Origin of the sequence: Nocardia amikacinitolerans NBRC 108937 (assembly GCF_001612615.1) — a bacterium.
GTDB lineage: Bacteria > Actinomycetota > Actinomycetes > Mycobacteriales > Mycobacteriaceae > Nocardia > Nocardia amikacinitolerans.
Map to the genome: position 1 here is coordinate 1 of NZ_BDAU01000003.1, position 112,275 is coordinate 112,275.

Here is a 112,275-nt window from a genome sequence, read left to right on the forward strand (position 1 = left end):
ATTCGACGATCAACGCCGCGCCGCCGTTCATGGTGACCGCCAGCGGTTGCGCGCCACCCATTCCGCCGAGACCGGCGCTGAGCGTCAGCGTGCCGGCGAGCGTGCCGCCGAACCGCTTGTCGGCGATGGCGGCGAAGGTCTCGTAGGTGCCCTGCAAGATGCCCTGGGTACCGATGTAGATCCAGGAACCCGCCGTCATCTGGCCGTACATGGTCAGTCCGAGCGCCTCGAGCCTGCGGAACTCCGGCCAGTTCGCCCAGTCCCCCACCAGGTTCGAGTTCGCGATCAGCACCCGGGGCGCCCACTCGTGTGTGCGCAGCACGCCGACCGGCTTGCCCGACTGGACCAGCAATGTCTCGTCGGGCGCGAGGGTGGTCAGGGTGCGGGTGATGGCGTCGAAACTGGCCCAGTCCCTGGCCGCTTTTCCGGTGCCGCCGTAGACGACCAGGTCCTGCGGGCGTTCGGCGACCTCGGGGTCGAGGTTGTTGTGCAGCATGCGCAGCGCGGCCTCGGTCTGCCACGTGCGGGCCGTCCGGCGGGTGCCGCGCGCGGCCCGCACGGTCGGGTGCTCCGTTGTCATGACTGCCTCCGTTCGCCGGACGCCGGGTCCTCGGCCACCTGCGGGGCGACCGCCCGCAGCAGCGCACCGTCGCGGATCAGGTCCGCGGCGGCCGCGATCTCGGGGGCCATGTGCCGGTCCGGACCCGGCCCATCGACCCTGGTGCGCAACAGCGCGACCGCGGCGGCGGTGGCGGGCGCAGGGCGCAGCGGGGCGCGCAGATCGAGGGCGCGGGCCGCGGTGAGGTACTCGACGGCGAGGACGGTGGTCAGCCCGCTCACCGCGGCGCGCAGTTTGCGCCCGGCCGACCAGCCCATCGACACGTGGTCCTCCTGCATGGCGCTGCTCGGGATGGAATCCACCGAGGCGGGGACCGCGATCCGCTTCAGTTCGGCGACCACGGCCGCCTGGGTGTACTGGGCGATCATGTGCCCGGAGTCGACGCCGGGGTCCGCGGCGAGGAACGCCGGAAGTCCGTGGGAGCGAGCGACATCCAGCATGCGATCGGTGCGGCGTTCGGCCATGCTCGCGACGTCGGCGATCGGGATGGCCAGGAAGTCGAGCACGTAGGCCAGCGGCGCGCCGTGGAAATTGCCGTTGGATTCCAGGCGGCCGTCGGCGAGCACGACCGGATTGTCGATGGTGGCGGCGAGCTCTCGGTCGGCCACCGTCTCCGCGTGCGCGACGGTGTCGCGGGCGGCGCCGTGCACCTGCGGCGCGCAGCGCAGCGAGTAGGCGTCCTGGACCCGATGGCATTCGCGGTGACTGGCCACGATCTCGGAACCGGCGAGCGCGGCTCGCATGCGCGCCGCCGCGTACGCCTGACCCGGATGAGGACGCAACGCTTGCAGGTCGCCCGCGAAGACGCGATCGGTGCCGAGCAGCGCCTCCACGCTCATGGCGGCGGTGATGTCGGCGACGTCCAGCAGCCGGTGCAGGTCGGCGAGGGCGAGCACCAGCATGCCGAGCATGCCGTCGGTGCCGTTGGTGAGGGCGAGCCCTTCCTTCTCCGCCAGGATGACGGGCGTTATTCCGTTGTCGTGCAACGCCTTTTCCGCGTCCACCACGTTTCCCGCGGCGTCGGTCACGGTGCCTTCGCCCATGAGCGCGAGCGCGACAGCGGCCAGCGGCGCCAGATCGCCGGAGCAGCCGAGCGAGCCGAACTCGTGCACCACGGGCGTGATGCCCGCGTTCAACAGGGCGGCCAGCGTGCGCGCGGTCTCCGGGTGGGCCCCGGTGTAGCCGGAGGCGAGAGTGCGCAGCCGCAACACCATCTGCGCGCGCACCACCTCCCGTTCGACCGCGTCGCCCGCACCCGCCGCGTGTGAGCGGATGAGCGACCGCTGCAACGCGGCGCGGCGCGACGGCGGGATGTGGCGAATCGCCAGCGCGCCGAATCCGGTGGAGACGCCGTAGGTCGCGGTCGATGCTTCCGCCAAGGCGTCGACGTGCTGACGGGCGGCGATCAGCCGCCGCTCGGCGGCCGCGCTCAGGCTCACCCTGGCGCCGCCGCGCGCGACCGCGACGACCTGCGCCCTGGTCAGCGGCCCGTCGATCGCCACGGTCGGCTGCTGCGCGATATCCGGCATGGCTTCCATTCCACAACCGCGACGGCCGGTGGAGAATGAGGCCACGCCGGATTCGGTCTGATATCCCAGACAAGCCGAGGAGGCACCGTGGGCGCGAGCAGCGACATCCCCGCACTGCGGCGCGGGCTCGCGGTGCTTCGGCTACTCGCGGGCCGACCCGGTCCGGTGTCGGCGGCCGCCATCGCCCGCGAGCTCGGGCTGCCCCGCTCGTCCACCTATCACCTGCTCGCCGAGCTGACCCAGGCCCGTTTCGTCACGCACCTGCCCGCCGAGCGCCGCTACGGTCTCGGCATCGCCGCGTTCGAGCTCGGCGCCGCCTATCTCCGGCACGATCCACTAGAGCGCCTCGCCGGGCCGCTGCTACGCGAACTCGTCGAGCAGGTCGGCCACAACGCGCACCTGGGCGTGTTGCACGGCAACGAACTGCTGTACCTCGTCAAGGAGCGCCCGGCGCGACCGGAAACCCTGGTCACCGACGTCGGCGTCCGGCTGCCCGCGCACCTGACCGCCTCGGGTCGCGCCATCCTCGCGCACCTGCCCGCCGCGCACGTGCGCGCCCTCTTCCCCACCGCCGCGTCCTTCGTGACCCGCACCGACCGCGGTCCCGCCGGTCTCGCCGCGTTGCGCCGCGTCCTCGCCGAGGAACGCCGACGCGGCTGGGCCTGCGAAGACGGCCACGTCACCCCCGGCTTCGCCTCCGTCGCCTATCCCGTCTTCGACCACGACCACCACCCCATCGCCGCCATCAGCGTCACCCTCCGGCACCACTGCGCCCAGCAACCCTGCGACGCCGACTGGACCGCGCTGGCCGCCCGCGTCCGCGCCACCGCCGACACCCTCACCGTCCGAATCGGCGGCCGCACCGAATAGTCCGCATCACCGTCGGCCGCGGAGGACCGTCGGCACGATCGTCGCGAAGAGCGCCAGCGTCTCGCGCACGAATTCACCTCGGGGGCAACCTAGTTCGCGCAGCGCGGGACCGTGGTCGTGGGCGACGACGAGGGTCGCTCCGACCAGCACGGTCCACCAGAAGGCGCGAACGACGACGCGGGTCGGCAGACGCGCGTCCGCGAACGCCGCGCGGAGCCGCTGGGTGTGGAAGGGCACGTGCCGACGTTCGTCGTCGAGGATCAGCGTGGCGACGCGGGTGGTGAGCGGATCGTCGACGCCGTCGCGCAGCGCCCGGTAGTACTGCAACGCGACGACTTCGGCGACCATCAGCACCATCAGTTCGAGGCGCAGACCCAGCGCGCGGCGCAGCCGCACGAACACGGCGTCGGTCCAGTGGTGCTGGATGGTCGGTCGGCCTGCCGCACGAAGCAGGTGAGCGAGAAGTCGGGCGTGGTTGCGTTCCTCGTCGACGAACAACCGGACCGCCGCGGTATAGACCGGATCACCGGCGCGTTCCGCCTTGGCGACGAGGTCCGCGCCGTCGCCGCTCTCGCCGACCTGGAAGCGCTGCACACTGCGCACGATCGCGGGGTGCAGGCGGGCGCCGCGACTCCAATCCGGATCGCCCGCCGCCGCTCTGGCGCGCGCCTTGGCCTCGAATTCCCCCACCCACCGGACGAATTCGATCGTTGCGAGCTGTTCGATCACCATGCAGGCCACCCTAGGAACGAGTTGCGCCGGTTCCCGGGTGAGCCGGTGGAGATTTCGTGTGGATGCCGACCGTCACGGCTTGCGGCCGACACCGCCCCACGCCGAGGCGCCGCGCACGCCCTCGGCGGCGTCGTCGGTGTGCCAGTGGTTGATCGGCACCACGCCGGGTTCGACGAGCTCCAGTCCGTCGAAGATGCCGGTGATCTCGGCGGAGCTGCGCGGGATGTACGGCACCCCACCGGTTTTGGCGTAGTTCTCGCACATTCGCACGTACGCCTTGTCGTCGGTGGCTCCGTCGTAGAGCGCGAGGTAGCTGCCCGAGGGCACACCGTCCATCATGGTGTTCACCACGCGCCGCACCTGGTCGTAGCTGCGCGCGTGCCCGAGCACGCCGATGTACATGATCGCGATCGGCTTGCTGAAGTTCAGCACGTGGCGCGCGTCGGCCAGGATCATCTCTGGGTCGTTGAAATCGGCCTCCAGATAGGTTGTCACGCCCTCGTCGGTGGTGTTGACCAGCAGCGCCCTGGCGTGTGCGAGGACGAGCGGATCGTTGTCCACGTAGACGATTCGGGAGTCGGGGGCGGCGGACTGCGCGACCTCGTGCGTGTTCTGCATGGTCGGCAGTCCGGTGCCGATGTCGAGGAACTGCCGGACGCCCGCTTCCGCCGCCAGATACCGCACCACCCTGATCAGGAACTGCCTCGACTGCATGGCCAGTGTCTTGATCTCGGGATACCCGGCGACAGCGGCTTCGCCGGCTAGCCGATCCGCCTCGTAGTAGTCGCGGCCACCCAGCCAGTAGTTCCAGATTCGCGCCGAATGCGGGACGTCGGTACGGATGGGGCGCTTGTCTGCCATGGTGGCTCCTGAGCAAAAACGGCTGCGTCGCGGTGACTGTACAGCCGATCGTGTTGCGGTATCCGATGGTTCGCTGATGTGGCGCTGGGAACGGTGATCACGGGCAGCTCGGCAAGGATCGCTGGAAAATATCCGGCGGGCGCGTCCGGGCGTGTCACGACTCGAGGACGGCGCGCGCGGCATTGTGTCCGGGGATGCCGCTGACGCCGCCGCCGCGCACCGCGCCGGCGCCGCACAGGAAGACGTTGCGCACCCCGGTCGCGACGCCCCAGCGCGCGGCGGGATCGGTCACGTCGTCGTCCAAGCGATAGGGAAAAGCCAAATCGCGGTGGAAGATATGACCGCCGGGCAGTCCCACCTCGCGCTCCAGGTCGAGCGGGGACTTCACCTCCAGGCAGGGCGCGCCGTCGGCGTCCTGCGCCAAGCAATCCGCGATGGGCTCGGCGAGCACCCGATCCAGTTGCGCGAGCATGGCTTTCGCGACTGCGTCACGGGCCGCGTCAGGTTCGTTCTGGAAAAGCCGTGCGGGAGTGTGTAATCCGAAGAGGGTCAGGGTGTGCATGCCGCGAGCCGCGGCGTCGGCGGACAGGATCGACGGGTCGGTCAGGGTGTGGCAGTAGATCTCCGACGGCGGCGACGACGGGATCCGCCCGGCCTCCGCTTCGCGATAGGACTGCTCCAGTCGCGCATACGATTCGGCGATGTGGAAGGTACCGGCGAAGGCCTCGGCGGGATCGACCGCGGTGTCCCGTAGTCGCGGCAGCCGCCGCAGCACCATGTTCAACTTCATTTGGGAGCCTTCGGGTTTCGGCTCCTCGGGCGTGCCGAGCAGGCGTGACAGCTCGTGCGGCGCGGCGTTCACCAGAACGTGCCGCGCGCCGACCGCACCACCTTCGTAGCGCACCTCCGCGGCGAGGCCGTCGCTGTCGACGCCGGTCACCGCGCAGTCCGTGACCAGTTCGGCCCCCGCGGCGCGCGCCGCGTCCGCCAGCGCGTCGGTGAGTGCGCCCATACCGCCCACCGGCACATCCCAGTCGCCGGTGCCGCCGCCGATCACGTGGTAGAGAAAGCAGCGGTTCTGCCGCAGCGAGGGGTCGTGCGCGTGGGTGAAGGTGCCGATCAGCGCGTCGGTGAACACCACACCGCGCACGGTGTCGTCGGCGAAGGTCGCCTCGATCGTCTCGCCGAGCGGCCGTTCGAAGATCGCGTCCCACAGCGCGTCGTCCGCGACGACGCCCCGCAGCTCGGTACGGGTCGGCAGCGGTTCGGTCAGGGTGGGAAAAACCCGCCGCGCCATCCGTCCGGTGCTCGCGTAGAACCGCTGCCACGCGGTGAAATCACGGTCCGAGCCGGTGAGGCGTTCGAAGCTCGCCCTGGTGCGCGCCTCGGATCCGGTGTCGACGAGCAGCCCGCCGTCGCCCACCGGCGTGTAGGAGGAGATCCGCCTGCGCCGAGTCCGGAACCGGAGGTCCAGGTCGCGCACGATGCTCGCGGGCAGCAGGCTGACCAGGTACGAATACCGGGAAACCCGAGCGTCGACGCCGGGGAACAGGCGTTCCGACACCGCCGCGCCGCCCGTGTGCGACTGCCGCTCGAGCAGCAGCACCGAGCGGCCCGCCCGCGCCAGATACGCGGCGGCGACCAAGCCGTTGTGGCCGCCGCCGACGACGACGACATCGTAGGAACTGCGCGTCGGTGTCATCCGTCCTCGATACCACGGCCGCGCCGCGTGCGGGCGCGACGACGCGCCGTCGGGCCGCCTCGCCGACGCCCCGATCCCGGCCGGTGTGCCGCTCTCCGCCGGTGCCGATCCGGTCGAGCACAGCGTCGCCCAGCGGGAGACTAACAGGCCATACCGACAACTTCGACGATGCCGAAACCGACTGTGGAACAGAGGTTTTCGCTATTCACAAGATCGAAAATCGACGCCGGAACTTGTCGGTGGGTTCGCGTAGGTTTTCGGTCATGAAGAGAAGCGGGAGGGAACGCGATGGACTCGGGTGACCGCGAATGGGAGCGGGCGGCGGTGGTGCAGACGCTGCCCGTCGTCGCGCCGCGCAAACTGGCCAAGGTGCCCTTCGTCGAGATGGCGGACGGGCGGTTGCAGGGCGTGGTGTCGAGCGGATCGGATATCGCGCGGGTGTACGTCTCGTCGGTGTCGGCGAAGACGCACGGACTCAGCTGTAGCACCAACAACAATCGGCCGTGCGGCGGGCTGCGCGGAGCCTATCCGTGCAAGCACATCGACGCGCTGCTCGACGAGGCGGTCGTGCAGTACGGCGCCGAACAGGTCGCCCGCTATCTGGGGGTGGAGATCACCGACGGTACGAGCCTGCGTGCCGCGCTGAACTGCACGCACCTACCCGCGCCCGCCGCCGTCGTATTCAGCCGCTTCCTGCGCCATCTCGCGTATCTGGAGCTGCCGGGCGGCACCGCGCCGATCCCGGAGTTGCAGTGGTTTCCCGCGACGGGGGTGAGCCGCTGATGCTCGGCGTACATGTGGCCGAACTGCTCGAGCCGCCGCCCGGAGTGGCGGAAGCGCTCGATGTGGTGACCGGATTCGACACCGCGCTGGTCCACGGATTCGCGCGGCTCACCGACGAACACACCGCGGCGCTGGCGAACCTCGCCGCCGCGCTCGGCGGATCCCCGCTCGGACCGGCGATCGCCGAGGCGGTCGGGAAACTCGGCGCGGGCTCCATCGGCCCCGAGGAGCTGTCGGCGCTGGCAGGCGGGCGCGCCGCATTGCTCGGCGCCGTCCACGACGCCCTGCTGGACCGGGTGGACACCGCGCTGGGGCGGGAACGTGCCGCGTGGGAGCAGCCGGAGCCGCCGCACACACCGCACAACCTGGCGGCGGGCAGCCGCTCCTGGTTGCAGGAGGTCGCCATCACCGGATGGCGCGGCGTCGACCACGACCTCGTCTCGGCCGCCGACCAGACGGTCGAAGCGCTGCTCGCCGAACCGGCCCTGCGCAGGCTCGCGGTCCTGCTCGACGGTCTGACGGCCGAGCTGCGCGCGGGCTCGCCGGTGGCGACACTGGACCGGCTGCCCGCCCGGCGCTGGGCGGACCTTTGGGCGCGTGCGCTGCTGTTGTCTTGGCGCACAGGCGGTTTCGCCGAGACTACGGCGGTCTCGGGGCGGCTGCTTCCGCTGGGCGTCGACGTGCACGAGCACGGCACGGCGGTGCAGGTTCAGCTGTACGCGCTGCTGGAGACGGCGGGCGGCCGGACGCGACGGGTGCGGGTCAGCATCGCCGCCGCCAAGGTCGACACGATCGTCGGCCCCGCGATCTGGCAGCTGTTCACCGAGCACCCGCAGCTGCTCAAAGCGATCGCCGAGCGGCTGAGCCTCGATATCGACGGCATGCCGATGACCGCGGCAGGCGACCTGATCTGGCACGACGAGTCGGCTCGCCTCGGCGCGAGCGCCGATCCGTTCGCAACGGCCCGCGTCGGCCTGGCCGGCGCGCTGGCCCCGGCCACTCCCCCGCTGGATCGCGATCCCGTGCACCTGGCCGAACCGGTGCTGGTGGAGGGCTACAAGGTCAAGGACGGCGCCATCGAGCTGGACGGGCACCGCCTCACCCTCGAACTGGACCGGCTGCCGACCTGCGGCCCGCTGACACCCGCCGCGGTCAACGGCTCCTCGACCTGCCTCGGCCTGCTGCGCTGGGACGCCGGACGGTGGTCGCTGCGCCCGCTCGCGGTGCGCAAGAAGACCAAAGGCGTCGAGGTCGACGTGCACGGCGGCGACTGGGCCTGCGGCGTGACGGACCCGAAAGCGGCCAAATCGCAAGCGAAGTCGGGCGACGCGGTCGCGGTGCTCAGGGAACGAGCGGGACGGCTGCTGAGAAAATGACCGACAGCAACGAGACTCGACGGCAGATCCTCTACTGGCGGCTGCTCGCGGGCATTTTCGACAGCGAGGCGCAGCCCGCGCTGGAGACGTCGAGCGTCGCGATCGTCGACGACCTCGGCCTCCCCGCGGCGCTGCTCGACCCCGGTGTCTCGGTCGACAACGTGGTGCAACGCTTTCCCGAGCTGGCGAACGAGTTCGACGGACTCGGCGCACACGTGCGGGCGGCCGAATCGACGGAGACCGCCAAGGAATCGGCCGAGCAGAACGCGGACGAGACCCCGGCGGGAACCGATGCCGATCCGGCCATCGGCTCCGGCGAGGTGCGTTCGGCCGCCTTGGTTTCCAAGCTGTTGCTGAACGTCTTCGCGACCGGCGGCGGCACTGTCAGCGCGACCCAGCTGGCGGGCTGGCAGCGCGATGCGGGCTGGTTGCGGCGCATGCTCGGCGAGGACTGCGGCGCGGAGGTGCGCACCGTGCTCGGCGATCTCGAGGCCGACCTGGTCTCGCGGATGCGGCTGCGCGAGGTGCTCGCCGACCCCGCGCTCTCGGCCCAGCTGACGCCGAGCATGTCGCTGATCGAACAGCTGCTGCGCGACAAGACGAATCTGTCGGGTGTCGCGCTGGCCAACGCCAAGTCGCTCATCCGTCGTTACGTCGATCAGGTCGCGGAGGTGCTGCGCACCCAGGTGCAGCAGACCACCGCGGGCACCGTCGACCGCTCGGTGCCGCCGAAGCGCATCCTGCGCAATCTGGATGTGGACCGGACGATCTGGAAGAACCTCACCAACTGGAATCCGGACGACGAGCGCCTCTACGTGGATCGGCTGTTCTATCGGCAGACCGCCAAGCGCACCGTGCCCGCCAGGATGATCGTGGTGGTCGACCAGTCCGGTTCGATGGTCGACTCGATGGTGAACTGCACCATCCTCGCCTCGATCTTCGCCGGACTGCCCAAGGTCGACGTGCACCTCATCGCCTACGACACCCGTGCCATCGACCTGACGCCGTGGGTGCACGACCCGTTCGAGGTGCTGCTGCGCACCAACCTCGGCGGCGGCAACGACGGCCCCGTCGCCATGGCGATGGCCCAGCCGAAGATCGTCGACCCGACCAACACCGTGCTGGTGTGGATTTCGGACTTCTACGAGTTCGACCGCTCCCAGCCGCTGTACGAGAGCATGCAGGCCGTGCACCGCAACGGGGTGAAGCTCATCCCCGTCGGCTCGGTGAACAGCTCCGGGCAGCAGAGCGTGAATCCCTGGTTCCGGGAACGCTTCAAGGCCATGGGCACCCCGGTGATCTCGGGCCGCATCCAGAAACTCGTGTTCGAACTCAAGAACTTTCTCGACTAGGAGACCTCGCAACCATGACCGACACCGCGCTGCGCGCCCCCGCCGAAATCAAGTACGCCGAGGAGCTGGACTGGCTCGAGTCGATCGACGACGGCCCCAAGCCGTTCGCCTGGCGGCTGAGCCCGAAGATGGTGCGGCTGTTCATCCTCGGCTCCGAGCGCGCCGACGGCCTGGACCGCCAGATCGACCAGAAGTGGTTCGGCGACCGTAGTTTCGTCGAGCGCAGCATCGTCACGCTGGCCTCCGACCGAGGACTGCTGCTGATCGGTGATCCCGGTACCGGCAAGAGCTGGCTGGCCGAGCTGCTCTCCGCGGCCATCAGCCGCAACTCCACGCTCGTCGTGCAGGGCACAGCGGGCACCACCGAGGACCACATCAAGTACTCGTGGAACATCTCCATGGTCATCGCCAAGGGGCAGTCGAGGGAGTCGATGATCCCGTCGCCGATCATGACCGCGATGGAGCAGGGCGTGATCGGCCGCTTCGAGGAGCTGACCCGCTCGACCAGCGACGTGCAGGACGCGCTCATCTCGATCCTGTCCGAGAAGTACGTCTCCATCCCGGAGCTCGACGACGACAACGTCGTGTTCGCCAAGCCGGGCTTCTCCATCATCGCCACCGCCAACAGTCGCGACCGCGGCGTGAACGACCTCTCCTCGGCGCTCAAGCGGCGCTTCAACTTCGTGCGCATCCCGGTCGTGACCAACAAGCGCAGCGAGGCCGAGATCGTGCGCTTCCGCACCGCCGAGCTGCTGCGCAGGCACCAGATCGAGCTGGAGCTGCCGCCCACGCTGCTCGACATCCTGCTCGACAGCTTCGCCGATCTTCGCTCCGCGGCCGCCGCCGCGACCAGCGACGACGAGAAGCTGGAGTCGGCGCTGTCGACCGCCGAACAGATCGGCGTGCTGGAGGACGCGATCCTGCACAGCCAGTTCTTCGGCGACCGCACGCTGCGCGCGGAGACCCTCGCGGGGTCGCTGGTCGGCTCGCTGGCCCGGCGGGCGCCGGAGGACCTGGCGATCCTCAACAAGTTCTGGCACGGCGTGGTGGAACCGCGCAGCAAGGACGCGGGCGGGGACTGGTCGCAGTTCCTCGAGGGCGGCCGTGCCGCGATCGCGAGGCTCTCGTGACCGGTCCGTTCGGCGCGCTGCGCGAGCAATTGGCCACGGCCGCGGAACGATTCGCGGCCGAACCGGGCGCGGTCGCGGAGATCCTCGCGGGCATCGTCGACGACGTCGATCGCGCGCTCGCGGTCGAGCTCGAGATCTTCCCGGTCTGCCACCATTCGCCCGCCTCGGCTCTGGCGATGGTGCGGCGGCTGCACGAGAAGCGGCCCAGGGTCGTCTACCTGGAGCTGTGCGAGGATCTGCGGCCGATCCTGGACGAGCTGCGCAATTGCAGGCTGCCGGTGGCGGTGCAGGCGTGGGCCGGCGAACTCGACGGGTTCCCGGCCGCGTGGGCGCCGCTGTCGGTGGTCGCGCCGATCACCGAGGCGTCGGCGGAATACCAGGCCATCGCCTACGCGCTCGACACCCCCGGCGTCGAACTCGTGCTCGTCGACCGCTCCAGCGACCACGTATTCCAGTGGGCGCCGGACCGCGACGCACCGAAGGGCGACGCGTCCGCCGAGGAAGCGCCCGCGCCCGCCGAGGGCGGTGCGCTGCACGGGGACGCGGTCGGCATCGAGATCGGCGATCTGCGACCGCGTTTCGCCGAACTCGAGGAACACCTGCTGCACCACGGCAAGGTGCGGCACTGGTCGGAGTGGTGGGACCAGTACGTCGAGCAACCGCTGGCAGGCGCCGACTACGACACCTACCGCCAGGTCATGGTGCTCATCGGCAGCCTGTTCCGTCGCCTGCGCCGCACCGGCGGCGAGGAGGACGAGAACCGCGAGCGCTACATGTGGACGCGGATGCGCGAACACTTGGACGCGACCGGCGCCGACCCGGCCGACTGCCTGTACGTGTGCGGGGCGTTCCACGCGGCCAGCCACGTCGAGCAGTTCGGGCTGCCCGCCGACATGGCGCCCTACGAGATCACGCCGCGATCGAAAACCACCTGGCAGTACGGGCTGATCCCGTCCAGCCACTCGGCCATCGAGGAGCAGTTCGGGCTGGCATCGGGGTCGGTATCGATCGCGGCGGCGACCTGGTCGAAGGGACTGCGGCGCGGCGGCGTGAAGCCGTTCCAGCTCGCTGGCCAGAAATCCGCGAGCAAGAAGACGAGCAAGCGCACTCCGCCCGTGGTGACGGCCACCGCCGTGACCGACCAGCTGTCGGGGTTCCTGTCCACGCCGCCGCGACTGGACTCGCTCGACGAGGCCGAGCTGCTCGACTGGTCGGTCGACATCGTCCGGCTGGCCCGGCGCAACGGCTATCTGGCCAGCACCGCCGACGCCATCGCGGTGTTCGAGACCTCGATCCTGTTGGCGGGCATGCGCAATCGCGCCCGCCCGACGCCGTACGACTTCCAGGACGCGGCGATCACCTGCATCGAGAAGGACCACGTACCGGGTCGCCGTGATGTGCGCAGGCTGTGCGAGATCCTGCTCGGCGGTGACCGCATCGGTCAGGTGGGCTACGCGGCGCTGCCGCCGCTCGCCCGCGACGTGCTCGACCGGCTCGCGCCGCTAGGGATCGATACCGGCAAGCGCACGGTGCAGCGTTCGCTGCTGGATCTGCGCGCCGACCCGCACCTGCGGCCGTGCTCGGATCTGCTGTGGATCCTGCGCAGGCTGCTGCCCTCGGACGCGGTGCGGCCGATCATGGGATCGCGGGCGCTCGGCGAGACCTCCATTCAGGAGAGCTGGGATCTGGCGCTCGGCAAGCACCAACGCGCGCTTGTCGAACTCGGCTACGAGGGCGTGACCATCGAGCAGGTCCTCGAGCAGCGGCTGCGCATGGCGGTGTCCGCCGCGGACGCCACGGCCGCGGTGGCGCTTGCGGCGGTGGAAGACGCCCTGGTGTACCTGAACTCGCCGCGCTTGGCCGACGAGCTCGGTCACCGCGCCGTCGAACTGCTCGCCGCCGAACGGTCGGTGGACGACGCGCCCGAGGTGCTGCGCCGAATCAGGCTGCTGCTCAACTACTTCCGGTCGACCGCGGACGGGCTTCCCGAGTGGTGCGGCCGGTTCGTCACCGCGGGCTACGCGCACTATTGCACACTGCTGCCGACCGCGTTCACCGACGAGAACACCGGCGTGCGGCCGGTCGCGGCCATGCTCGGCTTCCTGTTCGGCATGGAGAACCTGGCGCTTTCGCTCGGCTGCGACCACACCCAGCTCGAACTCGCGGTGTTGCAGTCGCACCCTGAGGCGCCCGCGAAGGTCGCGCTGCTGTGGGCGACGCGCATGCAACTCGGTCTGCTGACACTGCCGGAACTGCGCACCCGCTGCGACGAGATGCTGGCCAACCCACTCGTGGTTCCCGCCTTCCCGCACTACCTGAGCGGGTTCGTGCAAGCCATGGATCCGGTGCCGTCGTTGAAACCCTTTGTGGTGGAGCTGCTCTCGAAGGCGTTCGGCCGCCTGCCGGACAGTGTGCTGCTGCCCTGGCTGCCGAAACTGATCACCACCCTGCGCGGGCAGGCCGGTGAATTGATTCCGGCGCTCACCAGGGAGGCCGGTCGTACCTTCCCGTCCGGCCTCGCGGCGGTGGACCGCTGGACACCGCCGTGGACGGGCACACCGCAGCCGACCGTCGCACCCGCCGTCGCGGCGGCGGGCGGACCGGTCGCCGATCTGCTGTTCGCCCATCCGGCGAGCTGCGACGCGCTGGCCACGCTGCTCGGCCACGACGGTGAGTGGCAGCGCCCGGCGGAAGCTCCGCACACCGAGGTCGCGGCGCTTGTGAGTCGCCACCCGGTTGCGGCGGAGGCGCTCGCCTCGCTCGTGCCCGTCGTGGGCTGACAGCGCGAAGGGCTCCGGCCGCCAAAATCCACCACGCCGAATCCATCGGCGCGGTGGAGCTTTCGCGCTCGGCTCCCAATCCATCGGGATGCGGCGACACTTCCGGACACGACTACGACCGTGCGCCGAGTTGCCACCGGCGTTCTGCCACGGCCGCGCGTCGATGTACGCCGCACCCAGCGGTGTTCCACGCACCTACGCCGCTCGACGCCGCGTCCGGCCGCAAGCCCTTGCTACTGACCGAACTCCCGCTCGAACCACTCGAGCAACTCGCCCTCCGACTTCGGGCCCTGGTCGGGGTCGTCCTTGCTCAGCGCGCACGCGTCGACGATGAGCCGGAAATCGTCGTGCACCGCCATCAAGCAATCGCGTGCGCCGAGCACGGGGCTCTCGTCGGTGTAGCAGAAGAACCGGCCGACGGGTCCGGAAGCCTTGCGCCACACGTCGTCCGCGCCGCCGCTGCTGCCACCGCACGCGTGACCGCGCGTCTGACCAAGTGCCGCTTGATATCCCACGTTCGTCGAGCGGTCGTCGGGGAAACCGAGGAAGGAGATCGAGGGCGCACCGCGGGGAGTGCCGCAGCGGATGAACGCATCCACCATGCCACCGGGGACATCGACGTGCTTACAGGTCGCGGGCCCGAAATCGCCGGTCAGATGGTCGAGGACGCGCCGGTCGGCCGGGGTGAAGAAGTCCGGGTCGACCGTCTTGTCCTGCGGCAGGAAGTGGAAGAGGTGACGGGCGGCGACGTAATCGCGCTCGGCCTGGTCCTCGGGGCCGTCCCACACATAGATGCCCAGCGCGAGCCGATCCTCGTCGGCCACGGCGAGCACCGGCTTGGGCTTCGCGGGATCGTCGACTCGACTGGTCAGGCACGCGTCCCGCCCTGCGGGCTTGCCGTCCACCATGAGCGGACCGTCGACGCCCGGCGGATCGTTCGGGCAGTTGGTGGCGTCGTAGGCCTCGACCACGTAGTTCTTGTAGTACTCCCGCAACCAGTCGAGGCTGCTGAACCGGAACAATCGGGCGGTGGGGGCGCCGGTGCGATCGTTGGCGTCGCAGTAGACGACCGCCTCGGTGCCGACGTCCGGCTCCCGGTGCGCGCAGTTGGCGCGCTTGTAACCGACCAACCCGGCGCTCGCCACCAGATCGACGTCCGCCTGACGCAAGGCGGCGTCGTCGGCGACCGCGGCGCCCTCCTCGGGCCGCCCCGAGACCACCCACGCGGCGAGAACCGTTGCCGCCGCGAGGATTACGGCGGCGATGAGCGCTGGAACCGCCCGCCTTTCCGCCACCTGACGAAACGTCCGCTTCGACGGCTCGGGCTCCCGCCCGTCGCCGTCGCCCGCACCCGACGGTCGTTTCGGTGGTCCCGCCGACGAGTCGCCGGTTTCGTCCGTCACCCCGGCGCCGCTCCCCCCGCGGTCGCCGAGATCGGTCGCGAACGGACGCGGAGTCGCCGCCGTATCCGCGAGGTCGTCCGTCGACGCATCGGCGGTCGGCGGCGAGAACGGTCCCGGCACCTTCTCGAGCGCGCCCGTACTCGTCGCCGTATCCGGCACAACGGCTTCCGCGCCTGCGCCCATGGCGACCGCCCCGGACGCGGCTCCCTTCGGACCACGCAACGCGGCCTGCGCCGCGGCCGCGAACTCCCCCGCGCTGCCGTAGCGCGCGGCGGGCTCCTTCGCCAGCGCCCGAGCGATCACCGCGTCCATGGCGCGCGGAATCTCATCGCGAAGCCTGCTGGGCCGCGGCGGCGACTCCACCAGGTGCGCACGCATGACCTCGCCGTCGGTGTCGGCCGGGAACGGCCTGGCGCCGGTGAGGCATTCGTAGAGCACACAGCCGAGGGCGTAGATGTCCGCGGCCGGGGTGACGACGCGCGAGGTGAACCGCTCCGGCGCCATGTAGTGGAACGACCCGATCGCCGAACCGGCCCCCGTCAGCCCCTCGGCGGTACTCGAGTGCGCGATACCGAAGTCGACGAGGTAGGCGAAACCGCCGGGCGTGGTGAGGATGTTGTCCGGCTTGATGTCGCGGTGCACCAGGTCGTCGGCGTGCGCGGCGTCGAGGGCGGCCGCCACCTGCCTGATCAGCTCCACCGCGTCGGCCGGGGGCAGCGGCGCGCTGGTCCGCAGCAGGGCGCGCAGATTCTCGCCCTCGACGAGACGCATATCGATGAAGAGGTGCCCGTCGATCTCCCCGTAGTCGTGGATCGGGATGACGTGCGGCTCCTTGAGCCGGGCCGCGGCGTGCGACTCGCGGCGGAACCGCTCACGGTAGACGGGGTCCTCGGCCAGCCGCTCGGGCAGCACCTTGATGGCGACGACGCGGTCCTTGCCGGTGTCGTAGGCCTGGTACACCTCGCCCATGCCGCCGCGGCCGATCAGCCGGACCAGCCGATACGGCCCGAACTCCGAGCCGACCTCGAGTGGCCTGCGCTGGGTCGTCATATCGATCCTCCGTGACGCGAACCGCCTCCCGGACGGCCGCGCGGCTCCTCGGCCGCGCGGTACCGCGGATCAGCCGCCGAACACCGCGCACCCGTGCCCGACGTGCATACCGGTGCCGACGGGCACCGCGGTGGCGGCGGTAGTGACCTGGTCGGGAACCTGCGCCACGCTGATCGTGTGCCAGCCTGGTGTCGCGGGCACCCACTTCAGTAGCGCGACCCCGCCCGTCGGCGTCACCGTGGCGAGCGGAATCCCGTTGTCGTAGAAGGACACCGACGCGACCGGGTCGGTCACGAAGGCTTGGATCGTGTAGCCGCAGCCGGTTCCGAAATTGGTCGCGAGGCCGTAACCGAGGTCGGGTAGGACTCCGATCCCGGTGGCGGTGGCGTGCGCGCCGGGCGCCGCGGCCAGTGCGATCGCGGCGGCGCCCGCGCAGGCGCTCGCCACCACGGTGGCGCGGATCCGCCGCCGTACAGTATTGCGGTCAACGCTCATGCCTGCGCCTCGCTGGCGCTCGGCTTCGGCATGCGCGAGGCGCACTGGCACATGATTCGCTCACTGCGTTCGCTCATTCCTGTACCCCTTCCGGGACGCCGACCCCCTCCGATGGTATCGCTACCGACCCGACGGCTCGAGCCATCCGCCGATCATGGTCGCGGTTTCGGTGATCACCAGTTCACGATCGGCGGTCGCCGCGGGCCCGAGGGTGATGCGCAGTGCGGCGGCGAGGCCGGTGGTCACCATGACCAGCGCCTTCGCGTCCAGCTCGTCCTCGGGACAGGGGCCGAGCCGGTGCAGCAGATAGGCCCGGGTGAGGACGAGCAGCCTGCGTTCGAGCCCGAGCAACCCGAATCCGGGCACGGCGGCGGTCGCCGAGAGCGCGCGCACCAGCCCCTGCCGCGCCGACACCACGTCGACGATCGCTCGCAGGCTGGCCGCGACCGACTCGCGCGTGGACAGCGTCATTCCGGCCAGCACCGTCTCGGCGAAGCGCTCCTCGAGTTCGGCGAGCAGCCGATCGCGCAGCACGCCGACGATCTCGTCCTTGTCGGCGAAGTACCGGTACAGCGACCCGATGCTCATGCCCGCGTGGGCGGCGATGCGATTGGTGGAGGTGTCCGCGATGCCGCGCTCGGCGAAAAGCTGAGCGGCGGCGGTCAGGATTCGTTCCCGCGACTCCCTCGCGCGCGACTGCTTGGGCGCTTTTCGCCGGTTGAGCGCGGTATTCCCGGTCATCGACGGACCTGCCGCGAAAGCGAGTAGAAGGTGAGCATCCACTCACTTTAATGTTTCGCTATGGCTACCGACACCACGGACGAAACCGCCCCGACCGAATTCCGCTACTGGCAGCGCGTCGAGGATCCGTCGATCCAGCGGATCCGCCGAATCATGAAGCGCACCTTGCGATTCGATCCGCAACCGGCGGACGACCTGGTTCGTTCCTTCGCGGCGGCCTACTTCGAGGCCGACCCGGTGGCCGAGGCGTTCGTCGACGAGGTCTATCTCGGCGAACCGGGCCCGAAAGCGGGGCGAGCCATGCTCGACCGAGCCCTCACGCACGGCGTCGACGCGGTGCGGGACGCGCCGGAGTCGCTGCTGCGGCTGTTCGAGGAGTTCGAGACGCCGCCGCCATGGCTGGACCGCGAGCTGGTCGAACGGGGCGCGCGGGTGTTTCGCCGGTGGGGCACCTCGGTGTTCAGCTTCGCCACGACAAGCACGCTGGAGATGTACTCGGAGAGCTCGATCGCCAAACCGCTGTCCTACACGGGCGGCTACGCGGGACAGCGCGCGCACAAACGCCAGCTGGAGACCGTGCGCTTCTGGATCGATGTGTCCGAGCCCGGCGGTCTCGAGCATGGGGCGCGCGGACGGCAGACCGCCATGCGGGTGCGGATCATGCACGTGTTCATCCGGCGCAAGCTGCTGAGCAGGCCGGAGTGGCAGCGCGCGGCGTGGGGTGTGCCGATCAGCGTCGGCGACGCCACGCTCACCCTGATGGCGGGCAGCGTGGTTCCCGGACTCGCGCTGTGGAGCGCGGGTTTCCAGACCACGCGCGCGGAAATCGAAGCCACCATGCACTTCTGGCGCTACGTCGGACACTTGCTCGGCGTGCAGCCGGACTGGTACCCGACCGACCTGCGGACCGGAGCGCAGCTGATGTTCGCCGCCTTCGTCAAGCGGGCGCACACGGCGGGCGCCGATGGAGCCGAACTCGTCGAGTCCTATCTTCCCGCCTTCCGCCCGAAGCCGGAAACGCCGTGGCGCAAGCGAATCCGTGACGAGCTCAACTACCGCGCGCAGATCGGCTTCACCGGTTTCTGGCTGCCGCCCGCCACCTACGCCGCGCACGCCATGCCACGGCGCTTTCCGTGGATCCTCTACCCGATCCTGCGCACACCGGTGATCTTCGGGCTGGAGACGCTGCGCCGCACCGTTCCCGGCATGGACGACCTCGCCGACCGGTTTCAGCGCGACCGCAGAGAAGTGTGGTACCGCAACGAAGCGGGCGACCGCGCCGCCGAGTTCATCCCCGTCGAGGAATTCCGACGGTGAGCGCCCGGCGGCGCGGGGACCTCACTCCACCAGCACCGACAGCGATTCGGCGACGCACGCGGGTTTCGCGCCGCCCTCGATCTCGATGGTGACCCGCGCGCTCACCTGCGTGCCCGCGGCGATCGCCTTCGTGCCGAGCAGTTCGACGCCCGCGCGCACCCGGCTGCCGACCGGGACGGCGGCGGGAAACCGAACCTTCTCGGCGCCGTAGTTGATGCCCATCTTCAGCCCGTCCACCCGGTAGATCTGGCCGACGAGCATCGGCAGCAGCGACAGCGTCAGATAACCGTGCGCGATGGTCGCGCCGAACGGACCCGCCGCGGCCCGCTCGGGGTCGGTGTGGATCCACTGGTGATCACCGGTGGCGTCGGCGAACAAGTTCACCTGTTCCTGGGTGATGGTGTGCCACTCGCTGTAGCCGAGATGGGTACCCACCGCTTCGGCGAGTTCGGCGATGCCGTGAAAGACCTTCATCATCGATCCCTTCGCTCAGTCGGTCGGGCCGCCGGCCACGTAGATGACCTGCCCGGAGACGAATCCGGCGCCCTCGCCGACCAGGAAGGAGACCGTGTTGGCGATGTCCTCCGGCTTGCCGGTGCGCCCGACCGGGATCTGCTTGGCGGCCGCCTCGGTGAACTGCTCGAAGGTCACGCCGATCCGCTCGGCGGTGGCGGCGGTCATGTCGGTCTCGATGAAACCGGGGGCGATGGCGTTGACCGTGACGCCGAACTTGCCGAGCTCGATGGCCAGCGTCTTGGTGAAGCCCTGCAGGCCCGCCTTCGCCGCCGAGTAGTTGGCCTGGCCGCGGTTGCCGAGCGCGGAGGTGCTCGACAGGTTGACGATGCGGCCCCACTTGGCCTCGGTCATGTACTTCTGGGTGGCGCGGCTCATCAGGAACGACCCGCGCAGGTGCACGTTCATCACCGAATCCCAGTCGGCGACGCTCATCTTGAACAGCAGGTTGTCGCGGGTGATGCCCGCGTTGTTCACCAGCACCGTCGGCGCGCCGAGCTCGTCGGCGACCCGCTGCACCGCGGCGCCCGCGGACTGCTCGTCGGAGACGTCGACGCCCACCGCGAGCGCCTTGCCGCCCGCCGCCTCGATCTCCTCGACGACGGGCTTGCACGCGGCCTCGTCCAGGTCTAGGACAGCGACCGCGAAGCCGTCGGCGGCTAGCCTGCGGGCCGTGGCGGCGCCGATGCCGCGAGCGGAACCGGTGACGATGGCCGTGCGGGAAGTCGGGGCGCTCATAGTTCTCCTGACTGTCGAATGGTCCGTTTGGAGGGACACCCATAAAATACATCTCAGCCACAACGTCTCCAATGGGTGCGGCCGACCGTTCGATCGGCTGTACGATTCACCCGGTGACCACTCCCCCGCGACCCGCCGCCACTCGCTCCCCCGGACGCCCGGCTTCGGCCACCCGCGAACAGGTCATCGAACTCACCCGCCGCGCCTTCCTGGCCGGTGAGCGCGTCGACGTGCAGGCGATCGCCGCCGAGCTCGGGCTCAGCCGCGCCTCCATCTACCGCTGGTTCGGCTCGCGGGACGGCTTGCTCGGCGCGATGCTGGTGCAGGAGTACGAGCAGATGATCGCCCGCGCCGACGCGAGACGACGGTCGCGCGGCGCGGCACGCATTCTCGACGTGCTCGACCGCGTCGCGCGCTGGGAGGCGGTGAACGAGCCCTTCCGGCGCTACTTCGAGAACGAACCGATCTCGGGCCTGCGCATCCTGACCGCCAGCGACGGACCGGTCCAGCCGCGCGCGGTCGCGGCCGTCGCCGAACTCATCGCCCGCGTCGAGGAAGAGGACGGCTATCGTCCGCCGCTGGAGCGAGAGCTGTTGGCCTACACACTCGTTCGGATCGGCGAGGCCTTCCTCTACACCGACACCGCGGCGGGCATCCGCAACGACGTGGACCGGCTGCGCGAGGTGCAGTCGGTGCTGCTGGGGATCACCGCGCAGGACGGCTCCGCCTGACCGCGGCACCGAGGGCGCCGGGGTCGCGCCGAATCTCGCGCCGACAAAGCGCGGGCCGCCGCGGTCGCGGTGTGGCAATCTAACTCGCATGGCAGCACTTCGCCAGTGGCCCACCGCATTCGGCGCCGTCGACTACGATCGGCTGCCCGTCGCGCTCGAGGAGCTCGCGCGTGCGCACGCGCGCCGCGCGCTGTCCTGCACCGGATCCCACGAACCGCTCGCGCTGATCGACCAGGCCGTCTCGATCGGCGCGTGCGCCGAGTCGCTGCTCAAGTCCGTTCTCGCCGGAATCGATATCCACCTCGTCCGCGGGCAGATGGCGGGTCTCGAGACGACGTTGACGCTGGCCGGGCGGCCGGAGGATCCGGAACGGCCGCTGCCGGACCTGTGGACGCTCGGCGGGCTCGAGGCCGCCCAGGTGCTGAACCGGGTGACGCCCGCGGACATCCACTTGCCCGAGGCGCTGCTCGGGCGGATCGTCACGGTGCGCGACTCCGCCATCCATATGGGTTTCGTGAATCGCGAGGAGAGCGAACGGGCTCTCGCCGATCTGGTCGTTCTCATCGACCGGGTGCTTGCCATCCGTCGCGCCCTCGGCCAGGACGCCGACTGGGCCGCGTTCTGGTCGCCGATCCATCTCGAACGCGCCGACGCCCTCCTGCGCAGGCACGCCGAACCGGCCGTCGAGCTGATCGAACTGAGCGAGCAGAGCCTTCCGCTGCTGCTCGACGCGGCGGTGACCGACGCCGACCCGCTCGAGGTCATGGCGCCGGTGGCCGGACCGCCGGGTTGGACCGCGGTGCGCAAGGAGGCGTTCCTGGCGTTTCACCGCGACCGCGCGCTGCATCCCACCTGCCCGAACGAGCGGACCTTCGTCATCACGGTCGAGGGACGGGTCGTCGGCGCGGCCCGGCTCGAACCGCGCGGCGACGAGGTGGAGGCAGGCGTGTGGATCGGCCGTTCGCACCGCGGGCGCGGCATCGGCCGTCGCGTCGCCGCCGAATTGCGCGCGCTCGCCACCCGATCCGGAGCCCGTCGCATCACCGCCGTGACCACGCCGGACAACATCGCGGCACGGCAGCTCATCGACACCGGGCTCGGCGCGCGGCCGCATGTGCGAGGCGACGAAGTCATCGGCACGGCGGAGCTGGGCTGACCCGGCGGGGTCGTCAGTCACCGCGCAGGTGGTCGAGCAGCACCGCGACGTGGCTGTGCTCGGGGTCCTTCGCCGCGGTCACCAGGGTGACGGGATGCTCTGAGGCGAGCTCGCGCAGTTCGCGAAGGCCCCGCCGCTGCGCGTCGCCCGACAACTCGGCCTCGTAGCGCCTGGCGAACTCGGTGAAATCGGCGGCGGAGTCGTGATGGAACCAGGAGCGCAGGTCGTTCGAGGGCGTGATCTCCTTGTCCCACAGGTCGATTCGAGCGCGATCCTTGCTGATGCCGCGCGGCCACAGCCGGTCGACCAGCACCCGGCGGCCATCGTCGTCGCTGGGGTCGTCGTAGATCCGCTTGGTCCGGAATTCACCCATGATCGTGTCCTTCCGATGCGTCTCGGTTCACCGCACGAGGAGCACGACCAACCGGCGCGGGCCGTGCACGCCGGGCGTCGCCGCGTCGGCGGTGGCCGACGGGCCGCCGACCAGGATGGTCGAACGGCGCGGATCGAGCCGGTCCATCACCTCGGGCAGCGAGGGCAGGAGCTGGTCGGCCCGCACCACGCAGACGTGACAGTCGGGCGCCAGCGTGGCGGGGCGGCGACTCTGACCCTCGCCGCCGTCGAGCACGAGGATGCCGGAATCGGCGGCCGCGGCCGCGCAGGTGGTGACCACCGCGTCGACCTGCTCCATCTCGCCGGTCGTCGCCAGCGGACTGTCGGCGACGATGCGGTGGCCTTCCTCCTCGGCCCATCCGGCCAGCCATTCGGCGGGCAGTCCGTCGGGCGCGATGACCGAGCGCGCACCGTGCTCGCGCAGCGCGGCGCGCACCTGATCCGGGATGTCCGCCGCGGTGATCCGATGCAACCGGGCGCCGTGGCGTTCCAACCGCTCGGCGAACAGGTCGATCAGCGCGGCGAGATCGCCGGGCTCGGCGCCGGATCCCTGGCGGGCGCCGGCGCGGGGTACCGGAACGACCCGTTCGTCATCGGGTAGCTCGACCAGCGCGTCCCTGATCCGGCGCAGCAGGTCCTCGCGGGAATTCACGTGCGCCACCACCCGCTCGTGTTCACCCAATATCCCACTCCCCCAGCGGTTTCCACCGCCTCCCCGCACACTTCCGGACAGGCGTCGCGATCGTACCGCAGGTTCCTCGGCACCGCTCAGACTCCGGCTTCGACGGTTTGCTTGCCCCGGTGCTCGATCGCGGTCTTGCCGACGCCGGGATCACCGATCAGCACCGGGTGGTTCTTGCGCCGCCGAAACAGGATCTCCACCGTCTGCTCGATCTCCTCGGCGCGACCGACCACCGGGTCCAGGTTGCCCGCGCGCGCTTCGGCGGTCACGTCGCGGCCGTACTCGTCCAGCGTCGGGGTCTCGCTCTTCGCGGGCCGTCCCGCGGTGGCGGTCTTCGGGCCGGACAGCAGCACGCGGGCCGCCGGGCTGTCGCTGACGGAGGCGATGCCGAGCAGGATGTGTTCGGGTCCGATGTAGCTGCTGCCCGCGTCGGCCGCGCGGCGCTGGGCGGCGCGCAGGGCGAGCTTCGCGCCGGGGCTCGAGGTCACCTGCTCGTCGGCGTCCTCGGCGGGTTCACCGGTGTCGGCGGCGTCCCGCATCTGGTTGGCAACCTTGTCGGGATCGTGGCCGAGCTCGGCGATGATGCTGCGTCCCGGTTCCGACTCGGTGGCCGCGTACAGCAGATGCCGCACGGGGGGTTGCGACATCATCCCCGAACCGAAGAAACGCTGGAAGATGTCGTCGAAGGAACTGATCGAACTCGGCCAACCCTCGGTCATGTCCACCTCACTGCGTCGCGGCGCACGCTGCGCGCCAACTCCGATCACGGACGGTGCCGCACGAGACGGCACCGGAACTGTTCACGGTTCACGCTCGTTCACATCGCGTCTCCGACGCCGGTGCGACCACGGGAGGACGACCTCCCGCTCCATCGCAACGTACCGCCGTTTCACACGGGGTGGCAACCGCTCGGTTCGTGATCAACTCGAGACTGGCTAACCAGCCGCTACCGACACTTCCCCGTCCTATCGTGCAAGGCATGTCCTCCGGCACCGGCCCGGTTCCGCCGCGGCCGGGCGACGGTCGTGATCGAGTGGTACCCATGTGCCGCACCCTCGCCGAACTCGACGCCTCCGTCGCCGATTGCTTCGCCTGCCCGCGCCTCGTGGCATGGCGGGAACTGGTCGCGCGCGAGAAGCGCGCCGCGTTCCGCGACGAAACCTATTGGGGCCGTCCGGTTCCCGGCTTCGGGCCGCCCGACGCCAGGCTGCTGATCATCGGCCTCGCGCCCGCCGCGCACGGCGGCAACCGGACAGGGCGCATGTTCACCGGCGACCGCAGCGGTGACGTGCTCTACGCCGCGATGCACGCCGTGGGCCTCGCGAATCAGCCGACCTCGGTGCGCCGCGGCGACGGTCTCGAGCTGCTCGGCGCCCGCGTCACCGCGCCCGTGCACTGCGCGCCGCCGGACAACAAACCGGCGCCCGACGAACGCGATCGGTGTCGCGGCTGGCTCGACATCGAATTAGGACTGCTCGCCCCGACCGTGCGCTCGGTCGTGGTGCTCGGCGCCTTCGGCTGGCAGGCCGCGCTGCCCGCGCTCGCCGAAGCGGGCTGGGTGGTGCCGCGACCGCGACCGAAGTTCGGGCACGGCGTGCACCTCACACTGGCGCCCGCCGTGGACGGGCGCGCGGAACTGGAGTTGTTCGGCTGCTACCACGTCAGCCAGCAGAACACCTTCACCGGACGGTTGACCCCCGCGATGCTCGAGCAGGTGCTGGCCGAGGCCGCGACGGCGGCGGGACTACATCCGCGCAGGCCCCGCTGACAACTCCCATGCCCGCTGCGCCGCGCCGAACCACCGGACACGCTCGGCGCAGCGGTGGAGTCGGTCGACTTCAGAAGTGCCACCGAGCCGTCCGGCCGAAAGTCATGCCGGGCTCGTGCGGCGATGCAGGGCGAGTTGGAGTTCCAATAGGAGGCGGTTGGCGGGGTCGGCCAAGCCGATGCCGGTGATGGCTTCGGCGCGGCGCAGCCGGTAGCGCAGCGTGTTCGGGTGTACCCGCAGGGTCGCGGCCGCGCGCCGCACGTCGCCGTGTTCGCGCAGGTAGCCCTCGACGCTCTCGCCGAGTTGGACACCGTGGTCGCGGTCGTAGTCGAACAGCGCCTGCAAACGGGGGTCGTGCAGTTCGGTCCGGGTCGCGAGCAGATCGAGGATCTCCCCGAGCAGGACGGCGGTGCGGGATTCGGCGAGGGTGGTCACCCGGTCGCGTGGAAAGGTGGTCGCGGTGCTGTCCAGCACCCGGTCGACCTCGGCGCGCGCGGCGGCTACCTGGGTGAGGTCGGCGACGGGAATGGCGATGGCCGCGCGCAGGATCGCGCCGCGTCTGGTCTCCAGCTGGTCGACCAGTTGCCGGGTCCACGCGGTGACCGACGGGGCGGACCGATACCCGGGCAGCAGCACGTAGACGCGGTCGCCGAGCACGGTCGCGATCGAGTCGGACCGAAACGAGCTCGCGTGCAACCGGATCACACTGCCGATCTCCGAATGCTCCGCGCCCGCGGGCGCGTTCAACGCGAACCCGACGACGGCCGCCGGACCGCGGACGGGAATGCGCAGCGCGCCCGCCACCGACGGAATATCGACGCCCTCACCGTGCGCACCGAAAAGCCGGTGCAGCAACAGGGTTTCGGTCGACGGCGCGTCCAAGGCTCGCGAGATGATGCGCGCGGCGACGGCGGCCGCGCCGCGCAGCACTTCGGCCGCATCCGGTTTGAACGGCTTGTCGCCCTGCTGCAACCAGATCGAGCCGAGCGTGCGCGACCGGCCGTCGGCGGCCGTGGCGTGGATGCCGACGACCAAGCGCCGCTTGATGTTCAGCTCCGTGCGGGCGGGCAGGTCGATCACCTCGTCGCCGCGGCGCAGCCGGTCGAACACGCCCCACTCCTGGAGCACCCGCAGGTAGTCGCGCGGTCCCTCGCGGCCGAGGATGGACAGGATGCGCAGCTCGTCGGCCGATTCGTCGGAGGCAGAATAGGCGAGCACGTGCGAGTGCGCGTCCTCGATGGAGACCATGCCGCCAGCGTTCTGCGCGACGATCTGGGCCAACCCGAACAGGTCGGTGTCGGTGGTCAACGGTTCCTCGGCCGGTCCGCCGCGGCCCGCGCGGCCGAGGACGCGGCGCACCAGCGCGAGCACCGTGTCCCAGCGGGCCCTGCGGTCGACGACGACCACGGCGACCCGCGCGCGGCGAGCGGCCGCGCGCACCGCGGCCGACACCACGGTCGACTTGAGCAGCACCGCGCGCGGACGCCGCTCTGGCGGGCGGCCGGCCAACTCGTCCAGCCACGCCAGCACCGCGGACTCCGGCACGCCGACCAGCAACGACACGTCCGCCGGAACCGACGGCGACTCGCCGAGGTCGTCACCGTCCAGCAGCGCCACTGACCGGATGGCGACCGCGTCACCGTCGGGCGCCTCGACCGGATCGGTGACGGTGCTGTCGAGCGCGTCGAGCAGTTCGCGCAGCGGAACGCCCGCCGGACGGTTCGGTTCCTCGGTGACCACGCTCACACCTTCCCGCCCGATCGGCTTCGGCCGACCGGACAACAACTGCACCCCATCTTTGTCCCATCGGCCGATCCGGCGCGGGGCTTTCGCGGAGTTGACTGCGCTGACCAGCACCGACCAGGCAGGAGGAACCATGGACGCCATCGCGACCACACCCACGCCCGTCAACGAACCCGTCGGCAGCTTCGCCCCCGGCACACCCGAACGGGAGCGGCTGCGCGCCCAGCTGACCGAGCTCGCCACGACGCCGACCGAGGTACACCACGTCATCGGCGGCAAGCATCGCCGCACGGCCGGACCGGGCGTCGAGGTGGTGCAGCCGCACCGGCACGCCGCGGTGCTCGGCACCCTCACCTTCGCGGAGGCTCGCGACGTGCAGGACGCCATCGAGGCCGCCGCCGCGGCCGCACCGGGGTGGCGCGCGCTGTCGTTCGAGGACCGGGCCGCGGTGTTCCTGCGCGCCGCCGATCTGCTCGCCGGGCCGTGGCGCGAAACCCTTTCCGCGGCAACGATGCTCGGTCAATCCAAAACCGCGTACCAAGCCGAGATCGACGCGCCGTGCGAACTGGTCGACTTCTGGCGGTTCAACGTGCATTTCGCGCGCCAGATCCTGGCCGAGCAGCCGATCTCCACGCCGGGCGTGTGGAATCGGCTGGAGTACCGGCCGTTGGAGGGCTTCGTCTACGCGATCACCCCGTTCAACTTCACCGCCATCGCGGGCAACCTGCCGACCGCGCCCGCGCTGATGGGCAACACGGTGCTGTGGAAGCCCGCGCCGACCCAGGCGGTGGCCGCGTACTGGACGATGAAGCTGCTGGAGGCCGCGGGACTGCCGCCCGGCGTGATCAATCTGGTGCACGGGGCGGGCCCGGAGGTCTCGGACGTGGCGCTGGCCGACCCGCGCCTGGCCGGTGTGCATTTCACCGGATCCACCGCGACCTTCCGCCACCTGTGGCGCACCGTGGCGACGAATCTCGATCGCTACCAAGGCTATCCGCGGCTGGTCGGCGAAACCGGCGGCAAGGACTTCGTGCTCGCGCACAGCTCCGCCGACCCGGACGTGCTCACCACGGCGCTGCTCCGCGGGGCGTTCGACTACCAGGGCCAGAAGTGCTCGGCCGCCTCGCGCGCGTTCATCCCGAAATCGGTGTGGGCGAAGATGGGCGCCGACCTCGTCGACAAGGCGAACGCGCTGACCTACGGCGACGTCACCGATTTCGGCAACTTCGGCGGCGCGCTCATCGATCGCCGCGCCTTCACCAAGAACGCCGACGCCATCGCCAGGGCGAAGGCGACGCCGGGCCTGACCATCGCGGCGGGCGGCCGCACCGACGACAGCGTCGGTTATTTCGTCGACCCGACCGTGCTGCTCGGCGACGACCCCACCGACGAGGCGTTCCGCACCGAGTACTTCGGTCCGATCCTTGCGGTGCACGTCTACGACGACGCGTCGCCCGGATCCTTCGACGCCGCGATGGAACTCGTCGACCGCGGCGCGGCTTACGGACTCACCGGCTCGATCGTCGCCGACGACCGTGCCGCCGTGGCGGCGGCCACCGACCGGCTGCGCTTCGCCGCGGGCAACTTCTACGTCAACGACAAACCGACCGGCGCCGTGGTCGGGCAGCAGCCGTTCGGCGGGTCCCGCCTGTCTGGCACCAACGACAAGGCGGGTTCCCCGCAGAACCTGCTGCGCTGGGTCTCGCCGCGCACCATCAAGGAGACCTTCGTGCCGCCCACCGATCACCGTTATCCGCACCAGGCCGCGGCCGCCCACACCTCCGATGCCGAGACGGAGGTGCGGTGATGCCCGCCGGACTGCTGCGGCCCGCCCTGCTCGCGGCGGCCCGCTCCCCGAGGCTCGAGCGCGGCGTCACGCGGATGCGCGCCACCCGCTCGCTGGTCGACCGCTTCGTCGCGGGCTCTACCGAGCCGCAGGCCATCGCCGCCACCACGGCGTTGCGGAGTTCGGGACGCTTCGTCACCATCGACTACCTCGGCGAGGACACCACCGACCTCGCCCGGGCACGAGACACCGTGGCGCACTATCGCGCACTGCTCACGGCGCTCGGCCAACTGCCCGATGCCGCCGAGCCGGGAATCGTCGGCCCGCTGGAGGTTTCGCTGAAACTCTCGGCGCTCGGCCAATCCCTGCCGCGCGACGGACACCGGATCGCACTCGACAACGCCCGCGAGATCTGTGCCGCCGCGCGCGAGGCGGGGGTCGCGGTCACCGTCGACGCCGAGGACCACACCACCACCGACTCGACGCTGTCGATCGTGCGGGATCTACGGGGGGACTTCCCCGGCACCGGCACCGTGCTCCAGGCCTACCTGCGGCGCACCGAGGCCGACTGCCGCGAGTTCGCCGGCCCCGGGTCCCGCATCCGGTTGTGCAAGGGCGCGTACCGGGAGCCGGAGTCGGTGGCCTACCAGTCGGCCGCCGAGGTGGACGCCGCCTACCTGCGGTGCCTGCGCATCCTGATGGACGGCGCCGGCTATCCGATGGTCGCCACCCACGACCCGGCGATGATCGAGGCGGCCAAGCGCTACGCCGACCAGGTCGACCGCAAGGCGGACGAGTTCGAGTTCCAGATGCTCTACGGCATCCGCGACGCCGAACAGCGCCGCCTCGCCGCGGACCGCCATCGGGTGCGGGTCTATCTGCCCTACGGCGACCAGTGGTACGGCTACTTCATGCGCAGGCTCGCCGAACGGCCCGCCAACCTGGTGTTCTTCCTGCGCGCCCTGGCGCAGGCCAACCGGCGCTGACCACGTTCCGACCGCCCGGCGTTGTCCAGTCGGACAACCCGGGCGGAACATTATTTATCCAACTCACCGATCACACCGGATTCGTGGTCCGATTAGCTGACTGCCACCAGTGTGATCTGCGTTACCGCGCGTCCCGCGACCCGGGCGCACCGCAATGCAGCGGAGAAAGGAAGCCGCATGTCCCTCGCGGAGTTGCGCCACCAGATGTTGCGCCGCAAACCCCTCGTCGAAGTCGAGGACGAGACGCCCACCGACGAACGGTTGGCCAAACACCTCGGCGTATGGCAACTCACCGCGATCGGCGTCGGCGGCATCATCGGCGCGGGCATCTTCACCCTCGCGGGCAGCGTCGCCAACAAGACCACCGGTCCTGCCGTGTTGCTGTCCTTCCTGGTGGCGGGCCTGGCCAGCGCTGCGGCCGCGCTGTGCTACGCGGAGTTCGCCGGCATGGTGCCCAAGGCGGGATCGGCCTACACCTACGGCTACGTCTCGCTCGGCGAGTTCGTCGGCTGGTTCATCGGATGGGATCTGCTGCTGGAGTACATCGCCGTCGCGGCGGTCGTCGCGATCGGCGTCTCCGGGTACTTCGGGTTCCTGCTCGACCAGGTGGGCATCACGCTGCCCGACTGGATGCTCGGCGCCTCCGGCACCGGCGACGGTCACGTCGTCGACGTGTTCGCGATGGTCTTCTGCCTCGGCACGGCGTGGGTGCTCTCGCGCGGTATCCGCAGCGTCGGCCGGTTCGAGACGGTCGCCGTCGGTATCAAGGTCGCCCTGGTCCTGCTGATCATCGTGCTCGGCGTATTCCAGATCGACAGCTCGAACTACACCCCGTACTTCCCGTACGGCACCGGCGCGGTGATGACGGGCGCGGCCACGGTGTTCTTCGCCGTGTTCGGCTACGACGCGATGAGCACGGCGGCCGAGGAGTCGGTCGACGGCAAGAAGCACCTGCCCAAGGCGATCCTGTACTCGCTGGCCATCGCGATGGTGCTGTACGTGCTGGCGACCCTGGTGCTCACCGGCATGCAGAAGTACACCGAAATCGACCCGGAGAGCGGCTTTTCCAGTGCCTTCGAGGCCGTCGGCATGCCAGGCATCGCCAACATCATCGCGGTCGGCGCCATCGTCGGCATCATCACCGTGGTGCTCACCTTCATGCTCGGCGTGACCAGGGTCTGGTATTCGATGAGCCGCGACGGCCTGCTGCCCGAGTGGTTCGCCAAGACCCATCCGGAGCGCAAGGTGCCGACCCGCGTGACGTGGATCGTCGGCATCGGGTCGGCGATCCTCGCGGGACTGCTGCCGATCAACCTGGTCGCCGAGCTGACCAATATCGGCATCCTGAGTGCGTTCGTGGTGGTCTGCGTGGCGGTGCTGGTGTTCCGCTACACCCGGCCCGAGGTGCCGCGCACGTTCCGGCTGCCGTTCATGCCGGTCGTGCCGATCGTCGGCGTCGTGTTCTCGGTGTGGCTGATCCTGTCGCTGCCGTGGGAGACCTGGGCGCGCTTCGGAACCTGGCTGGTGGTGGGTCTGGTGATCTACCTCGGGTACTCGCGCACGCACTCCAAACTCCAGCAGACCGCGCCAGGCACGCCCGACGCCGTCGGCTCGGCGCGCGAGTGACCAGCGCGGCGGGGCTTCGAGGATTATTCGGATGAATACTTTCGAATCGAATCGGATTCGCTACCGTGAGCCGGTGACCAGGAAAGATTCACCAATTCCGCCACCTCAGGCCCCGCCGCGCCGCAGCCGCACGCCGGTCCCCCTCGACGACATCGACCGCGTCCTGCTCGACGAGCTGGCGCGCGACGGCCGCATGACCAACAACGCGCTGGCCGCCGCGGCCGGTATCGCGCCGTCGACCTGCCTCGGGCGGGTGCGGGCCTTGGTGGAGCGCGGCGTGATCCGCGGCTTCCACGCCGACATCGACCCGTCCGCGCTCGGCCGGGGCTTGCAGGCGATGATCGCCGTACGGCTGCACGGGAATTCGCGCAAGCACCTCGCCGAGTTCGGCAGGCGGCTCGCGGCGCTCGCGGAGGTGCTCAACGTGTACTTCATCGCGGGCGCCGACGACTACCTGATCCATGTCGCCACCGAGAACACCGACGAGCTGCGCGGTTTCGTGCTGGAGCACCTGAGCGCGAATCCCGCGGTGTCCTCGACGGAGACGATCCTGATCTTCGAGCACCTACGCCCGCAGACGCCGGTGCACTGAGACTTAGACCGATACCCGGTCCGCCTCCGGCGCGCCCGCGATCCCGCGCGAGTCGGGCGCGCTGAGCCGCACCACGTCGGCGGCCCTGTCGTCGGGCTGCTCGTTGGCGCGCAGTTCGGCCTCGACGCGCACCCGGTAGGTCTCGATCTCGCGCTCGATCCGCTCCTCGTCCCAGCCGAGGTACGGGGCGACCAGGCGCGCGACCTCGGCCGCGACCAGCACACCGCGATCACCGGTCTCCACCGAAAGCCGGGTGCGGCGGGTGAGGACGTCGTCGAGGTGCAGCGCGCCCTCGTGCGTAACGGCATAGACGATCTCGGCCCGCAGGTAGCGGGAATTGCCCAGCGGCGCACCGAGTTCCGGCTGCGCGAGGATGAGTTCGCGCAGTTCGCCGACGGCGCTGCCGTAGCGGCCGAGCAGGTGCTCGACGGTGGCCAGGTCGACGCCGAACTCGTCGGCGAGGCGAGCGCGGGACAGCGACAGCTCGCGGTACCCGTGCGCGCCGACCAGCGGCACCCGCTCGGTGCACGACCGGGCGATGCGCCCGGGCAGATCCGCGACGGCCGCATCGATGGCGTCCTTGGCCATCACCCGGTAGGTGGTGTACTTGCCGCCCGCGACGATCACCAGGCCCGGCACCGGCGTCGCCACGGTGTGCTCGCGCGAGAGCGCGCTGGTCTGCTCGGAGGCGCCCGCCAGCAGCGGCCGCAGCCCGGCGTAGACGCCGACGATGTCGTCGTGTCCGATGGGCTTCTCCAGCAGCCGATTCACTTGGGCGAGAATGTAATCGATGTCGGCGCGGGTGGCGGCGGGGTGGGCCAGATCGTGGTCCCAGTCGGTGTCGGTGGTGCCGATGACCCAGTGGTCGTCGCTCCACGGGCACGGGATCACGAACAGCAGGCTCTTCTCGGTCTCGGTGATCAGGCCGGTCTCGGAGTCGATGCGGTCGCGCGGGACGACGATGTGCACGCCCTTGGAGGTGCGGATACGGAAGTCGCTCGCCCCGCCGAGCATGTCCTGGATCTCGTCGGTCCACGGCCCGGCCGCGTTGACGGTGCGCTTGGCCCGGACCGGGATGTGCCGACCGCTCTCCAGGTCGTGCACCAGCGCGCCGACGATCCGGCCGTCCTCGCGCAGGAAGTCGACGACCCTGGCGCTGGAGGCGACCAGCGCGCCGTGGCTCGCGGCCGTGCGCGCCAGCATCATCGTGTGGCGCGCGTCGTCGAGCTGACCCTCGTAGAAGCTCACGCCGCCGCGCACGGTTCCGCGCTTGGCGCCGGGGAAACGCGCCAGCGTGGACCGCCTGCCCAGGTGCCGATGGTGCTGCGGCACACCGCGTCCCGCGCCGAGCACGTCGTACACGCCGACGCCGGCGCCGACCCAGGCCCGGTCCAGACCGGGACGCTCCAGCGGGTAGACGAACTCGACGGGCTTGGCCAGGTGCGGCGCGAGGGTTTCCAGGATCAGCGAACGCTCCCGCAGCGCCTCGAAGACCAGGGCGAAGTTGAGCTGCTTGAGGTAGCGCAGGCCGCCGTGGACCAGCTTCGACGACCGGCTCGAGGTGCCGGAGGCGTAGTCGCGGGCCTCGACGAGCCCAACGCTGAGTCCGCGGGTGACCGCGTCGAGCGCGGCGCCCGCGCCGACCACACCCGCGCCGATGACGAGCACGTCCAGTTCGGTGCTCGCCATGGCGTCCAGGGCGCGGGTGCGTTCCGCCGGGCCGAGCGCGACGGGGGCGGTGAGAGAACGGTCGACCATGTCGGTCTCCTTCTGTTCGAATCGTGTTGCGCGCGTGCGCATGTGGTCTGGGTGGGCGGGCGGCTCAGTGCGCGGGCGCCCAGTCGAGGGTGCGGCCGATGGCCTTGCGCCAGCCCTCGTATCCGGCGGCCCGCTGCGGCTCGGTCCATTCCGGTCGCCAGCGCGCGGATTCGCGCCAGTTCTTGCGCAGTTCCTCGGTGCCGCCCCAGAATCCGACCGCCAAGCCCGCGGCATAGGCGGCGCCGAGCGCGGTCGTCTCCGACACCACCGGGCGGCTCACCGGCACGCCGAGCACGTCGGCTTGGATCTGCATGCAGAGGTTGTTGGCGGTGACTCCCCCGTCCACCTTCAGCACCTCCAGCGCGACGCCGGAGTCCTTGAACATCGCGTCGGCGACATCGCGGGTCTGGTAACAGATCGCCTCGAGGGTGGCGCGGGCGATGTGGGCGTTGGTGGCGTATCTGGTCAGCCCGACGATCGCGCCGCGCGCGTCGGAGCGCCAGTGCGGCGCGAACAGGCCGGAGAACGCCGGGACGAAATACACCCCGCCGTTGTCGGCGACCTCGCCCGCCAATGTCTCGCTCTGCGAGGCGCCCTGGATGATGCCGAGCTGGTCGCGCAGCCACTGCACCGCCGAGCCGGTGACCGCGATCGAGCCCTCCAGCGCGTAGACCGGGTCCTGTCCGGCGAATTGGTAACAGACGGTGGTGAGCAGCCCGTTCTTCGACCGAACTGGCGTGCCCCCGGTGTTGAGCAGCAGGAAGTTGCCGGTGCCGTAGGTGTTCTTTGCCTCGCCCGCGGACAGGCACACCTGCCCGATCATGGCCGCCTGCTGGTCGCCGACCGCCGCGGCCACCGGGACCTCGCCCGCCAGCGGCCCCTGCGCGGTGGTCCGGCCGTAACCCGCGGGATCCGACGACGGCCGGATGGACGGCAGCATGGCGCGCGGAATGTCGAACAGCGCAAGCAGTTCGTCGTCCCAGTCCAGGGTTTCCAGGTCCATCAGCATGGTGCGGCTGGCGTTGGTCACGTCGGTGACGTGTACGCCGCCGCGCACACCGCCGGTGAGGTTCCACAGCAGCCAGGTGTCGATGGTGCCGAAAAGGGCCTCGCCGCGCTCGGCCGCCGCGCGCAGACCGTCGACGTTCTCCAGCAGCCAGCGGATCTTGCCGCCCGCGAAATAGGTGGCGGGCGGCAACCCGGTGCGGTGCCGGATCAGTTCGCCCGCACGGGATTCCAGCTCGGCGGCGATCCGGTCGGTGCGCGTGTCCTGCCAGACGATCGCGTTGTGGTACGGCCGTCCGGTGCGGCGGTCCCAGACCACGGTGGTCTCGCGCTGATTGGTCACGCCGATCGCGGCCAGGTCCGCGGCGCGCAGGCCGTGCGAGTTCAGCGCCGTCTGGATGACGGCCGACGTGCGTTCCCAGATCTCGACCGGATTGTGCTCGACCCAGCCGGGCCGCGGCAGGATCTGCTCGTGTTCGAGCTGGTGCCGGGCGACGACCGCGCCCGCGTGGTCGAAGACCATGAAGCGGGTGCTCGTGGTGCCCTGATCGACCGCACCGATGAGGTCAAGCATGCGTCTCTCCGTTGTTGGGTTGTCCGGCGCGCGCGGCGGCCGGTACGCCATGCCGAAGGTAGGCAGCCACCGATGTGGCGACAACGGTGCCCGTTCGACAATGTCGAACGTTTCGCGTTTCCGCAGTACAGTCGAGTCCGTGCCGGGACCAATTCAGTCGATCGAACGGGCCGCCGCGATCCTGCGGGTGGTCGCCGAGGCGCCCTTCGGCGTCGGCGTCGGCGAACTCGCCGGCGCGCTCGGCCTGCCGAAGGCCACGGCGCACGGTCTGCTGCGCACCTTGCAGCGCGTCGGCTACATCGAGCAGGACGACGCCACCGGCAAGTACCTGATCGGCGCCGCGGCCCTCGGGCTCGCCGACGCCGGGCTCGACACCAACGTGCTTCGCTCCTACGCGATGAACTGGGCCGACACCCTCGCCGCGCGGTCCGGCGAGTCGGTGCGGATCGGGGCGCTGCGCGGGGAAGGTGTGTCGATCGTGCACCACGTGTTCCGGCCCGACGGCACCGAACAGACGCTGCGGGTCGGCATCGAGTTGCCCTTGCACGCGACCGCGCTCGGCAAAGTGCTGCTCGCCTACACACCGGGTTTGACCGAACGGGTGGCGAGCGCGCCGCTGTCCGCCTACACCCGGCGCACGGTGACCGCCCCGCGCGCCGTGCACGCCGAGATCGCGCGGGTGCGCGCGCAGGGCCACGCCGAGGACGTCGCCGAGTTCGCGTTCGAGCGGGCGTCGGTGGCGGCGCCGCTGCGCGACGCGGGCGGACGGGTGGTCGGCGCGCTCGGCGTGGTCGGCGCCGTCGACCGGGTGACCGATCCCGGCGTCCGTCCCAAGCTCATCGAACTGGTGCGCGCCACCGCGGCAGCCATTTCCCGAGATCTGGCCGCCGACCGGCCGCGGGTGCGGCTATGAGCGCCGATCGCGGCCGCGGCCGCTACGTGATGGCCATCGACCAGGGCACCACCTCCAGCCGCTCCATCCTGTACGACGCGGCGGGACAACTGGTTTCGATCGCCCAGCGCGAGCACCGGCAGCTGTACCCCGCCGCGGGACGGGTCGAGCACGACGCCGCGGAGATCCGCCGACACGTGGCGGCGCTGGTCGACCGGGTGATCGCCAAGGCGGGCGTCGCCGCCGACCAGGTGGTGGCGATCGGCATCGCCAACCAGCGCGAGACGACGGTGCTGTGGGACAGGGAGACCGGCTTGCCCGTAGGCAACGCGATCGTCTGGCAGGACACCCGCACCGAAGAACTCGTCGGCAGGCTCGCCCGGCGACCCGAGGCCGAGGAGGTGGTCCAGCGCTGCGGACTGCCGCTGCTGAGTTACTTCGCGGCGCCGCGCATCCGGTGGCTGCTCGACCGCGACGAGCGGCTGCGCGAGCGCGCCGAAAACGGTGCGGTGCTGTTCGGCACGATGGACAGCTGGCTGATCTGGAACCTCACCGGCGGCCCGCGCGGCGGCGTGCACGTCACCGACGTCACCAACGCCGGGCGCACCATGTTGATGAATCTCGCCACCCTGGACTGGGACGACCGGCTGCTCGACTTCTTCGGCATTCCGCGCGCGATGCTGCCCGAGATCCGTTCCAACGCCGAGGTCTACGGCCACACCGCGGCGGGCATCCCGATCGCGGCCGCGCTCGGCGACCAGCAGGCGGCGCTGTTCGGCCAGACCTGTTTCGCCGCGGGCGAGGCCAAATGCACCTACGGCACCGGCAGTTTCCTGCTCACCAACACCGGGACCACACCGGTGCGCTCCACCCACGGGCTGCTCACCACAGTGGCGTTCCAGATCGACGGCGAGCCCGCTCGCTACGCGCTGGAAGGGTCGATGGCCGCCACCGGGACGCTGGTGCAGTGGCTGCGCGACCGGCTCGGTCTGATCGACGCCGCGCCCGAGATCGAAACGCTCGCAAGCACTGTCGAGGACAACGGCGGCTGCTACGTGGTGCCCGCGTTCTCCGGCTTGTTCGCGCCGCGCTGGCGCGCCGAGGCGCGCGGCGTGATCGCGGGGCTCACCTCCTACATCACCAAAGGGCATCTGGCCCGCGCGGTGCTCGAGGCGACCGCGTGGCAGACCAGGGAGGTGGTCGACGCGATGAACGCCGACACCGGCTACGCGCTGACCGAACTGCGCGTCGACGGCGGCATGACCTCGAACAACCTGCTGATGCAACAGATCTCGGACGCGCTGGGGGTGCCGGTGGAGCGGCCGCTGTTCTCCGAGACGGTGTCCCTCGGCGCGGCATACGCCGCGGGCCTCGCCGTTGGATTGTGGCCCGATATGACGGGTCTGCGCCGCAACCGCCGCACCGCGAGCCGGTGGCTGCCGACCATGCCCGAGCAGCGGCGGGACCGGGAGTACCGCCGCTGGTCGCGGGCCGCCGAACTCACCTACAACTGGAACGAACCGGGCGAAGCGTGAACCGCCCGCGTGGCGCGACGGCGCGTCGGTATGCCGTCCGCCACACCGACGCTACGGTGCTGGAAGCAAGGCTCGAATTCGTCCGGTACATCGCGTCGCCGCATCGGCGCCCACCGAGGAGGGGCAGTTGCTCACCGTCGTCCAGATACTCGCCGTGCTCTCGGCGCTGCTGCACGGCTACATCTTCGTGCTCGAGTCGCTGCGATTCGCCGAGCCGAAGGTGTACGCGGGGACGTTCCACGTCGAGCGCGAGGATCTCACGGCCGTCCAGCCATGGGCCTTCAACCAGGGCTGGTACAACCTGTTCCTCGCGATCGGCACGTTGATCGGCGCGCTGCTGCTGCCCACGCTCCCCCAGGCGGGCTGGGCGCTGCTGCTGATCGGTTGCGGTTCGATGATCGCCGCCGCCGGCGTCCTGGTGGCGAACGACCGGCGTTTCGTCAAAGCCGCCCTGATCCAGGGGACGCTGCCCGCACTCGCGCTGATCACGGGCCTCACCACCCAGCTCTGAACGCGGGGAGGGCGCACCGAAGCGGCCCTCCCCCAACCGGTTACGGGTTCAGATGCACCGGAAGGCGGCGGTGGCCGTTGGAGATGAAGCTGGGCACCGAGCCCAGCTCTCCCGGCTCGACGGCCAGTTCCATCTTCGGGAACCGCGCGAAGATCGCGGGCAGCGAGACGGCGGCCTCCATGCGGGCCAGCGGAGCGCCGAGGCAGTGGTGCGCGCCGTAGCCGAAGGCGAGGTGCTCCTTGTTCGCGCGGTGCACGTCGAACTCGTCGGCGGTGTCGCCGTGCAGCTTCGCATCCCGGTTGGTCGCCACGTAGGACGCCAGGATCGGCTCGCCCTTGGCGATGCGCGCACCATCGAGTTCGATGTCGTCGACAGCGAAACGCAGCGGGAGGTGCGCGACCGGAGCCTCGAACCGCAGCGCCTCCTCGATCAGATCGCTCCAGGCGGCCCGCTCCTCGACCACCTCGGCGCGCTGCTCGGGCCGGGTCAGCAGCGCGTAGATCGCCTGGTCGAGCAGGTTCACCGTGGTCTCGTGGCCCGCGCTGATGACGAGCAGCAGCGTGTCGATCAGCTCCTGCTCGGTGAGCTGGGCGCCGTCCTCCTCGTCGCGGTGCGAGATGAGCAGGCTGGTCATGTCGTCGCCAGGGTGCTCGCGCCGGTAGGCGACGAGTTCACCGAGGATCCGGTACATCTCCATGTAGTTGGCCTGCGACTGCTCGGGAGTGAGCGAGGTGTCGAAGATGCCGTCCACGCAGGTGCGCAGTCCGGCGTTCAGCGAATCCGGCACACCCATCAGCTCCGAGATCACCTGGATCGGCAGCGGATACGCGAAACCGTCGCGCAGGTCGACGGGTTCACCCGCCGGAGCCGCGGCGAGTTCGTCGAGCAGTGCCGCGGTGATGGCCTCGATCCGCGCGCGCATGGCCTCGGTGCGGCGATGGGTGAACGCGGGCGCAACCAGTTTGCGTAGCCGCCGGTGGTCGACGCCGTAGGCGGTGAACATGTTGTTCACCGCGACCCAGAGGAACAGCGGCCAGTCCTGCGGGATCTCGCCGTTGATGAACGCGGGCCAGTGCTGGCTCGCGTCCTTGGACACCCGAGGGTCGACGAGCAGCTTCTTCAACAGTTCGGCATCGGTCACCGACCACGCCCGCACACCGCCAGGCAACTCGACGAGCACGACCGGCCCGCGCTCGCGGATACGCGCGGACTCACCCTGGATATCGGCGCCGGTCGGATCGAGGACAAGGGGCTGACTGTCCATCGGGGCACTCTCCTTAATACAGATTCAGCGGCGGGGATTTCGGGAAGGTGACCGGAAGGGACACCAGAGCGCGATGGAAAGGCCCCGGCCGCCAAGCCAATTGATCGACCGGCACCGCTAGTCGTATTTCGGGTAGCGCGTCGAGCAGCTGGTCGATCGCGTCCTGCGCGATCAGGTAGGCCGCCGACTTCGCCGGGCACGCGTGCGGACCCGTGCTCCACGCCAGATGCGAACGGTTGTCGGTGTAGTCGCCCGCGTCGATCGCCGGATCGTTGTTGCACGCCGACATGCCGATGACCACCGGCTGGTGCGCGGGCAGCCAGGTGTTGTCGATCAGGATGGGCTGCTTCGGATACGAGACGCAGTAGTTGGCCATCGGCGGGTCGGTGAACAACACCTCGTCCAGCGCGTCGCGGGTGGAGAGGCTGCCGCCCAACAGGTTTCCGGCGAACCGGTCGTCGGTGAGCATGAGCAGCAGCGTGTTGACGATCAGGTTCTGCTCCGGCTCGATGCCCGCGCCGTACAGGGTGACCAGCTGGTGGATCATCTCCACGTCGTCGAGCCCGACCGGGTGGCCGATCAGCCGGGAGACGATGTCGTCGCCGGGCTCCTTGCGTTTGCGGGTGGTCAGCTCGAGCAGGGCGTCGGTGAGCATCGCGTTCCCCTTGTCCGCGTTCACGCCCTCGAAGATGGCGGCCATGCCGGTGGCCACCTGCTGGCCGATATCGGCTGGGCAGCCGAGCATCTCGTTGAGCACGGCGAACGCGAGCGGGAAGGCGTACTGGCTGATCAGGTCCGCCGCGCCGTCGGCGCAGAAGGCGTTGATCAGCGGGACGGCGACCTTCTCGATCGTGGCGTGCATGGCGTGCAGATCGACGCCGGAGACCGCGGCGAGGTTGGCCTGCCGGTAGCGCGTGTGCTCGAGACCGGCGCTGCGCAGCGCGTTGGGGCGCCATTCCAGCATCGGCAGGATCGGGCATTCGCCGGGCACGTTCTGCTGCCAGGCGCGCGGGTCGGCCGGAAAGTGCTCGGGATCGTTGAGGATTCGCAGCGCGGTGTGGTACCCGATCACCAGGGTCGCTGGGATGCCGGGCGCCAGCTCGACCGGCGCGAGCGAGCCGTACTTGCGACGCATCTGCCGGTAGGCGCCGTGCGGGTCGGCGGCGAACTCCTCGGTGTACAGCGGCACCCTCGGGCCGTCGGTGTCGATCGGCGAGCCGTGCGGGACGGGGCAGACACCGGCGGCCGCCGCGTGCTGAGGCATTGTCAAAGTCGGGACTCCAGACGGTGGAACAGGAATTCGACGAGCGTGATGAGCGATTGCAGACACGTGCCTCGATGCCGCGCGTCCAGCGTGGTCAGTGGTGTGCCCTCGGCGAGGTCCAACGCGTCGCGGACCTCGTCGAGGGGGTACTGCTTGGCGCCCTCGAACTGATTGACCGCCACCGAATACGGCACGCCGCGTTCCTCGAGCACCGAGAGGACTTCGTCGGCCTTCTCGATGCGCCGGGTGTCGACCAGTACAAGGGCGCCGAGCGCGCCGCGGGCCAACTCCTCCCACAGCGGCACGAAGCGCTGCTGCCCGGGTGTACCGAAAAGGTATAGCGCCAGTTGCGGATTCAGCGTGATACGACCGAAGTCCATCGCGACGGTGGTCTGCGTCTTGCCGGGCAGACCGGCCATGTCGTCGACACCGATACTCGCCTCGGTGATGGTCTCCTCGGTGCGCAACGGCTTGATCTCCGAGACGCTGCTGACGAAGGTCGTCTTGCCGACACCGAAATTGCCCGCCACCAGCAATTTGACCGATCGGGTCACGGTCTCCGGCACATAGTCGACGACTCGCTCAGGCCGAGAGAGCGCGGAGCCCATTCAGTACCTCCTCCAAAAGGGCTATCTCCGGCAGGTTCTCGGCCGGGGTTGGCGTGGTCAACTGGCCGCCGTCCATGAGATCGGCTACGACGATCTTCACCACGGACGGCGGCAGGTCCAGGTAGGCGGCGATCTCGGCGATGGACAGCACGCCGCGCCCGCTGCACAGGTTCATCACGCGGCGTGCGTCCGGGCTCGCGCCGGGCGCCGGGGCCAGCGCCGCGACGACGAGCGTGACCAGATCCAGTTCGCGCGTGGGACGCGAACGCCCGCCGGTGCGCACATAAGCCCGAACCAGGTCGGGGTCGCGGCGGGACCTGGTCATGACAGGCTGCTGTCTGTCCTCTGCCGCGACTGGCTGCCGAGTTCGTGCCCGACGCGCCCGGCCAGTTCGTTCATCCGGTGCGCGATGAGGCTGACGTCGATGTCCGCCGTGGTGGAGACGCCGAGCAGGGCGCCCTCGCCCGCGGCGGTGATGAAGATCATCCCGTCGTCGTATTCGGTCATGTTCTGGCGCAGGCCGGTTTCCGGTCCGCCGCAGAACTCGCCGAGCGCCTTGCCAAGGGACCGCAAACCGGAGGCGGCCGCGGCGAAACGTTCGGCGTCGTCGCGGGCGATGCCCTTCGAGTGCGCGATGCGCAGCCCGTCATCGGACAGCAGGACCGCGAACCGGACGCCTGGAATGCTGAGATCCTCGAGTAGCCAGCCGAGCTTGTTGCTGCTGTCGGCCACGGCGGTAGTCGGTGTGCCCATCAAGATGTCATCCCTTCCGTGTGTTCGGCGGCGGCGGCGCGGCCGCTCTTGGAACCGGTGTGCCATGCGGCGGCGATCTCCGGCCTCGCTGGCGCGGGGTCGCCGGAAGTCCTTGCGCGCGTGCCGATCGCGGGCGCCACCGCGCGGCGCCGCCGCTTCGGTAGGCCGCCCTCGGTGATCTCGTGCACCGTGAACTCGGTGTCCTCCGGCTCCTCCGCGCGCGGCGCTGGCGCCGGTTCGGGCGCAGGCGCGGGCGCCTCGGCCGGAGCGGCTGCTGTCGTCTTGTCGCCTCCGCTCGGAGCGGCGAGCAGGGCCTCGGGGATGTACACCATCGCGCGCATGCCTCCGTAGGCGTTGGGCCCGTCGATGTAGACCGTGAACCCGTAGCGACGCGCGAGCGCGGCGACACCGGGGAAACCGACCTTCGGCGACGGACCGAGCTGGTGGATGTCGACCGGGCGCTCGTTGGCGAGCACCTGCCTGGCCTCCTCCATCTGCTCGGCGTTCATCCGCACGCCCGCGTCATCGATGATGACGGTGACGCCGTGGTGTCCCTCCTGGAAGCTGACGTCCACGAAGGAGGTCGGCGGCGAGTAGCGCAGCGCGTTGTCGAGCAGGGTGGCCAGGGTGTGCACGAGCGGTTCCACCGCTCGGCTGACGACCACGCGGTCCAGCTGGGTGGTGCGCACCCGCAGGTAGTCGCGCACGCGGCCGGTGGCGCCGCCGACCACGTCGGTGAGCGACTGCGCGGGCCAGCGCCTGCCTGGCAGACCGCCACACACGATCACGTAGGACTGCGCCTGGCGGATCATCTGCTGGACGGTGTGGTCGATCCGGGTGAGCGTGGCGTACACGTCGTCGTTGCGGTGCTGGCGCAGCGCGGCGCTGACCACCTGGCTGACGTCGGCGCCGAGGCTGACCACGGAGGTGCCGAAGGAGCGCACCGCGCCGCTGGTCGCGTCGCGCGCGGCGGCGCCGACCTCGGCGCGCACCGCCTCCTCGGCGGCGTGGATCGCCTGTCTGGCGTGCGCGTCGGCCTCGGCCGCCGCCCGTTCCCTCGTCTCGGCCTGCACCATGCGCAGGTCGTCGGCGTAGCGATCGCCGATCCATTGCAGGCACTGGGCCAGCCGCGAATTCTGCAGCCCCGTCGGCACTTCGATCGTGCTTGTCGGCTGCTCGTAGCGTCGGACGGCGTCGGTGATCGCCGGCATGGTCTGCCCGGCGAAACGCTCCAGCGCCTCGTCACGCTTTCGCTGGTCCTCCAGTAGGGACTCGGCTCTGGCGCGCTCCCGGCGCAGCGCGGCGATCGTGTAGACGACCGCGACGACAAGCACCGTGGCGAGGATCCATGGAAGTAATACGGCGATATCCAGATTCATCAGTTCTCTCGTCGTTGACGGGACCGAGCCTCCCCCCGATGCACCGCCCCCGTTAAGGTCCCCGTCCGAACCCGCACCCTGCCACCACAGATCTCCGTCTTGTCTTTCCTAACGACACCGATCGTGTGACGCCTGATCGGATCCATTGCGCGTCGGAGTATCTGGCGCTCGCGGACAAGCACCACCGGAGGCTCACCGCTCACCTCACAGTGCCCGCAGCGCAGGCGACCAGCGAATCGATCACCGACCGACCGGAGCAGTCCGACACGCCCAGAACCCGACGACTCGCCCACCCTAGCAGCATCACAGCGAAGTCACGACGGATCCCGATGACGGGCTTCGCAATTCGTAGCAAAAAGCGCGGCGACGTCGGAAAACGCAAGCGGCGCATGTTAATGCGGGAGACGCGAACCCGCTGTTCGGAGCGAAATCGAACATCCTCAGCAGTCGTTGTTCGCTGAATTCGCAACGGCGCCATGGAACAACGGACAGAGGAGGCCACCACCGGTGCCGAAGCCGGTCTGTCCAGCGGTTACGCTGACTCCATGACGGCCGAGACGGATTCCACTTCCGCTGCGCGGGAAAGGATCCTCGCCGCCGCCTATCTGCTGTTCACCCGCCGCGGCATCCGCGATGTCGGCGTCGACGAGGTGATCGCGCGCGCGGGCATCGCCAAGGCGACGCTCTATCGGCACTTCCGCACCAAGGACGATCTGGTGCTCGCCGTCCTGCGGCGCAGGGAGAAGCTGTGGACCTTCGGTTTCGTCGAGGAGCGTTCCCGGCTGCTCGGGCAGACACCCGAAGAGCGGTTGCTCGCCATCTTCGACGTCTTCGACGAGTGGTTCAACGGCCCGGACTTCGACGCGTGCACGTTCATCAACGTGCTGCTGGAGATGGGCGCCGAGCATCCGGCCGGGCGCGCGAGCATCGAACACCTGGACAACATCCGCGGTGTGGTGCGGGCCCGCGCGCAAAGCGCGGGTCTCCGCGAACCCGACGAGTTCGCCAGGTCATGGCACATCTTGATGAAGGGCTCGATCGTGTCCGCGGCGGAGGGCGATCGACAGGCCGCGCGCCGCGCTCGCGAGATGGCACGCGCCCTGATCGCCGCCCACCGACCGGGGCAGAACTCGACCTAGCTCTGGAGACCGGCTTCGATCTCCAGCGTGAGGGTGACCTTGTCGCCGATGACCGCGCCGCCGTCCGGCAGCGGCATGTCGATGTCGAGGCCGAACTCGCGGCGGGAGACCACGGTCTTGGCCTCGAACCCGGCGACCGGCCCGTTGCCCATGCCCGGGTTCACGCCGAGGAACTCCACGTTCAGCGAGACCGGCTTGGTGTTGCCGCGGATGGTGAACTCGCCGTCGACGACGAATTCCTCGCCGTTGACCCGGAATCCGGTGGACTTGAACGTCATCAGCGGGAACTGCTCGGCGTGGAAGAAGTCGGCGGTGCGCAGGTGGGCGTCGCGCTGCTCGTTGTCGGTGGTCAGCGAGTTCACCCGGATCTCGGCCTCGGCCGACGCGGCGCCGTCCTCACCGATGACGAGCTTGCCCTCGAAGTCGGTGAAACGGCCGCGGACCTTGCTCACCATCAGGTGGCGTACCGAGAAGCCGACGGTCGAGTGGGCGGGGTCGATGACCCAGGTGCCCGCGGTCAGTCCCTTGGCGATGGCGGTGGTCATGATGGTCTCCTTCGGTTGGTAGAAATTTCAACTAGTACGGCAGTCGGGTGCGACATCCTCGGCGTCACCCGGTGTTCTTGCGCACCAGGCTGGTGCGCAACGACTTTCTCGGGTCAGCCCGGCAGGCTTGTCGCGGTCTCCGTCGCGGTGCGCGCGGCGCGCAGCGAAGCGTGGGTCGGCGCGTCCGGCACGTGGGCGGGCTTGCGCGCGGCGAACTCCTTGCGCAGCACCGGAACGACCTCCTCGCCGAGCAGATCCAGTTGCTCCAGCACGGTTTTCAGCGGCAGCCCGGCGTGGTCGATCAGGAACAGCTGACGCTGATAATCGCCGAAGTGCTCGCGGAAGGTCAGTGTCTTGTCGACGACCTGCTGCGGGCTGCCGACGGTGAGCGGGGTCTGTTCGGTGAACTCCTCCAGCGAGGGGCCGTGACCGTAGACCGGCGCGTTGTCGAAGTACGGGCGGAATTCGCGCACCGCGTCCTGCGAGTTCTTGCGCATGAACACCTGTCCGCCGAGACCGACGATGGCCTGGTCGGCGGCGCCGTGCCCGTAGTGCTCGTAGCGGCGGCGGTACAACTCGATCAGTCGCTGGAAGTGCTCCTTCGGCCAGAAGATGTTGTTGGCGAAGAAGCCGTCGCCGTAATAGGCGGCCTGTTCGGCGATCTCGGGGCTGCGGATGGATCCGTGCCAGACGAACGGCGGCACGTCGTCGAGCGGGCGCGGCGTCGAGGTGAACGACCGCAGCGGCGTGCGGAACCTGCCCTCCCAGTCCACCACGTCCTCGCGCCAGAGCCGGTGCAGCAGATGGTAGTTCTCGATGGCGAGCGCGATGCCGTCGCGAATGTCCTTGCCGAACCACGGATAGACGGGTCCGGTGTTGCCGCGGCCGAGCATCAGGTCGACGCGACCGTCGGCGAGATGCTGCAGCATCGCGAAGTCTTCGGCGATCTTGACCGGATCGTTGGTGGTGATCAGCGTGGTCGCGGTGGACAGCTGGATGCGGTCGGTGCGCCCGGCGAGATAGCCGAGCATGCTGGTCGGCGAGGACGGCACGAACGGCGGGTTGTGGTGCTCGCCCGTCGCGAACACGTCCAGGCCCACTTCCTCGGCCTTCTGCGCGATCGTCACCATCGCCTTGATCCGCTCGGCCTCGCTGGGCGTGCGGCCGTTCGTGGGATCCGCGGTGACGTCACCGACGGTGAAGATTCCGAACTGCACGAGGCCTCCTCGAGCTCATTTGGTTGACTTGGCAACCATAGCAACTCGGCTGGGTTGCCGCATATTCCGACGTGACAGGGCTCACACCGAAGGACCCTGATCGCATCCAAGCCGAACCGTCGGTACCGGATACCATGCGCGGCATGGCAAAGCTCAAGGTCTCCGTCGACGTTCCGATCAGCCCGGAAGAGGCGTGGTCGCACACCTCCAACCTGTCCGAGCTGGACAAGTGGCTGACCATGCACGAGTCGTGGCGCGGCGAGGTGCCGGAAACGCTGACGGTGGGGACCGAGCTGGTCGGCGTCGCGTCGGTCAAAGGCATGCGCAACCGCGTGACGTGGAAGGTCAAGACCGCGGAGCCGCCGCGCAAGCTGGTGCTCAGCGGCGCGGGCAAGGGCGGCACCAAGTTCTCGCTGGGACTTCTGGTGGCCCCCAAGGGATCCGGGTCCGAGGTGACCGTCGACATCGAACTCGGCGGGGCGCCGCTGTTCGGTCCGATCGGCTCGGGCGTGGCGCGCGCGGTGAAGGGTGACATCGAGCGCTCGCTGGACAAGTTCGTCGCGCTCTACGCGTAGCAGGCGCGTCGAAAACGACTCGGGTCCATGGCACAGCGGCCATGGACCCGAATCGCTTGTCGGCGCGCGCTGCTCAGTGCACGAGCACCTTCGCGTCGGCGTCCTGGGTGTTCGCCGGTTTGGTCCGCGGCAGGAAGAACGCCGGGACAAGGGTCAGCACGATGAGGACCAGCGCGACGATGTAGGTGTCGCTGAACGCCTGCGCGGCCTGGTCCAGGCCGGTGGCGATGGCGTCCGGTCCGAGCTGCTGCGCGAGCGCGGGGTCGGAATTCGCGCCGATCGCGGGACCCGCCAGGGTCTGGTCCTTCAGCAGGTTGGTCAGCACCACCGACATGGTCGCGGTGCCGATCGAGCCCGCGGTCTGGTTGATGATGTTCATCAGCGTCGAACCGCGCGCCACCTGCTGGTGGGTCAGCGTCTGGATGGCGGCGGTCATGATCGGCATCATGGTGCAGCCCATGCCGAGACCCATCACGAGCAGCGCGACGCACATGATCACGTACGACGTGTCCGCCTCGAGTTGGGTGAAGAAGGCGGTGCCCGCCGCGAGCAGCACGATGCCGATCATCACGATCTTGCCCGGCCCGTACTTGTCGACGAACCGGCCTGCGATCGGCATGGTGAGCATCGCGCCGAGACCCTGCGGCGCGATCAGCAGACCCGCCGCGAGCGCCGACTCACCGCGCACCTGCTGCAGGTAGCTCGGCAACAGCAGACCCGCGCCGAAGAACGCGATGGCGAACAGCACCATGGTCAGCACGGACGCGGTCAGCGCCTTGTTGCGGAACAGGTGCAGGTCGATGAGCGGATGCTTGGTGCGCAGCGCGTGGAAGACGAACGCCACCAACAGCACGAGGCCGATCGCGGCCGGAACGAGAACCTTCTTCGCGGTCACCGTGCCCGCCTCCGGAATCGTGGAGACGCCGTAGAGGAACAGGGCGAGACCCGGCGAGGCGAGCAGCATGCCGAGGAAGTCGAACGACTCCGAGGGCTCCGGCTCGTCGGCCGGGAAGACGACGTAGGCCAGCACCAGCGCGACGACGCCGATCGGCAGGTTGATCAGGAAGATCCAGTGCCAGCTGAACGCGTCGATCAGCCAGCCGCCCAGGATCGGGCCGCCGATCGGGCCGAGCAGCATCGGCACGCCGAGCACCGCCATCACGCGACCGACGCGCTGCGGGCCCGCCGCGTGGGTCATGATCGTCATGCCGAGCGGCATCAGCATGCCGCCGCCGATGCCCTGGATGACGCGGAAGGCGATCAGCGACTCGATGTTCCACGCGGTACTGCACAGCAGCGAACCGAGCACGAAGAACGTCAGCGCCGCCATGTAGAGGCGTTTGGTGCCGAACCGGTCGGCCGCCCATCCGGTGAGCGGGATGACGGTCGCGAGCGCCAGGGTGTAGCCCGTCATCGTCCACGCGGCGATCGCGTAGCTGGTGCCGAACTCGATCTGGAAGGTCGGCAGCGCGACGGTCACGACGGTGATGTCGAGGATCGACATGATCGCGCCGAGCACGACCACGCCCGCCACCTTGAAGACGGCGGCGTCCAAGGTGTCCGAGGACGGATCCTGTCCCGCCGCCTGAATATCCGGAGGTTGTGTCACCGGTTAAGACTGTCACCTTCTCGCCCGAAGAACCAGCCGATTCTCACTCGCGTCGGCGAAGCGGATGATTCCGGCCGGAAAGATGCTTGTCGTTCGCCCGCTACGCGAGTAGTGGTCCCGCCGGTTTTGACGTAGTCGCCTACGCATGGCGCACGAGCCGCGTCGGCCGACACTTCTAATCGCACGCCCTTCCGGGCAGCGCGAAATCCAATCCATTCCATTCAGGGGCCCGACATGCCGCGCAGTCTTCGTTTCACCGATCCACCCAGCACTCCCGAACAGCTCGCGGCGGCGCCGCCGGATCGCGAGGCCGAGCCGACGGACGGCCTCGTCTTCGAGACGACCGTCGACGTCCCTGCCGACGGCGCCGAGATCGAGCAGTCCTCGGTCGTCGTCCGCGGCTTCGACGCGGGCGCCGCGACGGAGCAGCCCGCGACCGAGGTCCGGATCAGCTACCGGCCGAGCCGCATCGGCGCCCGCGCCATCCCGCCGTCGGTGCCCGCGGAGCGAGTCGATCCCCCCGACGCCGAGATCGTGGCGCGCGAAGAGCGGCGCCTGGAACGCGAACTCGACGGGAAGGTCGCGAGTCCCGAACAGCTCGCCGACCTGGAATCGGCCATCGCACGCGCCGCCGCCGGGTTGCCGCGCATCAGCACCGATGCCGGGGTGCCCAAGCACTTGGCGGTGCGCTCGGTTCCCGAACCGATGCCCGAGGAGGTCCGCGCGACCCGCTTCCCCACCGCCCCGGCGAATCCCTCGCTCGACGCGCCACGGCCCACGACGGTCTTCCTTCCCGAGAACCGACAGGTGCTGTGGGACACGGCGTATCCGTGGGGCTGCAACGGCCGGGTGACCACCGGTAACGGTGCGGGTTCCGGCGTGATGGTCGGCCCTCGGCACCTGCTGACCGTTTCCCACGTGATGGTCTGGAACAACGACGGATCGGTGGGCTGGCTGGAGTTCGTGCCCGCCTTCTTCGATCGCGAGCCGGGGCCGTTCGGGAAGGCGCACGCGATCCGGACCTACTACCACCGCAAGGTCACCGGCGGCCTCGACGAGGACGAGCGGCGTCACGACTACGTCGTGGTGGTGCTGAACTGGCGGATCGGCGATCGGACCGGGTGGCTGGGGTCCAAGTCGTACACCGACGCGTGGGACGGCCAGACCTGGTGGAGCCACGTCGGCTATCCCGCCGACTTCGGTGGGCTGCGCCCGACCTGGCAGAGCAGCATTTCCCTCGACGGCCACAACGCGCATGCCGATTCGAACCAGGAGATGCACCACTGGGGCGATGTCGCGGTCGGCCAGTCCGGTGGCCCGTTCTTCGCCTGGTGGGACGGGGTTCCGCACGCCGTCGCGGTGCAGAGCTCGCACGACAGCGGACGCAACTACGCGAGCGGAGGCTCCTACATTCCCAACCTGATCAACCGTGCTCGTTCCGAATTTCCCTGACAATCCGTCCATTTCGCAACGAAGGGAGCCGCCGTGATCACCCCAGCGGCACGCCGCAACTGCATCATCCCGCCCTATGTCCTCGACATCTTGCTCCAGAGCCCGAATCCCGAAGTCCGCGGAGCCGCGATCGAAACCCTCGTCTCGGACACGCGCATGCGCACCGAGCGTCGCCTGACCGCCGCGATGCCCCTCGCCGCACCGCCGACCGACGCCGCCCGCACCGTCTTCGACTGCCGTTCGTCGCGCAATCTCGCCGCGGCACGCCAGGTCCGCGGCGAATCCGGCGCGGCGGTCGCCGACGAGTCGGTGAACCGAGCCTTCGACGGCCTCGGTACGACCCGCGCGTTCTTCGCCGAAGTCCTGCAACGCAAGTCGATCGACGACCGCGGCATGCAACTGCACGGCTACGTGCACTACGGCCGCCGATACAACAACGCGCTGTGGGATGGCAGCCGGATGATCTTCGGTGACGGCGACGGGCAGGTGTTCACCGACTTCACCAAGTCGCTCGATGTGATCGCCCACGAACTCGCGCACGGCGTCACGCAGTTCACCGCCGACCTCGTCTACGAGAGCCAGTCCGGTGCGCTCAACGAGTCGATGTCCGATGTGTTCGGCTCGCTGGTGAAGCAGTGGAACGCGAAACAGACCGCGGACAAAGCGGATTGGCTGATCGGCGCGGACATCTTCACCCCCGCCATCGGCGCCGACGCGTTGCGTTCGATGAAAGCGCCGGGGACGGCGTGGAACGAAGCGCTGTTCGGCAAGGACCCGCAGCCCGCCCACATGGACGACTACGCCGATCTGCCCATTTCCGAGGACGGCGACTGGGGTGGTGTGCACACCAACTCCGGTATTCCCAACAAGGCGTTCTATCTGGCCGCCGTCGAAATCGGCGGCTACGCGTGGGAGGCGCCGGGGCACATCTGGTACGAAGCGTTGCGCAACGCGCACAGCCGGACGGATTTCGCGGAATTCGCCGAGCTGGCCGTCGCCGGGGCCGGCCGGGTGTGCGGCGCGGGCAGCCGGGAGCAGGACGCGGTGCGTTCCGCGTGGGCACAGGTCGGCGTCGATGTCGCGGGGAGAAGGGACGCCCGCGACGGCGCGGCGGCGAAACAGATCGCCGATCTGACGGCACAGATCAAGTCGCTGGCCGACCAGGTCGAACTGATTTCCGCCGAGCGGCGCTAGAGCGGGCGTGGTGCCCATGAAAGTCACGCTGACGACATCGGGTGGGCAGCTCCCCGGACTGCCCACCCCTGCGACGATCGTCGATACCGCCACGCTCGCGGCGGCCGACGCCGATCGACTGGCGCGCGCGGTCGCGGCCGCGGTCGCCGCGGACGACACCGCGCTTCGGACGTTCCGCGCGCCCGACGCCACCAGCTACCGCCTGACCATCGAAACCCCCGACGGCACCGATGTTCTGATCGGCTCCGACGGTGCGCTGAGCCCGGCGCTCGCCGAGTTGCTCGATGTGGTCGAGCAACTCGGCGCCACCTCCTGATCCGCGCGGCGCGAGATCGGCTCGGCGGGCACGGGTCGAGCTACCGGTCCCGCGCGGTACCACATCGGCTCGGCACACACCAGCCGACATCACCGGCTCCGCGCGGTTTCACCGACTCGGCGCACACCAACCCACATCACCGGCCCCACGCGGCGACCCGTCGACTCGCATACCAGCCGGGATCACCGGTCCTGTGCGGCGATTCACCAGTTCGGCGCACACCAACCCACATCACCGGCCCCACGCGGCGACCCATCGACTCCCATACCAGCCGAGATCACCGGTCCCGTGCGGCGATTCACCAGTTCGGCGCACACCGACCGACGTCACCGGTCCCGCGCGGCACTACATCGGCTCGGCGAACGCCAGCCGACATCACCGGTTCAGCCCGGCCTCATCGACTCCCGCGCACAGCCGAGATCACCAGTCGCGCGCGGCGAGCAGCAGGTGGCGGCGTACCCGTTCGACATGGCGGCGGGGCGAACTACCGGGACGGCGGGCCAAGAAGGCGGTGTTGATCGGTGGGTCCTCCGGTTCGAGCAGCGCTGTGACCGCGCCCGAGGCGAGTTCGCGCGCGCACAGGTAGCGCGGCACCACGCTGACGCCCGCGCCCGCGACCACACCGGCGAGCACGGCGCGCAGGTCGCCGATGATCAGCGCGGGCTCGGCCGTGAGGCGGGTGTCGAAGACGTGGCGCCAGTAGCGGCGCAGGATCGGCAGGTCGGCGGCATAGGAGAGCAGCGGTAGCCCGGCCAGCGCCGCGGGATCCCCGGCGCGCAGCCGCTCGGTGTCGATGCGCCGCGCCACGACGGGGGCCGCGACGAGGACGAACTCCTCGTCGGCGAGTGGTTCGGCGAGCACCGTGCGGCCGCGCGGGCGGGTGGTCGCCACGACCAGGTCGTAGGTTCCGGCCCGGAGACCGGCGAGCAGGTCGTCGGTGAGGCCCGCGGTGAGCGTCAGCCGCACGCCGTCGGCCACCAGCGGCGCCAACGCGGGCACCACCATGGCGGCCAGCAGTTCGGCGGGCCCGGCCAGCAGCACCGGCGGTTCGGGCAGCGCCGCCTCCGGCTCGGCGCCGCCCGCGATCGCTTCCAGCGCGTCCATCGGCCCCGCCAGCCGGGCGGCCAACTCGTGCGCCGCGGCCGTGGCCGCCACCCCGCGCGGCAGCCGATCGAACAGCGGACGACCCAGCCGCCGCTCGAGCATCTGCAATTGCGTGGTCACCGTCGGCTGCGACAGCCCGACCTGCGCGGCGCCCGCCGTGATCGACCCCGCGCGGTACACCGCGAGGAAGGTCCGCAGGTGCGCCAGATCCGCCACGCCATTGGTCCGCCGATCTGCCACGGCGAAAGTCTATTGCCCAGCACCCCTCGTTAAGCTTCTGCTCCTATGGCTCTCAGCGCGACACTGCACACGTTCACCGTTCACTTGGCCGATGTCGATCGCGGCGTCTACGAGGAGCTGGAGTTGCGGGTGGCGCGCCACCCTTCCGAATCGGCCGAGTTCATGCTGACGCGGCTGCTGGCCTACTGCCTCGAGTACGAGGAGGGCATCGCCTTCAGCGACGGCGGCGTGTCCTCCACCGACCAGCCGGCCGTGCTGGTGCGCGACCTCACCGGTCGCCTCACCAGCTGGATCGAAGTCGGCGCACCCGACGCGGAACGCGTGCACCGCGGCAGCAAATCGGCCGAACGCGTCGCCGTTTACACCCACCGCGACCCCGCCAAGGTGCTCGCCCAGCTCACCGGCAAGCGCATCCACCGCGCCGCCGACATCCCCGTCTACAGCTTCGACCGCTCCTTCGTCGACGCCGCCGTCCCGGCCATCGACCGCCGCAACACGGTCACGCTGTCCATCACCGAACGGCTGCTCTACCTCGACCTCAACGGAACCGTCCTGAGCACACCGGTCGAAGAGCACCGCCTCACCTGACCGCGGGGCACTCCGCACCAGCAGCCGGACGATGCACGCCGGGGGTCGGCCGTTCCGATCGAATCGACACCCGGTTTCCGCCGCTAGGGAAGAAGGGTTGGGCCGCAACCGATTCGGTATCCGTGCGCGGCTCGCCGTGTTCGATTACAGATCGAAACGACGACGGCCCTCCGCGCGCTGGGCAGCGGAGGGCCGTGATAGCGGGACGGTTACCTGCACACACCGTCGAAGGCGGTGCCCTCGCGGGTGACGACGCCGTCCAGGATCGAGCACGCCGTGCCGTCCGCGACGGGCACCCGAACGACCGCCAGCGTGCGCGGATCCACGCACGGCGCCTTCGGCGAACGGAAGCCCGCGGCCGCCAGGCTCGAGTTCAGCTGGTAGCCCGCGGACTCGCAGGCCTCCTTCGCCGCCTGCAGGTAGGCGTCGGTGGCGGGGTCCGCGGAGGCGTACCCGGCCCCCGTCACCGGGAGCACGGCAGCGATGACGGCTCCGGCGAAGAAGGTGATCCGGCGGTGTGCGAGTTTTGTCATGGCCGAGATCTTATGGGCTGAACCCGGTTTCAAGAACAATTCGGGCTGCGAATTCGCAGACCGAGTCCTGCAGAGCGGGACGGCCGAGCGTTCGGCCGGTTCAGACCTGCCGCCACTTCTCGTCGTCCAGCATCACGCTGGCCTGCGGCCCCATCAGCAACATCCCGCCGTCCACCACGAACGACGCGCCGGTCACGTATCCGGCGGCGGGCGTGGCGAGGAACGCGACGACGGACGCGACCTCGCGCGCGTGACCGGGGCGGCCGAGCGGCACGCCGGGGCGTGGCTGCGAGCGCGGGTCCACATCCTCCTGACCCGTCATCGGCGTCGAAATCTCCCCCGGCGCCACGGAATTCACCGTGATGTCGTGCTCGGCGAGTTCCAGGGCGAGTACCTTGGTCAACGCGCCGAGCCCGGCTTTGGGCGCGCAGTACGGCGCCGCGCCGACCAGCGGCGCGTGCTCGTGCACGCTGGTGATGTTGATGATGCGGCCGCCGTGCCCGCCCTCGATCATGTGTTTGGCGGCGCGCTGTGAGCACAGGAACGCGCCGTCCAGGTCGACCGAGAGCACGTGACGCCAGGTGTCGAAGTCCATGTCCATGGCCTTCTGCGCGGAACCCGTTCCCGCGCAGTTGACCAGGACGTCCAAGCCGCCGAGTTCGTCGGCCAGTTCGTCGATGACGGCGGCCGAGGTGGGCAGGTCGCCGAGGTCGAGCTGTCGCACGGCCGCCGTGACGCCGCGCTCGCGGGCCTCCTCGGCGGTCCGTTCGGCGCCCTCGGCGTCGGTGTGGAAAGTGATGCCCACGTCGGCGCCGCCACCGGCAAGCGCGACGGCCACCGCCGCGCCGATACCGGAGTCCGACCCGGTCACCACGGCGCGCAGCGGCGCGCCCGCACGTTCTTCGGGAAGCGGAGCTGTAGTAGCCATGCTCGCCGCATACCCGACCTCCCAGCCGCCACACTCCGATCACGAGACCACGGGTCGACGGCCTTCTTCGGCGCCGAAGCCGGACGTGGCCTGCTTCGATCAGCCGAATCGGTAGGGCGTCAGGTACTCGGGCACGATGACCTCCGTCTCCGGGCTCGCCGCGCGCACGGCGGCGATCAGCGAGTCGCGGCGCTGCGCGCTCTTTTCGTCGGTGCGCGGCGGGTTGGCCAGCGGGGATTCGAAATCGTCCCAGTGCACGGAGACCACCGTGCGGGGGTAGTCCAGCGCGCGGGTCAGTCGCGCGGCGTAGTCGTGCGTGGCGTCGCTCGAGTTCACCGCGATCATGGCGACGTCGGGCGCGGCGCCGGTCAGGTTGCGTTCGACGAAATCGCTTGCACCCATGAAGAACACCGAGGGCCCGCCGTCGACGCGCAGCAGGAACGCCAGCGTGTCACCCTCTGGCAGATCGGCGATGGTCGCGGGGCGCTCGGGACGGCTGGTCCGCACGCCGGGGAAGGTGACCGAATACCGGCCGGTCCGGCTGTGCAGCGAACCGACGATCTCCACGGTGTAGCCGCCGAAATCGAGCACCTCGCCGCCGCGCACCACGCTCAGTTGCTCGGACGGCACGTCACAGGCCTGCGCCACGTGATAGGTCGTCAGGGTGCCGAAGACCCGTGCGCCGCTGCGCGCGGCGATGTGCGGCACGTCGTTGAAGTGATCCCAGTGGGTGTGCGTGACGAAGACGTACTTCGGGTTGCCGACGTGCGGGTCGATCGCGGCGGGATCGACCCGCAGCGGCGCGTTCGGGTCGAAGGCGCCCGCGGCGAGACCGACCGGGTACCTGCTCAGGTACGGGTCGATGAGCAGCGTGTCGCCGCCGATGTCGACGCGCCAGCCGGAGACGCCGAGCCAGCGGAATTCCGCGTTTCCCGCGCCGGGCAGGCGAACCGGTGCGCCGGAATCGCGGCCCGCGAGGAACGCGCCCGCCGCACCGACGGCCGCGACCCCGGCGCCCGCGGCGGCGGTGCGAAACATGGTGCGGCGGTTGATCCGTGGAGATGTCATGGCGACGAGACAAGCAGGCCGTCCCGGGTCTCGTCCAAGATCGAAAACGTGCCGTGCCGATAGGTGATCGAATATCAGGCCTGGTCGGAACCACCGCGGAGGGCGTCGACGGCGAGCCGCGCCGATCGCGCCATGGCCAGGTCGACGTCGATGCGGCGGGTGGCGAGCTCGTCGCTGCGCGCGAACACCGCCACCGCGTAGCGCCCGCCGTCGGGGTACTCGAGGACGCCCGCCTCCATGTGCAGTCCGGGCAGCGTGCCGGTCTTCGAGGCGACAAGCACCTCGTCCGGGAACGCGGCCGCCAGCCGGGTCCAAAACATCTGGCGCCGCAACAGATCTCGGGTCGCGGCGCAGGCCGCCGGACTGCCCGCCTCGTCGCGCCAGATCATCCCGAGCAACCGGGTGATCTCCCGCGCGGTGCTGGAGGTGGTGTGCTCGGGCCGGAAGACCCGCATGTCCGCCACCCGCTCCCTCGGCAGGCTCGGGAAGATCGCGGCGAATTCGGCGGCGGTGCGCGCGCCCACGTCGGCGAACATCGTCTCCAGCAACTGGCGCGGTCCGCCGATCACCCTGGTGGCGCCCAGCCCCAACTCGGCGGTGAGCAGCGCGGGCGTGTCCGGTCCGATCCTGCGCAGCAGCAGATCCGCGGCCGTGTTGTCGCTGACCGACATGGTGAAGTACGCGAGATCGCGCAGCGACATCTCCACGTCGTCGGCGCAGCCCGCGGTGCCCCAGCCACCGAGCCGGTCCGCCGCGCGCACCAGCACGCGTTCGGTCGGGTCGAGCTGGCCGGCGTCGACCTGCCTGCTGAACTCCAGGATCAGCAGGATCTTGAAGATCGAGGCGATCACCACCTGGTCGTCGGCGTCGACGCCGATCTCGCGCCCGTCGGCCAGGTCGACGGCATGGAACTGGCCGCGCACGGGCAGCTCGGCGAAGATCTCGCGAATGCGTTCCTCGGGTGACACAACGGCCAACGCTAACCGGCCCGCGCCGGAGCGCCCGATATCCGATCGCCTATCGTCGGCCGATGGACCTCGCCCGGCACTTGCGCCACTTTCTGGTGGTGGCCGAGGAGATGCATTTCGGCAGGGCGGCCGAGGTGCTCGGCATCGCGCAGCCGCCGCTGAGCCAGTCCATTCAGCGGCTGGAACGCGAGCTCGGCGTCGCGCTGTTCGATCGCTCACGGCGGGCGGTGCAGCTGACGACCGCGGGTCAGCTGCTGATCGGGGAGGCCCGCGCATTGCTCGCCGCAGAACAGCGATTGCGCACGGTGGCGCGCAAGGCGGCTGACGGCAGTCTCGGAACGCTGCGCGCGGGTGTCCCACCCGACACGCCCGCCGCGGTGCTGCACCGCCTGCTTCGCGAACTCGCCGCGCAGGCCGCCGGACTCACCGTGGACCTGCACGAACTCACCACCGCCGAACAGCTCCGTCTGCTCGCCACCGCGGAACTCGACGTCGGATTGGTGGAGCATCCGGTCGACGTGCCCGACCTGCGCTGCGGGCCCACCGCCGAGCTGCCCCTCGGCGTCGCACTCCCCCGCACCTCGCCGCTGGCCCGCCTACGCGAGGTGAGCCTCGCCGACCTCGCCGGACACGAGCTGATCCTCTTCCCGCGGGCCACCGCTCCGGGCTGGCACGACGAATTGCTGTCGGTGTGTCACACGCACGGATTCGTTCCTGGACCGGTGCGGCACGCCCGGAATCCCGAATTCCTGTTCGGACTTGTGCTTTCCGGCAACGGTGTCGCCCTCACCAGGGAGGCGCTGGCCCGCCGCGAGCCGAGGGTGGCCTGGCGTCCGCTCGTCGACCGGCCGCTGCGGCTGCGCGTCGGCGCCGTGTGGCCCGAGACCGCGCCGCACCCGGCCGCACCGCGCTTCGCGCAGGTCGCCGCCGATGTTCTGCGCGATGGCGCCGGGCCGGTTCCGCTGCCCGCGCCGGAGACGCCGACCGGGCCGTGGTCGGTGGTCTACACCGTTCACCCGGCGCAGCGCGGCGACCGCGATCCGGCCGCACGGCCTTGATAATCGCGATACCCGGAAAGCGTTTTCCGAGTGGAGATTTCGCAAAACCGCCCGTTTCGCACGGCGGGACGCGAGAATGAGTACGGCCGAGCACCGGCCTCTTGGGGACGCATCGGCTGTCTTGCCCGAACGAAACACGTAGGGAAACACGATGAGAGTCAATCAATTCGCCGCTTCCGCCCTGCTCGCGATCGGGGCCATCGGCATCTCCGCGGGCGCCGTCAACGCCCAGCCGACCGATCCCGCCGCCGAGGTGTCCGTGCGCGGCGTCGACCAGGGCATCGGCTACACCGCAGGGCCGACCTCGGACGGCAGCGGCATCGTCAGCACCGTCGAGGGCGGCGCGTTCACCCTCGCCGGTGACGCGCGGACGGTCACCCTCGCCGACGCCTCGGGCCGCATCGTCGCGACCCTGCCGATGGGCTTCACCGCCCACGGCCAGACCTTCGGCCTGACACCCCGCATCACCGACGCGGGCCGGACCCTCACCCTCACGCCGGCCGGCGCCCCGGCCGCGACCACACAGCACCTGCGCCAGCTCGTCGACTACGACGAGACCGTCGCGCGCAAGCAGCACAACGCCGTTGTCGGCGCGCTGATCGGCGCGGGCATCGGCGCGGTGCTCGGCTTCTTCCTCGGCGGTGTCGGCGCGCTGGTCACCGTCCCGATCGGCGCGGGCATCGGCGCACTGATCGGTTTCTCCACGCCCTGACGAAGATTCACCGAGTGCCGTCACCGGACCCCGGTGGCGGCACTCGGCGGCTCTGGACCGATCTCGGTTTCCTCGCTTACTGGGTCGCGACGGCGCTCGGCGCGCTGAGTGTCGGCACCGATCCTTTTCTGCGCCAATGGAACTAGTCTTTCTCGGGCTCGACCTCGCGGCCATCGGCATCGGTCTCGCGAGCCTGATCGCCGCCATAACCACGATAATGGTCACTTCCACGGAACGCGGCCGAGCCCCCGATGCTGGATGATCGCTACCGCCCGTTCCGAGTGGGTACACTTCCGTGATCGCGATGGTTCCCGCTGATCACGACCGGTTCGACGATCACCTCTCCGTCGCTATGTTGGGTCCGAATTCTACTCGGGCGCAACAACCTTCGATCCGCACCCGCAGGTCGCGCCGAGAAACGCGGACGGCCGCACCCTTGTGAAATCGCACAGTGGAGCGTCCGTTCCACTGTGAGAATCACCAAGTTCGGTGTGTCGTTGTCCTCGATACGATCTTGGTTGCGATATGTTCGCCGCGGATAGTGGCCGTCGCCTGCGGCCTCGGGCAGCCACGGAGACGAAGGAGGTGCGCCAAGCCTCGCACGACCATCCGCCGCGAGGGGCGGTGGCGTGCACGCGTCTCCAGCGACCCATTCCATTCGACCGCGGTGCACGCGGTGACCGAAGTCGCTCCACTGCGTCGTTCCCACCCTGCCAAATACGTCACCGATGTCCGCCGCGGCCCCTCATCCCACGGTCGTCCATCGGCGATACCCCGATGCCCGAAAGAAAGACCGTGTCCAGAGTCACGACTCGAATATTGATCCTCGTCTCGAGCATCCTGTCGCTAGGCGTCCTGTGCGCCCCGGCGCAGGCCGAACCCCTTTATCCCGAACCCGATCCGGATCCGTTCTACAGCGCGCCCGCCGATCTCGCCGCGCTGCGGCCCGGTGACGTCGTCCGGACCCGCAAGATCGACACCGGCCTCTACGTAGGCACCGAGGGCTGGCAGGTGGCTTTCCGCTCCACCAATTCCGGCGGCAACCCCATCATGGGCATCACCACCGTCCTGCTCCCCATCGGAGTGCGCAATCCACCCCTGGTCTCCTACCAGGCACTGATCAATTCGCTTGGCTCCCGGTGCAATCCGTCGCGCTCGCTGTTCAACGGCGAACTCCAGGACGGCCCCGGCGCGATACTGCCGATCGGCCGCGGCTGGGCCGTCTCCCTTCCGGACTACCTCGGCCCGACCGTCGCCTACGGCGCGGCCAAGCTCAGCGGCATGATCACGCTGGACAGCGTGAAGGCGGTGCAGAAGGTCACCGAACTCGGTCTCGGCACTTCGCCGGTCGCGATCGCGGGCTACTCGGGCGGCGGCATGGCCACCGCGTGGGCGGCCGCGCTCCAGCCGACCTACGCGCCCGACCTGAAGCTGACCGCCGCGGTCGCAGGTGGCATCCCCGCCGATCTCGAGCAGATGGCGCTGGGCCTCGGCTTCGAACCGCACCCCGGCTTCGGCCTCGCCTTCGCCGCGGCGATGGGCCTGGAACGGGAATACCCCGACCGGCTGCCGATCTCGGATCAGCTCAACCCGAACGGCCTGTGGTTCCGCGAGTTCACCCACGACGCCTGCCGCCGCTTCCTGCTCTTCCACGGCGCCTTCCGCAGCGCCGAGCAGATGGCCGCGTCCAAGAGCCTGATGGACAGCCCGGAGGCCCGAGAAGTGCTGTACGAGAACAGCTTGCGCCACTTCGAAGGCGTGCCGACCGTGCCGACCTACCTGTGGCAGGGCCGCTACGACACGCTAACGCCGTTCGATTCGGTCGCCGAGGTCGCCGATCGCTACTGCAAGGCGGGCGCCCCTGTGCAACTGGTGCCCTACGACATCGCCGAGCACATGACCGCGGCCGCCGCCGGATTCGCCGACGCGTGGAACTACGTCGAGGCGCGCTTCCGCGGTGATCCGGTGCCGACCAGCTGCTGACTTCGGCATCACCCAGAAGGGGACGCCTGCCATTCGGCCGGGCGTCCCTTTCGTCGTTTCCGGCCGAGCGATCGGACTGCCGCCCAACCGGTCCCGGTGCGTCGCCGACAGGTCAGAGCGAACCGCCGCCGCCGATCATCCACGGGTTGAACGCGCAGGTCAGCTCGATCGACGCCTGTGGGTCCAGGGCGCGCAGCGCGATGGCCGCGGCGCGCGGCGAGTACATGAGCGTCAGGTGATCGGACATGTCCTGCTCGCAGCCGTCCTGCAGGGTGATGTTCTGCACGGGTGCCTCCGGACCGGGCCGCAGGAAGGTCCATTCGAACGGGTTCGAGATCTGATCGTGCCTGGTGCCGACCGCGGTGTACTCGATGCCGGGCACGGTGTCGCCGTCCCGGTTCAGGTTGGCGTAGAACTCCGAGCCGACGACCTGCTGGATGTTGGCCTGGCCGATCAGCGGCCGGTAGAAGCCGAGGATGTTCAGTCCCAGGTTGGTCATCAACCGTCCCAGCGTCGCCATGCCCATCAGCGAGGTACCGTGGTTGGTGCCGCCGAAGGAGATGAGCTTGCCCACCTTCTCCGCGCCGCCCTCGAACTTCAGGTACTGGCTGGAGACCGGCCCGCCCTGCGAATGGGCGACGATGTCGACCTTCTCGGCGCCGGTGGCGGCCAAGATCGTGTCGACGTAGTCGCGCAGCTGGCGCGCCGAATCCTCCATCGGGCCGACGCCGTAGCGGCCGGGCAGCAACGGTCCGAGACCGCCGCCCTCGAACAGGCTGGAGCGACCGAAGTTGAAGGTGAAGACGCAGTACCCTTCGCGCGCGATCCGCGGCGACAGGTAGGCGAAGGTGTCGTAGGCGTTGAGCCAGGTGCCGTGCACCAGCACGACGGGCCGCGGATGTTCGGCGCTGGGACGACAATCCGGCTTGTTCGCACCCGCGGGCGCGGCGTCGGGGTGCGACAACCCGTTGACGAAGGCCGCGAGGAACGCCGACACCTCGGGCCCCTCGCCGATCACCCGGGAAGCGTGGCTGCGCGCGGCCGAACCCGAGCCGCTGCCGGTGTCCACGATCGGCTGCGGTCGCCTGCCATCCGGCGCCGGCCGCAGCCCGGCACCGATCAGATCCGCGAGCTGCTGCTCGACCGACGCGCTCGCGGTGGGCTCGGGTGCGGCCGCCGCGGGGCCGATGGCATGTGTGGCGCCGAGCACTGTCACACCGACGACGACTGCCGCCGTGAAGACACCCCGCAGTCGAGCCTTAGGTCTGTGTCTGGATCGGGCAAGAGAGACGACCCGCATGGAATCACGCTCCAAAACTAGCGGTGAAAGTTTTCCGATCGACCGTAAGGCCGATAAACTAGCAGCGCAAGTTTTTGTCTCCTGCGACAATGCTGCGACAGGACAAGGAGGCAAACCGTGGCCCGACCCCGCCACCCGCTGCTCACCCGAGCGCGCATCGTGGCCACCGCATTGGCCCTGCTCGACGCCGAGGGCATGGCGGCGGTGTCCACCAGGCGCATCGCCGCCGAGCTCGGCGTCCAGGGGCCGTCGCTGTACAACCACGTAGGCACCAAGGACGAACTCATCGACGCCATCGCCGACACGGTGCTCGGCGAAGTCGACACCGGCATGTTCGCCACGCTCGGTCCGGAGAACTCGGATTGGCGTACGGCGCTGTGGGATTGGGCCTACTCCTACCGCGCCGCCATGGCCGCCCATCCGCACATCGTCCCCGCGCTGGCGGGCGGGCCAGGCCATCGCCCCAACGCGCTGCGGATCGCCGACGCGGTGTTCGGCGGCCTGGTGGCGGCGGGCTGGCCGCGCCGCGAGGCCACCACGGTCGGCGCGCTGATGCGCTACTTCATCACCGGCTCCGCGCTCGCGTCGTTCGCCGCGGGGTTCCCGGCCGACGCGACGGTGTACGGCGGCGACTACCCGCACCTCAGCGAGGCCCATCTGCTCGCCGATCGGCAACACCGCATCGATGAGGACGCCTTCGAGGTCGGGCTGCGGGCGCTGCTGGACGGACTCGACGACCGCTATCGAGCGGTCCGCGCCGCGCTGCCCGATCGCCGCTGATTCGCTACCCGCCCGCAGGCGACCGTTCCCACGACGCGGAACGAGCCCGAATTGTCCGGATAGGGTGGAGTGGTGAACGTAGAGGTAACACCCTTGCCGGGTATTGGTGTCCGCAAAGACTTTCCCTTGAAGAACAACCGACGGGTCGGCGTGATCGACCACCGCGACGGCACTGTGGACCTGATCGTCAGCAAGCCCGACAACCCCGACGTCACCGACCAGATCTCGCTCACCCGGCGCGAAGCGTCGTTGCTCGCCAACTTGCTCGGCGCACCGCAGGTGGTCGCCCAGTTGCAGGAGGAGCACCGCGAATTCGACGGGGTGACCACCCGGCAGCTCACCGTTCCCGCAGCCTCCCCCTACGCGGGCAGGCCGCTCGGCGACACCGGAATGCGCACCCGCACCAAGACGTCCATCGTCGCGGTCGTGCGTGACGGACACGTGATCGCCTCGCCGGGACCGGAATTCGTGTTCGACGCCCTCGACGTCCTGATCGTCGTCGGCACCGCGGACGGTCTAGCGGCCGCCACCGTCATCCTGACGGACGGCTGAGGCGTGGTGGCACACGAAACCGCGCTCTCGCTGATTCAGCTGGGCGCGGTCTTTTTCGGCCTCGGCCTGCTCGGCCGCATCGCCGCGCGCATCGGCATGTCGCCGATCCCGTTGTACCTGGTCGGCGGTTTGATGTTCGGCACAGGCGGTCTCGTCGAACTGGACCACGTCGATTCGTTCATCCACCTGGCCAGCGAGATCGGCGTCGTCCTCCTCCTGCTGCTGCTCGGCCTGGAATACACTGCCGCCGAACTGGTCACCGGCATGCGCCGATCCTGGGCGGCCGGTGTCGTGGACATCGTGCTCAACGCCACCCCCGGCGTGCTCGTCGCGCTCTACCTCGGCTGGGGTCTGGCCGGCGCCATCGCGATGGCGGGCGTCACCTACATCTCCTCGTCGGGCATCGTCGCCAAGGTGCTCAACGATCTCGGCAGGCTTGGCAACCGGGAGACACCCACGATTCTGTCCATCCTGGTGTTCGAGGACCTGGTGATGGCCGGCTATCTGCCGGTGCTGACGGCGGTGCTCGCGAGCGCCGGATTCCTGGCCGGTCTCACCACGGTCGGAATCGCCCTGCTCGCCGTCACGGTGGTGCTCGTGGTCGCGCTGCGCTTCGGGCGCTACGTCTCGATGATCGTGGACAGCGAGGATCGCGAGATCTTCCTGCTCAAGCTGCTCGGCTCGGCGCTGCTCGTCGCGGGTCTGGCGTCCGCGCTTCAGGTCTCGGCGGCGGTGGGCGCCTTCTTGCTCGGTATCGCGATCTCGGATTCGACGGCGCACAACGCCACCAAGATCCTGGAGCCGTTGCGCGACTTGTTCGCCGCGCTGTTCTTCGTGCTGTTCGGACTGAGCACGGATCCGGCGACCATTCCCCCGGTGCTCGGCTGGGCTTGCCTGCTCGCCGCGGTCACCACGGCCACCAAGGTCGCCACGGGCTGGTGGGCCGCCAAACGTGCGGGCACCTCGCGGTACGGACGGGCGCGCGCGGGCACGGCGTTGGTCGCGCACGGCGAGTTCTCCATCGTCATCGCGGGATTGGCGGTCACCGCGGGCGCGGTGCCGACCGAGTTCGCCGCGCTGGCGACGACGTACGTGCTGCTGATGGCGGTGCTCGGCCCGATAGCGGCGCGTGTGGTGGAACCCGTCCTGGTGTGGCGCGACCGTCGCGCGGCCCGTCCCGCCTGACGGAGCGAGCTTTCGGAAGCGCCGCGACGCGGCCCCTCAGCGTAGCGGTGCCGTTGTGGTGTTCGACCGGCCGACGTACTCGTCGTTGAGCAGGTGATAGGCCTGCCCGAGATCGGTCAGCGCCCGCCGCCAACGGGTTTCGGCGTCGGTGCCGACGGGGTTGCGGCTCAGCTCCAGCAACGCCGTGGTGGCATCCGCCGACCGGGTGGCCGCGGCGAGCAACACCGGCGCGGGCTCGGCGGTGGCGTCCTCGGCCATCGCGCCGATGCGGTCGTGCAACTCCGCGGCGTCGGCGCACATCCGCTCGGCCGGGTCCTCGGGCACCGGAACGGCATGGCGCGGTTCGCCGCCGACCACGCGGCGCAGCAGACCGACGAGCAGCGCCCGCTCGGCGGCGGCGTCCCTCGGGCCGTCGGAGGGCGGGTCCACCGTGTCCGGGTCGATGTGCAGTATCGCCAAGACGGCCCGCAACTGGGCGATGGTCACCACGTTCTCGCCCCCTCCCTGCCCCGCGCCGGGCGACCGATGTGTTCGTCCGCCTGGAAAGTCCCCGTCAACGCACACCCCTTCTCGTCGGCCGCGCGCGACGCGCGAACCTCCGTCGCCGCCGGGCCGGGGATAGTGTTTGCCAGATCTTCACTGAACGAGGGCCAAACTATCCAAAACCTCGGCGGATGTCTCGGGAATCGACATCTAAAAGAGCGTCTCGCGGGGGTGGCGGGCACGGTAGCGGCGCGTCGCGATCCGTGCCCGCGCGTCGCCGGTCGCGAATAGGATTGCGCGGGAAGCAGGCTCGCGATCGGTGCGGCCGCGGAAAGCGTGGGGAGACGATGGCGACCGGACCGCGACGGCAACCCGCCGCACTGCGCTCGATCGCCGCACTCGCGGTCGCCTGCCTGACGACCGGCGGCTGCGCCACCCTCCTCGGCGAGCCCGCCCCACCGCCGTCCGCCGACGAGATCGCGGCGGCCGCAGCCGAATTGACCGAATTGCCGTCTTCCGAGGTCGCCGAACAACAGCTCGCGTCGGTCGTCGAACAGATCGTGGCCGCCGCCTCGGCGCTGGAACCCGCGCTGCGCTGGGGCTTCAGCGAGGAGCGTGGAATCGGGCCGTGCTACGGGCCCTACGCGCACACCGACGGGCGACGCGTCGTGCTGCCGCGCTACCACGCCGAGGGTTCGCTGCCCGATGCCGCGTGGCCCGGGTTCCAGGAAACGGCCCGCGAGCTGGCCGCGTCCGCGGGCGCGACGGATATGCGGCCGGGCGGTAGCTCGTCACCCGATCGGCACGTCGCGTTCGAAGGCGGCGACGGCGCGGCGTGGGACAGCAATACCGAACTGTCGATCTTCGCGGACAGCCGGTCGATGACGATCACCGCGGTGGTGGGCTGTCGGCTACCCGCCGACAGACGACCTGCCGAGTAGCGATCGTGTCGAGCTGAGGATCAGGCCGCCACATGCTCGGCGTCGTCGCCGAGCGCCCGTTCGCGCAGCGTCTTCAACGTCTTCGCGAGGACGCGCGAGATCTGCATCTGCGACACCCCGAGACGCTCGGCGATCTGGGCCTGGGTCCGGTTCTCGAAGAACCGCATGACGAGCACCTGGCGTTCGCGCTCCGGCAGTGCGGCGATGAGCGGACGCACCGCCATCGCGTCCTCCAGCAGCCGGTAGCAGGGTTCCTCCGCGCCGAGCGTTTCCACGGCGGCGCGCGGCGAACCGTCGTCGTCGTTGTCGCGCGAGCCGGCGTCCAGCGAGCCCGCCTGGTAGCCGTTGCTCGCCACCAGCGCCTGGGTGATCTCGGTGAGCTCCACATCCAGTTCGGCGGCGAGTTCGCGGGCGGTCGGCATGCGACCGAGCCGCTGCGCGAGCGTGTCGGTGGCGGGGCCGATCAGCTGCTGAATCTCCTTGAGCCGCCGCGGAACCCGCACCGACCAGGTGCGGTCGCGGAAGTGCCGCCGCACCTCCCCCATCACGGTCGGCACCGCGAACGACAGGAAGGAACTGCCGCGGGAGACGTCGAAGCGATCCACGGCCTGCACCAACCCGAGGCGGGCGATTTGGTGCAGGTCGTCGAACGCCTCGCCGCGGCCCGCGAAGCGCCGCGCGATGTGTTCGGCCAGCGGCAGGCACATCCGGACGATGTCGTCGCGCAGCCGCTGCCGATGCGGGTCGTTCTCGTCCAGGCTCGCCAGCTTCTCGAACCACGGCTCGGCGTTGTCGTAAGAGTCCATCCGGGCGGTGTCGTCGTCCGCGATGCCCACGGTCGATTCATGCTTCATCCGATGTACCTCGTTTCCAACCGAATTCGACTCTGGTGGGGTACCCGCGTCGTCGTTATCGAAACGTGATCGCAAAGAAACCGGGCCTCACCTGCCCCGACGACCACCGCCGCGGACGGATCAGAGAATGGGCCGCCCGCCGGTCACGGCGAGCCGCGCGCCCGAGATGTAGCTGCCGTCGTCGGAGGCGAGCAGCACGTAGGCCGCGGCGAGTTCGGCCGGTTGTCCCGCCCGCCCCAGCGGCGTGTCGTCGCCGAACTTCGTGACCTTCTCCACCGGCATGGTCGACGGGATCAGCGGCGTCCAGATCGGTCCCGGCGCGACGCTGTTGACTCGAATCCCGCGCTCCCCCAGCAACTGCGCCAGGCTGGCGGAGAAGTTCGCGATGGCCGCCTTGGTCGCCGCGTAGGGCGCGAGCGTCGGCGAGGGCATGTCCGAGTTCACCGACGAGCTGCCGATGATCGACGCGCCCGAAGGCATGTGCGGCAGAGCGGCTTTCACGAGATAGAAGTACGCGCCGACGTTCAGCTTGAAGGTGTGGTCGAACTCCTCGTCGGAGATCTCCTCGAGGGTCTCGTGGGTCATCTGATAGGCCGCGTTGCTGACCAGCACGTCGATCTTGCCGAACTCCCGCACCGCGCGATCGATGACGGCGCGGCAGTGCGCCGGATCGGCGAGATCACCCGGCACCAGCACGGCCTTGCGGCCCGCCTGGGTCACCAGGTCGGCGACCTGCTTCGCGTCCTCGTCCTCGTCGAGATAGGAGATCAGCACGTCGGCGCCTTCCCTGGCGAACGCGATCGCCACCGCGCGCCCGATGCCGCTGTCGGCGCCCGTGATCACCGCCGCCTTGCCGGTCAGCTTGCCCGAACCGCGGTAGCTGTCCTCGCCGCAGTCCGGCACCGGCGTCATCCTGGCCTGGACGCCGGGGACCTCTTGCTGCTGCTCCGGAAAACCCATTGGTCAACTCCTCCTGATGAATTCCTGCGCTTTGGCTTTCATGCCCTGGGTGATGAAGCGCCTTGCGTCGGGGTCGCCGCGTAGCACGGCTTCGGCGGTGTCCTTCAGCTGCTCCCAGGTGGCGTGCGGCGGAATGGGCGGCACTTCGGGATCGCAGAGCACATCGAGCAGTACAGGACCGTCGGCGTGCAGTGCGCGATCCCAGGCGGGACCCAGGTCCTCTGGCGCCTCGACGGTGATCGCGGCCAACCCCATGACCCTGGCGACCTCCGCGTAGGAGACCTCGGGAAGCGATTGCGACTCCTCGAATTTCGGCGCGCCGCCCATCGCGCGCAGCTCCCAGGTGACCTGGTTGAGATCGTTGTTGTGGAAGACGCAGACGATCAGCCGCGGATCCGACCACCTGCGCCGGTAGCGGGCGATGGTGAGCAGCTCGGCGAGCCCGTTCATCTGCATCGCGCCGTCGCCGACCAGCGCGATCGCGGGCCGGTCCGGGTGGGCGAACTTCGCGCCGATGGCGTACGGGACGCCAGGACCCATCGTCGCCAGCGTGCCGGACAGCGAGCCGCGCATCTGGCCGCGGAAGCGCAGGCACCGGGCATACCAGTTGGTCGAGGAGCCGGAATCCGCGGTGACAATGGCGTTCTCGGGAATGCGTTCGGACAGTTCCCAGACCACGCGCATGGGGTTGAGCGGTCGCGCCTCCAGCATCGACTGCCGTTCGAGCGTCTCCCACCAGCGGGCCACGTTCTTCTCCACCTTCTCCCGCCACGACCGATCGGTCTTGCGCTGGATCAGCGGAATGAGCTCGGCCAGCGTGGATTTCGCGTCACCGACCAGATTCACCTCGGTCGGGTACCGCATGCCGATCATGGTGCCGTCGATATCGATCTGCACCGCGCGCGCCTGACCGAACTCGGGCAGGAACTGCGAGTAGGGGAAGCTGGAGCCGACGATGAGCAGGGTGTCGCAGTCGCGCATCAGCTCGTAGCTCGGCCTGCTGCCGAGCAGTCCGATCGGCCCGGTGACGAACGGCAGGTCGTCGGGAAGCACGTCCTTGCCGAGCAGCGCCTTCGCCACACCCGCGCCGGTGCGATCGGCGATCTCCACGACCTCCGCGGCCGCCGAGCGAGCGCCCTGGCCGATCAGGATCGCGACCCGCGATCCGGAATCGAGAATCTCCGCGGCGCGCCGGATCTCGTCGCTCGCCGGGATCACCCGCGCGGGCGGCAGCGCGCCCGGCGGACTGGAGGGCACCTGCTTGAAGGCGTGCTCGGGCGGCTCGTACTCCTCCTCTTGGAGATCGGAGGGGATGATCACGACCGTCGGCGCGCGCCGCGTGATGGCGACGCGGAACGCGCGGTCGAGCGCGTTGGGCAACTGATTGGCGACATTGACTTCGACCACGTAGTCGGCGACGTCCTGGAAGAGGTTCTGCAGATCCACTTCCTGCTGGTAGCTGGCGCCCATCGCGCTGCGCGCGGTTTGCCCGACGATCGCCACCACCGGCACGTGATCGAGTTTGGCGTCGTAGAGGCCGTTCAGCAGATGGATCGCGCCCGGTCCCGAGGTGGCGGCGCAGACACCGGCGTTGCCGCTGAATTTGGCGTAGCCGGTGGCCTCGAACGCCGACATCTCCTCGTGCCTGGCCTGGATGAAGGCCGGGTCGTCGTCGGCCCGTCCGAAGGCGGCGATCAAGCCGTTGATGCCGTCACCGGGATACCCGAAGACCTGCTGGACATTCCATTCGCGCAGTCGTCGCACGACATAGTCGCCGACCTGTTGACCCATGGTTCCTCCTGTCCGTGCGTCGTTGTCGGAATCCGTCCTCAGGCGGTGCCGCGGCGGTGTTTGCGGTGGCTGGTGTCACACAGGGGGTAGTTCGCGGAGCGGCGGCACAGGCAGATCGCGACCTGGAAGCGGTCGCAGCGGATCGTCTTGCCGTCGGCGGTAACGAGTTCCACCGGTCCCTCGACGAGAGCGGGGCCGTCGTCGGTGAAAGTGACTCGCCTGCGCTCATTTTCGGATTCGATCGGCACGGATCACCACCAGATCTTCCTTGTCCTGGCCGGGTTCGATGAGTCCGATCGAGGCGAGCCAGTCGGCGCGCCCGCGCAGCACCGGCCCGAAGGGGACGGTGTGGCGGGCCACGATCGCGGCTTTCAAACCGGTGTCACGTAATTGGGTCAGCGTGCTGTCCGGATCGGACAGCATGGAGTGCACGACCAGCGCCGCACCGCGGGGTTTCAGCAGTTCCGGCATCATCCGGCACAGCCGGTCGAGCGCGGCCCGACCGGACGCTCCCGCGTTCCACGCCCGCGCCGGACCGTGGTGCCCCGCACCCGCAGGCGCGGGGACGTAGGGCGGGTTGGCGAGAACGAGATCGAAGCGGCGTCCGCGCAGCGCGCAGCTGAAGTCGCCGCGGATCACCTCCGCCCCGATCCCCCGGATCCGGCAGTTCAGCCACGCCGACACCGCCGCGGAGCGGGAGATGTCCACGGCGGTCACCGCCGCGGCGCCACTGCGCGCGGCCGCGATGGCCAAAGCCCCGCTTCCCGTGCACACGTCCAGCACATGCCCACCGCGCGGAATGCCCGCCTCGGACAGCGCCCTGGCCAACAGCCAGGTATCCATTTGCGGGCGATAGACCCAGGGCGGGCGAATCAACATCACAGAGGCCGGATAGCCGGAATGCGCCGAACTAATCGTGCGGTCCCACCGAAGCAGGCGCACCGTCGCGCAGCGAACCGCGTCCCGCCTCCCAGCAGCCCAGCACATGCTCGGCGAACCGGTCCTCCAGCAGGTTCGTCGCCTGGATGCCGAACACCACCGATTCGGTCAACGCGGGCTCCTTGGCGAGCAGGTCACCGATCACGTCGCGGCGCATGACCTGTTCGTGCACCGCGTCGGCCTCGATGTGCTCGCGGTAGAACAGCGTGCAGGCGGGGTCGGCGTCGAGGCGGCGCAGCGCCTCGACCATCCGCCGCGCCCCCGGCGGCGAGCTGATCTCCACGGTCGCGAAATGCCCGACGAGCGCCCCGCGCAGCTCACGGTGCAGTCCGAACAGCGAGATCGTGTCCATCAGCGCGAACATCGGCGCCGGGATCACGTCCTGATAGTGCAGGTAGTCCGGATTCAGGCCCGCCGCGGCCATCAGCTCCGCGTACAGCTCGGCGTGTACTCGCTCGCCGCGCCCGCCGCCGAACTCGTCGAACTCGACCGCGACCAGCGACGCCTTCGCCTGCCCGCGCAGCCGCGGAATCACCCAGGCGTACGGATCGGCCTCTTTGTGGTGGTAGAGCGAGCGATGCACCAGGTACTCGCGCATCTGCCACCACTCGCCGCGATCAAGCAGGAACTGGCTCGGCCCGCTCGCCTCGACCGGCGTGACGAGCAGCTGTTCGAGTTCGCCTTCCAGATCGGTCCCGCCGGGGACGGCGTCGCGCAGCCCGCGCAGCAGCCGCTGTTCCATCTCGGCGCGCAGCCCGAGCAGGCCGGGATCCCACTCCCAGCCCGGATCGACCTCCGCGAACCCGTAGTAGTGCAGCTCGTAGCAGGTGTGCAGGGCGACGAGCAGATCCTCGTCGAACGGGTCCTCGTCGAACGGGTCCGTCGCCCCGATCCGCGGTACGGACCGCCCCGGCGTGCCGCCCAGCAGTTCGACCACCGCCGCGGACAGCTCGCCGCGCGGCTCGGGCATGGGGTGGGCTTTCGGGACCATGGTCGCTGTCATGCTGGTCGCTTACCCCGCTCGCGCCGGGTTATCGCCCGGCTTCCCAGCGAGCCGTCACCGGCGCTCGGGTCGCCCCCCCAGACGACCGCGGTTCTCACGAGACGGACCGCAGCCGCTCGGCGACGACCTCCCTGATCGCCGCCGCCGCGCGCAGCCCGGCGCCACGGGTCTGCCACGCGCGCCAGCGGTCGGTATCCAGCTCGCGGGCCCGCGCGAGCAAACCGGGCCAGTCCTCGAGATCGGGCCAGCGGTCCACCGTCAGCGCGATGCCCGCCGACGCGAGCGTGCGCGCGGTGGCCAGTTGTTCATCGAACGGGCGCGGTGCGGGCACCACCACGGCGGGTTTGCCCGCGGCGGCGACATCGGCGATCGCGCCCTGCCCGGCGTGCGTCACGATCACGTCGGCCCGGCACAGCTCCGGCCACGGGTCGTCCACCCAATCGCCCAATCCGATGGTGCGCCAGTGATATTGGTGGTGCCGCAGGGCGCAGGCGCGCACCATCCCCGCGGTGAACGCCGCACCGCAGGCGCCGCCGACGACCAGCACCGTCGGTCGTTCGTCGCGCGCCGCGAACAACGGGGGGCGGCCGTCGAAGCGGGTGATGCCGCCGACATAGCGGGTCTTGTCCGCGTACGGGCGCAGCCACGCCGGATCGTAGAGCTCGCGCGGCCACGCCGCGATCAGGCGTTCGGCGACGCGGTGCACCAACTGGTGGGCGGGATCGGTGCGGGCGCCGGGCAGCGCCATGCAGACGACGGGCACCCCGTGCAGGCGAGCCAGCAGCGCCACCTCCACCGACACGTCCACCACCAGGGCGTCCGGCCGTGTCGCCGCGAGCCACGCCGCGACCGCCGACATCCGCTCGGCCAGCCCGCGATCGTGCCGTGGCGCCCAGTGCAGGACTCCCGAGGCGGTGGGATCGCGGACCGTCGCGGCGGGATTGCCGGCGGGCAGGTGCACGACGTCGTCGAAGATGTCGTCGTCGGAGAGGGTCAGCGAGGTCAGCGCGGTGACCGGCTGCGCGAGGCAGGCGCTGATGCGGCGAGCGCGGACGAGATGTCCCGAGCCGTGATGGTGGATGTAGTAACCGATCACGCGGGCCCCCGGTATGTCCGGGATCCCGGCGCCGGCAGAGGCCGACGGCGGCGCGGATTCGTCGCGACGAACCGCACCAGGTCCGGGCCTCCCGGCCCCGGTGTCCACTGCGCGAGACCGTACATCGGACCTCCCGGCGGATCTGCGGTGACGTGCGACGATGCGGATCTACCCGGCCGTGTGCCCGGCAAACCTTGTCGCGTTCGACCGGCAGGTGAGCTCGCGCTCTCGTTTCCCGCAGGCGAGCTTGGGTAGCCGACCGGTGATCGAACGGCGACACCACCAGCCGAGGAGGTAGCGATGCAGATCGGGTACAAGCTGGCGGCAGAGGGTTTCGGTCCCGCCGAACTGATCCGCCAGGCGGTGCAGGCCGAGCGCGCGGGTTTCGACTTCGTCGAGATCAGCGACCACTTCCATCCCTGGCTGGACAATCAGGGTCACTCGCCGTTCGCCTGGACCGTGCTCGGCGCCATCGCGGCGCGTACCGAGCGCATCGACATGGCCACCGGCGTCACCTGTCCGATCCTGCGCTACCATCCCGCGATCGTCGCCCAGGCCGCCGCCACCATGGCGCTGGTCTCCGACGGACGCTTCACGCTCGGCGTCGGGTCGGGTGAACGGCTCAACGAGCACATCGTCGGGCTCGAATTCCCCGACTCGGTGCGGGTGCGCCATGAGATGCTGCGCGAAGCGCTCGAGATCATCCGGTTGCTCTGGCGCGGCGGCTACCAGTCGTATTCGGGCAAGTACCTGCATCTTTCGGACGCCAGGATCTTCGACCTGCCCGAGCGGCTTCCGGTCATCGCGGTCGCGGCGGGCGGGCCCGAATCGGCCGAGCTCGCCGCCGAACTCGGTGACGGCCTCTTCGCCACCGAGGCCGACCCCTCGATCGTCCGGAAGTACCTGGAGCACGGTGGCAATGGACCTCGCTACGCCGAGGTCCCGGTGGCCTGGGCGCCCGACGAACACACCGGTGCGCGGGCGGCGCTGGAGACGACCCGCTGGGCGCTCACCGGCTGGAAGGTCATGAGCGAGCTACCCAACCCGGTCAACTTCGCCGCCGCCAGCGCCACGGTCCGCGAGGAGGACATCCGCGACCACTTCACCTGCGGCTCCGACCCGGAACGCTACGTGGCGACCGCCCGCGCCTATACCGACGCGGGGTTCGACCACCTCGTGCTGCAGAACGCCGGACCGGACCCGGACGGCTTCCTCGAGTTCTATCGCGACGAACTCGATCGGCGGCTGCGCGAATCGCTCACCCCGGCCGCGAGCCCGAGCTGACCGTTCAGCGCTTGCCGGTGCGGGCCCGCCTGCGCGCCTCCTGCATCTCGGCGAGCTCCTGTTCGAGCGCCTCGGCGATGCGGAACTGTCCGGTGTCGTAGATGCCCGACGAGCGAACCACCTCGTGGTAGGCAGTGTCCGGATCCGGCGGCGCCGCCTTGCGGGAGTCCTTCGCGATGCGCGAGTCCCGCGAGTCCTTCGCGTTGCGGGAGTCCTTGGTGCTCATCTTGATCGGCGTGGTCTCGGCGGCCGGACGCGACGCGGCGGGCTTGTCGATCTCGATCGGCTTGGTCGGCGGAGGGGGCGTCTGCCGGACGACCACCTTGGCGGCCACCGGCTCCGGCGTGCGCGCGGGGGCTGGCTCGACGACCGGCTTGTCCACCTTGGCTGCCACCGTTGGCCTTTCGGCCTGCCTCGGCTCGGCCTTCGCGGGCGCCATGCCGTTGCTGCCGTTCGCGGCGGGCTGCCCGGATTCGGCGGGCGCGCGACGCTTCTCGACCCGTTCGGTCGGCGCGTCCTCGGCCGCGGTCTCTTCCGTGACGGTCTCGTCGACCTCGGGCTCCGCGTACTGTTCCTCGACGACCTCCGGCTCGGCTCGCGGCGCGGGCGCGGGCCGCTCGGCCGCGACGGTGACGACTTCGCGCCGGACCAACGCGGGCAAGCTGGCCCGAATCTGCTCGGCCGGGTCGGGCAGATCGCGCACCTGCTCGGTGGCCCGGTGAATGGCCAAGCCGTAGCGGGCGCTCGCGGCATCGTGAATCAGCAGGGCCACACCGATCATCACGGGCGCGATGGCGTGCACGGCCACCTCGTACCATTGGCCGGAGCGCAGGTACGGGTAGGTGTTGAGGCCGACGGTCAGTGACAGCAGCGCCATTTCGGCGGCGGCGACCTGGCGGCGGTTGTCGACGACGCCCCACTCGGCCACCTTGTTGGTGCCGATCATGATGATGATCAGACAGACGCTGATCATCCCTTCCAGCAGATAGCTGAACCAATAGAGCGGATCGCTCGGACCGCCGGGGGCGATGTTGTGCTGCACGTTGACCGCTGACCACAGCATGCCCGCGCCGACCACACCGGCCAGCGCGCGTAGCGACCAGGCGCGGTGCCGGTACAGCGAGGCGAGCTTGGCGTGCGGACTGGATTCGCGCCGCTGCGCGGCGATCGCCTTGCGGGCGAGCAACAAATCTCGCATATCGGCCTTTGCGATTTCCTCCGCCGTGTGCCTCGCGCGGTCGGAGGCGACCGCGGCGGCCTGCACCTCTTTCCAACGCTGTCCACGGTCCTGTTCGCGAATTCGCTCGGCGAGTTCGCGTTCGGCGTGTAGTTCGTCCTCGGACAGCGCCTCGGTGAGAGCCGGGTCGAACTGCCAGGCCAGCCGTCCGCGGGCCTTTTCGACCCGCCGCGCCAGCTGCGTGACCTCGTCCTCGATGGGGTGCTCTATGGTCAAATCGACCTCCGACCGTGGAGATCCGATGGCAGGCAAGTGATCACGAGTGTGAACAGCACCCCACATTCATAGTCGATGCATCGTTGCGAGCAAAACTATAGATTTGCCGCGTCGCGGATTCGGGCGGCGCGCCGTGCGCGACACACTGTATAGCGGACGCCTCGACCGATCGCGCGGATTCGCCGACTCCGGTTCCGAGAGAGGGGTTGTCGGAAGGCGTCGGCCCGCCCGGATCGGGCCGACGCGCACCGGCTTCCTGGCCGATTCAGCTCTCCAGCAAGGTCGCCCCCGCCGCTTCCGCACCGTCGAGCACCTGCTCGATGCGGCGCAGAGTGTCGGCGTGCAGGCCGATATTCGCCGCGAACAGGTTGTCCTCGATGTGCGCTGGGGTGCGGCTGCCCGGAATCGGCACCACGTGCGGATCCTGGTGCAGCAGCCAGGCGAGCGCCAATTGGCTTCGGCTGATGCCGAGTTCGGTCGCGATTCCCTGCAGCGCGGCGTAGGAATCGTTGTTCGCGGCGAGATTGGCGGCGTCGAAACGGGGCAGATTGGCGCGGAAATCGTCGGCGCCGACACGATCGACCGTTCCGGTGAGGAAACCCGCGCCGAGCGGACTCCACGCGACGACGCCAGCACCCAATTCGCGAGCGGCCGCGATCAATTCGGCATCGATCGGCCGCCACATCGACCATTCCGCCTGCACCACCTGGACCGGGTGCGCAGCGTGCGCGCGCCGCAACTGCTCGGCGGTGACGTTGGACAGGCCGAGGTAGCGCACCAGGCCGTCGGCCACCAGTTCGCCCACCGCGCCCGCGGTCTCCTCGATCGGCACCTCGGGATCCGGGAAATGCGGGTAGTACAGATCGATCACGTCGGTACCGAGGTTGCGCAGGCTCTGCTCGGCGTATCCGCGCACGTAACGCGGCTCGGCGTTGACGGCGAGCTCGCCGAACGCGAAGCCGACCGGGAACGTGTGCGCCGCGGCGCCTTCCGGAACGCGGAAGCCGAATTTGGTGGCGATGGTGAGCTCGTCGCGGCGACCGCGGATCGCGCGCCCGATCAGTCGTTCGTTGTGGCCGTCGACGCCGTAGCCGTCGCTGGTGTCGATGAGCGTGGCGCCGTGGTCGATCGCGTGGCGCAGCGCGGCGAGGGCGCGGTCGTCGTCGATATCGCCGTACATGCCGGGCGAAAGCACCATCGCGCCGAAACCGACTGCGGAAACCGGGATTTCGCCGAGGTGGCGCACGGGGATCTTGGTCATGGCACCACTCTCCCCCATCATGTCCCCTGCCGTCCAAGTCGTGTTGGTATAACCAAACGTTATGGACGTCGACCTGCGGGATCTGCGCTACCTGATCGCGGTGGCGGAGGAGGCCAACTTCACCAGGGCAGCGGCGCGGGTCTTCGTCTCGCAACCCGCGCTGTCCAAACAGATCCGAGCGCTGGAGCGCCGCCTCGGCTTCGAGCTCTTCGAACGCACGTCGCGCGGCGTCACGCTCACCGCGCAGGGCGCCGAGTTGCTGCCGACCGCGCGGGAGATGGTGGAGCGCTGGGATCGCGCCTATCCGCGCGCCCAGGCGATCGGCCGCGCGCAGACCCTGGTGGTCGGCATGCAGACCGCGGTGGGGCGCGATCTGCAGCGGCGAGCCATCTCCCGGTTCCGCGCGGCGGCGCCGGACTGGACCGTCTCGCTGCGCCTGGTCGGCTGGTCGGATCCGACGGCGGGGCTCGCCGATGCGTCCAGCGATGTCGGCGTCGTCTGGTTGCCGATCCCGCTCGACGGGCTGCGCACCCGGGTGCTTCGTCGCGAATCGCGCGGCGTGATGCTTCCCGAAGGACACCGGCTCGCCGACCACGCGACCGTCGCGTTCACCGATCTGCTCGACGAACCGTTCGTCGCACTGCCGCGCGCCGCCGGGCCGCTGCGCGATCACTGGCTGGCGATCGACGCGCGCGACGGTCACCCGGTCCGGATCGGCGCCGAGGCCACCGGGGCGGACGAGACGTTCGAGGCGATCGCCTCCGGACTCGGCGTCGCCTTGGTCGCGGCGGGCAACGCCGACCTCTATCGGCGGCCCGGCTTGGTGTTTCGCCCGGTCGACGGACTGGAGCCCGCCGAGCTGGCCGTCGCATGGCGCGGCGACGACAGCCGGTCGGCCACCGCGCTGTTCGTGGATTGCCTGACCGAACCCTGACTCGCGAGACGTGCGGAACGGCCGCGTCGCGATAGCCGAGCGATTGCCGACCCAGTACGGTGTGCCTGGCAGTGTGCGACGGACCCGAACGAGTCACGGAGGTACACCATGGAGCGGCCAGCGCTCGGCAGGCCCGCGATCGTGCTGGCGACGGCCGCCGCGGCGATACTCACCACGCTCGTCCCCGGCGCGGCGCGCGCCGAGACCAGCGATCCGATCATGACGAGCGGCGCCCTGCTCGCCCGGCCCGTGGCGCCGGATGGTTCGCGCATCGTCGATTTCACCATCGAGGACGACCGCAACCTGACGCTGAGCGTCTACTCGGCGGCGATGGGCCGTCCGATCACCATCACCGTGCAGCGCCCCGCGGACACCTCGGCGCCGCGGCCGACGCTGTACTTGCTCTCCGGCGCCGACGGCGGCGAGGGCACCGCCAACTGGGATCACCGCACCCCCGAGGCGCTGCGGTTCCTGGGCACCAAGGACCTCAACGTGGTCCAGCCCATCGGCGGCGCGTGGAGTTACTACACCGATTGGCGGGCGCCGGACCCGGTGCTCGGTGTGCACAAGTGGAAGACCTTCTTCACCGAGGAGCTGCCACCGGTGATCGACGGCGCTCTGGGCACCAACGGCCTCAATGCCATTGCGGGACTGTCGACTTCGGGCACCTCCGTGTTGCAATTGCCGATCGCCGCGCCCGGACTGTTCCGCGCGGCGGCGGCCTACAGCGGGTGCGCGCAGATCAGCGATCCGATCGGGTATTCCTTCGTCAACCTGTCCGTGGGGGTGTGGGGTGGCGGCAACACCGACAACATGTACGGCCCGCAGGACGATCCGATGTGGGCGGCCAACGACCCGTACGTGAACGCCGAAGGGCTGCGCGGGGTGGAGCTTTTCATTTCCAGCGGCACCGGGCTGCCGGGCCGCTACGACATGCTCAACGGCCCGTACACGCTGCCCGGCCTGGACGGGCTTGCGAGCCAAGTGCTCACCGGCGGGGTGATCGAGGCGGGCGTCAACTACTGCAGCCACAATCTGCAGGCCAAGCTGAACTCGCTCGGCATACCGGCGACCTACGACTTCCCGCCGACCGGAACCCATTCCTGGGGTTACTGGCTCGACGCGCTGAAGGCCTCCTGGCCGGTGCTCGCGCGCGGCCTTGAACTGCCCGAGTGAACGCGCGGGCCGTCGATTCGGTTGGCGGCCCGCCTCTTTCGGTCAGTTCGCCGCGGCGCCAGGCAGCCGCCGGGCGCCGCTGCCCACCTCGGTGATCAGATCGTCGTAGGCCCAACCCAATTCGTTCAGCCGCTGCTGCACGTCGGTGAGCTGCGCCTCGGCGCCGCGGGCCAGCGCGAGATAGGCGAGCACGGCCAGTTGCGCGAGCCGATCCACGACGGCGCCGACGCTCTCGGTGTGCATAGGCGCCTCCGGAATCGGTGGCGGCGTGAGCAATCCGACCCACCGATCGATCTCGCACACCAGACGCGCACGCTGCCAATCGATCTCGCCCGTGGCGTCCGCCTCGACCAGCTCGCGCCGCTCGTGCAGCCTGGACAACTGGTGCGCCGCGCCCAACAGCGGGTCGGAGTCGTCCACCACGCCGCAGACCGCGCGCAGCACCAACTCCCGTGACGGCAGCGCGGAACCGCCGCGCGCGCTCGTCACCACCCGTACCACCGCCCCGCCGACCGACCCCGTTGTCCCGACTCCACCTGTTCTCCGCACGTCCGCGTCCACTCCGACGCACGCCCCGCGCCCGCGGGGCGACCATTCCCGACAGTTCCCCCTGGCATTCGTGCCAGCCACCGCGGCGGATAGGTCTACCGTGGTTGATCGACGGTTGCCAAGGCAGTGCTGAACATCCACTCGTGATCTTCGATCAGGTAGGAGGAACGGATATGCCTACTCGGGACACCGCTTGGCCGCAGGGCACGCCGTGCTGGGTCGATTGTCAGGTCGACGACCCCGGCCGGGCCAGGGAGTTCTACTCGGCGCTGTTCGGCTGGGAGATCGACGACTCCCCGCCGGAAGCGGGCGGCTATCTGATGGCGTCGCGCAAGGGATCGGCCGCGGCGGGTATCGGACCCAAGCCGGATAACATGGCGATGCCCTCGGTGTGGACGACCTACTTCGCCGCCGACAGCGCGGACGAGGTGGCGCAGAAGGTGACCGCGGCGGGCGGCACCGTCATGATGCCGCCGTTCGACGTGCTCGAGTTCGGTCGCATGTTCGTCGCCACCGATCCGACCGGGGCCGCCTTCGGTGTGTGGGAGTCGAAGGCCCACACCGGCGCCCGTATCTACAACGAGCACGGCGCGTACTGCTGGAACGAGCTGCACACCCCCGGCTACCGGGAGGCGCAGCGGTTCTACGCGTCGGTGTTCGGCTACGACTACCAGGAGATCGGCGACGGCCAGAACTTCGACTACGCGACCTTCACCCTCCCCTCGGGCGGCGACGCCGTCGGCGGCATCAACGACGACACGAAAGGCAGGCAGGTCGAGGCGCCACCGCACTGGCTGGCCTGGTTCCAGGTGGACGACGCCGACGCGTCGCTGGCCAAGGCGGCCGAACTCGGCGCAACCGTGCTGGCCGGTCCGGACGACAGTCCGTTCGGCAGGATGGGCGTGCTGCAGGGGCAGCAGGGCGAGGTGTTCGCCGTCATCGACCCGACCCGCGCCGTCGGCGAGCCGCCCTCGCCGAGCTGAGCGCAAGCTCCGAAGCCAGATCAGGACGGGGCCGACGGCACGGCGTGTCGGCCCCGGGCACCTGCCTTCGCTGCGTACCATCCCGAGCGCCACAGCCACCACCAGGAGGAACACGTCACCGGAGGTATCCAGAGTTGGTTGGCCGCATCGAGATCAGCGACCGGGCTCGCGTCTCCGCCAGTGAGGCATCGGAGTTCACCGAGCGGTTGAACCGGCTGTTCGACAGCGCCCGCCCGCCGGGATGCCCTCGGCGCTACAGCAACGCCGAGGTGGCCCGTGCGCTCACCGCGGCGGGTCATCCCATCTCGCCCCGGTATGTCGCCCGCTTGCGCAGCGGCTCGCGCACCCCGCCGACGGTCCGCACGGTGCGCGCGCTGGCCGACTTCTTCGACACCTGCCCGGTCGGCCTGCTGGCGAAACCGTCCGGCGCCGATCACTCCGGCGACCGCGTGCTGGTCGAACAGTTGCTCGACGGGAAGCTGCGCAGGCTGGCCCGTGCGGCGTGCGATCTGTCGGCGGAGTCCCAGGATCTGCTGATCGCCATGGCGATCGGCTTCCGGCGCGCCGAAGACCTACCGGACACTCCGCCGGACTGCGCGCACTGACAACGCCCCTCGCGCGCGATTCGTTTGCCGCGCAGCGGGTATGACCTCTTTGTCGGCAACTGGCCACGGATGAGGGCCCGGTCAGCGGCCGGACAAGTCGACAGGAGCAGGCTGTCCACCACCGGCATCGTCAACGGCGACGACGGACCTCAACGGCGAGGACCACGTCCGGCGGACCGGCCCGCCCCTGACGCGAAGCGATCGACCATATCCGCCGAGGTGCCGCCGGGCCGGCCATGCCGCCCCGCATTCCTTGCCGCCGTGCGCAGTCTCGCCGCAGTGCGCAGTCTTGCCGTCGTGCACAGCGCAGCCGCAGTGCACACGGTCGCGGGCGGGTCGACGGCAACCGTCGACCCGCCCGCGATCGTGTTCAGGCCGCCACTCGCCCCTTGCGGACGCCCTCGGCCAGCACACGCACGACAACGGCCTCGGGCCGTTCCCGCGATCGGATGAACGCGACCGGCTGCCCCTCGACGAGGGTGCGATAGCCGACCATCTCGATACTCGAATAGTCCACGTACACCAATGCGCGTGGATCCGACGCGGGTTCGATGAAACCGAACCCTTTCGGCGCGTCGAACCACGCCACCCTCCCGCGCGACCAGCTCGCTGTTCCCGACCGTGCAGGCGTCATGGGCATCACCTCCGGGTCCGAGCCGCCCCCTACGAGCAGCCGGTGCACGGCGATTTCCCGATTCGCCGCGATCGAAACAGCGGCAGGATCGATGGCCGAGGCGAAGTCGCGCCGGTAACGTCGACACGGACCCGAGAGGAGGGAGTACCGGTGACGCAAGCAGACGTACGGGCCACCGAGCTCGCCGAATTGGCGCTCGATCGTGACCTCACCATCGCGGTCGCGGAATCGCTGACCTGCGGTCGGCTGGCTTCCTCGCTCGGGGCCGCGCCGGACTCGGCCACCTGGTTCCGCGGCGGTGTGGTGGCCTATCGCCCGGAGATCAAACGCAAAGTGCTCGACGTTCCCGACGTGCCGGTGGTTTCCGAGACGGCCGCGCGGGCGATGGCGACCGGCGTCCGCGCGCTCATGGACGCCTTCGCGGGCGTCGCGGTCACCGGAGTCGGCGGCCCCGATCCGCAGGACGGCGAACCGGCGGGCTCGGTCTGGTTCGCCGTCGCCACCGCCGACGAGGTACGGGCCGAGCACCGTCGGTTCGACGGCGGTCCCGATCGGGTCCTCGACCAGACCATCGAGCACGCGCTTGCCATGCTCCTGGACGCCGTGAAGTCCGCTCACGGACACGGTCTTTGAGCCGGGGCCTCAGTCCAGGACGGCGGTCGCCTCGACCTCGACCATCAGGTCGGGCTCGCCCAGCGCGACGACACCGAGCAGGGTGATCGGCTTGACCGGATCGACGCCGAGCTTCGCGGCCGCGCGCGCCACGCCCTCGCCGAGCAGCGGGTACTTCTCCTCGTTCCAGTCCACGACGTAGATCGTCAGCTTCGCGACGTCGTCGAACGAGCCGCCGATCTCGGCGAGCGCGGTGGCCACGTTGAGGTAGGCCTGCTCGACCTGCGCGGCGAAATCCCCCTCCCCCACCTTGTTGCCCTCGGCGTCGCGGGCCACCTGCCCGGCGAGGAACACCAGCCTGCTGCCCTGCGCGATCGAGAGCTGGCGGTACACATCGGGTTTGGGCAGTCCCTCGGGGTTGACCAGCGTGACGGCCATGGCCACTCCTCCACGTCTTCGGTTCCGCGCGTGCGGCTGTCAGGCAAACCATAACAATGCTATGTATTGTTGCGCCATGGCCCGCACCAAGAATCCGCACGTGCGGTCGATGCTGCTCGAACGCGCCGCGCTGATGCTGCGCCGACGGGAACCGGTCACCTTGCGGGGGTTGGTGGCGGGCACCAACGTGTCGACCATGGCCGTCTACACCTACTTCGACGGTATGGACGGGCTGTGGCGAGCCCTGCGGCAGGAGGGCTTCACCCGGCTGTCGGCCAGGCTCGCCGAGGTGGCGGCGACCGCCGATCCGGTGCGCGACCTCGCGGCGCTCGGGGCCGCCTACCTTGGCAACGCACTGGAGAATCCGGATCTCTATCGGGTCATGTTCGACGCCGGTTTCGAGCTCGAGGATTCGGCCGCCGCCGACGAGACGCTGCACCGCGTGGTGACCACCGTGCACCGCGCGAAGGACGCGGGCAGATTCCGGTCCGGCCTGGATCCGCTGGAATTGGCCACCCAGAGCTGGACCATCGGGCACGGCCTCGCTTCCCTCGTCGCCACCGGCCCGCTCCCCCGCGAAACCTTGGCGAACGGCATACCGTTGCTGACCGCCCTGTTCGTAGCGGCCGGTGACGAGCGGACCCGCTGCCGCCGATCGGTGCGCGAAGGTTGGCGGCTCTGAGTCAGGTCGCCGAGCGCCGCACCTGATCGAAGAACGCCCGCATGGCCGGGCCGATCTCGGCCAGTTCGATGAACGGCACACCCTCCGAGGCGCCGTCGACGTAGGCGAAACGCATGTCGGCGGCCATGTCCCCGCGCTGCACCACCGTGAGCCCGTCGCGCTCGGCCGCGGCCACGGCGCCGTCGAAGTCGTCCGGTTCGAAGCACACGTGGTGCAGTCCTGGACCCCGGCGGGCGAGGAACTCCGCGTAGATGCTCTCGCCGCGGATCGGCTGAATCAATTCGAGCTGGATGTCGTCGAGATACGACAGCGCGATGTGCGCGGTGAAATCGGCGGGGCGGCCGCGATAGGTGCACGTGCGCGGGCCGAATTCGACGTCGGGGATGCGCGTCCATTTCCGCACGCCGAAATGCGTGACGAAGAAACGTTCCGCCTTCTCGATATCGTCGGTCACCCAGGCGATCTGGGTGATGGGGCCATCAGCGTAGCTCATACCGAATCCCGCGTTCGACCGTCGAGGCTGCTGGGGAACACCTGTCACTCATGAATCGACGTTAAGCGACCCCGCTTAATCTCTCAATTCGAACCGTTTAGATAGGTCCGACCGGCGCTGGGTGTTGGCGTACGCGGCGCGTGGAATAGCGTGCGGACGCGTCGATTGGCCGAGGGGAAAGCGGGTAAGCGCCGCACATGGCACCACCGTGACCATCGCCGCGCGCGGCGAGCGAGTGCGTCCGCGGCCCTGACGCTCGGAAGGGACCCTCGTGAACCAATCGACGAAGAACGACCTCGGCACCGTCCTGATCACCGGCGGCGCGTCCGGACTCGGCGCCGCGACCGTCGACGCCGTGCGCGCGGCGGGCGGTGTCGCCATCGTCGTCGACCGAGACAAACCCGACACCGACGTCCCTTGGGAGTACGCGGATCTGGCGTACTCCCGGGACTCCGAGCGCGCGGTGCGGTCGCTGATCGCCCGCACGGGCGGGCGGCTGGACGCGATGTTCACCGCCGTGGGCGCCGATGCCTGCGGCAAACTGGACGAGGTCGCGCCCGAGGACTGGGAGCGGGTGGTCCGGGCAAACCTGATCGGTACCGCCGCGGTCATCCGCGCCGCGCTGCCCGCGTTGCGTGCCAGTCGCGGCAGCATTGTCACCTGCGCCTCCACCCTCGGCCTCGAGGCGCTGCCCGACGCGACCGCCTACTGCGCCTCGAAATTCGGCATGGTCGGCCTGACCAGGGCACTGGCCGCCGAGACCGCGGGCGAAGTCGGCGTCACCCTGCTGATACCCGGCGGAATGGACACCGCCTTCATCGACGGCAGGCCGCCCGAATACGCACCGCCGCCGGACATCCCGCTCGACAGCCCGGAAGACGTCGCCGCGGCCGCGGTGTTCGCCATGTCGCCTCCGCGCGGCCGCGAGATCAGGGAGATGGCCGTTGCGCGGTCATGACGGGGCACGTCCTGGCCGACCGGCGCCGGTGATCAGGTGAAAGGAGGACCCATGGAACGTGGAAACAGCAAGCACGGCCCCAAGCGCGACGACCAACTCGCGCACGAGCTGGAAGGGGCGTTGAAGGGCAACCGGTCGACGCGCGCCGACGAGTGGCGCGATCCCGAACCGCTCGCCGACGACGACGAAGTCCTGACCGCTCGCCGCGACCTCCCGCGTCCGGCGCCGCCAGACAACCCGCAACCCTGACGGGCGATCGTTCCGGTGCGACCGCGCTTCCGGCACGGCCGCACCAGAACGGGACGTCGCCGAGCCGATCAGCGTCGCCGACATCGCGGCGGCGCCCACGTCACCATCCGAGCCGTCCAGCTCGCGTTCCGCAAACACCTGGACACGACGCCGATGGGCTACCTGCGGAAGGTGCGGCTGGCCGGTGCGCACGAGCAGCTGCTCGCGGCCTCCCCCGACGACGGGCACACCGTCACCGGTGTCGCCGCGGCGTGGGGTTTCGCCCATCCCGGCCGGTTCGCGAGCAGCTATCGCCAGGCCTACGGCGTCGCACCGCAGACGACGTTGCACGACTGATCTAGCGGCCGTCCAGCATCGCGACGATCTCTCGGCAGGCCGCCGCCGCGGGGTCGAGATCGACGTCCAAGACGTGAGGTCGGTCGGCGTAGACGGTGAGCACGGCGGCCGTGCCGTTCGCCGCGCGCAGGCCGCGGCAGTGCAGCGAGCGCAGACCGCGGTCGGGACGCCGTCCGTAAAACGAAGCGACCCTTCGCCGAAAATCAGCGCGCGCGCCTCATCGTCCGAGCGCGTCGTCCAGGCTCGCATAATAACAGAACAGCGCGCGCACGCCCACCACATCGAGGACCCGGTCGACCTCGGCATGTCCCGACACCAGCCGCAGGTCGACGCCGCGTTCGGCGAGCTTCGTCTTGAACTCCCCCAGTGCGATGGCGGCTCGAATCCCGACGAAGCGGGTGGTGCGGAAATCGACGATCACGGCGCGACAGCCGTGCTCGGGTATGGAGTCCAGCGCGGCGCACAGCTCGGGCAGTCCGGCGAGATCCAGTTCGCCGTCCACCGCCATCACCACGCAACTGCCGCGCATGGCTACCGACCGTCCCCCCGGCCGCCGCTTGTCGTACACATAGCGGTGAATTCGCCCGACACCGGACCGCACAACGATTTTCGTCGACATCGCAGAACCTCCCAACGGGATGGTGTCCCACCCGTCGGCCGAACGGCACCGTTGAACGGCGCCACCATGGTCGGTGCGATTCGCCCGAGAACCGCGTGGGACTGTGCTCGTCTGAAGATCTCAGCCTGCGGCCGGTCCTGTCTTTCGGCCCTCGGCGTCGCGGGATCGTCGCCACGATCCGCGGCCCCGGCCGCCATCCAATGTTGTGCTCCAAGCATAGGCCGGTCGCCGATCTACTTCACCCTTTGCGCCAAAGGACCGCTTCTACCTGCGCATGCTCGGGAGTCGAACGGGTATCTGCGTCAGCTGTACCGGAGCACGAGTTCGCGCTTGAGAACCTTGTGGCTCGGACCGAGCGGCAACTGGTCGACGAACTCCACGCGGCGCGGATACTTGTGCTTGGCCAGGCGTGTGCGACCGAACGCGATGACCTGGTCGGCGGTCAGCTCGGCACCGGCGACGACCACCGCGCAGATCTCCTCGCCGTAGGTCTCGTCGGGCAGGCCGATCACCGCGACCGCGTCGATGGCGGGGTGGTACAGCAGCGCCTCTTCCACCTCGCTCGGATACACGTTGAACCCGCCGCGGATGATCATGTCCTTGATCCGGTCGGCGATGGTGACATACCCGTCGGCGTCCTTCACACCGAGATCGCCCGTGCGGAACCAGCCCCGCACGACCGCGGCGGCGGTGGCTCTCGGATTGCCGATGTAGCCCTTGAAGACGTTGTGCCCGCGAATAACGATCTCCCCCAGCTCGCCGGGCGGCAGCAGGACGATCTCGTCCGCGACACCGGGGTCGGCGATCTCCACCTCGACGCCCCACACCGCGTGCCCGACGGTGCCCGCCTTCGGACCGAAGTCCGGCTGGTTCACCGCGGCGGTCGGCGAGGTCTCGGAAAGTCCGTAGCCCTCCAGGATCGGGGTGCCGAACAGGTCGTGGAAGGTCTCCAGCACCGGCTGCGGCAGCGACGCTCCGCCGGAGATGCACAAACGCAGTTGCGGCGCACCGAGTTTCGTCGCCGCGGTGATGAGCCGGACGTACATCGTCGGCACGCCGTGGAAGGTGTTGACACCCTCGGCGTGCATCAGGCGGATGGCCTCGTCGGGGTCGAAGCGCGGCTGCAACACCAGCGTCGCGCCCGCGCGCCAGGTGGAGTTCATGGACACGGTCTGGCCGAAGATGTGGAACAGCGGAAGCGCGCCGAGCGCGACGTCGTCGCTGCGTACGTCGTTGGCGTCGAAGGCGTTCACCGTCGCGTTCATGACCATGTTCAGATGGCTGAGCTCGGCGCCCTTCGGCTTGCCCGTGGTGCCGCTGGTGTAGAAGATCACCGCGGTGTCGCCTGGCGCGCGCGAGACGAACGACCGAATAGGTTCCGCCACAAGGGTGTTCGGGTCGTGACAGCCGATGCCGACCGCGCCCGCCGCGGCACGGCCGACCGCGGCGAACTGCTCGTGACACACTAGCAGCGTCGCCCCGCTGTCGCGCAGGACGTGCTCGGCCTCGTTCGCGGTCAGCAGCAGGTGCACCGGGATCACCGCGGCGCCCGCGGCGAGAATCGCGTAGTAGGCGCGCGGGAACTCGGCGGTGTTGGGGCACATCAGCGCCACGCGGTCGCCGGGGCGCACACCGAGTTCGATCAGCGCGGCGGCCTGTTCGCGGGCCTGCGACCACAACTCGGCGAACGTGATCCGCTGCGCGCCCTCGATCAGCGCGATCCGGTCCGGGCGGCGGCGCGCCTGCTCGGCCAGGATGCTCGCCAACGACAGCGTGGCGTTCATGCCACCTCCAAAACTAACGACGCAAGTTTTCCGCTCACCGTAGAGCAGCCAAACTAGCGGTGCAAGTTTCGGTTTTCTCGTCTACTTCGGCGCGGCGTGCAGTTCGATGGCGACGAGCAATTCGACGAGATCGGTGACGCTGCGGACGTTGCGGCCGGTGAGTTCCTGGATGCGGCGCAGGCGGTACTTGGCCGTGTTGTGGTGGATGCGCAAACCGTCCGCGGCCTCGCGCAGATTCATGTCGGCGCCCGCGAAGGCGCGGATGGTGTCGGCGAGCATCCCGCCGCGCTGCCGGTCCTCGGCCAGCGCGGCGGCGATCCGCGGATCCACCAGCTGGCGAACGGTGTCGTCGGCGCGCAGCATGAGATACCGGAACGGCGAGAGGTGCGGAAGGGCGAGCACCCCACCGTCCTCGGGCAGTAGATCCAACGCCGAACGCGCCTGCTGGTAGGCGCGCGGGAATTGGGCGATCTCGGTGAACACCGTGCTGACGCCGATGCCGAGGGTGATGCCTTCGGCGTGCAGTTTGTCGCGGGTGCGCCGCAGCAGCGCGCACAGTTCGTCGGCCGAGCCGTCGCGACCGAGCGCGGGCAGCGCGACGATCTCCGACCCGCGCACCACCGACAGCGTGCGCAATCCGTTGACACCGGTACGCGCGAGCGCCGCCGACGCGATGTGCCTGGCCTCCGCGTCGGAACTGCCCGGCTCGCCGCGATCCGCCGTCCGCAACACGACCGCCGTCACCGCCACCATGGGTGTCGCCCGCTCGGTGCCGATGCCGTGCGCGTGGGCAGTCGACAGCTGCGGCCCGCGGTCGGGCAGGGCGCCGTCCAGCAGACTCTCCACCAGTTCCCGGCTGTCGCGCCCGGCCTCGGCGGACAGGTACTGCTGGAATTCCAGATACGCGTTGGCCGCCTGGGTGCTGATCAAATCGCAGTAGCGGGTCAGCGGCACGACCATCGACAGCGCCGCGTCGCGCCCGGCCTCCGAGTCGCCCGCGTGGGCGACCAGCGATTTCCAGATCGCCTGCTGCCCGAGCCGGAACGCGGAGATGTAGTCGACCAGCGTCAGCCCGGACTGTGCCCGGCGCGCCGCGGCCCGTCGGGCGTAGGCGATGTCGTCGACGGTGACCCTGCGCTTGTCGAGCAGCGCGCCGAGTCCGGTCCGGCACAGGCGGGTCAGCTGGTCGTGCACGTCGGCGTGGAAGGTCCTGTCCCGCGCCGCGTAGCCGGGGACCTGCGCCAGGATCGCGGACATGCCCGCGTCGGCGATGTCGTGCGCGTGCTCGAAGACGCTGCCGACGATCCGCGTGCGCTCGGCCTGGACCGGCGCCGAGACCCCGATCGAATGTGATCCAGCTGACATAACCCGGCATACTCCACGGCCCTCGTCGCGGGTGTCAACAGGGCCGAAGGAAGCACCCCGCCCTGTCCGCGACGGACAAACCGCGCCGCCGAGATTGGGCCTCCGCGTCCGATGTGCGCCCTGACCAGCGTCTTTACGCTGACCACGATCCACAGGCCAGCCCGCGATGGTTGCGCCGACCCGCACGGAATTTCACCCACGTCTCGGACGCGGGCCGGAGGACGAATGCTCGAGATATCCCACCTGACGGTTCGCTTCGGCGGCATCACCGCCCTGCACGACGTCGGCTTCGGCGTCGCGCCTGGCGAGATGGTCGGCCTGATCGGCCCGAACGGGGCGGGCAAGACCACCCTGTTCAACTGCCTCACCAGGCGCTACCAGCCGACCGAAGGCACGATGCGCTACCAGGGCGAGGACCTGCTGACGGTCCGTCCCGACGCGCTGGCCGGGCTCGGCATCGCCCGCACCTTCCAGAATCTGGGGTTGTTCCCCCGCATGTCCGTCCGGGACAACGTGCTCGTCGGCGCCCACCACCGGGCCTCCGCCGGTTTCCTCTCCGCGAGTCTGCGCCTGCCGCGGGTGCGCGGGGAGGAGCGGCGGCTGCGCGCCGAGGTCGACGCGCTGCTGGAGCGGCTCGATCTTGCCGATGTCGCCGACCATCCGGCCGCGGGCCTGCCGTTCGGCACGCTCAAGCGGATCGAGCTGGCCCGCGCGCTGGCCGTCGGGCCGCGCCTGCTGCTGCTGGACGAGCCGGTCAACGGACTCAGCCACGGCGAGGTCGACGTGTTCGCCGAGCGCCTGCGCGCCCTGCGCGCCGAGTTCGACCTGACGGTGATCGTCGTCGAACACCACATGGGATTCGTCATGGGCACCTGCGACCGGGTGGTGTGCCTGGAGTTCGGCCGCGTCATCGCCGAGGGCGAACCCGAAGCGGTGCAACGTGATCCGGCGGTCATCCGGGCCTACCTGGGGACGGCGGCATGACCGACGAAGCGTTTCTCACCGTTACCGACCTGCGCGCGGGCTACGGCGCGGCCAAGGTGCTGCACGGGCTGAGCTTCTCGGTGGCTCGCGGCGAGGTCTGCGCGGTCCTCGGGCCCAACGGCGCGGGCAAGACGACCTTGCTGCGTGCGCTGTGCGGCATGATCAAGGTGCGCGGCACGGTCCGGCTCGACGACGCCGAAATCACCGGCCGCACACCGGAAGCCATCGCGCGTCTCGGCGTCGCGCATGTCCCCGAGGGCCGCGGCACCTTCCTGCCGCTGACCGTCGAGGAGAACCTGCGCCTCGGCGCCTATCAGCACCGCGATCGCGCCCGCACCGAGGCCGACCTGCGCCGAGTCTTCGACTTCTTCCCCATCCTGCGCGACAAGCTGCGCGAGACGGCGGGCGGCCTCTCCGGCGGTCAGCAGCAGATGCTGGCCATCGGCAGGGCGCTCATGTCCCGGCCCCGGCTGTTGCTGCTGGACGAGCCGTCGCTCGGCCTCTCGCCCCTGGTCACCCAGGAGCTGTTTCAGATCGTGCACACCATCAACGAAGAGGAGCGCACCACCGTGATCGTCGTGGAGCAGAACGCGCATCTCGCGCTCGGGACCGCCCACCGGGCGCACGTCCTGGAGACCGGACGAATCGTGTTGTCCGGCACCGCGGCTCAGATCAAGGCCGACGAGCAGGTCGCCGAGTCCTATCTCGGATACCGGGTGTGATCATGGCCGGATTTCTGCAACAGATCATCGAAGGCCTCACGGCCGGATCGATTTACGCCGGTCTCGCGCTGGCGCTCGTGCTCATCTACCGATTCACCGGCATCGTCAATTTCGCCCAGGGCGAGCTGGCCATGTTCTCGGCCTTCCTGGCCTGGCAGTGCGTGCAGAGCGGTCTTCCGTTCTGGGCCGCGTTGCTCGCCACCCTCGCGGTGTCCTTCGTCGGCGGCATGCTGATCGAACGGGTGATCATCCGACCCGTCGAGGGCGCACCGGAACTGACGCTGGTGATCGTCACCGTCGGCCTGTTCTTCTTCGTCAACGCCGCGGCGGGCTGGATCTGGTCCTACCAGGTGAAGACTTTCCCGAACCCGTTCCCGGAGGGGGCTTTCCGAGCCGGTGGCGTCACCGCAGGCTACAGCAGTCTCGGTGTGCTCGGCGTGGTCGCCGCGGTCATGGGCTTGCTGTACCTGCTGTTCCGCTACACCAAGATCGGACTGGCGATGCGGGCTGTGGCCTGCAACCCGCAGTCGGCGCGCTTGGTCGGCATCCGCGTCGGCACCGTGCTCGCACTCGGCTGGGGTCTTGCCGCACTGGTCGGCGCGGTCTCCGGCGTGCTGTCGGCGCCGCTGCTGTTCCTCGAGCCGAACATGATGGGCGGCGTCCTGATCTACGCGTTCGCGGCGGCGACGCTCGGCGGCTTCGACAGCCCGGGCGGCGCGGTGGCGGGCGGGCTGATCGTCGGGGTCGCCGAAACCCTCACCGGCGCTTACCTGGACGTCATCGGCACCGAACTCAAGATCGGCGTGCCACAGGTGATCATTCTCGGCGTCCTGCTGCTGCGGCCGCAGGGTCTGTTCGGTCGCGCGGTGGTGGAACGGGTATGAGCGACATGGGAACTCGAAACACCACCCTCGCGGCGGACACCTCCACTGCGCCGACCGAAACCCCGGGCGCCGAAACGCGGCGGCTGCGGATGCCGAACTGGTCGTGGCTCGGGATCGGCGCGCTACTGCTGATCGCCTGTCTCGCACCGTTCCAGCTGGTGCCGTTCCGCACCTTCCAGCTTGCGCTGGCGATGATCTACGCGGTCGCGCTGCTGGGGCTGAATTTGCTGGTCGGCCACACCGGTCAGATCTCGCTGGGGCACGGCGCGTTCTTCGCGGTCGGCTCCTACACCAGCGCGGTGTTGATGGACCGTTGGGACACACCGTATTTCGCGACACTTCCGGTCGCAGCGGCGGTGGCCTTCGCGCTCGGTTTCGCCCTCGGCATTCCTGCTCTGCGGCTGCGCGGTCTGTATCTGGCACTGGTCACCTTGGCCATCGCGATCTTCCTGGTGCCGCTGCTCAAGCGGTTCGAGTCGGTCACCGGCGGATCCATGGGGCTGACGCTGACCAAGCCAGCGCCGCCGGTGTGGACCGGGTTGGCCGAGGACCAGTGGCTGTACTTCCTTGCGCTGCTCGTCACCGTCGTGAGCTTCCTCCTGGTCGCCGGGCTGCTGCGCTCGCGGGTCGGCCGGGCGCTGCACGCGATCCGCGACAACGAGATCGCCGCCGAGGTGATGGGCGTGCGCCTGGCCTTCTACAAGACCCTCGCCTTCGCCTGCGGCGCCATGCTCGCCGGTGCGGCGGGCTGCGTCTACACCTGGGTGATCGGCTTCGTCTCGCCGGACTCCTTCGCCGTCGGATTGTCGATCACGCTGCTGGCCGGATTGGTCGTCGGCGGGCTCGGCGGTCACTGGGGACCGCTGCTCGGCGGGCTGTTCGTGATGTACGTCCCGAGCTTCGCCCAGGACCTCAACCAGGCGGCCCCCGGAGTGATCTTCGGCCTGCTGATCATCGCGGTCATGTACCTCGCGCCCAACGGATTGGCCGGACTCCTCGGCCGCACGGCGCGCTGGCTCGAACGTCTAGTTCGGAAAGGGAAGAACAATGCGCACTAAGGCAATCCGCGCCGTCGGCGTCGCGGCCGCCGTCCTGCTCGCGGTCTCCGGCTGCGGCGGCCGCGGCGACGCGGGCAGTACCGTCGGGCAGGGTGAATGCCGTGGTCAGCAGACCACCGGCATCTCCGACAGCAGCATCAAGCTGGGCGGTGTCTACCCGCTGTCGGGCCCCGCCTCCGCGTACGGCGAGCTGCCCAAGGGCGTTCGCGCCTACTTCGACTACCTCAACGCCGAGCACGGCGGAATCGGTGGCCGCACCGTCGAATACCTGGTCCGCGACGACGGCTACCAGCCGCCCAAGACCGTCGAGGAGACCCGCCGCTTGGTGGAGCAGGATCAGGTGTTCGCCGTCTTCCAGACGCTGGGCACCCCCACCTCCTCCGCGGTGTGGGATTACCTCAACCAGCGCAAGGTGCCCCAGGTGTTCGTCGCGGGCGGCGCGACGAAATGGGGTGCGGACGAAGGACATCCGTGGACCATCGGCTGGCAGCCCAGCTACCGCGCCGAGGGCCGCGCCTTCGCGCAGTACGTGCGCCAGCACAAAGCCGACGCGACCGTGGCGGTGCTCTACCAGAACGACGACTTCGGCAAGGATCTGCTGGCCAGCTTCACCGAGGCCGTCGCGGGCAGCGGCGTCCGGGTGGTCGCCGAGCAGAGCTACGAGGTCACCGACCCGACCGTGGAACCGCAGGTGCGCAACCTGGCTAACACGAAAGCCGATGTGCTGCTGAACTTCTCCACGCCGAAGTTCGCCTCCCAGGCGCTGGCGGCCGAGCGCCGCAACACCGACTGGAACCCGCTGCACGTCCTGACCCAGGTGGCCAACACCATCAGCACGCTGAAGCCGGTCGGGCTGGAGAACGCCCAGGGCGTGGTGTCGGCGGCGTTCACCAAGGACCCGTCCGACCCGCAGTGGTCGGCCGACCCCGCCATGCGGCTCTACCAGGAGAAGCTGGCGAAGTACGCGCCTGGCGCCGACCCGACCAACCAGTACACCGTGGTCGGCTGGGCGGCCGCTGAGAGCTTCCACAAGACGATGGAAGCCGCGAAATGCCCCACCCGCGAAGGACTTCGCGACGCCATGCGCTCGCTCGACGATGTCGGCATCGACCTGCTGCTGCCCGGCATCACGCTGAAGACCGGCGAGGGCGACGCGTTCCCGATGGAGTCCCTGCGCATCCAGCGGTTCGAGGGTGACCACTGGGTGCTGACCGGCGACGTCATCGACACCGGCAAATAACCACTCCCCCACCACGTGCCGCGGCGCACTCCGGCGTCGTCGGCAAGCACGAAGAAAACCGATCGATGAGGATCAAAATGAAACTGCGAAACAGCGTCGTGACCGCAGCTCTGGCGGCCGTTGCCGTCGGTGTCGGTGGCGCGGGCATCACCAACGCCCAGCCCGCGCCGGAACAGCGTGAGGTGCACTACGAGGTGACCCGCCAGGGCGATTCCGCCGTGGTGAAGGTCGGCGACGGCAAGTTGCGCGTCGTCGCGGACCAGCTGGTGGTCACCGCCGCGGACGACACGCCGGTCGCGGCAGTGCCGCTCACCTACCGCATGGACGCCATGGCCTATCCCATCGCGGCCCGCATCGAGGGCGACAGCGCGATTCTGACGCCCTCCCGCGAGGGCGGAACACCGGTGACGGCGGTGGCGGCACACGAGGTCATCAGTACGGAGCAGGCCGCCAAGCAGGTGGCCGAATCCTTCACTCCGCGTGACCAATCCGCGCTCGGCGTGTTCGCCCAGCGGATGACCATCAGCGCCGCGGTGAGCGCCGTCGTCGGCGCGGTGCTCGGCGGCGGCGTCGGCTGTCTGCTCGGCGGTGCGGCGGGCGCCACGGTCGCCAGCCCGGTGATCGCGCTGCTGCTCCCCTGGGTCGGCGCGACCATCGCCGGGTGCGTGCTCGGCGCGGCGACGCTGGGCGCGGTGGGCGCCATGGTCGGGCTGATCACGGTGGGCGGTCCGGTCGCGCTGTTCTCGGCGTTCCAGTACTTCTCCACCATCCTGACCCCCTGCCCGCCGGAACTGCCCTACTGCAAGGACCCCTCGGTTCCGGCTCCCCCTAAGTAACACCCCGAGAAGAGATCACGCAGGCCTGTCTGGCGCACACCGCCGGGCAGGCCTGCGCGGCGGTGCATGGCGCCGCCCGACGAGGAAGGAAATCAGCGTGCGCAGAACAGTTTTCGAGGCCGACCACGAGGCGTTCCGGGAGACCGTCCGGTCGTTCATCGAATCCGAGGTCGTCCCGGAGTACGACAAGTGGTACGCCGACGGCATCGTGCCCCGCGACTTCTATCGCAAGCTCGGCGAGCTCGGCGTGTTCGGCATCGAGGTTCCCACCGAGTACGGCGGCGCCGGGATCGAATCGTTCTCCTTCCAGGCCGTGCTCACCGAGGAGATCGCGCGCGCCGCGGTGTCCTTCGGCGGCTCCAGTGTCCATGTGTCGCTGTGCCTTCCGTACCTCAAGGCGCTGGCCACCGAGGAGCAGAAGCAGCGCTGGCTGCCCGGCTTCGTCAGCGGCGACATCATGTTCGCCATCGCCATGACCGAACCCGGCACCGGCTCGGACCTCGCGGGCATCCGCACCACAGCGACCCTGTCCGAGGACGGCACGCATTACGTGCTCAACGGCGCCAAGACCTTCATCACCGGCGGCGTGCACGCGGACCGGGTCATCGTGTGCGCGCGCACCGCGCCCTCGACGGCGGAAGACCGCCGCTACGGCCTGTCCCTGCTCGTGGTGGACACGAGCTCTCCCGGCTACTCCGTCGGCCGCAAGCTGGACAAGCTGGGCCTGAAGGTTTCCGACACCGCCGAACTCACCTTCACCGACGTCCGGGTTCCGGTCGAGGATCTGCTCGGCGAGGAACACCGGGGGTTCTCCTACCTCGGCCAGAACCTGCCGCAGGAGCGGCTCAGCATCGCCGTCGGCGCCTACGCCCAGGCCAAGGCGGCCGTGCGGTTCGCGCACCAATACACCAGGGACCGTTTGGTTTTCGCCAAGCCGGTGGCCAGCTTCCAGAACACGAAATTCGAGCTGGCGGCCTGCCGTGCCGAAGTGGACGCGGCCGAAGCCGTGGTGGATCGCGCACTCGCCGCGCACGACCGCGGTGAGCTGACCGCCGCCGACGCCGCCTCGGCCAAGCTGTTCTGCACCGAGACCGCCTCCCGCGTGATCGACCGCTGCCTCCAGCTGCACGGCGGCTACGGCTACATCACCGAATATCCGATCGCCCGCCTGTACGCCGACAACCGCGTCAACCGGATCTACGGCGGAACCAGCGAGGTGATGCGCATGATCATCGCCAAAGATATGGGGCTGTAAGGGATCTCAGCGCCCGCGCGGCGTCGGCTCGGGCGGTGTCGGCAATACCTCCTCGGCCACCTCGAGCACGGCGGCCAGCGCGCGGGAGGTGTTGTCGGCCCGCCAGGCCAGTGCGGACGCGAGCGCGGGGACGTCGCCGCGAAGTTCCTTGTAGACCATGCCGGTGCGGTGGATGTGCTGCACCGAGGAGAGCGTCAGCGTCACACCCACGCCCGCGGCGACCAAATCGAGGATGGTGTAGGAGTCCGGCGCCTCCTGCACGATGCGCGGCGTGAACCCGGCGTCGAGCGCCGTGCGCACCAGATGGTCGCGCACGCTCGAGCCCTGCGTGCCGGGGAAGGTGACGAAGGCGTCGTCGGCCAGGTCCGCGACATCGATGTCGGGGGCGTCGGCGAGCGGGTGCTCGGCGGGCAGCGCGGCGACCAGCCGTTCGTACTGGATGACCCGCACCGCGACGCCCTCGCGCCGCACCGGCAGCCGGACGAAGCCGAGATCCAGCTCGCGCGCGGCGACCAGGTTGAGCGCGGCGCCCGCGTAGGTCTGTCCGCGCAGACGCACTTCGATACCGGGATGCGCGGCCCGCACCGCCCTGGTCAGCGTCGGCAGCACCTCGTGACTGCTCGCGCCCGCGAAGCCGATCGAGACCCTGCCGACCTCGCCGCGCCCGGACGCGACCGCCGCGCGCCTGGCCACCTCGACGGCGTCGAGAACCGTGCGCGCGTGCGGCAACAGCACCTCGCCCGCGGCGGTCAGCCGCACCGAGCGGGTATTGCGCTCGAACAGCGCGACCCCGAGCTCCTTCTCCAACGCCCGGATCTGCTGGCTCAGCGGCGGCTGGGCCATGTGCAGGCGCTCGGCCGCGCGGCCGAAGTGCAACTCCTCGGCGACGGCGACGAACCCGGCGAGATGGCGAAACTCCACGACGACCCCATTAGGTAAGAATCCATATCACTGCATTGCGAATTGAGTATTGGACTATATCGGTCGAACAAGGCACCGTGAGGATCGATCCGAAGGAAGGAGCCCGATGTCCCCGTCCAAGCAGCTCACGATGCGCGAGGCGATCGCCGCGTTCGTCGAGGACGGTGCGACCGTGGCCTTGGAGGGATTCACCCATTTGATCCCGGTCGCCGCTGGTCACGAGCTGATCCGACAGCGAAGGCGCGAGTTGACGCTGGTCAGGATGACGCCCGATATCGTCTTCGACCAACTGGTCGCGGCGGGCGTGGCGCGCAAGATGATCTTCTCGTTCACCGGCAACAGCTCGGTCGGCTCGCTGTACGCCATCCGCAGGGCCGTCGAGCGCCGTGATCCGCGCGTCCTGGAGATCGAGGAGTACAGCCACTACGGCCTGCTCGCCCGCTACCTCGCCGGGGCCGCGAATCTGCCCTTCTATCCGGTGCGTTCGTACGCGGGCGGCGATCTGCCGGCGCACAATCCGCGCATCGCCAAGGTGACCTCGCCGTATCCCGCCTCGGACGGCGGCGTCGAGGAGATCTACGTGGTTCCGCCGATCCGGCCCGACGTCGCGATCCTGCACGCGCAGCGGGCGGACCGCGCGGGCAATGTGCAGGCGTGGGGCATTCTCGGCCCGCTCCAAGAAATCGCTTTCGCCTCGGCGCGCACCATTGTGGTGGTCGAGGAGATCGTCGAGGACGAGGTGATCCGCGCCGACCCGAACCGCACCGTGATTCCCGGCTTCGCGGTCGACGCGGTCGTCGAGTGCCCGCGCGGCGCGCACCCCTCCTACGTGCAGGGCTACTACGACCGCGACAACGACTTCTACCGGTCCTGGCCCGAGATCAGCAGGGATTCCGCCGCGCTGGATCGCTGGTTGCGCGAATGGGTCCACGACCTGCCCGATCACGCCGCCTACCTGGAGAAACTCGGCCCCGGCTACTTCGACCGCCTCATCCCGGAGCCCGCCATGTCCCAGCCCGTCGACTATGGATGTGCCTGATGACCAGCACAGCGCCCATGGAGCTCGCCCCCACCACCAGCGAGCTGCTGACCGTCCTCAGCGCCCGCCATCTGCGCGGCAAACGCCGGGTCTTCGCCGGAATCGGCCTGCCGACCCTGGCCGTGGCGCTGGCGCGCGCGACCACCTCACCCGACCTCGAGCAGGTGTACGAGTCAGGCGTCTGCGGGGCGCATCCCCCGCGCCTGCCCCAGACCATCGGCGACGCCCCGCTGGCCACCGGGTCCGAGGCGATCCTCGGGATGCACGCCCTGTTCGGGTACGTCCTCCAGGGCGGCTACATCGACGTCGGCTTCCTCGGCGCGGCTCAGATCGACCGCTGGGGCAGCCTCAACAGCACCGTGATCGGCGACTACGCGGCACCGGCCGCCCGGTTGCCCGGCGCGGGTGGAGCCAGCGAGGTGATGGCGAACTCGGACGAGGTTTTCGTGGTCCTGCGCCGGCACGACCCGCGTTCGTTCGTCGACCGGCTCGATTTCACCACCAGCCCGGCGCCGTCGGTGGCGCGCCGAGCCGAGCCGCGGGTGCGCACCCGTGGGCGCGGCGTGACGACCGTGATCACTCCGCTCGGTGCGCTCACGGCGGATGCCGACGGCGAATTGGTTTTGGCCGCAACGCATCCCGGTGTCTCCGTCGAGCAAGTGCTGGCCGCCACCGGCTGGCCGCTTCGGGTGGCGGGCACCGTCACCGTCACCGAACCCCCGACCGCGGCAGAGCTCGACCTGCTGCGCACCACCATCGATCCGACCAGGGTGTATCTCCGATGAGCGAACGAATCATGGACCAGCACATGCCGAGCGAGGTCTCGGCATGAGCGAGAATTCCGTCCTCCGCACCGACCTGTCCGACGAGCACGCGGGTATCCGGGTACTGCGCGTCTCCCGGCCGCAGGCCCGCAACGCGCTGAATCTGCCGACCAAAACACTGCTCGCCCAGGAGCTTTCGGCGGCCGATGCCGATCCCGCCGTCCGCGCCATCGTCCTGACCGGGGACGCGGGCGTTTTCGTCGCGGGCACGGATCTGAAGGAGATGAGCACCTACCGTCCGACCGATCTGCTCGCCCAGGAGACCGGCAAGGTGTTCTCGGTGCTCGACGAGCTCGGCACACCCGTGCTCGCCGCCGTCGAGGGCTACGCGTTCGGCGGCGGGTGCGAACTCGCGATGGCGTGCGATCTCGTGGTCGCGGGCGCCTCGGCGCGGTTCGGGCAGCAGGAGATTCGGGTCGGGCTCATTCCTGGCGCGGGCGGACTGAGCCGCCTCGTGCAGCGGGCCGGCCGGGCCCGCGCCCTGCGCATGGTGTTGACCGGCGAACCGATCGACGCCACCACCGCTCAGCAGATCGGGATCGTCGCCGACATCGTGCCCGACGGCACCGCTCTGGACGCGGCCGTCGAGCTCGCGGCGACCATTCTGCGTCAGCCGCCGTTGAACGTCCGCGCGATTCGCGGCATCGCGCGGCACGCCGAGAACGCTCCGCTGAACACCGCGATCGCTTTGGAGCGCACCACTTTTCAGATGTTGTTCGACACCGACGATCACGCGGAGGGCATCGCGGCCTTCCTCGCCAAGCGGTCCCCGACCTACGAAGGACACTGATGGAACCGATCGAACGCATCCGCATCGTCGGCGCGGGCGCGATGGGGCGCGGCATCGCCCAGGTCGCCGCGACCGCCGGATACCAGGTCGAGCTGACCGACGCCGACGCCGCCGCGGTGCCCGCCGCGCTCGAGTTCGTCGCGACGACGATCCAGCGGTCCGTCGACAAGGGCAAGCGCAGCGCCGACGAGGCCGCGGCCATCCTCGCGCGGCTCACCGAGGGCGCGGCGCCGACCGCCCCCTCCCCCGACATCGATCTCGTGATCGAGGCCGTGGTCGAGAAGCTCCCGGTCAAGCAGGCGATCTTCGCCGACCTGGAGACCGCGACGCCGAACGCCGTGCTCGCCTCCAACACCAGTTCGCTGTCCATCACCACGATCGCTTCCGCGCTGCGCGAGCCCGCCCGGCTGATCGGGCTGCACTTCTTCAACCCGGTGCCGCTGATGTCGCTGGTGGAGGTCGTGCCGGGAATGCGGACTCCCTCCGAATTGACCTCTGCTGCAACCGCTTTCGTAGAACGCCTCGGCCACACTCCGATCCTGGCGCGGGACACCCCCGGGTTCTTGGTCAATCACATCGGGCGCGCCCTGCCCAGTGAGGCGCTGGCCATCCTGTCCGAACAGATCGCCGCGCCCGCCGATATCGACCGGATCGTCCGCGACACCCTCGGCTTGCGAATGGGCCCGTTCGAGCTGATGGACCTGACCGGGTTGGACGTCAGCCATCCCGTGATGGAGACCGTCTCCGCGGGGTTCTACGGTGATCCTCGGCTGCGCCCCTCCCCGATCGCGGCCACCCGCGTCGCCGCCGGTCTGCTCGGACGAAAGACAGGCGAAGGGTTCTATCGCTACGAGGATGGCGCACCGCTGATCCCGGCCGAGCCGGACCTCGAGCCGGATGCCGGGGCCACCGCGGTCCACGTGCACGACCACCCCGATTTCGCGGAAAGATTGCGTGCGGCCGGTGCGACCGTGCTCGAAGCGCCGAGCGCCAAGGCGATTTCGCTCGTCCTTCCGGTCGGCGAACCGACCTACCGGCTCGCCGCACGCTACGGCCTCGACCCCGTCCGCACGCTCGGCATCGATCCGCTCGGACTCGATCGCGGCCGTCTCACCGTCGTCGTGCCCGCCGCCGCCGACCCGCTCGCCACCGCGCCCGTGCTGCGCGTGCTGGCCGCCGCGGGCTACCAGCCGACGCCGACCGCGGACGGCACCGCCCCTGTCGCGCAACGAATCCTGGCCGCGATCGTGAACCTGTCGAGCGCCCTCGCCGAGCACGGAATCGGCACACCCGAGGACATCGATCGCGGTGCGCGCCTCGGCCTCGGCTATCCGCTCGGACCGCTGGAACTCGGCGAATCCGTCGGCGCCGAGCGCGTCACCGCGATACTCGACGGCCTCTACGCCTACACCCGCGATCCCCGCTACCGGGTCAGCACCTGGCTGCGCACCCGCGCCGAGCAGCGTATCCCCCTGCACGCCAGAGGCACCCGCCCCGAAGACCTGCGCACGAACCGAGGAACCGATGTTCGTTCTCGATGACACCCACCGCGAGATCCGCACGCTGGCCGCCGATTTCGTCGACACCGAGATCGTCCCGAATGCGCGCGACTGGGACCGCGCCGAGACCGTCGACCTGGCCATCGTCGAACGACTCGGCGAACTCGGCTTCCTCGGGCTCGGCATCGCCGAGGAATTCGGCGGCACCGAGGTCGACATGCTCTCCTACATCCTGGTCTGCGAGGAGCTCGGCCGCGGCGACTCCGCGGTGCGCGGCATCGTCTCGGTCTCGCTCGGCCTCGTCACCAAATCGATTGCGGCGCATGGCACCGACGAGCAGAAACGCCAGTGGCTTCCCGAACTCACCGCGGGCCGCGCACTCGGCTGCTTCGCGCTCACCGAACCCGACAGCGGCTCCGACGCGGCCTCGCTACGCACCAAGGCGGTGCGCGACGGCGACGACTGGGTGATCTCCGGCGAGAAGATGTTCATCACCAACGGCACCTGGGCCAAGGTCGCCCTGGTGTTCGCCCGCACCTCGGCCGAGGGCGGCAAAGGCATCACCGCCTTCCTCGTGCCCACGGACACACCGGGTTTCACCGCGACGACCATCCACGGCAAGCTCGGGTTGCGCGGACAGGCGACGGCCGCGCTGTCGCTGGACCACGTCCGGGTGCCCGACTCGGCGCGCCTCGGCGCCGTCGGCAAGGGCCTCGGCATCGCCCTCGGCGCCTTGGCCAAAGGACGCATCTCCGTGGCCGCGGGCAGCGTCGGCGTCGCGCAAGCGGCACTCGACGCCGCGGTGCGCTACTCGACCGAACGCACCCAGTTCGGCAAGCCCATCGCCACCAAACAACTGGTCCAGGAGCTGCTCGCCGACTCCGCGTTGGACGTCGAATCCGCCCGCCTGCTGACCTGGAAGGCCGCCGCCCTCGTCGACGCCGGAGCTTCCCGCGACGAGGTGCAGCTCGCCTCCTCCATGGCCAAACTCGCGGCCAGCGAAACCGCCGTGCGGGTGAGCAACAACTGCCTACAGGTCTTCGGCGGCTACGGCTTCATCGACGAATACCCCATGGGCAAATACCTGCGCGACGCCCGAGTCCTCACCCTCTACGAGGGCACCAGCCAGCTCCAGAAACTCATCATCGGCCGCGCCCTCACCGGCATCGACGCGATGTAACCGCTCTTTCCGAAGGACAACAATGCCCGACGCAGTCATCTGCGAACCGTTGCGCACCCCCGTCGGCCGATTCGGTGGTGTGCTCAAAGACATTCCGCCCCAACAACTCGCCGCCACCGTCATCACGGAAATCGTACGCCGCACCGGCATCGACGGCTCCTCCATCGACGACGTCATCCTCGGCCAAGCCTCCCCCAACGGCGAAGCCCCCGCCATCGGCCGAATCGCCGCCCTCGACGCGGGCCTCGGCATCGACGTCCCCGGCCTCCAGGTCGACCGGCGCTGCGGCTCCGGCCTCCAGGCGGTCATCCAAGCCTGCCTCCAAGTCGCCACCGGCAGCAGCGATCTCGTGCTCGCTGGCGGCGTGGAATCGATGAGCCAAACCGAGTTCTACGCGACCGGAATGCGCTGGGGTGTCAAAGGAGACGGCGTCGCACTGGCCGACCGGCTCGCCAGGGCGCGAGTCACCGCGGGCGGACGCGACTTTCCCGTACCGGGCGGCATGATCGAAACCGCGGAGAACTTGCGCGCCGAGTACGCGATCAGCCGAGCGGACCAAGACGCACTAGCCGCGCTCTCGCACGAACGCGCCGTAGCCGCGCAGCGAGCGGGGCGATTCGCCGAGGAAATCATCGGAGTCGCTGTCCCACAACGCCGCTCAACTCCCGTACTCGTCGACACCGACGAGCACCCGCGCGCCGACACCACCGTGGAAGCGCTCTCCGCACTGCGGCCGATTCGCTCCTCGATCGACCCCGAATCCACGGTCACCGCAGGCAATTCCAGTGGCCAAAACGATGGCGCCGCCCTCTGCGTTGTCACCACACCCGAGCACGCCCGCAAACTCGGCCTCAACCCACTCGCCCGCCTCGTCTCCTGGTCAGCCGCAGGCGTCGCCCCCCGCACCATGGGCATCGGCCCCGTCCCGGCAACCGAACGCGCCCTCACCCGCGCGGGCCTCACCCTCGCCGACATGGACGTCATCGAACTCAACGAGGCCTTCGCCGCCCAAGCCCTCGCCGTCCTCCACCACTGGAACCTCGCCCCCGACGACCCGCGGTTGAACCCCAACGGCTCCGGCATCTCCCTCGGCCACCCCGTCGGCGCCACCGGAGCCCGCATCCTCGCCACCCTCCTCCGCGAAATGGACCGCCGCGAGGCGAGATACGGGCTGGAGACGATGTGCATCGGCGGCGGCCAAGGCCTCGCCGCGGTCTTCGAACACCTGCCCTGATCCCGGCCTACGCCGTCACCGGTCGACCCACTTCGACGCGCAGAGTCGATCTCCGCGCCGACGTAGGCGATCGGCCGGGCCGCCCTCTCCCTATGCGGGGGCACGTTCTCGTGTCACCAACGGGGACTCACTCGCGTTCCAATGTTGAACGATGGTACAAATAGTACGTACGTTCAACTAGACTCGAGGATGCGATGAACACAGAACCGTCGTCACGGGCCAGCGGGCGGCAGTGGGCAGGCCTCGCGGTGCTGGCGTTGCCGACCGCGCTGTTGGGACTCGATGTAACGGCGCTGTACCTCGTCGTCCCGAATCTGACCGCGGACCTGCGTCCCACCGCGACGGAGACGCTGTGGATCATGGACGCCTACGGATTTCTCATCGCGGGTTTCCTGATCACGATGGGATCGCTGGGCGACCGGATCGGGCGCCGTCGCCTGCTGATGATCGGCATGGCCGCATTCGGCGCGGCCTCGGTCCTCGCGGCGTTCGCCCCCAGCGCCCTCTGGCTGATCGCGGCGCGGGCACTGCTCGGCGTGGCCGGAGCGACGCTGATGCCATCAACCCTGTCGCTGATCAGCAACATGTTCACCGACGCCCGCCGGCGTGCGTTGGCGATCGGTGTGTGGGCAACGGTGTTCGCGCTCGGTATGGCCGCGGGGCCGGTCGTCGGCGGCATCCTGGTTGCCCACTTCTGGTGGGGCGCGGCCTTTTTGATCGCGGTACCCGTCAGCGTGGCGGTGCTGGTCGCGGCGCCTGCGCTGCTGCCCGAGTATCGGAGCGACGCCCCACGGCTCGACCTGCGGAGCGTCGCGCTGTCGCTGGCGGCGATGCTTCCGATCATCTACGCGATCAAGCACGTCGCCGCACACGGCATCGATGCCCAGGCCATGGCCGCCGTCCTGCTCAGTGGTGGCTCGACGGCCGCCTTCATCCGCCGCCAACTGCGTCTGCGGGAGCCGCTGCTGGACATCAGACTCTTCAGCAGCCGGGCCTTCTCAGTCGCCTTGGCCGTCTTGCTGATCGGCCTGGTCGGCTTCGGCGGGGTGATGTACCTGGTGACGCAGTACTTGCAGCTCGTCGAGGGCCTTTCGCCGCTGGCGGCCGGGCTGTGGATGGGGCCGCCCGCCCTGGCCATGCTGATCGGCGGGATCGGCGCCCCGGTGATCGCCGGTCGTCTCTCGCCGGGCATCGTCATGGGCGGCACGTTGGCCGTGTCGCTGATCGGATATGTCTTGCTCGGCTTCGCCGGGACCGACAGCACGCCGAGCGTGGTCGTCGGCTTCGCATTCCTCTATCTCGGCCTGGGTGTCATCGCCGCACTCGGGACCGACATCGTCGTGAGCACAGCACCGCCGCGGAGATCCGGATCCGCCGCGGCGCTGTCGGAGACCGTGCAGGAGCTGGGCATCGCGGCCGGGGTGGCGCTGCTGGGCAGCCTCACCACGGCGATCTACCGGACCACGGTCGCGGCCCCACCCGGGCTGTCCCGATCCGTGGCCGAGGCCTACGGTGACAGCCTCTCCGGCGCGGTGTCCGTGACGGACCACCTGCCGCCACCGACTCTCCAGCAGGCGCAGGCCGCGTTCACCAGCGGACTCAACGCCGCGGCGATCGCCGCGGGTATCGCCATCGCCTGCACATCGCTCGCTTGCTTCAGGACACTGCGCCACATCCGGCCGATCGGCGCCGTCGACCTGGAGGCGGAGGCGATAGCCTCGACTCGCGACGGCGGCGATCGGCGAGAGGACCATGGTGGTTGAACAGGACACTGTCGATGGCCGCAAACTGCGCGGCGAACGCCGTCGAGCCCAGATCATCGAGGCGACACTCGCGATCGTGCACCGCGACGGCGCCGCCGGCGTGACCCACCGAACCGTCGCCAAAGAGGCAGGCATCACCACCAGCCTGACCCTCTACTACTTCGCCACCCTGGACGACCTGCTGGTGGCGGCCCTGACCAGCGTCACGGACGCCTACACGCAGCGCATTCGCCAACTCGTCGACACCGAGGACGATCCGCTGGACGGGCTCGCCAGGCTCATCGCCGAGTCCGGCGGCCCCGGCCGTGAGCGGGCACTCGCCGAACGCGAACTCGCGACCCTGGCGGCTCGCCGACCCGCTCTGCGCCCTGCGGCGCGAAGCTGGCGCGACAGTGTCGCGGAACTCGCCCGGACGCAGACCAACGATCCTGCCGCCATCGAACCCTTCGTCGCCTTGTGCGACGGACTGTGTACAGCCATCCTTCTCGACGGCCACGAAGCCGACCCGGACCACATCCGCGCAGTCCTCAGTGGCGCGCTACCGCGCCCCGGCTCATAGCCCGGACGGGTCGACGATCTCCAGACCCGCGACAGTCGGAGTTCGGTGCAGGGGAATCCGTTGGGGCGTCCCGCCTGCGAATTCGCGTCGTACCGCTCGAGTCCGTCAATCGGCCGCGCGATCGGCGGGTAGTGCCGTCTTCTCGTGTTCCAATCCGCGCATGGACGGCGCGATCCATGTCATTCGCTGCGCGTAGACCGCGTGCTTGTAGCCTTTCCGGATGTCTTCGAGGGAAGTCGCGGGGTCGTCTGCGTCCAATAGCAGACTGTCCAGGTCGTAAAACGCGTTCCGGTTCGCCTGCCATTTCGTTTCGAAGCCCCCGACGATATTGAGCGTGGACAGCAAGGCGGCGACAGTCGCGCAGATCGCCGCGAGGTCGGCCTGCGGTGGGTCCGGGATCTGGATCGCCAGTGCGGCAGCAGCACTCAGGACGGCCGCCCCGATGAGACTCACATGGTGCGCCACCGACCAGCCGACTGACCCACGCCGAAACTTCTTCCGCGCCAGACGGACTCGCGCCAGCAGGTGATCCCGGGGCGACCCGGACGCGGATCCACCAGGGCTGCTTTGCGTCATGGCACCATCTTCTCGCGAAACAGTGTGCGGGAGAAGGCGAGCACAGCCAATACGCGGCGAGGTGCGCTGGAGGTTTGGTTCAGCTGCCGCTGCCGCTGCCACCACTGGATCCCCCGAGACCACCGCGCTCCGTGGTAGTTGTCTGGGGTTTGATCGCCGTCGTCGGTTGCGGCGCCGTCGTCCGCGGCGCCGACTGGGTGGTCCGCGGCGCGGTGGTGGTGACCGATGCCGGGGGTTTGGGCGCCTTCTTCGGTTGGGTAGACCCGCACCCCGTGGCGAGAAGCGATGCGGCCACCGCTGCCGGCAGCGCATACGCCACGCGCCGCGACATGCGACGTCCGTTGGCACCGAGATTTCCAGATGACTTGCCGCGCACAGACTTCCCCCCTTGTTGCAGATCGAGCGGACCGAGCTTAACAGCAGGCAATTCGAGAGCGAGGCGTGTGTGAACATCGCTGGCCGAGTTTGCCGGCCGATGAGGACCGGATGCATTGCAGCGCAACACATCCGGCCTGGAGTCCACATCAAGATCTACCGTCTCGGCCGTTTCGGAGTCCCCCGACGAAGATGCGGCAGGACTATCGGCCGCAGGTCGATGAATCCGCGGCCGCATGTCGCGGTTACAAATCGCTGGCGACGATGCTTTCGATATTCCGTTCCGCCAGAGCGGTAATGGTCACGAACGGATTGACGCTGGTATTGCCCGGAATCAGCGACCCGTCGATGACATAGAGCCCGGTGTAGCCGGGCAACCGACCGTAGTTGTCGGTCGCCTCGTTGAGCACGCAACCGCCCAGCGGGTGATAGGTGAAGTCGTCGCCCCAGGTCTTGTAGACGCCGAAGAGGTCGGTGCGGTAGATCGTCCCCTCCTTCGCGTTGATCTTGTCGAAGATGCGCTTGGCGGCGTCGATGGCGTACTGGTTCTGCGAGGTCTGCCAGTTCAGATCGACCTTGCCGGTGCCCGAATTGAACGTGAACTGAGCCCGATTCGGGTTCTTGGTGATAGCCAGGTAAAGGCTTACATAGGTCTCCAGCCCAGCCGGGAAGGGCGCGACCTCGGCGAAGGCCGGACCGCCCGCATCGGCCCAATTGTCGATACCCAGGCACGGCATGCTGGATTGCAGTACGCCGGTGCCGTCCCACATGTGATTGGCGCGGCCCACCATCACATTGCCGTTGTTGCCCCACTTCTTGCCGACCGCGTCGGGCAGGTCAGGCAGTTTGCCTTGCGCTTTCATGGCCACCAGCAGCTTCGACGTGCCGATACTGCCCGCCGCGAAGAACACCTTCTGTGCCACAACGGCTTTGGTCGCCACCGTGGCGCCGCTGGTGTTGATCTCTTTCATCTCCACCCGATAGCCGCCCTCCGTGGGCGATACGGCGGTGACGGTGTGCATGGGCGTGATGCGCACCTTGCCGGTCCCGGTGGCCGCGGCCAGATACGTCTTGTCCAGCGATCGCTTGCCGTGATTGTTGCCGTAGATCACCTCACCGGCCAGCGCCGATCGGGTGACCTGCTGGGCCTGTTCCTTCTTCATGTATTCGAAGTCGTAGACGTTCGGCACGAAGGTCCACCCGAAACCGGAGCGTTCCGCGTGCTTGCGCCCCACACGGGCGAATTGGTAACACTCCGCGCTTTCGAACCAGGTCCGGTCGATATTGTTCACGCCCAGACCGGTATTGGCGCGCGGGTAGTAGGTGTTGTACATCTCGTCGGCGTTCACCGAGGGCAGGATGGCCGCGAAGTTCTCCCGCTTGGGCGTCACCGCCATACCGCCGTTGACCAACGAGCCACCGCCGACGCCACGGCCCTGATAAATGCGGATCCCGCTGAATTGCTCGGAATCCAGGACGCCCGTGTACCTTTCGATGTCCTTGTTGTAGCTGCTGCCCGCGAAGTAGCCGACCGGCTGATCGGTGCGATCACGCAGCCAGTAGGACCGCCCATCGGGTTTCAGCACGGGACAGAAGATCTTCCCGTCGGAGCCGGGCGTCGTCCACGACATGCCCATCTCCACCACGGTCACCTCCACCCCCGCCTGCGCGAGCCGCAGTGCGGCGACCGATCCCCCGTATCCGCTGCCGATGACGAGCGCGGGAACCTTCTCCCCATCCGCGAGCGGCGCCGCGGTTGCCTGCGCCATCGATTTCCCCATCAGCGCGGCGCCAACGGTGAAACCCGTTGCAGCTAGAAACCCACGCCTGGTCACCCCCCGCCCGGACCGACTACCAACAGGAATTTCATGGGTACGAACAGGCAATGCAGGCTCCTCATCGAGTCTTGGATTGGAACCTGTTATAGCGACGCGAAACCGACTGCGCGGAACATTCCGGCCAAGCCGGAAAACTTTCGATCTTGGACCGACGGGAGAAGTGTGAACAGAATGTTCACCGCCATCGAGGCCATCGACGCCAAGGTTCCCGACCGTCGGGCAACACGTGGACCTGGGGTGATCCATCGCACCCCAAGGTGGGCATTCCCGCACCCAAGGTGTCGTGTCGGCGTGACATTACTTAGGCAGAGGATTGAGCCATGCATCCCGCCCTCGAGGAAGAGCTTCCCAAGCGCCTCGCCGAGTATTGCGAGCAGTTCGCCGAACTGCGGGACGGCCCTCCCCCCGCGGACCTTGTCTACGAGGAATACCACGCCCTGCGCCGCAGCTCGCACCCTGTCGAGGGCGCGGAGTCGAAGGGGCCCGGGGCCACAAAGCCCGCGCCAACGGAGATCGCCACATCTACGGCCCAGCCGGACGCCAGCGACTATCGCAGCACGATGATTGCTCGCCCGAGCGTCCAGGTCGCCCTCGAGTCCATCAACCCGGGCGACCAAGTCGGCGACTTCGACCTGCTGACGATGATCGGGCAGGGCGCATTCGCCCGCGTGTATCTCGCGCGGCAGCGATCGATGCAGCGGCTGGTCGCGGTCAAGATCTCGCACAACCACGGCACCGAGCCGCAGACCCTGGCCCAGCTGGACCACGAGTACATCGTCCGGATCTTCGACCAGCGACTCATCGCCGACGGCGAGCTGAAGCTGCTCTACATGCAGTACCTGCCGGGAGGCACGCTGCTCGACGTGCTGCAGCAGCTTCGATCGACCCCGGTGGCAGCCCGAAGTGGGCAGGTGCTGCTCGATGCCATCGACCGAGTTCTCGAGGCCAAGGGCGAGGTTCGTCCCACCGATTCGGCGGTGCGGGCCCGGATCGCGGCACTGACGTGGCCGGAAACGGTCGCCTGGCTGGGTCGTCGGCTTGCCGACGCGCTCGGGCACGCCGCCGAACGCGGGGTGCTGCATCGCGACATCAAACCGGCAAACGTGCTGCTGAGCGCCGAGGGCATACCCAAACTGGCCGACTTCAACGTCAGCTTCAGCCGACACATCCGGAGCACCAGCCCCCTGGCGTACTTCGGCGGATCGCTGGCGTACATGTCGCCCGAACAGCTCGAAGCGTGCCATCCGGAGCTGCCGAGGACGGCTGGCGACCTCGACACCCGAAGCGACATCTTCGCGCTGGCCGTGATGCTGTGGGCGCTGCTCACCGGCCGCATCCCGTTCGCGGACGAGGAGTTCGCCGGCATGTCGGAGACGTCGCTGGCCCGCATGCTCGAACTGCGACGCCGGCCCATCGATCCGCAGTACCTGTCGGAGCTTCCACCCGATTGTCCCGAAGCGCTGCGCCAAGTGCTGCTGGCGTGCCTATCGCCGGACCGCGAGCACCGCTACGCCAGTGGTTCGGAACTGGCCCGGCAGCTGGATCTGTGCCTCGACTCCCGCGCCCGTGACCTGGTCTATCCGCCCGAGAAGAGTTGGCGGGCACGTCTTTCGCGCCACTCGATCCCGATTCATTGGCTCGCCGCGGTGCTCGGCGTCGGGCTGGCGGCGGTCTACCTGTACGGGCACAACCTGCAGTTCGGCAGCGAGGGTGTGTCCGAGGCCACCAGAGCGCAGCTCATACTGCTCATGAACGTCTTCTATCTGATCGCCTGGCCTATGTCCATTGTGACCTGGTCCTACCTGTCGCGGCATCTGATCGCGGTGCCCCGCGGCCTGCGCAAGGGCAGACGCTACGACGAGGCGATGCTGGCCCGGGTCCGGTCGCGCACCCTGCGCTGGGGCGACCTCGACTCGATGCACACTCTCGTGTATTGCACGATCGGCGCGGGGGTGTGGGTGGCAATGCTCGCCACGATCACCTCCGCTCCCACGCGGCTGCTGGTCCATTCGGCGGCGCTGGTGCTGGTGTGCGGCGCGATCTCGGTCGCCTACTCGTTCTTCCTGCAGACGTTCTACACCGTCCGCTGCGTGTACCCGACCTACTTGCGCTATGGCCACACGACGGCTCGCGATGCCGCCCACCTGCGCGCACTACGCCGAAGAAGCACCGTCTACCTCGGCATTGCCGCATCAGTGCCCTTGGTCGGCGTGCTTACCGGATTCAGCGGCCTCGAGCCCGACGAGGTTGTGCGCATCCTGGATTCGGTGCTGTGGTTGTGCGCGATCACCGGGCTCGCATTCGTGGCCGCATATTGGCTGTTCCGAAAGCTGGAGGCAGACCTGCGAGCCCTCGAGCAGGTCGTCGAGAAGCGATCGAGTTCGATGTCGCATGAGTTCCCCGAGTGAGTCTCCGTCCCCGGTTGCGGCTCGTGTGGTGCGGCGCCCAGAACCAACCTTCTCGAGGCACTGGTACTTCATTGCGGTATTGCGGCACATGAGATGTCGGCGACGTCGTACAGACGCTGGCGAGAGACGTCCAGGCGGCTCAGCTGGATCAGCCCCTGGGAAACCAGAACGACGTGGGAGCTGAGCGCGGCTAATTCGTTCTGGTCCAGCACCTTTCGCGGGATGTCGGCCCGGAGACGCTCGGCGACATGGGTCTCCATCCGTGCGGTCGTCCGCTCGGCGATAGCGATAACCTCCGGAACCCGGTGCCCGAGCTGCCCGATGCTGTTGAGCATCAAGCACCCCCGCCGGTTCCGGTGCGCGAGACAGTCCGCGATCACCGCGTCGAAGAATGCGCGCACCGCCGCGCGCGGCGGACCGGGAGTGGCGCGCAGCACCTCATGCACCAACTCGGCCCTCCGCTCGCAGTATCGGCGGAAAGCCGTGAGGAACAACCCCATTTTGCTGCCGTAGGCGGCGTAGATGCTGCCGTTGCCGACACCGGAGGCGCTCGACACACCCTCGACCGAGGTGCCGTCGAACCCGTCGGTCCAGAACAATTCGATGGCGACATCGAGCAGCGCCGACTCGTCGAACTGCCGCGGACGCCCCATTCGTCCACGCTAGCAACGCCCGGAATTCGCATCCGTCGCGGCCATGAGATCCGGCACACGGCGGCCGCTCGGCTTGGTTGTGGAGGCGCGATTCCACAATAATCGCCGAATGGATTCCAGAGCAGTTACCTCGTCGCGGCGGCGCATCGGAATCCTGGTCTTCGACGGGGTGAAGATGCTCGATTTCGCGGGCCCCGCCGAGGTGTTCGTCGAGGCGAACCAGTCGCTGCCCGCCTACGACGTGGTGCTGGTCTCGGCCAACGGCAAGGACGTGCAGACCTCCATCGGCGCGCGGGTCGCCGTGGCCTGCGCGGCAGCGGACGCGGGCCGCTTCGACACCGTGGTCATCCCTGGCAGCGAGCTGCCCGCCGCCCAGTTCGTGACACCGGAGGTGCTGCGTGCCACCCGTCATCTCGCGGAGCACACCCGCCGCCTCGCCTCGATCTGTAGCGGGGCCGCCATCCTCGCCCACCTCGGCCTCCTCGACGGCAGGCGCGCGACAACGCACTGGAAATTCACCAAGGACCTCGGCCGCCAATTCCCCGCGGTCGAGGTGGATTCCGACGCGATCTTCGTGCGCGACGGGCACATCTACAGTTCCGCGGGCGTCGCCGCGGGCATCGATCTGGCGCTGGCGCTGGTCGAGGAGGACCACGGCGCGGCGGTCGCGCGGCGGGTCGCTCAGTCGTTGCTGGTGTACATGCAGCGGGCCGGCGGGCAGTCGCAGTTCTCGGCGGCGCTGAGCGGACCCGTCCCGCGCAGCCCGCTCGTCCGCGCGGTCGCCAATCTGATCTGCGCGGATCCCGCCCAGCCGTACTCCGTGAAGACGCTCGCCGCGCAGGCCGGGGTGAGCCCGCGGCACCTGACCCGATTGTTCCGCGCGGAGCTGGAGAGCACGCCTGCGGAGTACGTCGCCTTCGTTCGATTCGGTTATGCCAGAGACAAACTCGACGCGGGATACAGCGTCACGGAAGCCGCCATGGCCGCCGGATACGGCAGTGCCGAGGCGATGCGCCGCGCCTTCATCGCGCGACTCGGCGTCTCACCGCGCAAATATCAGCAGCGCTTCCGATCCACGGCGTACGCGACGGGAAGCTGATCTTCGTTCGCGC

The 112,275-nt window shown here is 69.4% G+C and carries 109 protein-coding genes and 1 pseudogene; 58 read left to right on the top strand and 52 right to left on the bottom strand.

From position 1 onward, the window contains the following. Both NAM01S_RS03390 and hutH read right to left on the bottom strand, forming a co-directional pair. Positions 1 to 580: pseudogene (locus tag NAM01S_RS03390) on the bottom strand (urocanate hydratase); the annotation flags it as partial. Further along, positions 577 to 2,148 (bottom strand): histidine ammonia-lyase, encoded by a 1,572-nt coding sequence (gene hutH, locus NAM01S_RS03395; RefSeq protein ID WP_067779394.1) that lies wholly within the window; start codon positions 2,146 to 2,148, stop codon positions 577 to 579. The pseudogene NAM01S_RS03390 and the gene hutH, both read right to left, overlap by 4 nt. 87 nt (positions 2,149 to 2,235) lie before the next feature. Between hutH and NAM01S_RS03400 the strand changes: the two genes are divergently transcribed. Next, on the top strand, positions 2,236 to 3,018 hold the full coding sequence (locus NAM01S_RS03400) for an IclR family transcriptional regulator (protein WP_067779090.1): 783 nt from the start codon (positions 2,236 to 2,238) through the stop codon (positions 3,016 to 3,018). 6 nt (positions 3,019 to 3,024) lie between these two features. On the opposite strand, the gene NAM01S_RS03405 is transcribed toward NAM01S_RS03400, so the two are convergent. The 3 genes from NAM01S_RS03405 to NAM01S_RS03415 form a co-directional block, all read right to left on the bottom strand. Further along, positions 3,025 to 3,750 (bottom strand): ferritin-like domain-containing protein, encoded by a 726-nt coding sequence (locus NAM01S_RS03405; protein ID WP_067779093.1) that lies wholly within the window; start codon positions 3,748 to 3,750, stop codon positions 3,025 to 3,027. Between the two features lie 72 nt (positions 3,751 to 3,822). Beyond that, complete coding sequence (locus NAM01S_RS03410) at positions 3,823 to 4,611, bottom strand: SAM-dependent methyltransferase (protein ID WP_067779096.1); 789 nt, start codon at positions 4,609 to 4,611, stop codon at positions 3,823 to 3,825. A 154-nt stretch (positions 4,612 to 4,765) separates the two neighbouring features. Continuing rightward, positions 4,766 to 6,313, bottom strand: coding sequence for a phytoene desaturase family protein (locus NAM01S_RS03415; protein ID WP_067779099.1), 1,548 nt, complete (start codon positions 6,311 to 6,313; stop codon positions 4,766 to 4,768). 288 nt (positions 6,314 to 6,601) lie between these two features. On the opposite strand from NAM01S_RS03415, the gene NAM01S_RS03420 reads away from it, so the two are divergent. From NAM01S_RS03420 to NAM01S_RS03440, 5 genes are read left to right on the top strand one after another with little or no spacing between them, the layout of a single operon-like run. Then, complete coding sequence (locus NAM01S_RS03420) at positions 6,602 to 7,096, top strand: hypothetical protein (protein WP_067779103.1); 495 nt, start codon at positions 6,602 to 6,604, stop codon at positions 7,094 to 7,096. Continuing rightward, positions 7,096 to 8,472 (top strand): hypothetical protein, encoded by a 1,377-nt coding sequence (locus NAM01S_RS03425; protein ID WP_067779397.1) that lies wholly within the window; start codon positions 7,096 to 7,098, stop codon positions 8,470 to 8,472. Before NAM01S_RS03420 ends, NAM01S_RS03425 begins: the two co-directional genes overlap by 1 nt. Further along, positions 8,469 to 9,824: a VWA domain-containing protein gene (locus tag NAM01S_RS03430; RefSeq protein WP_067779106.1), complete on the top strand. Its 1,356-nt coding sequence runs from the start codon at positions 8,469 to 8,471 to the stop codon at positions 9,822 to 9,824. Before NAM01S_RS03425 ends, NAM01S_RS03430 begins: the two co-directional genes overlap by 4 nt. A 14-nt stretch (positions 9,825 to 9,838) precedes the next feature. Beyond that, positions 9,839 to 10,954 (top strand): ATP-binding protein, encoded by a 1,116-nt coding sequence (locus NAM01S_RS03435; RefSeq protein WP_067779109.1) that lies wholly within the window; start codon positions 9,839 to 9,841, stop codon positions 10,952 to 10,954. After that, positions 10,951 to 13,734, top strand: coding sequence for a DUF5682 family protein (locus NAM01S_RS03440; RefSeq protein ID WP_067779112.1), 2,784 nt, complete (start codon positions 10,951 to 10,953; stop codon positions 13,732 to 13,734). The genes NAM01S_RS03435 and NAM01S_RS03440 overlap by 4 nt, the downstream gene beginning before the upstream one ends. 233 nt (positions 13,735 to 13,967) lie before the next feature. Here NAM01S_RS03440 and NAM01S_RS36070 read toward each other — a convergent pair whose 3' ends face one another. The 3 genes from NAM01S_RS36070 to NAM01S_RS03455 form a co-directional block, all read right to left on the bottom strand. Further along, positions 13,968 to 16,187, bottom strand: a complete 2,220-nt coding sequence (locus NAM01S_RS36070) for a serine/threonine-protein kinase (protein WP_067779115.1) — start codon at positions 16,185 to 16,187, stop codon at positions 13,968 to 13,970. Positions 16,188 to 16,256: 69 nt separating this feature from the next. Further along, complete coding sequence (locus NAM01S_RS03450; protein ID WP_067779118.1) at positions 16,257 to 16,682, bottom strand: hypothetical protein; 426 nt, start codon at positions 16,680 to 16,682, stop codon at positions 16,257 to 16,259. A gap of 120 nt (positions 16,683 to 16,802) precedes the next feature. Next, the gene (locus NAM01S_RS03455; protein ID WP_067779121.1) at positions 16,803 to 17,423 is read right to left on the bottom strand and encodes a TetR/AcrR family transcriptional regulator; all 621 of its coding nucleotides are present in this window, start codon (positions 17,421 to 17,423) and stop codon (positions 16,803 to 16,805) included. Between the two features lie 60 nt (positions 17,424 to 17,483). Between NAM01S_RS03455 and NAM01S_RS03460 the strand changes: the two genes are divergently transcribed. Next, positions 17,484 to 18,740, top strand: a complete 1,257-nt coding sequence (locus NAM01S_RS03460) for an oxygenase MpaB family protein (protein WP_067779124.1) — start codon at positions 17,484 to 17,486, stop codon at positions 18,738 to 18,740. Between the two features lie 21 nt (positions 18,741 to 18,761). Here the strand turns inward: NAM01S_RS03460 and NAM01S_RS03465 are convergent, their stop codons facing one another. Continuing rightward, positions 18,762 to 19,214, bottom strand: coding sequence for a MaoC family dehydratase (locus NAM01S_RS03465; RefSeq protein WP_067779126.1), 453 nt, complete (start codon positions 19,212 to 19,214; stop codon positions 18,762 to 18,764). Between the two features lie 15 nt (positions 19,215 to 19,229). Then, positions 19,230 to 19,991, bottom strand: a complete 762-nt coding sequence (gene fabG / locus NAM01S_RS03470) for a 3-oxoacyl-ACP reductase FabG (RefSeq protein ID WP_067779129.1) — start codon at positions 19,989 to 19,991, stop codon at positions 19,230 to 19,232. Between the two features lie 113 nt (positions 19,992 to 20,104). On the opposite strand from fabG, the gene NAM01S_RS03475 reads away from it, so the two are divergent. After that, on the top strand, positions 20,105 to 20,722 hold the full coding sequence (locus NAM01S_RS03475) for a TetR/AcrR family transcriptional regulator (protein ID WP_067779132.1): 618 nt from the start codon (positions 20,105 to 20,107) through the stop codon (positions 20,720 to 20,722). Between the two features lie 88 nt (positions 20,723 to 20,810). Continuing rightward, complete coding sequence (locus tag NAM01S_RS36310; RefSeq protein WP_253798155.1) at positions 20,811 to 21,878, top strand: GNAT family N-acetyltransferase; 1,068 nt, start codon at positions 20,811 to 20,813, stop codon at positions 21,876 to 21,878. Between the two features lie 13 nt (positions 21,879 to 21,891). On the opposite strand, the gene NAM01S_RS03485 is transcribed toward NAM01S_RS36310, so the two are convergent. The 3 genes from NAM01S_RS03485 to NAM01S_RS03495 form a co-directional block, all read right to left on the bottom strand. Then, positions 21,892 to 22,251, bottom strand: coding sequence for a DUF488 domain-containing protein (locus tag NAM01S_RS03485; protein ID WP_067779135.1), 360 nt, complete (start codon positions 22,249 to 22,251; stop codon positions 21,892 to 21,894). A gap of 27 nt (positions 22,252 to 22,278) precedes the next feature. Then, positions 22,279 to 22,953: a LutC/YkgG family protein gene (locus NAM01S_RS03490; protein ID WP_067779138.1), complete on the bottom strand. Its 675-nt coding sequence runs from the start codon at positions 22,951 to 22,953 to the stop codon at positions 22,279 to 22,281. 86 nt (positions 22,954 to 23,039) lie between these two features. Then, a complete protein-coding gene (locus NAM01S_RS03495) occupies positions 23,040 to 23,672 on the bottom strand; it encodes a Clp protease N-terminal domain-containing protein (RefSeq protein WP_084482396.1) in 633 nt (210 codons plus the stop codon). Positions 23,673 to 23,995: 323 nt separating this feature from the next. Between NAM01S_RS03495 and NAM01S_RS03500 the strand changes: the two genes are divergently transcribed. Next, positions 23,996 to 24,721: a uracil-DNA glycosylase gene (locus tag NAM01S_RS03500; RefSeq protein ID WP_067779405.1), complete on the top strand. Its 726-nt coding sequence runs from the start codon at positions 23,996 to 23,998 to the stop codon at positions 24,719 to 24,721. Between the two features lie 102 nt (positions 24,722 to 24,823). Here NAM01S_RS03500 and NAM01S_RS03505 read toward each other — a convergent pair whose 3' ends face one another. Continuing rightward, a complete protein-coding gene (locus NAM01S_RS03505; protein ID WP_253798158.1) occupies positions 24,824 to 26,461 on the bottom strand; it encodes a PucR family transcriptional regulator in 1,638 nt (545 codons plus the stop codon). Between the two features lie 136 nt (positions 26,462 to 26,597). On the opposite strand from NAM01S_RS03505, the gene pruA reads away from it, so the two are divergent. From pruA to NAM01S_RS03525, 4 genes are all read left to right on the top strand, one after another. After that, positions 26,598 to 28,271, top strand: a complete 1,674-nt coding sequence (gene pruA / locus NAM01S_RS03510) for an L-glutamate gamma-semialdehyde dehydrogenase (RefSeq protein WP_067779144.1) — start codon at positions 26,598 to 26,600, stop codon at positions 28,269 to 28,271. Further along, on the top strand, positions 28,271 to 29,236 hold the full coding sequence (locus NAM01S_RS03515) for a proline dehydrogenase family protein (protein WP_067779147.1): 966 nt from the start codon (positions 28,271 to 28,273) through the stop codon (positions 29,234 to 29,236). The genes pruA and NAM01S_RS03515 overlap by 1 nt, the downstream gene beginning before the upstream one ends. A gap of 177 nt (positions 29,237 to 29,413) precedes the next feature. Next, a complete protein-coding gene (locus tag NAM01S_RS03520) occupies positions 29,414 to 30,862 on the top strand; it encodes an amino acid permease (RefSeq protein WP_067779150.1) in 1,449 nt (482 codons plus the stop codon). A gap of 31 nt (positions 30,863 to 30,893) precedes the next feature. After that, positions 30,894 to 31,454, top strand: a complete 561-nt coding sequence (locus NAM01S_RS03525; protein WP_084482380.1) for an Lrp/AsnC family transcriptional regulator — start codon at positions 30,894 to 30,896, stop codon at positions 31,452 to 31,454. Positions 31,455 to 31,457: 3 nt separating this feature from the next. Here NAM01S_RS03525 and NAM01S_RS03530 read toward each other — a convergent pair whose 3' ends face one another. After that, complete coding sequence (locus NAM01S_RS03530) at positions 31,458 to 33,212, bottom strand: glycerol-3-phosphate dehydrogenase/oxidase (protein ID WP_067779153.1); 1,755 nt, start codon at positions 33,210 to 33,212, stop codon at positions 31,458 to 31,460. A gap of 64 nt (positions 33,213 to 33,276) precedes the next feature. Beyond that, entirely contained in the window at positions 33,277 to 34,791 is a 1,515-nt protein-coding gene (gene glpK / locus NAM01S_RS03535; RefSeq protein WP_067779416.1) for a glycerol kinase GlpK, read from the bottom strand. A 139-nt stretch (positions 34,792 to 34,930) separates the two neighbouring features. On the opposite strand from glpK (NAM01S_RS03535), the gene NAM01S_RS03540 reads away from it, so the two are divergent. From NAM01S_RS03540 to NAM01S_RS03550, 3 genes are all read left to right on the top strand, one after another. Further along, complete coding sequence (locus NAM01S_RS03540) at positions 34,931 to 35,704, top strand: IclR family transcriptional regulator (RefSeq protein WP_067779418.1); 774 nt, start codon at positions 34,931 to 34,933, stop codon at positions 35,702 to 35,704. Beyond that, positions 35,701 to 37,218, top strand: a complete 1,518-nt coding sequence (gene glpK, locus NAM01S_RS03545; RefSeq protein ID WP_067779157.1) for a glycerol kinase GlpK — start codon at positions 35,701 to 35,703, stop codon at positions 37,216 to 37,218. The genes NAM01S_RS03540 and glpK (NAM01S_RS03545) overlap by 4 nt, the downstream gene beginning before the upstream one ends. A 127-nt stretch (positions 37,219 to 37,345) precedes the next feature. Continuing rightward, complete coding sequence (locus tag NAM01S_RS03550; RefSeq protein WP_067779160.1) at positions 37,346 to 37,729, top strand: DUF1304 domain-containing protein; 384 nt, start codon at positions 37,346 to 37,348, stop codon at positions 37,727 to 37,729. A gap of 40 nt (positions 37,730 to 37,769) precedes the next feature. Here the strand turns inward: NAM01S_RS03550 and NAM01S_RS03555 are convergent, their stop codons facing one another. From NAM01S_RS03555 to NAM01S_RS03580, 6 genes are read right to left on the bottom strand one after another with little or no spacing between them, the layout of a single operon-like run. Then, complete coding sequence (locus tag NAM01S_RS03555; RefSeq protein ID WP_067779163.1) at positions 37,770 to 38,993, bottom strand: cytochrome P450 family protein; 1,224 nt, start codon at positions 38,991 to 38,993, stop codon at positions 37,770 to 37,772. Between the two features lie 13 nt (positions 38,994 to 39,006). Then, positions 39,007 to 40,257, bottom strand: a complete 1,251-nt coding sequence (locus NAM01S_RS03560) for a cytochrome P450 (protein WP_067779166.1) — start codon at positions 40,255 to 40,257, stop codon at positions 39,007 to 39,009. Between the two features lie 2 nt (positions 40,258 to 40,259). After that, positions 40,260 to 40,865 (bottom strand): GTP-binding protein, encoded by a 606-nt coding sequence (locus NAM01S_RS03565; protein ID WP_067779169.1) that lies wholly within the window; start codon positions 40,863 to 40,865, stop codon positions 40,260 to 40,262. Further along, on the bottom strand, positions 40,840 to 41,190 hold the full coding sequence (locus NAM01S_RS03570; RefSeq protein ID WP_067779172.1) for a DUF742 domain-containing protein: 351 nt from the start codon (positions 41,188 to 41,190) through the stop codon (positions 40,840 to 40,842). The genes NAM01S_RS03565 and NAM01S_RS03570 overlap by 26 nt, the downstream gene beginning before the upstream one ends. Next, the gene (locus NAM01S_RS03575) at positions 41,187 to 41,618 is read right to left on the bottom strand and encodes a roadblock/LC7 domain-containing protein (protein ID WP_067779175.1); all 432 of its coding nucleotides are present in this window, start codon (positions 41,616 to 41,618) and stop codon (positions 41,187 to 41,189) included. Before NAM01S_RS03575 ends, NAM01S_RS03570 begins: the two co-directional genes overlap by 4 nt. Further along, on the bottom strand, positions 41,618 to 42,997 hold the full coding sequence (locus NAM01S_RS03580) for an ATP-binding protein (protein ID WP_067779177.1): 1,380 nt from the start codon (positions 42,995 to 42,997) through the stop codon (positions 41,618 to 41,620). Before NAM01S_RS03580 ends, NAM01S_RS03575 begins: the two co-directional genes overlap by 1 nt. Before the next feature lie 545 nt (positions 42,998 to 43,542). On the opposite strand from NAM01S_RS03580, the gene NAM01S_RS03585 reads away from it, so the two are divergent. Beyond that, on the top strand, positions 43,543 to 44,136 hold the full coding sequence (locus NAM01S_RS03585; RefSeq protein ID WP_067779420.1) for a TetR/AcrR family transcriptional regulator: 594 nt from the start codon (positions 43,543 to 43,545) through the stop codon (positions 44,134 to 44,136). Here the strand turns inward: NAM01S_RS03585 and NAM01S_RS03590 are convergent. Beyond that, on the bottom strand, positions 44,133 to 44,681 hold the full coding sequence (locus tag NAM01S_RS03590) for a YceI family protein (protein WP_067779180.1): 549 nt from the start codon (positions 44,679 to 44,681) through the stop codon (positions 44,133 to 44,135). The genes NAM01S_RS03585 and NAM01S_RS03590 overlap by 4 nt on opposite strands. Before the next feature lie 113 nt (positions 44,682 to 44,794). Next, positions 44,795 to 45,898 (bottom strand): LLM class flavin-dependent oxidoreductase, encoded by a 1,104-nt coding sequence (locus tag NAM01S_RS03595; protein WP_067779184.1) that lies wholly within the window; start codon positions 45,896 to 45,898, stop codon positions 44,795 to 44,797. Positions 45,899 to 46,041: 143 nt separating this feature from the next. Here NAM01S_RS03595 and NAM01S_RS03600 point away from each other — a divergent pair, with 143 nt between their 5' ends. Further along, positions 46,042 to 46,473: a type II toxin-antitoxin system Rv0910 family toxin gene (locus NAM01S_RS03600; RefSeq protein WP_067779423.1), complete on the top strand. Its 432-nt coding sequence runs from the start codon at positions 46,042 to 46,044 to the stop codon at positions 46,471 to 46,473. A 73-nt stretch (positions 46,474 to 46,546) separates the two neighbouring features. On the opposite strand, the gene NAM01S_RS03605 is transcribed toward NAM01S_RS03600, so the two are convergent. Further along, positions 46,547 to 48,082: a DHA2 family efflux MFS transporter permease subunit gene (locus tag NAM01S_RS03605; RefSeq protein WP_067779186.1), complete on the bottom strand. Its 1,536-nt coding sequence runs from the start codon at positions 48,080 to 48,082 to the stop codon at positions 46,547 to 46,549. 234 nt (positions 48,083 to 48,316) lie between these two features. Between NAM01S_RS03605 and NAM01S_RS03610 the strand changes: the two genes are divergently transcribed. Genes NAM01S_RS03610 through NAM01S_RS03620 form a run of 3 tightly spaced genes read left to right on the top strand, consistent with a single transcriptional unit; the run spans position 48,317 to position 51,044 of the window. Further along, positions 48,317 to 49,534, top strand: coding sequence for a trypsin-like serine peptidase (locus tag NAM01S_RS03610; protein ID WP_067779190.1), 1,218 nt, complete (start codon positions 48,317 to 48,319; stop codon positions 49,532 to 49,534). A 33-nt stretch (positions 49,535 to 49,567) separates the two neighbouring features. Further along, positions 49,568 to 50,728 (top strand): M4 family metallopeptidase, encoded by a 1,161-nt coding sequence (locus NAM01S_RS03615; protein ID WP_303755269.1) that lies wholly within the window; start codon positions 49,568 to 49,570, stop codon positions 50,726 to 50,728. Between the two features lie 16 nt (positions 50,729 to 50,744). Continuing rightward, a complete protein-coding gene (locus NAM01S_RS03620) occupies positions 50,745 to 51,044 on the top strand; it encodes a protealysin inhibitor emfourin (protein ID WP_157107578.1) in 300 nt (99 codons plus the stop codon). A gap of 420 nt (positions 51,045 to 51,464) precedes the next feature. Here the strand turns inward: NAM01S_RS03620 and NAM01S_RS03625 are convergent, their stop codons facing one another. Next, complete coding sequence (locus NAM01S_RS03625; protein WP_067779195.1) at positions 51,465 to 52,388, bottom strand: LysR family transcriptional regulator; 924 nt, start codon at positions 52,386 to 52,388, stop codon at positions 51,465 to 51,467. Positions 52,389 to 52,433: 45 nt separating this feature from the next. On the opposite strand from NAM01S_RS03625, the gene NAM01S_RS03630 reads away from it, so the two are divergent. Beyond that, positions 52,434 to 52,976, top strand: a complete 543-nt coding sequence (locus NAM01S_RS03630) for a YaeQ family protein (RefSeq protein WP_067779198.1) — start codon at positions 52,434 to 52,436, stop codon at positions 52,974 to 52,976. A 209-nt stretch (positions 52,977 to 53,185) separates the two neighbouring features. Here the strand turns inward: NAM01S_RS03630 and NAM01S_RS03635 are convergent, their stop codons facing one another. From NAM01S_RS03635 to NAM01S_RS03650, 4 genes are all read right to left on the bottom strand, one after another. Further along, positions 53,186 to 53,509 carry a hypothetical protein gene (locus NAM01S_RS03635; protein ID WP_067779200.1) on the bottom strand — a complete coding sequence of 108 codons (324 nt, stop codon included), beginning with the start codon at positions 53,507 to 53,509 and terminating at the stop codon, positions 53,186 to 53,188. A gap of 100 nt (positions 53,510 to 53,609) precedes the next feature. Then, positions 53,610 to 54,437, bottom strand: coding sequence for an SDR family oxidoreductase (locus NAM01S_RS03640; protein WP_067779203.1), 828 nt, complete (start codon positions 54,435 to 54,437; stop codon positions 53,610 to 53,612). Positions 54,438 to 54,536: 99 nt separating this feature from the next. Continuing rightward, positions 54,537 to 55,505 carry an MBL fold metallo-hydrolase gene (locus tag NAM01S_RS03645; protein ID WP_067779206.1) on the bottom strand — a complete coding sequence of 323 codons (969 nt, stop codon included), beginning with the start codon at positions 55,503 to 55,505 and terminating at the stop codon, positions 54,537 to 54,539. Between the two features lie 74 nt (positions 55,506 to 55,579). After that, positions 55,580 to 56,473, bottom strand: a complete 894-nt coding sequence (locus NAM01S_RS03650) for a serine hydrolase (RefSeq protein ID WP_067779429.1) — start codon at positions 56,471 to 56,473, stop codon at positions 55,580 to 55,582. Between the two features lie 62 nt (positions 56,474 to 56,535). Here NAM01S_RS03650 and NAM01S_RS03655 point away from each other — a divergent pair, with 62 nt between their 5' ends. From NAM01S_RS03655 to NAM01S_RS03665, 4 genes are all read left to right on the top strand, one after another. Beyond that, positions 56,536 to 57,531: a LysR family transcriptional regulator gene (locus NAM01S_RS03655; protein ID WP_067779209.1), complete on the top strand. Its 996-nt coding sequence runs from the start codon at positions 56,536 to 56,538 to the stop codon at positions 57,529 to 57,531. A gap of 151 nt (positions 57,532 to 57,682) precedes the next feature. Beyond that, positions 57,683 to 58,243 (top strand): DUF8020 domain-containing protein, encoded by a 561-nt coding sequence (locus NAM01S_RS03660; protein WP_067779213.1) that lies wholly within the window; start codon positions 57,683 to 57,685, stop codon positions 58,241 to 58,243. A 14-nt stretch (positions 58,244 to 58,257) separates the two neighbouring features. Further along, positions 58,258 to 58,389 carry a hypothetical protein gene (locus NAM01S_RS36315; RefSeq protein ID WP_255284286.1) on the top strand — a complete coding sequence of 44 codons (132 nt, stop codon included), beginning with the start codon at positions 58,258 to 58,260 and terminating at the stop codon, positions 58,387 to 58,389. Positions 58,390 to 59,038: 649 nt separating this feature from the next. Then, positions 59,039 to 60,226 carry a lipase family protein gene (locus NAM01S_RS03665; protein ID WP_245909781.1) on the top strand — a complete coding sequence of 396 codons (1,188 nt, stop codon included), beginning with the start codon at positions 59,039 to 59,041 and terminating at the stop codon, positions 60,224 to 60,226. A gap of 112 nt (positions 60,227 to 60,338) precedes the next feature. Here NAM01S_RS03665 and NAM01S_RS03670 read toward each other — a convergent pair whose 3' ends face one another. Further along, positions 60,339 to 61,436 (bottom strand): esterase/lipase family protein, encoded by a 1,098-nt coding sequence (locus NAM01S_RS03670; protein ID WP_253798162.1) that lies wholly within the window; start codon positions 61,434 to 61,436, stop codon positions 60,339 to 60,341. 207 nt (positions 61,437 to 61,643) lie between these two features. On the opposite strand from NAM01S_RS03670, the gene NAM01S_RS03675 reads away from it, so the two are divergent. The 3 genes from NAM01S_RS03675 (at position 61,644) to NAM01S_RS03685 (ending at position 64,043) form a co-directional block, all read left to right on the top strand. Continuing rightward, positions 61,644 to 62,306 carry a TetR/AcrR family transcriptional regulator gene (locus tag NAM01S_RS03675; protein WP_067779219.1) on the top strand — a complete coding sequence of 221 codons (663 nt, stop codon included), beginning with the start codon at positions 61,644 to 61,646 and terminating at the stop codon, positions 62,304 to 62,306. Positions 62,307 to 62,378: 72 nt separating this feature from the next. Next, positions 62,379 to 62,858, top strand: coding sequence for a cation:proton antiporter regulatory subunit (locus NAM01S_RS03680; RefSeq protein WP_067779434.1), 480 nt, complete (start codon positions 62,379 to 62,381; stop codon positions 62,856 to 62,858). Positions 62,859 to 62,861: 3 nt separating this feature from the next. After that, positions 62,862 to 64,043 carry a cation:proton antiporter gene (locus NAM01S_RS03685; protein WP_067779222.1) on the top strand — a complete coding sequence of 394 codons (1,182 nt, stop codon included), beginning with the start codon at positions 62,862 to 62,864 and terminating at the stop codon, positions 64,041 to 64,043. Between the two features lie 36 nt (positions 64,044 to 64,079). Here NAM01S_RS03685 and NAM01S_RS03690 read toward each other — a convergent pair whose 3' ends face one another. Then, a complete protein-coding gene (locus NAM01S_RS03690) occupies positions 64,080 to 64,532 on the bottom strand; it encodes a hypothetical protein (RefSeq protein WP_067779225.1) in 453 nt (150 codons plus the stop codon). A gap of 341 nt (positions 64,533 to 64,873) precedes the next feature. On the opposite strand from NAM01S_RS03690, the gene NAM01S_RS03695 reads away from it, so the two are divergent. Then, positions 64,874 to 65,467 carry an LppA family lipoprotein gene (locus NAM01S_RS03695; protein ID WP_067779228.1) on the top strand — a complete coding sequence of 198 codons (594 nt, stop codon included), beginning with the start codon at positions 64,874 to 64,876 and terminating at the stop codon, positions 65,465 to 65,467. A gap of 20 nt (positions 65,468 to 65,487) precedes the next feature. Here the strand turns inward: NAM01S_RS03695 and NAM01S_RS03700 are convergent, their stop codons facing one another. From NAM01S_RS03700 to NAM01S_RS03730, 7 genes are all read right to left on the bottom strand, one after another. Further along, positions 65,488 to 66,321, bottom strand: a complete 834-nt coding sequence (locus NAM01S_RS03700; RefSeq protein WP_067779231.1) for an RNA polymerase sigma factor SigF — start codon at positions 66,319 to 66,321, stop codon at positions 65,488 to 65,490. Positions 66,322 to 66,441: 120 nt separating this feature from the next. After that, complete coding sequence (locus tag NAM01S_RS03705) at positions 66,442 to 67,281, bottom strand: glucose 1-dehydrogenase (RefSeq protein WP_067779234.1); 840 nt, start codon at positions 67,279 to 67,281, stop codon at positions 66,442 to 66,444. 3 nt (positions 67,282 to 67,284) lie between these two features. Next, positions 67,285 to 69,072: a thiamine pyrophosphate-requiring protein gene (locus tag NAM01S_RS03710; protein ID WP_067779236.1), complete on the bottom strand. Its 1,788-nt coding sequence runs from the start codon at positions 69,070 to 69,072 to the stop codon at positions 67,285 to 67,287. A gap of 38 nt (positions 69,073 to 69,110) precedes the next feature. Continuing rightward, the gene (locus tag NAM01S_RS03715; RefSeq protein ID WP_067779240.1) at positions 69,111 to 69,320 is read right to left on the bottom strand and encodes a CDGSH iron-sulfur domain-containing protein; all 210 of its coding nucleotides are present in this window, start codon (positions 69,318 to 69,320) and stop codon (positions 69,111 to 69,113) included. Then, complete coding sequence (locus NAM01S_RS03720; RefSeq protein WP_067779242.1) at positions 69,298 to 69,951, bottom strand: HemK2/MTQ2 family protein methyltransferase; 654 nt, start codon at positions 69,949 to 69,951, stop codon at positions 69,298 to 69,300. The genes NAM01S_RS03715 and NAM01S_RS03720 overlap by 23 nt, the downstream gene beginning before the upstream one ends. A gap of 31 nt (positions 69,952 to 69,982) precedes the next feature. Further along, positions 69,983 to 71,014 carry an iron-containing redox enzyme family protein gene (locus tag NAM01S_RS03725; protein WP_067779245.1) on the bottom strand — a complete coding sequence of 344 codons (1,032 nt, stop codon included), beginning with the start codon at positions 71,012 to 71,014 and terminating at the stop codon, positions 69,983 to 69,985. Between the two features lie 94 nt (positions 71,015 to 71,108). Then, positions 71,109 to 72,110: a glycosyltransferase gene (locus NAM01S_RS03730; RefSeq protein ID WP_067779248.1), complete on the bottom strand. Its 1,002-nt coding sequence runs from the start codon at positions 72,108 to 72,110 to the stop codon at positions 71,109 to 71,111. A gap of 300 nt (positions 72,111 to 72,410) precedes the next feature. On the opposite strand from NAM01S_RS03730, the gene NAM01S_RS03735 reads away from it, so the two are divergent. Beyond that, positions 72,411 to 73,394, top strand: coding sequence for a TIGR03557 family F420-dependent LLM class oxidoreductase (locus NAM01S_RS03735; protein WP_067779251.1), 984 nt, complete (start codon positions 72,411 to 72,413; stop codon positions 73,392 to 73,394). Positions 73,395 to 73,398: 4 nt separating this feature from the next. On the opposite strand, the gene NAM01S_RS03740 is transcribed toward NAM01S_RS03735, so the two are convergent. Together NAM01S_RS03740 and NAM01S_RS03745 are read right to left on the bottom strand one after the other, a co-directional pair. Next, positions 73,399 to 74,847, bottom strand: coding sequence for a hypothetical protein (locus NAM01S_RS03740; RefSeq protein WP_067779255.1), 1,449 nt, complete (start codon positions 74,845 to 74,847; stop codon positions 73,399 to 73,401). 265 nt (positions 74,848 to 75,112) lie between these two features. Continuing rightward, positions 75,113 to 76,108, bottom strand: coding sequence for an aldo/keto reductase (locus NAM01S_RS03745; RefSeq protein WP_067779258.1), 996 nt, complete (start codon positions 76,106 to 76,108; stop codon positions 75,113 to 75,115). Between the two features lie 61 nt (positions 76,109 to 76,169). Here NAM01S_RS03745 and NAM01S_RS03750 point away from each other — a divergent pair, with 61 nt between their 5' ends. Then, positions 76,170 to 77,042, top strand: coding sequence for a LysR family transcriptional regulator (locus tag NAM01S_RS03750; RefSeq protein ID WP_067779261.1), 873 nt, complete (start codon positions 76,170 to 76,172; stop codon positions 77,040 to 77,042). Between the two features lie 108 nt (positions 77,043 to 77,150). Next, entirely contained in the window at positions 77,151 to 78,218 is a 1,068-nt protein-coding gene (locus tag NAM01S_RS03755; RefSeq protein WP_067779264.1) for an alpha/beta hydrolase, read from the top strand. A 42-nt stretch (positions 78,219 to 78,260) separates the two neighbouring features. Here the strand turns inward: NAM01S_RS03755 and NAM01S_RS03760 are convergent, their stop codons facing one another. After that, positions 78,261 to 78,707: a DUF4254 domain-containing protein gene (locus NAM01S_RS03760; protein WP_253798164.1), complete on the bottom strand. Its 447-nt coding sequence runs from the start codon at positions 78,705 to 78,707 to the stop codon at positions 78,261 to 78,263. A gap of 233 nt (positions 78,708 to 78,940) precedes the next feature. Between NAM01S_RS03760 and NAM01S_RS03765 the strand changes: the two genes are divergently transcribed. Further along, positions 78,941 to 79,750, top strand: a complete 810-nt coding sequence (locus NAM01S_RS03765) for a VOC family protein (RefSeq protein ID WP_067779267.1) — start codon at positions 78,941 to 78,943, stop codon at positions 79,748 to 79,750. A 134-nt stretch (positions 79,751 to 79,884) separates the two neighbouring features. Next, complete coding sequence (locus NAM01S_RS03770; protein ID WP_253798166.1) at positions 79,885 to 80,355, top strand: transcriptional regulator; 471 nt, start codon at positions 79,885 to 79,887, stop codon at positions 80,353 to 80,355. 370 nt (positions 80,356 to 80,725) lie between these two features. Here NAM01S_RS03770 and NAM01S_RS03775 read toward each other — a convergent pair whose 3' ends face one another. Then, on the bottom strand, positions 80,726 to 80,989 hold the full coding sequence (locus tag NAM01S_RS03775; protein WP_067779444.1) for a cold shock domain-containing protein: 264 nt from the start codon (positions 80,987 to 80,989) through the stop codon (positions 80,726 to 80,728). A gap of 150 nt (positions 80,990 to 81,139) precedes the next feature. Between NAM01S_RS03775 and NAM01S_RS03780 the strand changes: the two genes are divergently transcribed. Further along, positions 81,140 to 81,622 (top strand): CinA family protein, encoded by a 483-nt coding sequence (locus NAM01S_RS03780; RefSeq protein ID WP_067779270.1) that lies wholly within the window; start codon positions 81,140 to 81,142, stop codon positions 81,620 to 81,622. A 9-nt stretch (positions 81,623 to 81,631) separates the two neighbouring features. Here NAM01S_RS03780 and NAM01S_RS03785 read toward each other — a convergent pair whose 3' ends face one another. Next, positions 81,632 to 82,039: a RidA family protein gene (locus tag NAM01S_RS03785; RefSeq protein WP_067779273.1), complete on the bottom strand. Its 408-nt coding sequence runs from the start codon at positions 82,037 to 82,039 to the stop codon at positions 81,632 to 81,634. Between the two features lie 76 nt (positions 82,040 to 82,115). Here NAM01S_RS03785 and NAM01S_RS03790 point away from each other — a divergent pair, with 76 nt between their 5' ends. Further along, positions 82,116 to 82,721, top strand: a complete 606-nt coding sequence (locus NAM01S_RS03790; protein ID WP_067779276.1) for a TetR/AcrR family transcriptional regulator — start codon at positions 82,116 to 82,118, stop codon at positions 82,719 to 82,721. A gap of 1 nt (position 82,722) precedes the next feature. Here NAM01S_RS03790 and NAM01S_RS03795 read toward each other — a convergent pair whose 3' ends face one another. Further along, the gene (locus NAM01S_RS03795; protein ID WP_067779280.1) at positions 82,723 to 83,214 is read right to left on the bottom strand and encodes a VOC family protein; all 492 of its coding nucleotides are present in this window, start codon (positions 83,212 to 83,214) and stop codon (positions 82,723 to 82,725) included. A 271-nt stretch (positions 83,215 to 83,485) separates the two neighbouring features. Between NAM01S_RS03795 and NAM01S_RS03800 the strand changes: the two genes are divergently transcribed. Genes NAM01S_RS03800 through NAM01S_RS03810 form a run of 3 tightly spaced genes read left to right on the top strand, consistent with a single transcriptional unit; the run spans position 83,486 to position 84,757 of the window. After that, positions 83,486 to 84,172, top strand: coding sequence for an SDR family oxidoreductase (locus NAM01S_RS03800; RefSeq protein WP_067779282.1), 687 nt, complete (start codon positions 83,486 to 83,488; stop codon positions 84,170 to 84,172). A 51-nt stretch (positions 84,173 to 84,223) separates the two neighbouring features. Continuing rightward, on the top strand, positions 84,224 to 84,421 hold the full coding sequence (locus NAM01S_RS03805) for a hypothetical protein (protein ID WP_067779284.1): 198 nt from the start codon (positions 84,224 to 84,226) through the stop codon (positions 84,419 to 84,421). A 15-nt stretch (positions 84,422 to 84,436) separates the two neighbouring features. Continuing rightward, on the top strand, positions 84,437 to 84,757 hold the full coding sequence (locus NAM01S_RS03810) for a helix-turn-helix transcriptional regulator (RefSeq protein WP_067779286.1): 321 nt from the start codon (positions 84,437 to 84,439) through the stop codon (positions 84,755 to 84,757). A gap of 217 nt (positions 84,758 to 84,974) precedes the next feature. Here the strand turns inward: NAM01S_RS03810 and NAM01S_RS03815 are convergent, their stop codons facing one another. From NAM01S_RS03815 to NAM01S_RS03825, 3 genes are all read right to left on the bottom strand, one after another. After that, positions 84,975 to 85,376, bottom strand: a complete 402-nt coding sequence (locus tag NAM01S_RS03815; RefSeq protein WP_067779294.1) for an STAS domain-containing protein — start codon at positions 85,374 to 85,376, stop codon at positions 84,975 to 84,977. A gap of 302 nt (positions 85,377 to 85,678) precedes the next feature. Then, positions 85,679 to 87,160 carry a long-chain-fatty-acid--CoA ligase gene (locus NAM01S_RS03820; protein WP_067779297.1) on the bottom strand — a complete coding sequence of 494 codons (1,482 nt, stop codon included), beginning with the start codon at positions 87,158 to 87,160 and terminating at the stop codon, positions 85,679 to 85,681. 81 nt (positions 87,161 to 87,241) lie between these two features. Then, positions 87,242 to 88,525, bottom strand: coding sequence for a PucR family transcriptional regulator (locus NAM01S_RS03825; RefSeq protein ID WP_067779304.1), 1,284 nt, complete (start codon positions 88,523 to 88,525; stop codon positions 87,242 to 87,244). 225 nt (positions 88,526 to 88,750) lie between these two features. Here NAM01S_RS03825 and NAM01S_RS03830 point away from each other — a divergent pair, with 225 nt between their 5' ends. The 7 genes from NAM01S_RS03830 to NAM01S_RS03860 all read left to right on the top strand — a co-directional run bounded on the left by NAM01S_RS03830 (position 88,751) and on the right by NAM01S_RS03860 (position 95,504). Beyond that, complete coding sequence (locus tag NAM01S_RS03830; RefSeq protein WP_067779306.1) at positions 88,751 to 89,509, top strand: ABC transporter ATP-binding protein; 759 nt, start codon at positions 88,751 to 88,753, stop codon at positions 89,507 to 89,509. Next, the gene (locus tag NAM01S_RS03835; RefSeq protein ID WP_067779309.1) at positions 89,506 to 90,231 is read left to right on the top strand and encodes an ABC transporter ATP-binding protein; all 726 of its coding nucleotides are present in this window, start codon (positions 89,506 to 89,508) and stop codon (positions 90,229 to 90,231) included. The genes NAM01S_RS03830 and NAM01S_RS03835 overlap by 4 nt, the downstream gene beginning before the upstream one ends. 2 nt (positions 90,232 to 90,233) lie before the next feature. Further along, a complete protein-coding gene (locus NAM01S_RS03840) occupies positions 90,234 to 91,115 on the top strand; it encodes a branched-chain amino acid ABC transporter permease (RefSeq protein ID WP_067779314.1) in 882 nt (293 codons plus the stop codon). Then, entirely contained in the window at positions 91,112 to 92,173 is a 1,062-nt protein-coding gene (locus NAM01S_RS03845; protein ID WP_067779316.1) for a branched-chain amino acid ABC transporter permease, read from the top strand. Before NAM01S_RS03840 ends, NAM01S_RS03845 begins: the two co-directional genes overlap by 4 nt. Next, entirely contained in the window at positions 92,163 to 93,413 is a 1,251-nt protein-coding gene (locus NAM01S_RS03850) for an ABC transporter substrate-binding protein (protein WP_067779318.1), read from the top strand. The genes NAM01S_RS03845 and NAM01S_RS03850 overlap by 11 nt, the downstream gene beginning before the upstream one ends. Positions 93,414 to 93,490: 77 nt before the next feature. Continuing rightward, on the top strand, positions 93,491 to 94,249 hold the full coding sequence (locus NAM01S_RS03855) for a DUF8020 domain-containing protein (protein WP_067779320.1): 759 nt from the start codon (positions 93,491 to 93,493) through the stop codon (positions 94,247 to 94,249). Between the two features lie 97 nt (positions 94,250 to 94,346). After that, positions 94,347 to 95,504, top strand: a complete 1,158-nt coding sequence (locus tag NAM01S_RS03860) for an acyl-CoA dehydrogenase family protein (protein WP_067779327.1) — start codon at positions 94,347 to 94,349, stop codon at positions 95,502 to 95,504. Positions 95,505 to 95,510: 6 nt separating this feature from the next. On the opposite strand, the gene NAM01S_RS03865 is transcribed toward NAM01S_RS03860, so the two are convergent. Next, positions 95,511 to 96,425, bottom strand: coding sequence for a LysR substrate-binding domain-containing protein (locus NAM01S_RS03865; RefSeq protein ID WP_067779330.1), 915 nt, complete (start codon positions 96,423 to 96,425; stop codon positions 95,511 to 95,513). A 106-nt stretch (positions 96,426 to 96,531) separates the two neighbouring features. Between NAM01S_RS03865 and NAM01S_RS03870 the strand changes: the two genes are divergently transcribed. The 8 genes from NAM01S_RS03870 (at position 96,532) to NAM01S_RS03905 (ending at position 105,313) form a co-directional block, all read left to right on the top strand. Beyond that, entirely contained in the window at positions 96,532 to 97,464 is a 933-nt protein-coding gene (locus NAM01S_RS03870) for a CoA transferase subunit A (protein WP_067779332.1), read from the top strand. Beyond that, the gene (locus tag NAM01S_RS03875; RefSeq protein ID WP_067779334.1) at positions 97,464 to 98,249 is read left to right on the top strand and encodes a CoA-transferase subunit beta; all 786 of its coding nucleotides are present in this window, start codon (positions 97,464 to 97,466) and stop codon (positions 98,247 to 98,249) included. The genes NAM01S_RS03870 and NAM01S_RS03875 overlap by 1 nt, the downstream gene beginning before the upstream one ends. A 43-nt stretch (positions 98,250 to 98,292) precedes the next feature. Continuing rightward, entirely contained in the window at positions 98,293 to 99,078 is a 786-nt protein-coding gene (locus NAM01S_RS03880; RefSeq protein ID WP_067779337.1) for an enoyl-CoA hydratase-related protein, read from the top strand. After that, positions 99,078 to 100,619, top strand: a complete 1,542-nt coding sequence (locus tag NAM01S_RS03885) for a 3-hydroxyacyl-CoA dehydrogenase (RefSeq protein ID WP_067779340.1) — start codon at positions 99,078 to 99,080, stop codon at positions 100,617 to 100,619. Before NAM01S_RS03880 ends, NAM01S_RS03885 begins: the two co-directional genes overlap by 1 nt. Then, positions 100,603 to 101,757 (top strand): acyl-CoA dehydrogenase family protein, encoded by a 1,155-nt coding sequence (locus NAM01S_RS03890; protein WP_067779343.1) that lies wholly within the window; start codon positions 100,603 to 100,605, stop codon positions 101,755 to 101,757. The genes NAM01S_RS03885 and NAM01S_RS03890 overlap by 17 nt, the downstream gene beginning before the upstream one ends. 22 nt (positions 101,758 to 101,779) lie before the next feature. After that, complete coding sequence (locus NAM01S_RS03895; RefSeq protein ID WP_067779345.1) at positions 101,780 to 102,991, top strand: acetyl-CoA C-acetyltransferase; 1,212 nt, start codon at positions 101,780 to 101,782, stop codon at positions 102,989 to 102,991. 194 nt (positions 102,992 to 103,185) lie between these two features. Beyond that, positions 103,186 to 104,754, top strand: a complete 1,569-nt coding sequence (locus NAM01S_RS03900) for an MFS transporter (protein ID WP_067779353.1) — start codon at positions 103,186 to 103,188, stop codon at positions 104,752 to 104,754. Beyond that, positions 104,744 to 105,313 (top strand): TetR/AcrR family transcriptional regulator, encoded by a 570-nt coding sequence (locus NAM01S_RS03905; protein ID WP_067779355.1) that lies wholly within the window; start codon positions 104,744 to 104,746, stop codon positions 105,311 to 105,313. Before NAM01S_RS03900 ends, NAM01S_RS03905 begins: the two co-directional genes overlap by 11 nt. 105 nt (positions 105,314 to 105,418) lie before the next feature. Here the strand turns inward: NAM01S_RS03905 and NAM01S_RS03910 are convergent, their stop codons facing one another. After that, positions 105,419 to 105,766, bottom strand: coding sequence for an NAD(P) transhydrogenase subunit alpha part 2 (locus NAM01S_RS03910; RefSeq protein ID WP_067779359.1), 348 nt, complete (start codon positions 105,764 to 105,766; stop codon positions 105,419 to 105,421). Between the two features lie 743 nt (positions 105,767 to 106,509). Further along, positions 106,510 to 108,348: a GMC oxidoreductase gene (locus NAM01S_RS03920; RefSeq protein ID WP_253798169.1), complete on the bottom strand. Its 1,839-nt coding sequence runs from the start codon at positions 108,346 to 108,348 to the stop codon at positions 106,510 to 106,512. A 74-nt stretch (positions 108,349 to 108,422) separates the two neighbouring features. On the opposite strand from NAM01S_RS03920, the gene NAM01S_RS03925 reads away from it, so the two are divergent. Further along, complete coding sequence (locus NAM01S_RS03925; protein ID WP_067779366.1) at positions 108,423 to 110,510, top strand: serine/threonine-protein kinase; 2,088 nt, start codon at positions 108,423 to 108,425, stop codon at positions 110,508 to 110,510. 68 nt (positions 110,511 to 110,578) lie between these two features. Here the strand turns inward: NAM01S_RS03925 and NAM01S_RS03930 are convergent, their stop codons facing one another. Then, complete coding sequence (locus tag NAM01S_RS03930; protein ID WP_084482388.1) at positions 110,579 to 111,163, bottom strand: TetR/AcrR family transcriptional regulator; 585 nt, start codon at positions 111,161 to 111,163, stop codon at positions 110,579 to 110,581. Between the two features lie 109 nt (positions 111,164 to 111,272). Between NAM01S_RS03930 and NAM01S_RS03935 the strand changes: the two genes are divergently transcribed. Then, positions 111,273 to 112,262: a GlxA family transcriptional regulator gene (locus tag NAM01S_RS03935; protein ID WP_067779369.1), complete on the top strand. Its 990-nt coding sequence runs from the start codon at positions 111,273 to 111,275 to the stop codon at positions 112,260 to 112,262. The last annotated feature ends 13 nt before the right edge of the window (positions 112,263 to 112,275 follow it).

Bases quoted from the DNA above. Each gene is read 5' to 3' on its own strand.
- hutH (WP_067779394.1), bottom strand. From the start codon at position 2,148: ATGCCGGATATCGCGCAGCAGCCGACCGTGGCGATCGACGGGCCGCTG.
- NAM01S_RS03405 (WP_067779093.1), bottom strand. From the start codon at position 3,750: ATGGTGATCGAACAGCTCGCAACGATCGAATTCGTCCGGTGGGTGGGG.
- NAM01S_RS03410 (WP_067779096.1), bottom strand. From the start codon at position 4,611: ATGGCAGACAAGCGCCCCATCCGTACCGACGTCCCGCATTCGGCGCGA.
- NAM01S_RS03415 (WP_067779099.1), bottom strand. From the start codon at position 6,313: ATGACACCGACGCGCAGTTCCTACGATGTCGTCGTCGTCGGCGGCGGC.
- NAM01S_RS03420 (WP_067779103.1), top strand. From the start codon at position 6,602: ATGGACTCGGGTGACCGCGAATGGGAGCGGGCGGCGGTGGTGCAGACG.
- NAM01S_RS03425 (WP_067779397.1), top strand. From the start codon at position 7,096: ATGCTCGGCGTACATGTGGCCGAACTGCTCGAGCCGCCGCCCGGAGTG.
- NAM01S_RS03430 (WP_067779106.1), top strand. From the start codon at position 8,469: ATGACCGACAGCAACGAGACTCGACGGCAGATCCTCTACTGGCGGCTG.
- NAM01S_RS03435 (WP_067779109.1), top strand. From the start codon at position 9,839: ATGACCGACACCGCGCTGCGCGCCCCCGCCGAAATCAAGTACGCCGAG.
- NAM01S_RS36070 (WP_067779115.1), bottom strand. From the start codon at position 16,187: ATGACGACCCAGCGCAGGCCACTCGAGGTCGGCTCGGAGTTCGGGCCG.
- NAM01S_RS03450 (WP_067779118.1), bottom strand. From the start codon at position 16,682: ATGAGCGTTGACCGCAATACTGTACGGCGGCGGATCCGCGCCACCGTG.
- NAM01S_RS03455 (WP_067779121.1), bottom strand. From the start codon at position 17,423: ATGACCGGGAATACCGCGCTCAACCGGCGAAAAGCGCCCAAGCAGTCG.
- NAM01S_RS03460 (WP_067779124.1), top strand. From the start codon at position 17,484: ATGGCTACCGACACCACGGACGAAACCGCCCCGACCGAATTCCGCTAC.
- NAM01S_RS03465 (WP_067779126.1), bottom strand. From the start codon at position 19,214: ATGAAGGTCTTTCACGGCATCGCCGAACTCGCCGAAGCGGTGGGTACC.
- fabG (WP_067779129.1), bottom strand. From the start codon at position 19,991: ATGAGCGCCCCGACTTCCCGCACGGCCATCGTCACCGGTTCCGCTCGC.
- NAM01S_RS36310 (WP_253798155.1), top strand. From the start codon at position 20,811: ATGGCAGCACTTCGCCAGTGGCCCACCGCATTCGGCGCCGTCGACTAC.
- NAM01S_RS03485 (WP_067779135.1), bottom strand. From the start codon at position 22,251: ATGGGTGAATTCCGGACCAAGCGGATCTACGACGACCCCAGCGACGAC.
- NAM01S_RS03495 (WP_084482396.1), bottom strand. From the start codon at position 23,672: ATGACCGAGGGTTGGCCGAGTTCGATCAGTTCCTTCGACGACATCTTC.
- NAM01S_RS03500 (WP_067779405.1), top strand. From the start codon at position 23,996: ATGTGCCGCACCCTCGCCGAACTCGACGCCTCCGTCGCCGATTGCTTC.
- pruA (WP_067779144.1), top strand. From the start codon at position 26,598: ATGGACGCCATCGCGACCACACCCACGCCCGTCAACGAACCCGTCGGC.
- NAM01S_RS03515 (WP_067779147.1), top strand. From the start codon at position 28,271: ATGCCCGCCGGACTGCTGCGGCCCGCCCTGCTCGCGGCGGCCCGCTCC.
- NAM01S_RS03520 (WP_067779150.1), top strand. From the start codon at position 29,414: ATGTCCCTCGCGGAGTTGCGCCACCAGATGTTGCGCCGCAAACCCCTC.
- NAM01S_RS03525 (WP_084482380.1), top strand. From the start codon at position 30,894: ATGAATACTTTCGAATCGAATCGGATTCGCTACCGTGAGCCGGTGACC.
- NAM01S_RS03530 (WP_067779153.1), bottom strand. From the start codon at position 33,212: ATGGTCGACCGTTCTCTCACCGCCCCCGTCGCGCTCGGCCCGGCGGAA.
- glpK (WP_067779416.1), bottom strand. From the start codon at position 34,791: ATGCTTGACCTCATCGGTGCGGTCGATCAGGGCACCACGAGCACCCGC.
- glpK (WP_067779157.1), top strand. From the start codon at position 35,701: ATGAGCGCCGATCGCGGCCGCGGCCGCTACGTGATGGCCATCGACCAG.
- NAM01S_RS03555 (WP_067779163.1), bottom strand. From the start codon at position 38,993: ATGGACAGTCAGCCCCTTGTCCTCGATCCGACCGGCGCCGATATCCAG.
- NAM01S_RS03560 (WP_067779166.1), bottom strand. From the start codon at position 40,257: ATGCCTCAGCACGCGGCGGCCGCCGGTGTCTGCCCCGTCCCGCACGGC.
- NAM01S_RS03565 (WP_067779169.1), bottom strand. From the start codon at position 40,865: ATGGGCTCCGCGCTCTCTCGGCCTGAGCGAGTCGTCGACTATGTGCCG.
- NAM01S_RS03570 (WP_067779172.1), bottom strand. From the start codon at position 41,190: ATGACCAGGTCCCGCCGCGACCCCGACCTGGTTCGGGCTTATGTGCGC.
- NAM01S_RS03575 (WP_067779175.1), bottom strand. From the start codon at position 41,618: ATGGGCACACCGACTACCGCCGTGGCCGACAGCAGCAACAAGCTCGGC.
- NAM01S_RS03580 (WP_067779177.1), bottom strand. From the start codon at position 42,997: ATGAATCTGGATATCGCCGTATTACTTCCATGGATCCTCGCCACGGTG.
- NAM01S_RS03585 (WP_067779420.1), top strand. From the start codon at position 43,543: ATGACGGCCGAGACGGATTCCACTTCCGCTGCGCGGGAAAGGATCCTC.
- NAM01S_RS03590 (WP_067779180.1), bottom strand. From the start codon at position 44,681: ATGACCACCGCCATCGCCAAGGGACTGACCGCGGGCACCTGGGTCATC.
- NAM01S_RS03600 (WP_067779423.1), top strand. From the start codon at position 46,042: ATGGCAAAGCTCAAGGTCTCCGTCGACGTTCCGATCAGCCCGGAAGAG.
- NAM01S_RS03610 (WP_067779190.1), top strand. From the start codon at position 48,317: ATGCCGCGCAGTCTTCGTTTCACCGATCCACCCAGCACTCCCGAACAG.
- NAM01S_RS03620 (WP_157107578.1), top strand. From the start codon at position 50,745: ATGAAAGTCACGCTGACGACATCGGGTGGGCAGCTCCCCGGACTGCCC.
- NAM01S_RS03630 (WP_067779198.1), top strand. From the start codon at position 52,434: ATGGCTCTCAGCGCGACACTGCACACGTTCACCGTTCACTTGGCCGAT.
- NAM01S_RS03635 (WP_067779200.1), bottom strand. From the start codon at position 53,509: ATGACAAAACTCGCACACCGCCGGATCACCTTCTTCGCCGGAGCCGTC.
- NAM01S_RS03640 (WP_067779203.1), bottom strand. From the start codon at position 54,437: ATGGCTACTACAGCTCCGCTTCCCGAAGAACGTGCGGGCGCGCCGCTG.
- NAM01S_RS03645 (WP_067779206.1), bottom strand. From the start codon at position 55,505: ATGACATCTCCACGGATCAACCGCCGCACCATGTTTCGCACCGCCGCC.
- NAM01S_RS03655 (WP_067779209.1), top strand. From the start codon at position 56,536: ATGGACCTCGCCCGGCACTTGCGCCACTTTCTGGTGGTGGCCGAGGAG.
- NAM01S_RS03660 (WP_067779213.1), top strand. From the start codon at position 57,683: ATGAGAGTCAATCAATTCGCCGCTTCCGCCCTGCTCGCGATCGGGGCC.
- NAM01S_RS03695 (WP_067779228.1), top strand. From the start codon at position 64,874: ATGGCGACCGGACCGCGACGGCAACCCGCCGCACTGCGCTCGATCGCC.
- NAM01S_RS03700 (WP_067779231.1), bottom strand. From the start codon at position 66,321: ATGAAGCATGAATCGACCGTGGGCATCGCGGACGACGACACCGCCCGG.
- NAM01S_RS03705 (WP_067779234.1), bottom strand. From the start codon at position 67,281: ATGGGTTTTCCGGAGCAGCAGCAAGAGGTCCCCGGCGTCCAGGCCAGG.
- NAM01S_RS03710 (WP_067779236.1), bottom strand. From the start codon at position 69,072: ATGGGTCAACAGGTCGGCGACTATGTCGTGCGACGACTGCGCGAATGG.
- NAM01S_RS03720 (WP_067779242.1), bottom strand. From the start codon at position 69,951: ATGTTGATTCGCCCGCCCTGGGTCTATCGCCCGCAAATGGATACCTGG.
- NAM01S_RS03725 (WP_067779245.1), bottom strand. From the start codon at position 71,014: ATGACAGCGACCATGGTCCCGAAAGCCCACCCCATGCCCGAGCCGCGC.
- NAM01S_RS03735 (WP_067779251.1), top strand. From the start codon at position 72,411: ATGCAGATCGGGTACAAGCTGGCGGCAGAGGGTTTCGGTCCCGCCGAA.
- NAM01S_RS03745 (WP_067779258.1), bottom strand. From the start codon at position 76,108: ATGACCAAGATCCCCGTGCGCCACCTCGGCGAAATCCCGGTTTCCGCA.
- NAM01S_RS03750 (WP_067779261.1), top strand. From the start codon at position 76,170: ATGGACGTCGACCTGCGGGATCTGCGCTACCTGATCGCGGTGGCGGAG.
- NAM01S_RS03755 (WP_067779264.1), top strand. From the start codon at position 77,151: ATGGAGCGGCCAGCGCTCGGCAGGCCCGCGATCGTGCTGGCGACGGCC.
- NAM01S_RS03765 (WP_067779267.1), top strand. From the start codon at position 78,941: ATGCCTACTCGGGACACCGCTTGGCCGCAGGGCACGCCGTGCTGGGTC.
- NAM01S_RS03775 (WP_067779444.1), bottom strand. From the start codon at position 80,989: ATGACGCCTGCACGGTCGGGAACAGCGAGCTGGTCGCGCGGGAGGGTG.
- NAM01S_RS03785 (WP_067779273.1), bottom strand. From the start codon at position 82,039: ATGGCCGTCACGCTGGTCAACCCCGAGGGACTGCCCAAACCCGATGTG.
- NAM01S_RS03790 (WP_067779276.1), top strand. From the start codon at position 82,116: ATGGCCCGCACCAAGAATCCGCACGTGCGGTCGATGCTGCTCGAACGC.
- NAM01S_RS03795 (WP_067779280.1), bottom strand. From the start codon at position 83,214: ATGAGCTACGCTGATGGCCCCATCACCCAGATCGCCTGGGTGACCGAC.
- NAM01S_RS03805 (WP_067779284.1), top strand. From the start codon at position 84,224: ATGGAACGTGGAAACAGCAAGCACGGCCCCAAGCGCGACGACCAACTC.
- NAM01S_RS03815 (WP_067779294.1), bottom strand. From the start codon at position 85,376: ATGTCGACGAAAATCGTTGTGCGGTCCGGTGTCGGGCGAATTCACCGC.
- NAM01S_RS03820 (WP_067779297.1), bottom strand. From the start codon at position 87,160: ATGAACGCCACGCTGTCGTTGGCGAGCATCCTGGCCGAGCAGGCGCGC.
- NAM01S_RS03825 (WP_067779304.1), bottom strand. From the start codon at position 88,525: ATGTCAGCTGGATCACATTCGATCGGGGTCTCGGCGCCGGTCCAGGCC.
- NAM01S_RS03830 (WP_067779306.1), top strand. From the start codon at position 88,751: ATGCTCGAGATATCCCACCTGACGGTTCGCTTCGGCGGCATCACCGCC.
- NAM01S_RS03835 (WP_067779309.1), top strand. From the start codon at position 89,506: ATGACCGACGAAGCGTTTCTCACCGTTACCGACCTGCGCGCGGGCTAC.
- NAM01S_RS03840 (WP_067779314.1), top strand. From the start codon at position 90,234: ATGGCCGGATTTCTGCAACAGATCATCGAAGGCCTCACGGCCGGATCG.
- NAM01S_RS03845 (WP_067779316.1), top strand. From the start codon at position 91,112: ATGAGCGACATGGGAACTCGAAACACCACCCTCGCGGCGGACACCTCC.
- NAM01S_RS03850 (WP_067779318.1), top strand. From the start codon at position 92,163: ATGCGCACTAAGGCAATCCGCGCCGTCGGCGTCGCGGCCGCCGTCCTG.
- NAM01S_RS03855 (WP_067779320.1), top strand. From the start codon at position 93,491: ATGAAACTGCGAAACAGCGTCGTGACCGCAGCTCTGGCGGCCGTTGCC.
- NAM01S_RS03870 (WP_067779332.1), top strand. From the start codon at position 96,532: ATGTCCCCGTCCAAGCAGCTCACGATGCGCGAGGCGATCGCCGCGTTC.
- NAM01S_RS03875 (WP_067779334.1), top strand. From the start codon at position 97,464: ATGACCAGCACAGCGCCCATGGAGCTCGCCCCCACCACCAGCGAGCTG.
- NAM01S_RS03880 (WP_067779337.1), top strand. From the start codon at position 98,293: ATGAGCGAGAATTCCGTCCTCCGCACCGACCTGTCCGACGAGCACGCG.
- NAM01S_RS03885 (WP_067779340.1), top strand. From the start codon at position 99,078: ATGGAACCGATCGAACGCATCCGCATCGTCGGCGCGGGCGCGATGGGG.
- NAM01S_RS03890 (WP_067779343.1), top strand. From the start codon at position 100,603: ATGTTCGTTCTCGATGACACCCACCGCGAGATCCGCACGCTGGCCGCC.
- NAM01S_RS03895 (WP_067779345.1), top strand. From the start codon at position 101,780: ATGCCCGACGCAGTCATCTGCGAACCGTTGCGCACCCCCGTCGGCCGA.
- NAM01S_RS03900 (WP_067779353.1), top strand. From the start codon at position 103,186: ATGAACACAGAACCGTCGTCACGGGCCAGCGGGCGGCAGTGGGCAGGC.
- NAM01S_RS03905 (WP_067779355.1), top strand. From the start codon at position 104,744: ATGGTGGTTGAACAGGACACTGTCGATGGCCGCAAACTGCGCGGCGAA.
- NAM01S_RS03920 (WP_253798169.1), bottom strand. From the start codon at position 108,348: ATGGATCACCCCAGGTCCACGTGTTGCCCGACGGTCGGGAACCTTGGC.
- NAM01S_RS03925 (WP_067779366.1), top strand. From the start codon at position 108,423: ATGCATCCCGCCCTCGAGGAAGAGCTTCCCAAGCGCCTCGCCGAGTAT.
- NAM01S_RS03930 (WP_084482388.1), bottom strand. From the start codon at position 111,163: ATGGGGCGTCCGCGGCAGTTCGACGAGTCGGCGCTGCTCGATGTCGCC.
- NAM01S_RS03935 (WP_067779369.1), top strand. From the start codon at position 111,273: ATGGATTCCAGAGCAGTTACCTCGTCGCGGCGGCGCATCGGAATCCTG.